The sequence below is a fragment of the Acholeplasma granularum ATCC 19168 genome, from assembly GCF_000526235.1.
Classification (GTDB): domain Bacteria; phylum Bacillota_I; class Bacilli_A; order Acholeplasmatales; family Acholeplasmataceae; genus Acholeplasma; species Acholeplasma granularum.
The window spans coordinates 1-111,671 of record NZ_JAFR01000011.1; the positions used below are offsets into that span (position 1 = coordinate 1).

Annotated in this window: 104 protein-coding genes, 1 pseudogene and 4 riboswitches; of the genes and pseudogenes, 82 read left to right on the plus strand and 23 right to left on the minus strand. The window is 29.3% G+C overall.

Annotated elements, in window-relative coordinates:
- From G324_RS08040 to G324_RS0105015, 4 genes are all read left to right on the plus strand, one after another.
- Positions 1–1,304: hypothetical protein (locus G324_RS08040; protein WP_035357480.1), on the plus strand; the 1,304-nt coding region annotated here is incomplete at its 5' end.
- Between the two features lie 16 nt (positions 1,305–1,320).
- Positions 1,321–6,894, plus strand: a complete 5,574-nt coding sequence (locus G324_RS0105005) for a glycosyl hydrolase 115 family protein (protein WP_025725295.1) — start codon at positions 1,321–1,323, stop codon at positions 6,892–6,894.
- 2 nt (positions 6,895–6,896) lie between these two features.
- Positions 6,897–7,853, plus strand: coding sequence for a hypothetical protein (locus G324_RS0105010; RefSeq protein WP_025725296.1), 957 nt, complete (start codon positions 6,897–6,899; stop codon positions 7,851–7,853).
- Between the two features lie 72 nt (positions 7,854–7,925).
- Positions 7,926–10,658 carry an Ig-like domain-containing protein gene (locus G324_RS0105015; RefSeq protein ID WP_025725297.1) on the plus strand — a complete coding sequence of 911 codons (2,733 nt, stop codon included), beginning with the start codon at positions 7,926–7,928 and terminating at the stop codon, positions 10,656–10,658.
- A gap of 58 nt (positions 10,659–10,716) precedes the next feature.
- On the opposite strand, the gene G324_RS0105020 is transcribed toward G324_RS0105015, so the two are convergent.
- The 3 genes from G324_RS0105020 to G324_RS0105030 are packed head-to-tail and all read right to left on the minus strand — an operon-like array spanning position 10,717 to position 14,305.
- Positions 10,717–11,865 (minus strand): galactokinase, encoded by a 1,149-nt coding sequence (locus G324_RS0105020; RefSeq protein ID WP_025725298.1) that lies wholly within the window; start codon positions 11,863–11,865, stop codon positions 10,717–10,719.
- Positions 11,862–13,331 carry a UDP-glucose--hexose-1-phosphate uridylyltransferase gene (locus tag G324_RS0105025; protein ID WP_162146922.1) on the minus strand — a complete coding sequence of 490 codons (1,470 nt, stop codon included), beginning with the start codon at positions 13,329–13,331 and terminating at the stop codon, positions 11,862–11,864. The genes G324_RS0105020 and G324_RS0105025 overlap by 4 nt, the downstream gene beginning before the upstream one ends.
- Positions 13,331–14,305 carry a substrate-binding domain-containing protein gene (locus G324_RS0105030; protein WP_162146923.1) on the minus strand — a complete coding sequence of 325 codons (975 nt, stop codon included), beginning with the start codon at positions 14,303–14,305 and terminating at the stop codon, positions 13,331–13,333. The genes G324_RS0105025 and G324_RS0105030 overlap by 1 nt, the downstream gene beginning before the upstream one ends.
- A gap of 94 nt (positions 14,306–14,399) precedes the next feature.
- Here G324_RS0105030 and G324_RS0105035 point away from each other — a divergent pair, with 94 nt between their 5' ends.
- From G324_RS0105035 to G324_RS07340, 21 genes are all read left to right on the plus strand, one after another.
- Positions 14,400–15,359: an aldose epimerase family protein gene (locus tag G324_RS0105035; protein ID WP_025725301.1), complete on the plus strand. Its 960-nt coding sequence runs from the start codon at positions 14,400–14,402 to the stop codon at positions 15,357–15,359.
- A 594-nt stretch (positions 15,360–15,953) separates the two neighbouring features.
- Entirely contained in the window at positions 15,954–16,574 is a 621-nt protein-coding gene (locus tag G324_RS0105040) for a winged helix-turn-helix transcriptional regulator (protein WP_025725302.1), read from the plus strand.
- A gap of 17 nt (positions 16,575–16,591) precedes the next feature.
- Positions 16,592–17,704, plus strand: a complete 1,113-nt coding sequence (locus tag G324_RS0105045; RefSeq protein ID WP_162146924.1) for a DegT/DnrJ/EryC1/StrS family aminotransferase — start codon at positions 16,592–16,594, stop codon at positions 17,702–17,704.
- Positions 17,701–18,321, plus strand: coding sequence for a sugar transferase (locus G324_RS0105050; protein WP_025725304.1), 621 nt, complete (start codon positions 17,701–17,703; stop codon positions 18,319–18,321). Before G324_RS0105045 ends, G324_RS0105050 begins: the two co-directional genes overlap by 4 nt.
- Before the next feature lies 1 nt (position 18,322).
- Entirely contained in the window at positions 18,323–19,297 is a 975-nt protein-coding gene (locus tag G324_RS0105055) for an ATP-grasp domain-containing protein (protein WP_162146925.1), read from the plus strand.
- The gene (locus G324_RS0105060) at positions 19,294–19,968 is read left to right on the plus strand and encodes an HAD family hydrolase (protein WP_025725306.1); all 675 of its coding nucleotides are present in this window, start codon (positions 19,294–19,296) and stop codon (positions 19,966–19,968) included. Before G324_RS0105055 ends, G324_RS0105060 begins: the two co-directional genes overlap by 4 nt.
- A 13-nt stretch (positions 19,969–19,981) precedes the next feature.
- Entirely contained in the window at positions 19,982–21,181 is a 1,200-nt protein-coding gene (locus G324_RS0105065; RefSeq protein ID WP_035357483.1) for a glycosyltransferase family 4 protein, read from the plus strand.
- A 1-nt stretch (position 21,182) separates the two neighbouring features.
- Positions 21,183–22,196: a polysaccharide biosynthesis protein gene (locus G324_RS0105070; protein WP_025725308.1), complete on the plus strand. Its 1,014-nt coding sequence runs from the start codon at positions 21,183–21,185 to the stop codon at positions 22,194–22,196.
- A gap of 7 nt (positions 22,197–22,203) precedes the next feature.
- Positions 22,204–23,313 carry a capsular polysaccharide biosynthesis protein CapF gene (locus tag G324_RS0105075; RefSeq protein ID WP_025725309.1) on the plus strand — a complete coding sequence of 370 codons (1,110 nt, stop codon included), beginning with the start codon at positions 22,204–22,206 and terminating at the stop codon, positions 23,311–23,313.
- Between the two features lies 1 nt (position 23,314).
- Positions 23,315–24,511: a glycosyltransferase gene (locus G324_RS0105080; RefSeq protein ID WP_025725310.1), complete on the plus strand. Its 1,197-nt coding sequence runs from the start codon at positions 23,315–23,317 to the stop codon at positions 24,509–24,511.
- Between the two features lie 13 nt (positions 24,512–24,524).
- On the plus strand, positions 24,525–25,655 hold the full coding sequence (gene wecB, locus G324_RS0105085; protein WP_162146926.1) for a non-hydrolyzing UDP-N-acetylglucosamine 2-epimerase: 1,131 nt from the start codon (positions 24,525–24,527) through the stop codon (positions 25,653–25,655).
- 112 nt (positions 25,656–25,767) lie between these two features.
- On the plus strand, positions 25,768–26,976 hold the full coding sequence (locus tag G324_RS0105090) for a hypothetical protein (RefSeq protein WP_025725312.1): 1,209 nt from the start codon (positions 25,768–25,770) through the stop codon (positions 26,974–26,976).
- Positions 26,957–28,069 carry a hypothetical protein gene (locus tag G324_RS0105095; RefSeq protein WP_025725313.1) on the plus strand — a complete coding sequence of 371 codons (1,113 nt, stop codon included), beginning with the start codon at positions 26,957–26,959 and terminating at the stop codon, positions 28,067–28,069. The genes G324_RS0105090 and G324_RS0105095 overlap by 20 nt, the downstream gene beginning before the upstream one ends.
- A 1-nt stretch (position 28,070) precedes the next feature.
- Positions 28,071–28,982 (plus strand): WlaTC/HtrL family glycosyltransferase, encoded by a 912-nt coding sequence (locus G324_RS08045; RefSeq protein WP_162146927.1) that lies wholly within the window; start codon positions 28,071–28,073, stop codon positions 28,980–28,982.
- Between the two features lie 12 nt (positions 28,983–28,994).
- Positions 28,995–30,515: a lipopolysaccharide biosynthesis protein gene (locus G324_RS08050; protein ID WP_162146928.1), complete on the plus strand. Its 1,521-nt coding sequence runs from the start codon at positions 28,995–28,997 to the stop codon at positions 30,513–30,515.
- A gap of 197 nt (positions 30,516–30,712) precedes the next feature.
- Positions 30,713–31,981 carry a glycosyltransferase family 4 protein gene (locus G324_RS0105105; RefSeq protein ID WP_025725315.1) on the plus strand — a complete coding sequence of 423 codons (1,269 nt, stop codon included), beginning with the start codon at positions 30,713–30,715 and terminating at the stop codon, positions 31,979–31,981.
- Positions 31,982–32,001: 20 nt separating this feature from the next.
- On the plus strand, positions 32,002–32,883 hold the full coding sequence (locus G324_RS0105110) for a LicD family protein (protein ID WP_025725316.1): 882 nt from the start codon (positions 32,002–32,004) through the stop codon (positions 32,881–32,883).
- A 22-nt stretch (positions 32,884–32,905) separates the two neighbouring features.
- The gene (gene tagD / locus G324_RS0105115) at positions 32,906–33,295 is read left to right on the plus strand and encodes a glycerol-3-phosphate cytidylyltransferase (protein ID WP_025725317.1); all 390 of its coding nucleotides are present in this window, start codon (positions 32,906–32,908) and stop codon (positions 33,293–33,295) included.
- Between the two features lie 36 nt (positions 33,296–33,331).
- A complete protein-coding gene (locus tag G324_RS0105120) occupies positions 33,332–34,645 on the plus strand; it encodes a phosphohexomutase domain-containing protein (protein WP_162146929.1) in 1,314 nt (437 codons plus the stop codon).
- On the plus strand, positions 34,642–36,024 hold the full coding sequence (glmU, locus tag G324_RS0105125) for a bifunctional UDP-N-acetylglucosamine diphosphorylase/glucosamine-1-phosphate N-acetyltransferase GlmU (RefSeq protein ID WP_025725319.1): 1,383 nt from the start codon (positions 34,642–34,644) through the stop codon (positions 36,022–36,024). Before G324_RS0105120 ends, glmU begins: the two co-directional genes overlap by 4 nt.
- A gap of 153 nt (positions 36,025–36,177) precedes the next feature.
- Positions 36,178–36,903: an alpha/beta hydrolase gene (locus G324_RS07340; protein ID WP_025725320.1), complete on the plus strand. Its 726-nt coding sequence runs from the start codon at positions 36,178–36,180 to the stop codon at positions 36,901–36,903.
- 154 nt (positions 36,904–37,057) lie between these two features.
- Here G324_RS07340 and G324_RS0105135 read toward each other — a convergent pair whose 3' ends face one another.
- A complete protein-coding gene (locus G324_RS0105135; RefSeq protein ID WP_025725321.1) occupies positions 37,058–38,758 on the minus strand; it encodes a hypothetical protein in 1,701 nt (566 codons plus the stop codon).
- Positions 38,759–38,879: 121 nt separating this feature from the next.
- Here G324_RS0105135 and G324_RS0105140 point away from each other — a divergent pair, with 121 nt between their 5' ends.
- The 3 genes from G324_RS0105140 (at position 38,880) to G324_RS0105150 (ending at position 41,960) form a co-directional block, all read left to right on the plus strand.
- Positions 38,880–39,536: a GDSL-type esterase/lipase family protein gene (locus G324_RS0105140; protein WP_025725322.1), complete on the plus strand. Its 657-nt coding sequence runs from the start codon at positions 38,880–38,882 to the stop codon at positions 39,534–39,536.
- 545 nt (positions 39,537–40,081) lie between these two features.
- The gene (locus G324_RS0105145; RefSeq protein ID WP_025725323.1) at positions 40,082–41,053 is read left to right on the plus strand and encodes a hypothetical protein; all 972 of its coding nucleotides are present in this window, start codon (positions 40,082–40,084) and stop codon (positions 41,051–41,053) included.
- Complete coding sequence (locus G324_RS0105150; protein WP_025725324.1) at positions 41,037–41,960, plus strand: transcriptional regulator; 924 nt, start codon at positions 41,037–41,039, stop codon at positions 41,958–41,960. The genes G324_RS0105145 and G324_RS0105150 overlap by 17 nt, the downstream gene beginning before the upstream one ends.
- Positions 41,961–42,056: 96 nt before the next feature.
- On the opposite strand, the gene G324_RS0105155 is transcribed toward G324_RS0105150, so the two are convergent.
- The 6 genes from G324_RS0105155 to G324_RS0105180 all read right to left on the minus strand — a co-directional run bounded on the left by G324_RS0105155 (position 42,057) and on the right by G324_RS0105180 (position 46,331).
- Positions 42,057–42,896, minus strand: a complete 840-nt coding sequence (locus G324_RS0105155; RefSeq protein WP_025725325.1) for a polyprenyl synthetase family protein — start codon at positions 42,894–42,896, stop codon at positions 42,057–42,059.
- Between the two features lie 38 nt (positions 42,897–42,934).
- Positions 42,935–43,210: a YerC/YecD family TrpR-related protein gene (locus G324_RS07345; RefSeq protein ID WP_035357513.1), complete on the minus strand. Its 276-nt coding sequence runs from the start codon at positions 43,208–43,210 to the stop codon at positions 42,935–42,937.
- A gap of 15 nt (positions 43,211–43,225) precedes the next feature.
- Positions 43,226–43,936, minus strand: a complete 711-nt coding sequence (locus G324_RS07350; RefSeq protein WP_051457537.1) for an amino acid ABC transporter ATP-binding protein — start codon at positions 43,934–43,936, stop codon at positions 43,226–43,228.
- The gene (locus G324_RS0105170) at positions 43,937–44,590 is read right to left on the minus strand and encodes an amino acid ABC transporter permease (protein WP_025725326.1); all 654 of its coding nucleotides are present in this window, start codon (positions 44,588–44,590) and stop codon (positions 43,937–43,939) included.
- The gene (locus G324_RS0105175; RefSeq protein ID WP_025725327.1) at positions 44,590–45,378 is read right to left on the minus strand and encodes an amino acid ABC transporter substrate-binding protein; all 789 of its coding nucleotides are present in this window, start codon (positions 45,376–45,378) and stop codon (positions 44,590–44,592) included. Before G324_RS0105175 ends, G324_RS0105170 begins: the two co-directional genes overlap by 1 nt.
- Positions 45,379–45,521: 143 nt before the next feature.
- Complete coding sequence (locus tag G324_RS0105180; protein ID WP_025725328.1) at positions 45,522–46,331, minus strand: YwaF family protein; 810 nt, start codon at positions 46,329–46,331, stop codon at positions 45,522–45,524.
- Between the two features lie 171 nt (positions 46,332–46,502).
- A riboswitch (SAM riboswitch) is annotated at positions 46,503–46,594 on the plus strand.
- Between the two features lie 72 nt (positions 46,595–46,666).
- Here G324_RS0105180 and G324_RS0105185 point away from each other — a divergent pair.
- The 3 genes from G324_RS0105185 to G324_RS0105195 all read left to right on the plus strand — a co-directional run bounded on the left by G324_RS0105185 (position 46,667) and on the right by G324_RS0105195 (position 48,816).
- Entirely contained in the window at positions 46,667–46,987 is a 321-nt protein-coding gene (locus tag G324_RS0105185; RefSeq protein WP_025725329.1) for a hypothetical protein, read from the plus strand.
- Between the two features lie 202 nt (positions 46,988–47,189).
- The gene (locus G324_RS0105190; protein ID WP_162146930.1) at positions 47,190–47,816 is read left to right on the plus strand and encodes a DUF6088 family protein; all 627 of its coding nucleotides are present in this window, start codon (positions 47,190–47,192) and stop codon (positions 47,814–47,816) included.
- Complete coding sequence (locus tag G324_RS0105195) at positions 47,809–48,816, plus strand: nucleotidyl transferase AbiEii/AbiGii toxin family protein (protein ID WP_025725331.1); 1,008 nt, start codon at positions 47,809–47,811, stop codon at positions 48,814–48,816. Before G324_RS0105190 ends, G324_RS0105195 begins: the two co-directional genes overlap by 8 nt.
- Positions 48,817–48,899: 83 nt before the next feature.
- On the opposite strand, the gene G324_RS07990 is transcribed toward G324_RS0105195, so the two are convergent.
- Entirely contained in the window at positions 48,900–49,166 is a 267-nt protein-coding gene (locus G324_RS07990; protein WP_156921282.1) for a hypothetical protein, read from the minus strand.
- Here G324_RS07990 and G324_RS0105200 point away from each other — a divergent pair.
- Entirely contained in the window at positions 49,153–51,396 is a 2,244-nt protein-coding gene (locus tag G324_RS0105200; protein WP_025725332.1) for an ATP synthase subunit c family protein, read from the plus strand. The genes G324_RS07990 and G324_RS0105200 overlap by 14 nt on opposite strands.
- A 569-nt stretch (positions 51,397–51,965) precedes the next feature.
- Positions 51,966–52,496 carry a hypothetical protein gene (locus G324_RS0105210; protein WP_156921283.1) on the plus strand — a complete coding sequence of 177 codons (531 nt, stop codon included), beginning with the start codon at positions 51,966–51,968 and terminating at the stop codon, positions 52,494–52,496.
- 10 nt (positions 52,497–52,506) lie between these two features.
- Here G324_RS0105210 and G324_RS08085 read toward each other — a convergent pair.
- The 3 genes and pseudogenes from G324_RS08085 to G324_RS0105220 all read right to left on the minus strand — a co-directional run.
- Positions 52,507–53,031: pseudogene (locus G324_RS08085) on the minus strand (IS3 family transposase); the annotation flags it as partial.
- A gap of 12 nt (positions 53,032–53,043) precedes the next feature.
- Positions 53,044–53,301, minus strand: a complete 258-nt coding sequence (locus tag G324_RS08090; RefSeq protein WP_210994115.1) for an IS3 family transposase — start codon at positions 53,299–53,301, stop codon at positions 53,044–53,046.
- A 110-nt stretch (positions 53,302–53,411) separates the two neighbouring features.
- Entirely contained in the window at positions 53,412–53,690 is a 279-nt protein-coding gene (locus G324_RS0105220) for a transposase (RefSeq protein ID WP_025725335.1), read from the minus strand.
- Between the two features lie 126 nt (positions 53,691–53,816).
- Between G324_RS0105220 and G324_RS0105225 the strand changes: the two genes are divergently transcribed.
- The 19 genes from G324_RS0105225 to G324_RS0105315 all read left to right on the plus strand — a co-directional run bounded on the left by G324_RS0105225 (position 53,817) and on the right by G324_RS0105315 (position 76,861).
- A complete protein-coding gene (locus G324_RS0105225) occupies positions 53,817–54,341 on the plus strand; it encodes a tyrosine-type recombinase/integrase (protein WP_051457538.1) in 525 nt (174 codons plus the stop codon).
- Between the two features lie 283 nt (positions 54,342–54,624).
- Entirely contained in the window at positions 54,625–56,580 is a 1,956-nt protein-coding gene (uvrB, locus tag G324_RS0105230) for an excinuclease ABC subunit UvrB (protein WP_156921284.1), read from the plus strand.
- Between the two features lies 1 nt (position 56,581).
- Entirely contained in the window at positions 56,582–58,336 is a 1,755-nt protein-coding gene (locus G324_RS0105235; RefSeq protein WP_025725338.1) for a M3 family oligoendopeptidase, read from the plus strand.
- Positions 58,337–58,390: 54 nt separating this feature from the next.
- On the plus strand, positions 58,391–59,122 hold the full coding sequence (locus G324_RS0105240) for a YveK family protein (RefSeq protein ID WP_162146931.1): 732 nt from the start codon (positions 58,391–58,393) through the stop codon (positions 59,120–59,122).
- Positions 59,119–59,862, plus strand: coding sequence for a CpsD/CapB family tyrosine-protein kinase (locus tag G324_RS0105245; protein ID WP_025725340.1), 744 nt, complete (start codon positions 59,119–59,121; stop codon positions 59,860–59,862). The genes G324_RS0105240 and G324_RS0105245 overlap by 4 nt, the downstream gene beginning before the upstream one ends.
- Positions 59,863–59,868: 6 nt before the next feature.
- On the plus strand, positions 59,869–60,528 hold the full coding sequence (locus tag G324_RS0105250; RefSeq protein ID WP_025725341.1) for a tyrosine-protein phosphatase: 660 nt from the start codon (positions 59,869–59,871) through the stop codon (positions 60,526–60,528).
- Positions 60,529–60,530: 2 nt separating this feature from the next.
- Positions 60,531–61,403, plus strand: a complete 873-nt coding sequence (locus G324_RS0105255) for a DegV family protein (protein WP_035357520.1) — start codon at positions 60,531–60,533, stop codon at positions 61,401–61,403.
- On the plus strand, positions 61,400–62,122 hold the full coding sequence (locus G324_RS0105260; RefSeq protein ID WP_025725343.1) for an NYN domain-containing protein: 723 nt from the start codon (positions 61,400–61,402) through the stop codon (positions 62,120–62,122). The genes G324_RS0105255 and G324_RS0105260 overlap by 4 nt, the downstream gene beginning before the upstream one ends.
- Positions 62,123–62,264: 142 nt before the next feature.
- Positions 62,265–64,625 carry an EAL domain-containing protein gene (locus G324_RS0105265; RefSeq protein ID WP_025725344.1) on the plus strand — a complete coding sequence of 787 codons (2,361 nt, stop codon included), beginning with the start codon at positions 62,265–62,267 and terminating at the stop codon, positions 64,623–64,625.
- A complete protein-coding gene (locus tag G324_RS0105270; protein ID WP_025725345.1) occupies positions 64,625–66,049 on the plus strand; it encodes a bifunctional diguanylate cyclase/phosphodiesterase in 1,425 nt (474 codons plus the stop codon). The genes G324_RS0105265 and G324_RS0105270 overlap by 1 nt, the downstream gene beginning before the upstream one ends.
- Before the next feature lie 26 nt (positions 66,050–66,075).
- Positions 66,076–66,150: riboswitch (cyclic di-GMP riboswitch) on the plus strand.
- A gap of 88 nt (positions 66,151–66,238) precedes the next feature.
- Positions 66,239–66,314: riboswitch (cyclic di-GMP riboswitch) on the plus strand.
- A 45-nt stretch (positions 66,315–66,359) separates the two neighbouring features.
- A complete protein-coding gene (locus G324_RS0105275; protein ID WP_025725346.1) occupies positions 66,360–67,103 on the plus strand; it encodes a hypothetical protein in 744 nt (247 codons plus the stop codon).
- Between the two features lie 2 nt (positions 67,104–67,105).
- Complete coding sequence (locus G324_RS0105280; RefSeq protein WP_025725347.1) at positions 67,106–68,050, plus strand: hypothetical protein; 945 nt, start codon at positions 67,106–67,108, stop codon at positions 68,048–68,050.
- A 70-nt stretch (positions 68,051–68,120) separates the two neighbouring features.
- On the plus strand, positions 68,121–69,080 hold the full coding sequence (locus tag G324_RS0105285) for a hypothetical protein (RefSeq protein ID WP_025725348.1): 960 nt from the start codon (positions 68,121–68,123) through the stop codon (positions 69,078–69,080).
- Between the two features lie 97 nt (positions 69,081–69,177).
- Positions 69,178–69,861: a signal peptidase I gene (locus G324_RS0105290; protein WP_025725349.1), complete on the plus strand. Its 684-nt coding sequence runs from the start codon at positions 69,178–69,180 to the stop codon at positions 69,859–69,861.
- 31 nt (positions 69,862–69,892) lie between these two features.
- The gene (locus tag G324_RS0105295; protein ID WP_025725350.1) at positions 69,893–71,443 is read left to right on the plus strand and encodes a hypothetical protein; all 1,551 of its coding nucleotides are present in this window, start codon (positions 69,893–69,895) and stop codon (positions 71,441–71,443) included.
- A gap of 15 nt (positions 71,444–71,458) precedes the next feature.
- Positions 71,459–73,237: a hypothetical protein gene (locus G324_RS0105300; protein WP_025725351.1), complete on the plus strand. Its 1,779-nt coding sequence runs from the start codon at positions 71,459–71,461 to the stop codon at positions 73,235–73,237.
- The gene (locus tag G324_RS0105305; protein WP_025725352.1) at positions 73,237–73,827 is read left to right on the plus strand and encodes a signal peptidase I; all 591 of its coding nucleotides are present in this window, start codon (positions 73,237–73,239) and stop codon (positions 73,825–73,827) included. Before G324_RS0105300 ends, G324_RS0105305 begins: the two co-directional genes overlap by 1 nt.
- Positions 73,820–73,895, plus strand: a riboswitch (cyclic di-GMP riboswitch). (Overlaps the previous gene by 8 nt.)
- A gap of 15 nt (positions 73,896–73,910) precedes the next feature.
- Positions 73,911–74,549, plus strand: coding sequence for a hypothetical protein (locus tag G324_RS0105310; protein WP_025725353.1), 639 nt, complete (start codon positions 73,911–73,913; stop codon positions 74,547–74,549).
- Between the two features lie 8 nt (positions 74,550–74,557).
- Complete coding sequence (locus G324_RS0105315) at positions 74,558–76,861, plus strand: hypothetical protein (protein ID WP_025725354.1); 2,304 nt, start codon at positions 74,558–74,560, stop codon at positions 76,859–76,861.
- A 45-nt stretch (positions 76,862–76,906) separates the two neighbouring features.
- On the opposite strand, the gene G324_RS0105320 is transcribed toward G324_RS0105315, so the two are convergent.
- Genes G324_RS0105320 through G324_RS0105330 form a run of 3 tightly spaced genes read right to left on the minus strand, consistent with a single transcriptional unit; the run spans position 76,907 to position 79,123 of the window.
- Complete coding sequence (locus tag G324_RS0105320) at positions 76,907–77,713, minus strand: MetQ/NlpA family ABC transporter substrate-binding protein (protein ID WP_025725355.1); 807 nt, start codon at positions 77,711–77,713, stop codon at positions 76,907–76,909.
- Between the two features lies 1 nt (position 77,714).
- Positions 77,715–78,395, minus strand: a complete 681-nt coding sequence (locus G324_RS0105325; RefSeq protein WP_025725356.1) for an ABC transporter permease subunit — start codon at positions 78,393–78,395, stop codon at positions 77,715–77,717.
- Complete coding sequence (locus G324_RS0105330; RefSeq protein WP_162146932.1) at positions 78,392–79,123, minus strand: ATP-binding cassette domain-containing protein; 732 nt, start codon at positions 79,121–79,123, stop codon at positions 78,392–78,394. The genes G324_RS0105325 and G324_RS0105330 overlap by 4 nt, the downstream gene beginning before the upstream one ends.
- A 145-nt stretch (positions 79,124–79,268) precedes the next feature.
- Here G324_RS0105330 and G324_RS0105335 point away from each other — a divergent pair, with 145 nt between their 5' ends.
- Complete coding sequence (locus tag G324_RS0105335; RefSeq protein WP_025725358.1) at positions 79,269–80,477, plus strand: AAA family ATPase; 1,209 nt, start codon at positions 79,269–79,271, stop codon at positions 80,475–80,477.
- Between the two features lie 51 nt (positions 80,478–80,528).
- On the opposite strand, the gene G324_RS0105340 is transcribed toward G324_RS0105335, so the two are convergent.
- Both G324_RS0105340 and pepT read right to left on the minus strand, forming a co-directional pair.
- Positions 80,529–81,521 carry an aldo/keto reductase gene (locus tag G324_RS0105340; protein WP_025725359.1) on the minus strand — a complete coding sequence of 331 codons (993 nt, stop codon included), beginning with the start codon at positions 81,519–81,521 and terminating at the stop codon, positions 80,529–80,531.
- A gap of 27 nt (positions 81,522–81,548) precedes the next feature.
- Entirely contained in the window at positions 81,549–82,766 is a 1,218-nt protein-coding gene (pepT, locus tag G324_RS0105345) for a peptidase T (protein WP_025725360.1), read from the minus strand.
- Positions 82,767–82,942: 176 nt separating this feature from the next.
- On the opposite strand from pepT, the gene G324_RS0105350 reads away from it, so the two are divergent.
- From G324_RS0105350 to G324_RS0105495, 29 genes are all read left to right on the plus strand, one after another.
- Complete coding sequence (locus tag G324_RS0105350; protein ID WP_025725361.1) at positions 82,943–83,281, plus strand: hypothetical protein; 339 nt, start codon at positions 82,943–82,945, stop codon at positions 83,279–83,281.
- Positions 83,282–83,296: 15 nt separating this feature from the next.
- A complete protein-coding gene (locus G324_RS0105355) occupies positions 83,297–83,740 on the plus strand; it encodes a DUF2089 domain-containing protein (RefSeq protein ID WP_035357487.1) in 444 nt (147 codons plus the stop codon).
- On the plus strand, positions 83,740–84,117 hold the full coding sequence (locus G324_RS0105360) for an SHOCT-like domain-containing protein (RefSeq protein WP_025725363.1): 378 nt from the start codon (positions 83,740–83,742) through the stop codon (positions 84,115–84,117). The genes G324_RS0105355 and G324_RS0105360 overlap by 1 nt, the downstream gene beginning before the upstream one ends.
- Before the next feature lie 168 nt (positions 84,118–84,285).
- The gene (locus tag G324_RS0105370) at positions 84,286–86,049 is read left to right on the plus strand and encodes an ABC transporter ATP-binding protein (RefSeq protein WP_162146933.1); all 1,764 of its coding nucleotides are present in this window, start codon (positions 84,286–84,288) and stop codon (positions 86,047–86,049) included.
- Entirely contained in the window at positions 86,042–87,838 is a 1,797-nt protein-coding gene (locus G324_RS0105375) for an ABC transporter ATP-binding protein (RefSeq protein WP_025725365.1), read from the plus strand. Before G324_RS0105370 ends, G324_RS0105375 begins: the two co-directional genes overlap by 8 nt.
- Positions 87,831–89,216 (plus strand): TldD/PmbA family protein, encoded by a 1,386-nt coding sequence (locus G324_RS0105380; protein ID WP_025725366.1) that lies wholly within the window; start codon positions 87,831–87,833, stop codon positions 89,214–89,216. Before G324_RS0105375 ends, G324_RS0105380 begins: the two co-directional genes overlap by 8 nt.
- A complete protein-coding gene (locus G324_RS0105385) occupies positions 89,216–90,529 on the plus strand; it encodes a TldD/PmbA family protein (RefSeq protein WP_025725367.1) in 1,314 nt (437 codons plus the stop codon). Before G324_RS0105380 ends, G324_RS0105385 begins: the two co-directional genes overlap by 1 nt.
- A 213-nt stretch (positions 90,530–90,742) precedes the next feature.
- Positions 90,743–90,967 carry a hypothetical protein gene (locus tag G324_RS0105390; RefSeq protein ID WP_025725368.1) on the plus strand — a complete coding sequence of 75 codons (225 nt, stop codon included), beginning with the start codon at positions 90,743–90,745 and terminating at the stop codon, positions 90,965–90,967.
- Entirely contained in the window at positions 90,954–91,337 is a 384-nt protein-coding gene (locus G324_RS0105395) for a hypothetical protein (protein ID WP_162146934.1), read from the plus strand. Before G324_RS0105390 ends, G324_RS0105395 begins: the two co-directional genes overlap by 14 nt.
- The gene (locus G324_RS0105400) at positions 91,334–92,035 is read left to right on the plus strand and encodes a F0F1 ATP synthase subunit A (protein ID WP_025725370.1); all 702 of its coding nucleotides are present in this window, start codon (positions 91,334–91,336) and stop codon (positions 92,033–92,035) included. The genes G324_RS0105395 and G324_RS0105400 overlap by 4 nt, the downstream gene beginning before the upstream one ends.
- 1 nt (position 92,036) lies before the next feature.
- Positions 92,037–92,294, plus strand: a complete 258-nt coding sequence (atpE, locus tag G324_RS0105405; protein ID WP_035357490.1) for an ATP synthase F0 subunit C — start codon at positions 92,037–92,039, stop codon at positions 92,292–92,294.
- Positions 92,295–92,303: 9 nt separating this feature from the next.
- Entirely contained in the window at positions 92,304–92,831 is a 528-nt protein-coding gene (locus G324_RS0105410; RefSeq protein ID WP_162146935.1) for a F0F1 ATP synthase subunit B, read from the plus strand.
- Positions 92,828–93,343 carry an ATP synthase F1 subunit delta gene (gene atpH / locus G324_RS0105415; protein ID WP_084027165.1) on the plus strand — a complete coding sequence of 172 codons (516 nt, stop codon included), beginning with the start codon at positions 92,828–92,830 and terminating at the stop codon, positions 93,341–93,343. Before G324_RS0105410 ends, atpH begins: the two co-directional genes overlap by 4 nt.
- 14 nt (positions 93,344–93,357) lie before the next feature.
- Positions 93,358–94,863, plus strand: a complete 1,506-nt coding sequence (atpA, locus tag G324_RS0105420; RefSeq protein ID WP_025725374.1) for a F0F1 ATP synthase subunit alpha — start codon at positions 93,358–93,360, stop codon at positions 94,861–94,863.
- Entirely contained in the window at positions 94,863–95,711 is an 849-nt protein-coding gene (atpG, locus tag G324_RS0105425) for an ATP synthase F1 subunit gamma (protein ID WP_025725375.1), read from the plus strand. The genes atpA and atpG overlap by 1 nt, the downstream gene beginning before the upstream one ends.
- Before the next feature lie 11 nt (positions 95,712–95,722).
- Complete coding sequence (atpD, locus tag G324_RS0105430) at positions 95,723–97,105, plus strand: F0F1 ATP synthase subunit beta (protein WP_210994116.1); 1,383 nt, start codon at positions 95,723–95,725, stop codon at positions 97,103–97,105.
- Positions 97,102–97,491 (plus strand): ATP synthase subunit epsilon domain-containing protein, encoded by a 390-nt coding sequence (locus tag G324_RS0105435; protein ID WP_025725377.1) that lies wholly within the window; start codon positions 97,102–97,104, stop codon positions 97,489–97,491. Before atpD ends, G324_RS0105435 begins: the two co-directional genes overlap by 4 nt.
- Positions 97,492–97,639: 148 nt before the next feature.
- Entirely contained in the window at positions 97,640–98,050 is a 411-nt protein-coding gene (locus G324_RS0105440; RefSeq protein ID WP_162146936.1) for a potassium channel family protein, read from the plus strand.
- Positions 98,047–98,721 carry a potassium channel family protein gene (locus G324_RS0105445; protein WP_162146937.1) on the plus strand — a complete coding sequence of 225 codons (675 nt, stop codon included), beginning with the start codon at positions 98,047–98,049 and terminating at the stop codon, positions 98,719–98,721. Before G324_RS0105440 ends, G324_RS0105445 begins: the two co-directional genes overlap by 4 nt.
- On the plus strand, positions 98,718–100,211 hold the full coding sequence (locus G324_RS0105450) for a TrkH family potassium uptake protein (protein WP_162146938.1): 1,494 nt from the start codon (positions 98,718–98,720) through the stop codon (positions 100,209–100,211). Before G324_RS0105445 ends, G324_RS0105450 begins: the two co-directional genes overlap by 4 nt.
- Positions 100,212–100,233: 22 nt before the next feature.
- Positions 100,234–100,542, plus strand: coding sequence for a hypothetical protein (locus G324_RS0105455; protein ID WP_162146939.1), 309 nt, complete (start codon positions 100,234–100,236; stop codon positions 100,540–100,542).
- Entirely contained in the window at positions 100,539–102,455 is a 1,917-nt protein-coding gene (locus tag G324_RS0105460; RefSeq protein ID WP_025725382.1) for a V-type ATP synthase subunit I, read from the plus strand. Before G324_RS0105455 ends, G324_RS0105460 begins: the two co-directional genes overlap by 4 nt.
- A gap of 1 nt (position 102,456) precedes the next feature.
- Complete coding sequence (locus G324_RS0105465) at positions 102,457–102,945, plus strand: V-type ATP synthase subunit K (RefSeq protein WP_210994117.1); 489 nt, start codon at positions 102,457–102,459, stop codon at positions 102,943–102,945.
- A gap of 17 nt (positions 102,946–102,962) precedes the next feature.
- A complete protein-coding gene (locus G324_RS0105470; RefSeq protein WP_025725384.1) occupies positions 102,963–103,568 on the plus strand; it encodes a V-type ATP synthase subunit E family protein in 606 nt (201 codons plus the stop codon).
- 2 nt (positions 103,569–103,570) lie between these two features.
- The gene (locus G324_RS0105475; RefSeq protein ID WP_025725385.1) at positions 103,571–104,494 is read left to right on the plus strand and encodes a V-type ATPase subunit; all 924 of its coding nucleotides are present in this window, start codon (positions 103,571–103,573) and stop codon (positions 104,492–104,494) included.
- Positions 104,495–104,499: 5 nt separating this feature from the next.
- Positions 104,500–104,805 (plus strand): V-type ATP synthase subunit F, encoded by a 306-nt coding sequence (locus G324_RS0105480; RefSeq protein ID WP_025725386.1) that lies wholly within the window; start codon positions 104,500–104,502, stop codon positions 104,803–104,805.
- Between the two features lie 12 nt (positions 104,806–104,817).
- The gene (locus G324_RS0105485) at positions 104,818–106,593 is read left to right on the plus strand and encodes a V-type ATP synthase subunit A (RefSeq protein WP_025725387.1); all 1,776 of its coding nucleotides are present in this window, start codon (positions 104,818–104,820) and stop codon (positions 106,591–106,593) included.
- Positions 106,583–107,962 (plus strand): V-type ATP synthase subunit B, encoded by a 1,380-nt coding sequence (locus G324_RS0105490; protein ID WP_025725388.1) that lies wholly within the window; start codon positions 106,583–106,585, stop codon positions 107,960–107,962. Before G324_RS0105485 ends, G324_RS0105490 begins: the two co-directional genes overlap by 11 nt.
- A gap of 4 nt (positions 107,963–107,966) precedes the next feature.
- Positions 107,967–108,605 carry a V-type ATP synthase subunit D gene (locus G324_RS0105495; RefSeq protein ID WP_162146940.1) on the plus strand — a complete coding sequence of 213 codons (639 nt, stop codon included), beginning with the start codon at positions 107,967–107,969 and terminating at the stop codon, positions 108,603–108,605.
- A gap of 84 nt (positions 108,606–108,689) precedes the next feature.
- Here G324_RS0105495 and G324_RS0105500 read toward each other — a convergent pair whose 3' ends face one another.
- The 4 genes from G324_RS0105500 to G324_RS07360 form a co-directional block, all read right to left on the minus strand.
- The gene (locus tag G324_RS0105500; protein WP_025725390.1) at positions 108,690–109,766 is read right to left on the minus strand and encodes an NADH:ubiquinone reductase (Na(+)-transporting) subunit F; all 1,077 of its coding nucleotides are present in this window, start codon (positions 109,764–109,766) and stop codon (positions 108,690–108,692) included.
- A gap of 9 nt (positions 109,767–109,775) precedes the next feature.
- Positions 109,776–110,360 carry an Rnf-Nqr domain containing protein gene (locus tag G324_RS0105505; protein WP_025725391.1) on the minus strand — a complete coding sequence of 195 codons (585 nt, stop codon included), beginning with the start codon at positions 110,358–110,360 and terminating at the stop codon, positions 109,776–109,778.
- A gap of 11 nt (positions 110,361–110,371) precedes the next feature.
- On the minus strand, positions 110,372–111,028 hold the full coding sequence (locus G324_RS0105510; RefSeq protein ID WP_051457539.1) for an Rnf-Nqr domain containing protein: 657 nt from the start codon (positions 111,026–111,028) through the stop codon (positions 110,372–110,374).
- Between the two features lies 1 nt (position 111,029).
- Positions 111,030–111,671 (minus strand): FMN-binding protein (locus G324_RS07360; RefSeq protein ID WP_035357497.1); only part of this gene is annotated, 642 nt, incomplete at its 5' end.

The following is a 111,671-nucleotide window of genomic DNA, read 5'->3' on the forward strand; positions in this document are numbered from 1 at the left end:
CCTGGATAAACTCAGAAATAGCAGTTCCACAAGATGAATTCTTCACACTAAAAGTTATAACTACAGTGATGTCAGGTACATTTGATATATATGTAAATGATGTTAACTATGGTAACTATTCACTAAGAACTAAAGGTGCTGCTGAAGCAAATGTAACAAGATATGCATCCCAAGGTATAGATTCAAGAATCAATCAAAAAATAGTATTTGATTATTTCAAAGTATACCAAGTGTCACCAGAATTATTTGTCGCACCAACAAATACAATTACATTAAATTTAGATAATACATTACCACTTGAAGTGGGACAAGGGTTACCAATTAATTTGAGTTTAACTGCAAATATACAAACAGGTTGGACATTTGAAAATAATATCATTACATTTACAGATGAAGGTACGTATTTATTTACTGCAAATATTGAAAATGTATATGGCACATCGATAAAAACATTTGAAGTTCATGTGTTATTAGGTGATACGATGCCAGTAATTACTGCTAATGAAGTAGAAGCAACAGTTGATTTATCAGGTGTGTCACATGATTATCAACTAGACTTTACAACAAACATTACAAGTCCAGCAAGTAATCTGATGATTACTGTAAACAGTTTAGATGGATACCAAATAAATAACACATTACTTTCATTTAGTAAAACTGGTGTTTATGAAATAACTTTAACATACGAAAACACAAATGGATCTGATACTGCAACTGTTACAGTTACAGTTATAAAATCAGCATTTACAAATACAATTATTCATGATGAATTTCTAACAACAGGTGATTTATCAAACTATACTGTAACAACAACTGGATCTGGTCAGGTGAGTATTACTGGTTCAGCTATAGGCGCAGAAGATGGCGCGCTTCTATTATCTACAAGCGCAACAACCGGCCAAGCATTTATAGAAATGCCATTTAACGCACCACTTTCAGGTATTGTCATTGCAGAAGCAAGAATAATGGTTGGATCAACTTCATTTTCTAACGTATTGTTTTTCTATACAAGTGGCACAACAATTGTTGCACCACTCGCATTTGATTCAGGACTCATTAGATATCATGATGGTTCTTGGAAATCAACAGGATTTAATTATGATATCAATACATGGTACACAGTAAAAATGGTTGTTGATGTGGATAGTAAAAACTATGATTTATATGTTGACAACATAAAAATAGGTACATATGGATTTAGAACACCAGCATCGTCAAATGATATGATTAGATTTAGAAATGGATCAGACAAGGTAAATAGCAGTATATATTATGATTATATTGCGCTTTACGAAACCGAATAAAAAAAGGAATATTTAAATGAAAAAAACACTAAAATCAATAGTATTAGGAGTTACATTAATTGCAACAGTCTTGATTTTATGGGGTTGTAGTGAGCATATTATTGAAAACAATGATAAGTATTTATTAATTAATGAATTTGGGAGTGCTCCAATTTATGTAGAGGGCAAAGCTGAAGCGGGAAATCTTTCAGGAGATTTCCCCGGCGTTGTCCGAGTTGCTCATGACTTAAAAAATGACATATTTGATACCACAGGACACAATTCAATTATTACAGACCAAAAAGGCGATTTACTAGGAAAAGAAAACGTCATCATCATTGGAACTATTGAAAAAAGCAATATGATTAAATCTTTAGCTCAAGAAGGTAAAATCGATACATCAAAATTAGAAGATAAATGGGAATCCTATGTCATAGAAGTGGTAAAAGATCCATTTAATGATGGACGTATTAAACGTGCGCTTGTAATTTATGGATCTGATAAAAGAGGTGCAATTTTTGGCACCTATAAAGTATCTGAATTACTAGGCGTATCACCATTTAAGTTCTTTGCAGATAATGAACCAACACCAATTACTAATTTAGAACTACCAGGGGATTACTACGTATTTAAAGATGAGCCTACTGTACAATATCGTGGGATATTTATTAATGATGAAGAAGAGTTAGCTGCATGGAGTCAACAATTTGATGAAGGAAAATCCATGGGGCCCAACATGTATCATTACATTTTTGAAATGTTATTAAGATTAAATGCAAACTACATATGGCCTGCTATGCATGGCGCATCTGATGCGTTTAACGATCATCCAGAAAATGCACAACTTGCAGATTACTATGGTATTGTTGTAGGGACATCACACGTTGATATGATGCTTAGAAACAATAACAACGAATGGAATTCATTTGTTGCTCAATATAAAATTGAACATAATTATACAAAAGAAATTAAATATGATTATACAGTTAACCCAGAAATTATAAGAAAATATTGGAGAACAGCTGTTGAGTGGAATAAGGATTATGAAGTGCAATATACTTTAGGTATGCGTGCAGTTCATGATGAACCACTTCCAGCTGAAAACATTAACCAAGCACCATGGTATGGTGACAGGGTTTTATTAATGGAAAACATTATCGAAGATCAACGTCAAATTTTACGTGAGGTATTAGATAATCCAACATTAGAAGATGTTTTTATGGTCTTTACGCCATATAAAGAAGTTCAAGAAATATATAATCAAGGTTTAAAACTACCTGATGATGTAACAATCATTTGGGTAAATGATAACCATGGATATATTAGACAATTACCTAACGCAGAAGAACGTAAAAGACCTGGTGGTAATGGTTTATACTACCATAACTCATATTGGGGACCAGATAATGAATCATACATGTGGTTAAATTCTATGCCTCATGCATTTTTCAGACAAGAATTAAGTAAAGCAATCGCCTATAATACTACAAAAAATTGGATATTAAACGTAGGCGATATTGTACCAGGTCAGACATCTATGGCATACTTTATTCAATATGCATATGATGCACCTAAATATGATGGTGAGAATGCTTATCAATATGCATATGACTTAGGTAAAAATGAATTTGGTGAAGCTTATGCAGCTGAAATTGAAGGTATTTTAAGAGATTACGGTTTATATACACATGTAAGAAAACTTGAAATGATGGCTGTTGATTTATATACAAACACCAACTATTCGGATGAATATGAAAAATTAATGAGTAAATATAAAGATTTACTTGATCGGGCAGAATCTGTTTATGAAAGACTACCTGATCATAAGAAAAATGCATTCTACTTGCTCATTCTTTATCAAGTAAGAAGTGCCTACAATTATAATGCACAGTTTTATTATGCAACAAATGCAAATTCCGCTGTTATTGCAGGTAAACCAATTACCGCATACAATAGTTATCGTCAAACTTTAGATTATTATGATCTTCAAATGTATGAAAATAGTTATTTTAACAATGTTGTATCAGGAGGTAAATGGGACGGTATTTTAGAACCAAACTATTATATTCCACCAGTTGCTGCTGGTATTGCTGAAGGTGGATTTGCTGTTGAGACATATCCTGATTTAGGTGGTGTCATTGTAGAAGGTGAAAAAACAGAACAAGATACATCTTTACTAACATTTGGAAACTACGCTCAAGGTAGAAAATTCATAGATATATTTAGTAAAGGTGCAAGTGGCATTAACTATACAATCACAACATCAAAACCTTGGATCAAAGTGTCTAAAAACTCAGGACATACCTATGATAATGAAAGAATTTGGGTTGAAATTGATTATGCAGGATTAGCAAATGAATCTGAAACCGGAAAAATTACGATTGAATATGGCAATCACTCAAAAGATATTCATATTCAAGTAACCAATCAAAAACTCACACTTAATGAAAAAACATATGTTGAACAAGATGGTTATGTATCCATTGAAGCAGAACACTACTCAGATTTAAAAAACAACCATGTACAAACCTGGGAAACACTTAAAGATTTAGGTCGTATAAGTGGAGATATGATGCGTACAGTATCACCAAATCTAGTAGGAACATCCGAGCTAGAGTATATTGAAAATGGTGCTTATTTATCATATGATGTTTATTTTAATCATACGGGTACATTTGATATGGAAGTATTTAGATTACCTACTTTAAATGCGAATGGACGCTTAAGATTTGCTGTTCAAGTAAATGATGAAGAACCAACTATATTAGAAGGACAACTAGATGCAGAAGTTGGTAACCTAGATTGGCAATATGGTATATTCAATCAAATATTTAGACATAAATTACCTGTAACTATATCTAAAATAGGTTTAAATACAATAAAAATTTATAGTATTGATCCATACTTAGTATTTGATAAGTATGTGATATACACAAAAGGATTTGACCATTCAAACTTAGGTCCAGATGAGTCTTACAATACATATTATAATCAAGATGTTAAATCAAGTTACTATAAACCATATTATGAAACAAAGTACTTACCTGAAACTGATTTTAGTTTAATTGAACAATGGGGTAGTGGATATATTGTTGAACAAAACAATAAAGTATTAATTGAAGCTGAATATGCTCATGAACAATCTGATAGTGCATATACATCAAATCCATTAAATGGTGGATGGTTATTAAGTTCATTCCAAGGTGGCATGGCAATGCGAACTAAGGAATTAAACTATAACTATACAGGATTACATACAATTGCACCAACCTTGAACTACAAAGTAGCATTCAATAATACAGGTCAATACCGTGTATGGGTACGTGTAGATGCACCACATTACTCAGCCAATTCATTTGGATTTGGTATGAATGGTATTCAAATTTTTGAAGTCAATGGTGGCTTATATAGCTATCAAACTGAAGAAGCATATATTTGGAAACAAGTTGGTACAATGTCTGTAAGTCAAACAGGCGTTCAAACAGTTCAAATTTATGCAATGGCTGATGGATTAAGTATCGATAAAATTTATCTAACAAAAACAAGTGAAAATCCAGAAAATGGTGTTCAAACATCACTTAGAATGCAAACATTTGATACATCTAATATGGTTGATACAGTAGATGAAATCACATTAAGAAATCAATTAAAAACTGTAATCGATCAATTTGGTGGCTTATATACAATAGCAAGTACAAATGCTCTAGGAAGCTATTTAAAATCAGATGTTGAAGCATTTAGACAATCGCTAGATAATCTATATACACTATATAGTCAAACAACAAAATTAAATCCAACAGAAGTATCAAATCATGTAAATCTAGTTATTGAAACACATCAAACAATGGTTTTAAACAAAAACTTAACAGATGATACACAAAACTATATACTATATGAAGATTTTACTCAAATGACTCCAGGTTTAGTACCATTTGGCATCCATAAAGATCTATTAATTGGTGATAGTGGATATAGAATATATGAAACAGAAGATACAAAATACTTAAGTGTACGTACTTTCCATGAAAATAGAGCAAGAACACAATCAGCATTATTATCATATGACTTTACTAAACTTGCAACAAGTGAACTGGTAATTGAAACTCGCGTACGTTACAATGATGCAAGATGGGGCAATATGCTTTATGTATTAAATGAAAATGACCAAATAGCAATATCTATTGCATTTGAAAATTCTAATGGTCCTTCAAGAGATATAGTTGCATATAATGGTCAAAACAAGGTCGTTATTGGTCGATTTGAATATGGTGAATGGGTTGATTTAAAAGTTACAACAAATGTTTTAACAAACACATTTAATATTGAAGTTAACGGGAACTTAGTAGAAACATTATTTGCATACAGAAATGATACTGTTTCATTAAACAAATATCAATTCGGTGTGCAAAATTCGGTGGATTCTAAATTAGATGTTCAATACATCAGAGCCTATCTAACAGCAGATAGAGTGATCAATGATATTGACGAACTATTACAACTCATATCATTTGATAATCCAACGAAATACCAAAGTCAAATTCAATTACCTCTCATACCAAATGATTATAAACTTGAAATCATGAGTAGTTCTAACACAAATGTAATAGATCTAGACGGTAATATTTATCCAAACTTCACAAATGAAAGTATCATACTAGAATTTAGAGTTACACAACTATCAACAAATGAAACTAGAACCATACCAAACGTCACATTTAATGTTCCAGGTGTAACGACTGAACAATCAAAACAAAGACTATTACTCTTAATTGGTCAAACAAATGAAATACTTCATACATTACCTATCGGTACAACAGTTGGTACATTTGATCAAGAAATTTATAATGAACTACAAACACACTTAACAAATGCAGACCAATTAAGTGGTGAAGCAACTGTTTACTATAAGGATGTTTTACTACTAAATCAACAAATTACTCAAGAACTGGAATTACTATTAGATTCAAGAATTATGACTGAAAAAGTTTTAGATAAGAATTATATATACTATTTATATGACAACTTTGATCATTACCTAACAAGTGGCTATCCTTATGGCTTTGAAAAAACAGGTACAGGTGAACATCAAGTTTCAATTCAAAAAGATGGAACAAATGGATACTTAAGTTATCAAACTGGAGCACCAGGAACTATAACAAATTACTTATCATTTAATGAAAAACTAAGTGGTACTGTACATATTGAAGTCAAAATCAAAGATTTAACTGTTTCAGCAAGTCAATTTACGAATCTAATTTATTTAATGAATGATAAAGATACAACTAAGTATGCAATTGCAGTTGCATTTGAAAGAAGTGGTGGTCAAACATACCTTCAATACCATGATGGTAGTGGTTGGAAACGTACAGGTAATGTCAGTTCAAATCTATATACTATTGGCACTGATGCGGTTATAAAAGTTGTATTAAATATTGATGCAGCAACTTATGATATATATATGAATGATAACTTAGTCTATGAAACAATAGGCTTTAGAGCACCGGATATTAGAACTAACTTAACTCGTTTAATGTTTGGTACAAGTAGACAAAACCAAGATGTTATGTATGACTACATAAAGGTTTATAACATAGAACAAGCGGAGGTTTAATCATGAAAAAACTATTTAAATTTATTTTAATATTAAATGTTATATTGCTCCTATCTGCTTGTAATAATAAACCTAATGAAGAAATAAAAGCAGCATGGAAAATCGAATCCAATGTAAATCAAACCTACATTTATGAAGAAGTATTCATCGGATCTAATCATAATATAGATGTTGATTGGTACTTAAAAGTTAATGATTCTGAATTTGAACTATATCAATCACAAAAATCAAATGTGTACTTTAAAACCGCAGTAGTTGGTACCTACACATTTAAAGCTGTAAATAATGATGTTGAATCCAATCTTGTAACCATAAAATATGAAGACTTATTTGGTGATGTTTTTGGACATTCACCATTAATGGAAAGACCTACAAGAGGTATCGACTATAGCAAAGATAAAGGTAATTCGAAAGAATTAGTTCATGAATTTCAAAACAGAACAGCAGACTTATATACATATTTTAAAGATATTTATAGCACAAGATATATTATTTCGGCTGATATTGATATCTTAAGTGTAAACGGTCAAGAACCTTATCCCAAAGCTGGCTTATTAGCAGCCCAACTAAATGATAGAAAAATATTATTTGCATTCGATGCAAGAGCAAACTTTGATAATGATGATGTTATTGTTGTAAATCATACAGCTACACATGGTGGTACATGGGATTGGCCAGGTACAATCTATAGATTAAGAGATATTAATTTTAGAACATCAACCGGTAGTCATATGACATATAAATTAACTGTTATTAGAGAAGATACAATGTTTTATTTCTTCTTGGATGGTAGTTTAATTATTCAACAAGACTTCCCGGATTTAGACCAAGAAACAGTCGCAGGTACATATACTATGGGACAATCTGTAAAATACACGAACTACTACGCTTATCAAGATGATCCAAATGATGAAAATGATGCATATAGTTTAGCTGTAAAAACAATGCTTAATAGATAATTAAAAAATATCATCCAAGGGTTAACCTCCTTGGATGATATATAATTATTTTAAAGGAGCAAGGATAAAAAAATGAAAATAAACCAAATAAAAAAATACATACTCATACTCGTTTTTATAAGTTTACTCATACTTAGTGCTTGTCAAGAACATAAGCAAACTATAGATCCAACGAGTGTGTCATTTAATGAATCTTCAATCACTTTAGATGTGGGTGATGAATATTTATTAGATCCAATTATCTTACCAAGTGATGCAACAAATAAAACATTAACTTATGCATCTGATTCTACACATTTTACAGTCACACCAGATGGATTAGTTAAAGCATTAACTCCTGGTAGTGGTACTGTAACAGTAAATACAATAAATGATTTAAAAGCAACCATTACAGTTACCGTTAAACTTGAAGAAGTTGATGAAATATTAGTATCTAATATTATTATAAGTATGAGCACATTAGAACTAGAAAAAGATGAAAACTTTCAAATAAATGCTACAATTATTCCCTCAAATGCAACAAATAAAACACTAAATTATGTATCAAGTGATGAAAGCATTATTGTTGTATCTAATTCAGGATTAGTTCAAGCTAAACAAACTGGTACGGCATCTGTAACTATTTCTAGTATAAATAATGTCAAAACAACATTAAATGTCATTGTAAAAGAACAAATCGCACCAATTACAACAAGTACATTAGGTAACTCCTTATATGGTTATAGCCATACTTCAGGATTTGATCTGACACATTTATCAGAAGAAAATCCATATATAGAATCAAGTGAATTAAATGAACAAAGAATATATTTTGAAGACTTTAATCGTTCAAACTATATAGTAAGTGCTAAAATCAAATCAAAAAACAAAACAACTGCAAATATTCCAAAAGCTGGTATTATTGTTGGTCAAAATGAAAGTGGCATTGCAGCTGTTTCAATTGATTTTAAAACAGGAATAGAAATATATGCAGGTTACCGTACAACTACGGGTCAATGGGATTGGCTCGAGCCGGGTGGAAATTCAAATGCCCCTGTAGCTGTATCACCATTAATTGATTTAGTTCATGGTACAACACTGAATGTTGTAAGATTGGGTAACATGATGTATGTATTCATCAACAATACATATATATTTAAACGTGAAATACCTAACTTTGGTTTAAATGAAGCCGTAGGGATCATATCATATGGCGCAGCAGCAGTCTTTAGTGACTATTATGTTTCAGATGATTCTACAAAAATCAATCAGATGATGTCAAACATGGAAAATAGACAAGGAAAGTCTGTTTTAACCATAGGAGATAGTTTATTTGATTTTTATGATGATGCGATAAATGATACGATTCAATCATTTATCTATGAATCTGGATATACCCATTTTTATAAAGATAATGTTGGTGGATCTAAGATTACCCCTGAGGTGAATCTAACAGGTAGAAGTACTGTTAATCATATTGATGTAGGTACATATGAAGCTTATGATGATCTAGACTTAATTATTATTCAAAGAGGTACAAATGATGTAGCTAATTGGAGAACAAATAACGTTATTAAAGGCGAAATTGGAGACGGCAACAAAAATACGACATTTGGTGCAATGGCTTATATTATGAACTATTTTAGAATAAAACATCCAAATGCACGCATCATTTGGTCGACAATTATTTATCGTGCAGACACAGATTTTGTTCAAGATCATGAAACATATAACAATGCAGTTTATGAAATTGCACAATCATATAATGTTGAAGTCTTTGATTTAAGAACCGCTATTGGAATTAACCAATCAAACTATTCAACTTATTTATCAGGTGACAAATTACACTTATCTGCTCAAGGTGAAATTAAAATGAAAAATGCATGGTTGAATTATTTAGATGATGTGTTACCTGAAAATAGAGTAAACATCACAGCATCAAAAACAAACTATGTTATCGATTTAGCAAGTACAAATAGTTTAGAGCTAACATATGACGTTACTGGAACACCAGCACCAAGTGTTACAATAAATACAAACAGTGACACAGGATTTACTGTTGATCCATTAAATCCAAATACATTTATTTTTGATACTGTGGGTCAATATGTATTTGAAGTGTTTGCTGAAAATGAGTTCGACTCTGATCTAATAGTGTTTAATATTACAATAATTGATTCATCTTCTCAAATAGAAACAATACTACTTCAAGATAATTATGAAACGGAAGTAAAATATTTACCTCCAAAAGTAACAAATTCTGGTAGTGTAAATGTAGTAGGCGATCAATTAGTATATCATGTTGGCGCTACAGGTGGCAGTGCATTTGTAGATTACTTATTTGATCATACATTACAAGGTGTGGTGGGTACTGAGATTACATTTAAATATGATGGTAGTGGTAATGCAAGTTTCATGAATCTACTTTACATGTATTCTGCTAATAACAATGCAACTGATATTGGAGGTTCTATTGCTTATTCATTTGCAGTAGGTGGTAGAAATGATCAATCAGATCATGTTGCTCATTTAAGAGTTAATAGAATGAATAATACAGCTGGAAGTGATGCAATTAGTTATAATGGTAGTTATATTTATATTAATAAAAATCAAACATATACGATGCGTGTGATTACAGATTATACAAATAAAATAAATCATCTTTACTTTAAAGGTGGAGATTTCAATAATGGTGAATTTGAATTTATTGGTACTTTTGGTTTCAGAAATGAATCAACTGTAACTAGAGTCCTTAGAACGGGTTCTGATAAAGCAAATTCAACTGGTTACATTGATCAAATTAAAGTTTACTCAGTAGAAAATTAAATAGTAAAAGAAGGTATTCAATTCATTTATAGAATTAAATACCTTCTTTTTTTATGTATTAAAACTTATGTGTACCATCACTTACTGATGTTTCAATAAATGATGGTTCATAACCAATAATTTCTTTGTATGATTCTAATACCTTTAAAGTTAAATCTTTTACTAGGTCTTTATTAACAATCGCAACACAACTACCACCAAAACCTGCACCAGTCATACGAGCACCAAGGGCACCATGTTTCATAAGAAGTGATTGTAGAGTATCAAGTTCAATACCTGTAACATCATAATCATTTTTTAAAGATTCATGAGATTGAATCATCAACTCTCCAAACATTTCTAAATTGTGGTTTATAAGTGCATTTGAAGCTTTAATTGTTCGGTCTTGTTCAGTAACAACATGTCGTACTCTTTTAAAAATTACATCGTCTAATAAATCTTTGATTTGTGGTAATATACTTGGTTTCAACTCACAAAGATTAGAAATTAAATAAATAGGTTTTAAGATACTTAATGCTTTTCTAGTTTCTTTATATCTTTCGTTATATTTTGAATCTGCCAAACCACGTTTTTTATTGGTATTTACAATAAGTAATCTATAGTCATTTAATTCTAAAGGTACATACTTATATTCTAAAGTGTTCGTATTTAACATAATGGCATGATTTTTTTTACCAGCAAGAACTGCAAATTGATCCATGATACCAGAATTTACACCAACAAAGTTATTCTCGGCATCTTGACCGATTAAAGCTTTATCTTCTAAGGAAATATTTAGATTAAACATATCATCTAACATGACAACAATTAAACTTTCTAGACTTGCAGAGGAGGATAATCCAGCACCATAAGGCATATTACCATGAATATACAAATCAAAACCATGAGTAATTTTATAACCTCTTTTATGGAGTGCAACTATGACACCTTTAATATAATCTGCCCAACTTACTAAAGGATCACGTTCAAGATTATCTAAACTAAATTGATACATTTTTCCAAATGAATGGGATGAAACATTTATGATATTATCATTTCTTTTGCCAATTATACCGTAAGTACCAATAGATAATGCACATGGAAAAACATAACCACCGTTGTAGTCGATATGTTCACCAATTAAATTCACACGTGCTGGTGAAAAATAGGTTAAACCATCCGTTCGATTAAATAATTGATAAAAATTAGTTATAAGTTGTTGTTTCATAATTTTACTCCATTAATGAATTTTATAAATGCATCATAATCTTTTTTTTTAAATACACCACAATCAATTAAAACATTTTCAAATACTTTACCGATTTCAAACTTTATGATTTCATCAAAATTATTTTGAGTAAATTCATATTTTTTCAAAAGAGAATCGAACCAAGTTTTATGAACCATAGATTTTTCAGGTAGAGGTATGTGATTAAAGTAATAATTTCTTAAATCATAAATTTCTTCAACTAATCTTGCTGGAAGTATAGCAAGACCAATTGCTTCAATTAAACCAATATTTTCCTTTTTTATATGATGTTTATCTTCATGGGGATGAAATATACCATTTGGATACATATCAGTTGTACGGTTATTTCGTAATACCAAATCAAGTTCATATAAACCGTTTTTAAATCTAGCTATAGGTGTAATTGTATTATGAGGTGTATGAAGAGTATTTGAGTAAATATTTAATTCAGGATTAGAATATGTTTTCCATGATTCCAGTATTTTGGTAGATAAATGAATCATATTTGCTTTATTTGTTGATTTTAATCTAATTGTTGATAATGGCCAATTAAGAAGATTAACATTTACATCACCATATTTTAATTCATATATGCTTTTTGCATCCTCAATTGGAAATTTATGACGCCCACCTTGATAATGTTCATGACTTAATATAGATCCACCAACAATGGGTAAATCAGCATTTGATCCAAAAAAATATGAATCAAATTGATCAACTAGTGATAAAAGATTTATAAATGTATCCTTAGAAATACGCATGGGTTCATGTTTTTCACTTAATACAATAGCATGTTCATTGTAGTAAATATAAGGTGAGTATTGAAAATACCATTTTTTATTTTCTATATTAAGTTCTAAAAGTCTATGTTGGTCTCTAGAATCTCTATTCATGTTACCGGAAAAACCTTCGTTTTCTTTACATAAAACACAAGGTGGGTAGTTTGATTGAATTGCTTTTGCTTGAGCTATAATTTCTTTTGGATCTTTTTCAGGCTTAGATAAATTGATTGTGATTTGAAGTTGTATATTTTTGGTCTTATAGTCAAAAGATATATTTTTTAATATACGATCAAAGCGAATATAATTTAATGATTTTGCATAGTTATATAAAAAGTTAGTTGCATCTTTACTAGATGTTTTTTTAATTAAATGAAACTTATTTTCTACAACGGATGGAAGTGATGCAAAAATGTTCATAATTTTTGCATCAAACAAATCTCTATTCGTTTTAAAGTCTTCAATTACATTATCTGATACTAATTGGTCTAAAATTGGTTTAAGTGCTTCTGAAGGATGATCAATTTTTATATAATCAATTTTATCCATACTTAAATCTAAATTAAGTAAATAATAAAGTTGGTTTTTTACATATGTATAATCTCTTTTTGAAATAACACCTTTTTTAATTTCATATTGGATTAAACTTTCAACGTTTGCTTTCATCAGTTAGGCTCCTTTGTTGATTTTCTAATAATTAATTTTGTTGGTATAACTACTTTTTGAGTGATATGTCTACCGTTTATTCGTTCTAAGAGTAGATTTAAAGCGGTTTTCCCCATGTGTTCTTGATAAACTTTGATTGTTGTTAGAGGGGGAATTGTATAAGCACTTTGAGTAATATCGTTGAAACCAATAATTGAAATATCATCAGGCACTTTTATACCACTTTCATATAAAGCATTTAAAACACCAATGGCCATTGCATCAGAAGCAACTAAATAAGCTTTTGCTAAATTCTTAGATTGTATTGCTGATTTCATAAGTTCGTATCCAGATTCAATACTAAATTTGCCAATATGAATTTTACTGTGATCTTTGTAGTGATTCTTAAAATATTGTTCGCGACGTTCACCTACTAATTTATTCATCGCATGTGTGTATTCTCTACCACCAATATAGCCTACATCAAATAAATTTAGTTTTTCTAAATAATTGATTGCTGAAGCATAAGCATTCTCAAAATCAATCACAACACTATCAAATACATTTGGATCAGGAGAAGAATCGACAAAAACAATATATTTATAATAAGTTTTAAAGAGTTTAATTTCTTCATCATCGAACTTACCTATAGCTATTGCTCCATCAAGTGGCATAATATCTTTTTTGATATCATCATAAAAAACTTTAACCAAAGTAATACCTAAATCATGTGCAGCTTTTTCAATACCTAATCTAATGGTTAAATAATATGTATCTTCTAATTCCTGGGTTCTTGTAAACCAGTGTAACATGGCTATTTTTAATGAATTATGTTTACGTTTACTTGTACCTTTATAATCTAATTTAGCTGCAGCTTCTATTACTGAACGTCTAGTTTCACTTGAAACTGAAAGTGTGGGATCTTGATTGATAATTCTTGATACTGTTGAAACGCTAACACCTGATACTTTAGCTACTTGTTTTAGTGTTGACATAAAAATCACTCCTTAATCATATTATATAACATAATACTAATTTTAGTAAAAGTTTAGTAAAATATGATAAAATTAAATAAAGGAGTAAAATGATATGGAAATAATTAAATTAAAAAACGATTTTCAAGAACTAACAATTTTAACAACTGGTGCAACAATCCATGAATGGATTTGCTTTAAAGAGAAAATAAATATCCTTATTTCTAATGAAGATTTATCAAACTATCAAATTACTGGTAAGGGATTTTTAAATCAAACAATTGGCAGAGTTGCAAATAGAATAAAAGATGGAAAATTCACCTTAAATAATAAAACATACCAATTAGCAAGAAATTTTGATGGTGGTCATCATGGTCATGGTGGACCCACAGGCTTTTATTTACGTGAGTTTGAAATAATTGAAAAAACAAATCATAAAGTTAAATTAAAATATGTTTCTAAACATTTAGAAGAAGGTTATCCTGGAACAGTAACACTATTTGTAACGTATGAAATAAAAGATATTGAAATGATCATCACATATGATGCAACAACCAGTTTGGATACAATTATGAGTATTACTAATCATGCACATTTTAACTTATCTACTGAGGATACAATATTGAATCATGAAGTGTTAATTAGTTCAAATAAAGTACTTGTGATTGATCAATATTTAGTACCAACAGGAAATTACATTCATGTTGAAAATACAAGTTTTGACCTTAGAAATTTTAAGAAATTAAAAGAAGTTTTATCTAGCAAAGAAGTTTTAAATATAACAAATGGGCTTGACCATGCCTATATATTTGGTAAGGATAAAAAAGTACACTTAAAATATAAAAATAGAAATTTAATAATTAAAACAACTTATCCCGGTGTACAAGTGTATTCAATGAATCATAATCTTAGTCAAAAACTATTAAACAACAGGATATTTAAAAAACATGCAGGTATTGCATTTGAACCCCAATATGAACCAAATGCCATAAATATACCTCATTTTAACCAACCCATCCTTAAAAGTAATGAGAAATATCACCATCAAATCATTTATAAAGTTTTTGAAGATTAGTAAGTACTGTCATCAATGTAATAATATATAAAAATATATAAGTGATTTTAATTAAGATAAGCCCCTAAATAAGGAGGTCCCAATAAGCCACTTCAAAAAGCATATTGGAACCTTCTTTTCTTTTTATAATTATTAAGATACATTTGATATTTTATACTCTATATATTTATAAGGTTGTATAATTACGCATTCATTTTTTATTGTGTCCCACTATATTTGGTCAGATTCCGTTACTATTTCAACACCCTTTATTCGTAACAACTTAAAAGCTTCATGTGTCATATTGATATTAAATTCATATATGTATATCATATATACATCAAAGGTATGATGGATGATTCAGAAAATCAAATATAAAATTATATATTAAAAGAAAAAATGAGGTTTATTACTGACTACTTAAGTACGCCAAAAAAATAGTAAAATAATCTAACTAAGGCATATGGGACAAATTTGTCATGTATAACGTCATAACTGATGTTATAATTTATAGGTTAATGAATGAATCTGATATATGTTTTACTTGTAAAATTATAATAAATAGTATAAAATATGATTATTCATTAAACGAACAATAAGGGATAGGTATTTATTTTGGTAAAAAAAGATTTTTTTAAACCAACTATAATCTATAAAGAGTACATGATTTTAAACTTAATAGAAAAAGATCCTAATATTACTCAAAGAGAAATCTCAACAGCAATTAACATTGCTGTTTCTATGGTTAATACATACATTGATATGTATGAAAAAGAAGGTTTGTTACAAAAAGAGCATATCTCAACTAAAACAGTAAGGTATCATATTACAAAAAAAGGTATTGAGCGAAGAAAGTTTTTGAATATAGGATATCTAGATAATGCACAAACAATATATGATTCAGCAAAAGAAAACATTGACGCATTTCTTTATAACCTATCAAAAAAAGGTTATAAAGATATTTTACTATATGGTGCAGGAGAAGTGGCTGAGATATTACTTCATACAATTACTTCTAAAAACTCACCAATTAATGTAATAGCAGTCATTGATGATAATCATAAAAAACAGCAAAAATATTTAGTTAATAAACAAATTATTTCATTTAAAGAGGCTATGAATTATAAACATGATGCGATATTAATATCGAGTTACGCAAATAATGAAATAATATATATGAACCTTGTTAATACGGGTTATGATAAAGATAAAATATTAAAATACTTTGATATCTAATCAAAAGGATGAAAAACATGAAAGAAAAAATATTACTAGCTTCACCTCATATGAGTAAAGAAGGTTATGAACAAGAATTTGTAAATGAGGCATTTAAAACAAACTGGATTGCACCACTTGGTCCTAACGTTGATAATTTTGAAAAAGAACTAGCTACTTTAGTAGGCATAAACCATGCAGCAGCGCTTGTTTCTGGTACTTCTGCAATACACCTTGCACTAAAGGCAGCGGGTGTTAAAGATGGTGACATCGTATTATGTCAGTCACTGACCTTTTCAGCATCTGCAAACCCTATTATGTATGAACGTGCAATACCAGTCTTTATAGACAGTGATTTGGATTCATGGAACATGAGTCCAATACACTTAGAAGAGGCTTTAATTAAGTATCCTAATGCGAAGGCAGTTATTGTAGTTCACTTATACGGGCTACCTGCAAAAATGGATGAGATCGTAAGTATCTGTAAAAAGTATAATGTAACACTTATTGAAGATGCTGCTGAATCATTAGGAACCACTTATAAGGGCAAATATACTGGTACTTTTGGTGATTATGGTATCTTTAGCTTCAATGGTAATAAAATCATTACAACTTCTGGTGGCGGCATGCTAGTATCAAACTACGAAGAAAGAGTCCAAAAGGCAAGATTCTGGGCTACTCAAGCTAGAGATAAGGCTAGACACTATCAACATAGTGATATAGGATTTAACTACCGTATGAGTAATGTAGTAGCCGGTATTGGTAGAGGACAACTTAAAGTGCTTAATGAAAGAGTCTTAAAAAAACGTGAGATTTACTTTATGTATAAAGAAGCCTTTAAAGATATCAAAGAAATTGAAATGATGCCATTAAACGATTTTGGATTTTCTAACTGCTGGTTATCTAGTATGACCATTAAGGGTACTATTACACCCTTAGATGTCATAGTAGCCTTAGAAAATGAAAATATAGAAGCAAGACCACTATGGAAGCCAATGCACTTACAACCTTTTTATGAAAAGTTTGATTATATTGGAGCAGCTGTTTCTGAAAAACTATTTAATACAGGGTTATGTTTACCAAGTGATACTAAAATGACAAAAGATCAGCAACAACGCGTAATTGATGTTATTAGGAGTTTATTTAAATGAAACGAAGAAGAACTTTTTATGAACTTATCATAAAAAGACCCATGGATTTTATATTAAGCTTGATTGCTATTATTGTACTATTACCAGTAATCATAATAGTAGCAATTTTGGTAAGAATAAAACTGGGAGGCCCAGTATTATTTACACAAAATCGTCCAGGTAAGAACGAAAAAATATTTAAACTTTATAAGTTTAGAACGATGACATCAGAAAAAGACAAAGATGGTAATCTACTACCTGATGAAGTACGCCTAACTAAGTTTGGAAAGTTCTTAAGATCAACATCCTTAGATGAGTTACCTGGCTTATTCAATATACTTAAAGGACATATGAGTATAGTAGGACCAAGACCTTTATTAGTACAATATTTACCGCTTTATAATGAAGAACAAAAGAAAAGACATTTAGTTAGACCTGGTTTAACAGGACTTGCACAGGTAAATGGTAGAAATGCTATTTCTTGGGATGAGAAATTTAAATATGATGTCAAATATGTTGAAAAGATAACCTTTATTGGTGATATTAAGATCATAATATTAACCGTGTTTAAGGTGATTAGAAGAAAAGATATTAATTCAAACACTTCTGCAACTATGGAATTTTTTGAGGGAAATTAAGATGAATAACTATAATATATTGATTTTAAGTGCTGGAAGAAGAGTAGAACTTATTCAAGCATTTAAAAAAGCTGCAAAAAAATTAAATATTAATAGTTCTATAATAGCAGCAGATATGTCAGGTTTAGCTCCTGCGCTCTATTTTGCTGATAAACATAAGTTAATTCCTGCAATAAGTGACATAAACTACATAGACAACTTGATTTCATTGTGTAACGAAGAAAATGTAAAACTTGTAGTACCCACAATAGACACAGAGTTATTAATTCTAGCTGAAAATAAACAAAGAATAGAATCTGAAACAAATGCTAAAGTTATGATATCTGATCTTAAGTTAATTCAAATGTGTAGAGACAAGATTAAGACCTCAGATGATTTATCCAATAATGGGTTCTTAGTACCTTACTTATACGGTGATCAGGATATCAAGCAAAATAAAGTTACATTTCCCTGCTTTATTAAACCAAAATCAGGTAGTTCAAGTATCAATGCGTTTAAAGTGAACAATGATAAGGAACTTGAACTATATAGAAAATTTATACCAGATTACATGTTACAAGAATATGTTGGAGGAGACGAGTACACTATTGATGTCTTTTTAGATTTTAACTCTAATCCAATTACTATAGTTCCAAGACTAAGGCTTGCAACTCGTTCCGGTGAAATATCTAAGGGATTGATTGTAAAACATAGAATTATAATAGACACAATTAAAAATATGATGGATAAATTTAAGTTCATAGGACATATAACGGTACAATTAAAAATTGACAAAGATATAAAATTTATCGAAATTAATCCTAGATTTGGTGGAGGTGCACCAATGAGCATAGCTGCTGGTGCAGACTCCTGTGAAAATCTGTATAGACTCTTAATGGGTGAACAACTGTCATATAATGAAGTTTATGAGGATGATGTATATTTCTTACGATATGATTCAAGCATTATGGTAAAAAAAGGCGAAATCATATTATGATTAAAGTAGTTATATTTGATTTAGATGATACTTTGATTGATGAAAGATCATTTGCATTTAGTGCATTTGTTGAAATTTCAGATGAACTTTCAAGAATAATAAATAAAACATCTAACAACATATATAAAGAATTAGTACAATTATATGAAGAGTACCCCAATCTAATATTCAATAGGATATTAGATGATAATAGTATTACTTATAATGAAGAATTAATAAGTGATTTAATATTAAAATATAGAAATCATAAACCAAATATTGAACTAAGTAGTGATGTGAAAGAGTTATTAGTGGATTTAAGAAATAAAGGTATCAAATTAGGTTTAATTACTGACGGATTTAAGACAACGCAACGCAATAAAGTTATAAGTTTAGAACTGGAAAAATACATTGATAAAATAGTTATTACTGATGAACTAGGTCCTAACAGAGAATTTTGGAAACCTAGTGAGAAACCGTATACTATTATTAAAGAATACTTTAATGTGGAGTATAACGAGATGGTTTATATTGGTGATAATATAAATAAAGACTTTATTGCACCCATTAAACTTGGAATGAAATATACACTGTATATTAATGAAAATAGTCATTATCAGAAGTTAGAGCAAAATAAATATTTAGGACAATCAATTAATGATTTAAATGAAGTGTTAAAATTAATTAGATAAGGATATGAAGACGATGTTTGATAAAACAATATTAGTCTTAACAATATTAAATATAGATTTCAATGTAAATAAATCATTATACAGTGATCTTTACTTTGAACTATCTAAAAATGCTAATGTTATTGTGTTGAGCTTAACTGACAATGACAATAAGGTTACAAAGTACTCTGAAAGCCTAGAAGTTCATAATATAAAAGTTAGTTCAACGTTTCAAAATTCAAAGATTAAAAAGGCAATAAATCTATTAAGATTAAATACTAAGTTACTTAGTTATATAAAGAAAAATTTGAAAGATAAGATTATTAATTTGGTCCTTTACAGTACACCACCAATTACATTAAATAAGTCTATAAAGTATATAAAGAACTACTACCATGCAAAGACTTACCTACTGCTAAAAGACATATTTCCTCAAAATGCAGTAGATTTGGGAATGTTCAGTAAAAAAGGACTTATACATAAGTACTTTAGATTAAAAGAAAAGAATGTATATAATCTATCAGACAATATCGGATGTATGTCAGAGGCAAATGTAAAGTATATATTAAATAACAACAATATTGATAAACAGAAAATAGAAATCAATCCAAACAGTATAGAAATCAAGCATATCCCTGAGATGAGTTCTCATCAAAAACAAGAAGTTTTGGATACTTATGGTATAGCAAAAGATAAATTTAAGATGATTTATGGTGGTAATCTAGGAGAACCACAAGGAATAGAATATATTCTCAAGGTTATTTTAGAAAATGAGAAATACAATAACTTTATTATCATTGTCGGTTCTGGTACACAAAGTAATAGAATCAAACAATTTATTGTTGATAATAATTTGCAGAATACAGTTTTTATTGATAAGTTGTCAAAAGATAAATTTGATCTTTTGCTTTCTGCTTGTGATGCGGGATTAATATTTTTGGATTCTAGATTTACGATTCCAAATTTCCCATCTAGGTTATTATCTTATCTTGAGTATTCTAAACCAGTAATTGCAGCTACAGATCTTAATACGGATGTTGGTAAAACAATCAAAAATGGTGGATTTGGGTATTGGTGTGAAAGTAATAAAACCGATGATTTCTTTAAGTTAATTAATAAAATTCAAGAAGAAAATTCAAATAATCAGCTTGGCAAAATAGGACGTGTTTTTTTAGAAAATCATTATAGCGTTAATAGCTCGGCTAAGTTAATTATAGAAAAAATTGAGGTGTAAAATGAGTGGTTTTAGTAAGAGTTTTAAGGGGAATATTTTGTTAGTGACTGGTGGAACTGGATCTTTTGGTAACGCAGTAGTTTCAAGATTTTTAAGTAGTGATATAAAAGAAATTAGAATTTTATCTCGTGATGAAAAAAAGCAAGAAGACATGAGAAAATTTTACAATAATGATAAACTTAAATTTTATATTGGAGATGTAAGAGACTACAACTCTATTGAAGGTGCTTTTATTGGTGTTGATTACGTATTTCACGCAGCAGCACTTAAACAAGTTCCTTCCTGTGAGTTTTATCCGATGGAGGCAGTAAAAACTAACGTTGTAGGCAGTGATAATGTTATTACTGCTGCAGTTAAAAATGGTGTAAAAAAAGCTATTTTCTTATCAACAGATAAAGCAGCATATCCAATTAACGCAATGGGTATGAGTAAAGCTATGATGGAAAAAAATGTTGTAGCAAGATCACGTCAATTAAGAGAAAACGATACTGTATTATGTCTTACAAGATATGGTAATGTTATGGCATCACGTGGTTCAGTAATTCCTTTGTTTTTAGATCAAATTGAACATAATAGACCGATTACCATTACAAACCCTGAAATGACTAGATTTATGATGACTTTAGAAGATGCTGTTGATCTAGTGCTTTACGCATTCAAACATGGTGAACAAGGAGATTTATTTGTTCAAAAGGCACCTGCAGCTACTATTGATGTACTAGCAAAAGCAGTATTAGATTTAAAGCAAAGTAATTTAGAACCAGTTTACATTGGTACACGACATGGAGAAAAACTCTATGAGGTATTAGTCACTAAAGAAGAGATGCAAAAAGCAATAGACCTTGAAGGCTTCTACAAGATACCAGCAGACAACAGAAATCTCAATTACGACAAGTTCACAGAAAAAGGTTCAAAAGCACTAGAACTAGCTGATTCATATCATTCACATAATACTGCTAGACTTGATGTTGAAGGTATGAAAAAATTACTATTAAAATTAGATTTATTTAAGTAGGATAAAAATGAACATATTAGTAACTGGGGCTAAAGGCTTCATCGGTAAAAACTTAATAGTTGAACTAAAAAACCAAAAATATGAGAACATCTATCTATACGATATAGATTCAACTGAATCAGAACTTGACCTATATTGTCAATCTGCTGATTTCATTTTTCATCTTGCTGGTGTCAATAGACCAAAAGATGAAAAAGAATTTGAATTAGGTAATTTTGGTTTTACTTCAACTTTACTAGATAAATTGAAGAAATATAATAATAAAGCACCAATCATGATATCTTCATCTATTCAAGCAGATTTAGATAATCCATATGGGAAAAGCAAAAAAGCAGGCGAAGAGTTATTATTTCAATATGGTAAAGAGACTGGTGCATCTGTTTTCGTTTACAGATTTCCAAATGTATTTGGTAAATGGTGTAGACCAAACTATAATAGTGCAGTAGCAACATTTTCTCATAATATTGCTAATAATCTTCCGATCACTGTAAATAACCCAGAACACTTAATGAATTTAATTTATATTGATGATGTGGTTAAAGAACTCATAAGTTGCTTAGAAAATAAACCTACAATAGAAGGTAAATACTGCAAAGTTTTACCAGTTTATGAAGTTAAACTTGGTAAAATTGCAGAACTTCTTTATGAATTTAAAGAATCAAGAATCAACAAATCTATACCAAATATGATGGATGGATTTACTAAGAAACTCTATTCTAATTACTTAAGTTACTTACCTAAAGATCAGTTTAGTTATGAACTTAAAATGAATAAGGATCACAGAGGATCCTTTACTGAATTTATTAAGACTATAGATAGAGGACAAGTATCTATTAATATATCTAAACCTGGAATAACCAAGGGAAACCATTGGCATCATACTAAAAATGAGAAATTTTTAGTAGTAAGTGGCCAAGGTGTGATTAGATTTAGAGATATAAACACTACTGAAGTTATAGAATATTTTGTAAGCGGTGATAAATTAGAGGTTGTGGATATCCCTCCTGGATATACACACAATATTGAAAATTTAGGAACTAGTGATATGGTGACAGTGATGTGGGCAAACGAAAAGTTTGACCCAAATAATCCTGATACCATTTTTGTGGAGGTTTAACATGAAGGTCTTACAAATAAATTCTGTATGCGGAACAGGTAGCACAGGACGTATAGTAACAGATTTGCACCATAAACTTATTGAACAGGGACATGAGAGTATAGTTGCATTTGGCCGTGGTGATGCTAAAAATATAGATGTTAAGAAAACAATTAAGATAGGTAATTCAATAAGTACTGCATTACACTTGATTAAATCAAGAATATTTGATAGTCATGGATTAGGATCTAAAATTTCAACATTCAACTTTATTAGAAAAATAAAAAAAGAAAAGTTTGATGTTATTCATTTACACAATGTTCATGGTTATTACCTAAACATAATAATACTATTCAAATTTTTATCTAAATTTAAGGGAAAAGTCATTTGGACATTTCATGATGCCTGGCCTTTTACTGGACATTCTGCATATTTTGATTACCCGCCAATAACTAGCTGGCGTGATGGCATTCATGATTGTATTGGTAAGTCAAATTATCCAAAGAGTATTTTTCTTGACAGAAGAATCCGCAATGGTAAAATTAAAAAAAAATATTTTAGTAGTGTGGATAGCATGACAATTGTTACTCCATCTAATTGGCTAAAAGAACTTGCTTCAAAATCGTTTTTTAATAAGTATGAAATCAAAGTGATTAATAATGGAATCAACCTATCAAGTTATAATTATAATAATAATGATGATGATTTAAATAAATCAAAAAATAGAAGGATTCTATTAGGTGTAGCATCTCCCTGGAGTAAGCGGAAAGGACTTGAAGTATTTTTAGAATTGAACAAATTAATTTCTGAAAAGTATCAAATTTTGTTGATAGGTTTATCTAAAAAACAAATAAAAAAAATACCTGATAATATTATTGCACTCCGAAAAACGAATAATATTCAAGAACTTGTCAGTCTCTATAATAAAGCATTTATATATATTAATCCCACATTTGAAGATAATTTTCCGACAACAAATATTGAGTCTATATCATGCGGTACTCCTGTGATAACTTTCAATACTGGAGGCAGTCCCGAAATTATTGATCAAAGTTGTGGTGTAATAACAAAGGAAAAGAATGCTGAGTCAATTCTAGAATCTATAAGAATTATTGAAAATATGGATTATGAAATAGTACAGAAAAATTCGATCATGAGGGCACAAAAACTATATTCTAAAGATGATAGATTTGCCGACTACATAAGGTTATACGAGTAAGAGGAAAATTAATATGAAAAAATTAAAAGTTATGACTGTTGTAGGCACTAGACCTGAAATCATTAGACTATCAGCTGTCATTAAAAAATTAAATGAATCAGAAGCTGTAGAACATGTACTAGTTCATACGGGTCAAAACTATGACTATGAACTTAACGAAGTGTTTTTTAAGGATTTCAATCTTAAAAAACCTGATTTCTTTTTAAATGCTGCAACTGGTACTGCAATTGAAACAATAGGTAACATTTTAATTAAAATGGATCCTATTTTAGAAGAAGTTAAACCGGATGCATTTTTAGTATTAGGAGATACTAATAGTTGCCTAACAGCTATTGCTGCAAAACGTCGTAAGATACCAATATTCCATATGGAAGCTGGTAATAGATGTTTTGATCAAAGAGTACCTGAAGAAACTAACAGAAAAATAGTAGACCATATTGCAGACATTAATTTACCTTATAGTTCAATTGCTAGAGAATACTTACTTAAAGAAGGAATACCTGCAGATAGAATCATTAAAACTGGTAGTCCTATGTTTGAAGTGTTAATGAGTAAGATAGATGAAATTAACAGTTCTGATGTATTGTCTAGATTAAATCTTGAAAAGGGTAAATACTTTTTAGTTTCTGCGCATAGAGAAGAAAATATCAATTCTAGTAATTTTGAAAAATTAGTTGATACCTTAAACACTATAGCAGAAACTTATAAACTGCCTGTTATTATTTCAACGCATCCTAGAACAAGAAAAATGATTGAATCAAAAGGTGTTACATTCCATCCTTTAGTACAAGCACTAAAACCATTAGGATTTATTGATTATAATAAACTTCAAATTGAGTCAAAAGCAGTTTTAAGTGACAGTGGAACAATTAGTGAAGAATCTTCAATACTAAAGTTTAGAGCACTAAATATTAGAGAAGCACATGAAAGACCTGAAGCTATGGAAGAAGGTGCGGTAATGATGGTAGGACTAAATAAAGATAGAATTATGCAAGGTTTAGTAGTACTTGAAAATCAATTTAATGATACCATTCGATATGTTGACGACTATTCTATGCCAAATGTATCAGAGAAAGTAATGAGAATTATTCTAGGTTATACTGATTATATTAATCAAAATGTATGGTATAGTGTGTCGGTGTGAAAGCATTACCTAAATATCTTATGCTTATATTAATTCATAATCAAAATAAAATATAGTAAAAAATGAAAGGATTCATAACTAGTTGATATTAATTAGTTAAGAATAGATTAAGATGACAAGGATAAAATTAAAAGACAAATTGATCATTTCAATTATCATATTATTTATGATTATTGTTAACACTCCCTATCTATACAGACAGTTACCAAGTGAAATTTTTGTCTTTATGACGTTTTTTGTTACTGTTATAATTATATTAAATAACATTAAACAAAAAATACCTCTAAAAATTATCTATCTAATCTTTCTCACTTCTGCTTGGATTTTATATCAATTATCGTATAAAGCAATAGGGCTATCTACAGCGAATATAGGAAACTATATTGATGTTATTGTATTTTATCTGTATCTTTTTTGGTATCTGTTATATATAAAGCTACTACCAAATTTTACTAAAAAGAAAATATTTACAATTTACTCTATAGTTATATTTATAAATTTAATTAGTAATATATATTTATCTTTTCAGCATCCAATAGGTAGCCTTCTAATCGATACTCCTGATGGAAACTACTTAAAACTTACAAACATAGGTGGTTTATCTTTTGCAACGAATATTATGATATTTAGTCTAGTTTATTTCGACAGGTTAATTAAACAAAGAGGAACCCTATTAATCAATTTAGGAGTCTATTTAGTATCTATATATTACCTTCTATTTGTTTCACAGCGAGCCACTCAGATGATATTTAGTTTACTCTATGTTGCTTTAATCACAAGTATATTTTTGATAAAAAAGAAAAATATCATGGTTTTTTTGATCACATTCCTAACGGTGATAATATTTGCGACTATATTTAACTCCTTTATACCACCGGAAAGATTATTATTAAGATTTGAAGATCTTATTGAATTTATTCAATCAGGATTTAAAGTCGAAAAAGATTCTACTTTTTACTTCCGGCTGTATTTAATACAAAATAGTCTTATAAATTACACTAGTACCATTAAAAATGTTATATTAGGCACAGGATTGCATTATTTCACAACTTGGGAAGAACAAGTCAATGCTGGGCTTGGATTACATTCTGAAGTGATTGACACACTGACAGTGTATGGGATTATCGGTTTCACATTATGCTTTACAATTGTTAAAAACTATTATAAAAAAATCTTAGATAATAAGAGCAAAGTTTTATTTCTATTCATAGTGTTTTATGCTATTTTTAACAAAATAGTATTTAGCATTATAGGAATGTCTATTTTTATAGTTATAAATATTTCCCAAAGTGAGGATTTAAATGAAGAAAACAGAACGTAAAATCGGGCTAGATCTACTAAAGGTTTTAGCAATGTTTTTTGTAACCATATTACATTATTTGTCTCATAGTGGGCTTCTAACTATTTTAGAATTTTCTGATTATAAGTATCATATATTTTGGTTTATTGAAGCAATGTCATATGTATCTGTGAATTTATTCATAATTGTTACATGTTATTTTTTCAAAGAAAATAAATTCAATTTCTATAAAACCCTAAGACTTATAATAGAAATGATTATGATATCTATATCAATCTCACTAATTTTAATTGTAATAGGCGTAGTTAAATTAGATATAAATGTAGTTGTAAAAAGTGTATTCCCATTTTTATCAAGGTCATATGGATTTATGACAAATTATATATTTTTTACAGTTATAGCTCCTTCAATAATCATGGGTATCGAGAGATTAAGTAGATACCAACATAAATTATTAATAATTATTGCCTTGTTTTTTTCAATAATTATACCAAGTATTGGAAATTTCGTCGATCCTCTTAGAGTATTATCTGGAGACTCTGTAGTTTGGTTCGCAATTATTTTAGTTTGTGTTAAATATATAGAAAAATATGATATAGAATTTTTTAATAAAAATTCTAAATATTTATTAGGTTTTATATTATTTTCAGTATTAACATATTTAACAAAAGTTATAATCCACTTATTGACAAGTTATTATTTTGGTATATCTATTGGTACATCTATATTTTACGGGAACAATAAAATCTTTATATTCTTAGCTTCGTTTTCATTATTTATGTATTTTAAAAATATATATATTGACTCCAAAGCAATTATTAAGTTAAGTAATCTCTCCACTATTGTATTGGGAGTATATCTAATTCAAGAACATTTTTTATTTAGGGATATTTTATGGATTGAAATAGTAAAACCCGTCTCTTATTATCAAGAACCGATAATTTATTTACACTTTATATTTTCAGTTTTAACAATCTTTATATTATCATGTGGGGTTTATTTTTTAGTAAAAATAATATCCAAGAGGGTAATAGATATAGTTTCAAAATCAAATATTATCAATGAGTTTAGTGAAAACATAAACCAAATAATCAATTATAGAGAGGAAAGATAGAATGTCAAAAATAACTATTGTAACAGGATTTTTTAATATAAAGAGAGATAATTGGCAGGGATTTGAACGCTCATCTGAAAAGTATGTTCAATATTTTTCTATGTGGGCGAGGATTAAAAATGACTTAATTGTGTATGTAGACTCAAGTGAGATTGCAGGAAGGGTTATGAATATAAGGGAAAGTTATGGCCTTCTTGATAGGACAAAAGTAGTAGTTATTGAAGATATTTGGTCAATTGATTCTATATTATATAATTCGATTAAGTTAGCTACAAATAACGATACACAAATCAAATTTAGGCTTAGGGCTAAAAATCCAGAATCTTGGAATGCTGATTATAATTATGTTATGTTGTTAAAGGAATGGACTGTTGTAAATGCAGTCGATAAATTTTCTATTAATGGAACAGTAGCATGGTTAGATTTTGGTTTCAATCATGGGGGAGCTCTGTTTACTAATGATGAGGAGTTTTCATTTGAATGGAGTCATGATTTTGAGGATAAAATCTACCTCTTTAATATTAAAGATTTAGATTCTCGACCTATTTTCGATATTATCAGATCTATGGATACATATATTATGGGACCAATCATTATAGCACCAGCAAAATTATGGGCAAAATTATGGGAAATGGTTAGATATAATATGATATGTTTAAATAATACTGGCTTAGTTGATGATGATCAGTCTATATTGTTGATGAGTTATAGATCTAATCCCAACCTATTTAAAGTAGTAAAATCAAATTGGTTTCTCCCTTTAAAGGAATTTGGAGGCTCACATTTAACTTGTAAGCCATCAATGAAAAAGAAGAAATTAATATCTAGAATAGGTCGATATATTAAAAAAACATTAAGGAATATTACTTATAGTTTTAAGCAATTTCTTGAAATGCAGAAAACTGATTTGTGAGGTTGAATTACAATGAGTAGATTAGATTATTCAATAAAAAACACAAAATACGCATTAATTGGACAAATAATCAGTCTATTGGTAAGTTTTATTACTAGAACTGTCTTTATCCAGTATTTAGGTAATGAATATTTAGGTGTCAGTGGAATATTATCAAACATAATGTCTATTATGTCTTTAGCTGAATTGGGGATAGGTGCTTCTATTATATATGGTTTATATTTACCTTTAAAGGAAAATGATCATGAAAAGATCAAGAGTTTAATAAAATTATATAAAATTACCTATAGAATTATTGCGATATTTATATTGTTACTAGGAATAGTCTTACTCCCTTTCATAAATCTGATTGTAAATGTTGACCAATCATTTGACAACCTTTCTTTCTACTTTATGCTATTTGTACTAAATACTAGTTTTTCATACTTATTAGCAGCAAAAAAGTCTCTGATCATGGCAGATCAAAAAAAGTATATAACAACTCTATATAAATATTCTTTTTACATTATTCTTAATCTAGTTCAAATTTTTATACTTGTAACATTTAAAGATTTTACACTATTTTTAGTTATGCAAATTTTATTTACGTTATTAGAAAATTACGTTGTATCAAAGAAAGCAAATAAACTATACCCCTATCTGCTTGATAGTGATGTTGATAAACTTAGCAATGAAGAAACTAAATTGATTTACAAAAATTCATTAGCTATGTTTGGTCATAAATTGGGGGGGATTGTAGTTGGTGCTACTGACAATTTATTAATCACACAATTCATAGGCATCACTCTAGTTGGAGTTTATTCTAACTACTTACTTGTTATTTCAGCATTTAATGTTTTTGGATCCTTATTTTTTACTTCTGTTATCTCAAGTATAGGCAATTTAGGAGCCGAAGAAAATAAGGAAAAATTGTTAAAAGTATTTTATAGGCTACTTTTTATTAATTTTATATATTATTCAATTAGTGCATTAGGTTTATTTTTACTTTTTAATGAGTTTATATTATTATGGATAGGTCCTGAATTTCTTATGAATAGATTTACAGTTTCTATTATTATTATCATATATTTTGTGAATGGTATGAGGAAAACCACTTTGTCATTTAGAGATGCCCTTGGTCTTTTTTGGCAAGATCGTTATAAACCTATTATAGAATCAATTATCAATTTATTAGCTTCTTTATTGCTAGTCTATTATATAGGGATAGATGGAATTTTTCTAGGCACACTGATATCACTATTAACAACATGTTTTTGGATTGAACCTTTGGTGTTATATAAATATTTCAATGTTAGTATAATTAATTATTTCAAAGTTTATTTTAAGTACGTTATCTTTCTCGTAATTAATGCATCTATACTTCTATTTGTAACCATGCTTTATCAAGATTTTAGTCAAATTTGGTATTTTATTATTTCATTCATAACAATCTTGTTTATCTATGCATGTAGCTTACTCATCATATTTAGAAAAAACGATAATTTTTTATTTTATTATAAAATTATTAAAGAGAAAATACTAAAAATAAAATGAACTAATTTAAGAATTAATTATATAACACATAGAAAGATCAATTGGTTATAAAACACCAATTGAAGTGTATTACTCAAAGTAAGAAATTCTTACTTAATGTGTCCACTTTAATGTACCAAAAGCCGACTTATAAAACATAATATGTAGATGAGTCTTAAACTCAAATCTACACTACATATTATACGAGAGGGATTATTATGAATAATATAAAAAAAGTAAAGATTTTAGTTGCGCATCCTGCCCAGCAGCATTCATATAAAACAGCAGAAGCCCTAAAAATCAAGGGATATGATGTGAAATATGCCACTACCGTTTATAATAAGAAAAGATCCTGGACAAAATTTTTTATGAACTACATCAAAGGTGAAAATAAAATAAGAGCATATAATAGAAGGAGTTCAATATTGGATGATGACGATGTAATCCAATTTAGTGAAATTAACTCGTTATTATTGCTTTTACTTAGAAGGGTCGATAAAAAGAAAAAAATATATCATAAATACTATGGTAGAGTTGTAGATAATTTTAATAAGAAATTGGCAAGGTATATAATCAGGAATAAGTATGATATTGTTATTTCGTTTGACATTAACTCAGAAAAATTATTTACTATATTAGAAAAAAAAGCACCTAATATTATAAGAATCCTTGATATGTCAGCGCCAAATTTAGTTTTTATGGATTCTATTTTTAGGGAAGAATTAAATAGTAATCCTTTATCTTCTGCTGATTTATTAAGAGATTTCAATAGGAGAGATTACAAGACAAACATTGAAAAATCTAAAAAAGAGATAGATTTGGCACACTACTTTTTAGTCGCCTCTAAATTTACAAATGAATCACTAATGTTTAGTGGTGTTAAGGAATCTAAAATATATCAATGTACATATGGTATTGATGTTAACAAATTTACACCTGGGAAATTACAAAATACTGATCGACTAAGGTGTACGTTTATGGGGGCAATTACTGCTAAGAAGGGTTGCAGCTACCTTTTTGAAGCGATTACTATGTTAAAAGAGGAATCGATTCAGTTTAATATAATTGGTGGCTATAATAAAAATGACTATTACTACAAGAATTTTCAAGATATATGCAATTTTACAGGACACATTCTTAAAGATAAAGTTATAGAGTATTTACAAGATACTGACGTATTTATTTTCCCATCCTTAGCAGATGGATTTGGATTTGCCGCCTTAGAAGCTCTGTCATGCGGTGTTCCTGTAATTGTATCAAGTAATGCTGGCATTAGTGACATTATTATTGATGAATTTAATGGTTTTAAAATTGAAAGTCGAAGTTCTAAGGAAATAGAAAAAAAAATACGATGGTTTAATAAAAACTTAGATAAATTACCTCAAATGAAAATTAATGCTCGGAAATCAGCAATTGAAATGACCTGGGAAAAGTATGGAAAAGACATAGATAATGCAATCAACGATATCTTATCTAAAAAAATATAAAAGGGGGCAGGGAGGTTAAGATGGATTTTGAACTTAGACGAATTCAATTATGTCAACTTGATTTAGCATTAGAAGTAAAAAGAATATGTGAAAAATATGAAATTAAATATTTTCTAATTGGAGGCACATTACTTGGTGCTGTTCGTCACGGAGGTTTTATACCGTGGGATGATGATTTAGACATAGGGATGCTTAGGAATGATTATGATAGATTTATTAATATTGCTAAAGAAGAATTAAATAAAGAATATTTCTTACAGACTAATCAAACTGATAGGCATTATGGTTTTGGATTTGCAAAAATTAAAATAAATAACACTATTTTTCTGGAAGAAATTACAAGAAAAAATAATACACACAAAGGAATATTTATTGATATATTCCCATTTGATAATATGCCAGATAATATAAAACAACAAAAGTGGCATAGCATCAAAGTGAGGTTATACAGGCACTTATTACTAATTAAATGTCGTTATTTGTCTTCTGATAAGAACAAAAAGTATAAACAAATTATAATGAATATAGTTAGTGTACCACTATTATTTATTACCAAGAAATTTTTAGTGAGAAAGTTGGTTCGTGAGGAAACAAGATATAATAATAAAAAGACTATAAACAAAATTAATCTTGAAGGATCATATAAATATAGAGAGCATATTGCTGCTAAACTGTTAGATAACAACCTGAGTACTATTAATTTTGAAAACATTTCTTTTTATACACCTAATTCTCCTGAATTATATCTTAAAAATTTGTATGGTGACTATCTAAAGTTACCACCTATTGATAAAAGACAAAATAGACATGGGATAGTAAAAATCGATTTTGGTAATTATGTAATTCGAAATAAAAATCTTAAAAGTAGTGATTACATTCTAGAAGATTCAACTAAAATTTAGATAAAGGAAAAAGGTCATAAAATTGAAAAAAGTATTAACCTATGGAACATTTGATTTGCTTCATGTTGGTCACATCAACTTATTAAGACGTGCAAGTGAATTAGGAGATTATTTAGTTGTAGGAATCTCAACGGATGAGTTTAATATAAAAAAAGGAAAGAAGAGTATATACACTTTTAATGAAAGAAAAACCATACTTGAATCTATTAAATATGTCAATGAGATAATAGCCGAAACAACTTGGGAGCAAAAGGTAAATGATGTAAAAAAGCACAGTATAGATATTTTTGTAATTGGTGATGATTGGACTGGAAAATTTGATTTTTTAAAAGAATATTGTGAAGTTATTTATTTAGCACGAACTCCAGATATATCTACTACTGAAACTAAAGAGAATATAAAAAAACCATAGTTATGCCTTATCAATACTTAGATATTTGGAGGAAGAATGAAAAAATACTTTGGAACAGACGGAATACGCGGTATCGCATTTGAAAAATTAAATTCAAAAGTAGCATTTAAATTAGGTCAAGCCATTGCTAAGAAGTTTAATCCTAATGAAATCATAATTGGTCAAGACACTAGACTATCTTCAAACATGCTTGCTTATGGTGTTGCATATGGTGCAGCACTAGCTGGAGTAAATGTAAAAATAGCAGGTGTTGTTTCAACACCTATGATTGCTTATTACTCTAAAGTCAAAGATATCATAGGAGTTATGATCACTGCATCTCATAACCCTTATACTGATAATGGGATTAAGGTCATCAAATCAGGATATAAGATGCTTGATGAAGAAGAACTTAATTTAGAAACCTATATTGATGATAATGAGGTTTTATCTTCATCTAAACTGGGTGCAATTGAAATTACTCACGATGTAGAAGATATTTATATAAGTGTCTATGAAGATTTAAATATTCCTAAAACATCAATGAAAATTACCTACGACTCTGCAAATGGTGCTAACTATCTTATATCTAAAAAGGTTATAGAGTCTTTTGCATCACATACTTATCAAATAGGCAATACACCAGATGGCTTAAATATAAACCTAAATGTTGGCTCAACTCATTTAGATGCTATTATAAATGCTGTTAAAAATAACGGGTCAGATATTGGACTATCTTTTGATGGTGATGGAGATCGTATACTAGTCATAGATAAAGATGGCATAACCTATGATGGAGACTATATAGTCTACATCATAGCTAAGTATTTAAAATCTAAAGGAAAACTAAAAAAAGATACAGTAGTCTTAACTCAAATGAGTAATCCTGGAATGTTAAATGCATTTAAAACACTAGGTATCAAAGTACTTCAAACTCCAGTAGGAGATAAATATGTATCTGAAGAAATTATGAATCACGATTTAAGTATTGGTGGAGAAAATTCAGGTCATATCATCATAAATGACTTACTACCTTCTGGGGATGGTTTATTTGCTGGTGTTTATATACTAAAAATCTTAGAAGAGCATAAAACATCACTAAAAGATTATACAAAAGAAGTAGTGATGTATCCTCAAAAGATGGTTAATATTAAAAATGTCAATAAAGAAGTCTTAAAGGATCAAAGAATCATTGATTTAGTTTCTATGGTAAGAAATAAATTACCAGAAGGATCACTTCTTTTAGTTCGTCCTAGTGGCACGGAACCCCTAATACGTGTTACAATAAGTTGCCAAGATTTATCAGAGTTAGATAAATATATGAGCCTTTTAGTAAATGAAATAGAAATCTTAGGGAGATTAGTAGAATGAAAAAATATGCACTTGTTCTTGCTGCTGGTAAGGGCACAAGAATGAAAACAGATATACCGAAAGTTGCGTTTCCTATTTTAAGAAAACCAATGATTGAGTATATTGTAGAAAACATTGAAAAATCAGTTGTTGATGACATATACCTTGTTTTAGGCTACAAACGCGAAGTTGTAGAAGATATTCTTAAAAACAGAGCTAAATATGTCTACCAGGAAGAACAACTAGGTACAGGACATGCTGCCATGCAAGCATCTGCTGTTCTAGAAAAACTAGACGGTAATACATTTATTATGCCAGGAGATGTTCCTTTAATATGGTATAAATCAATTAATCGAATGTTTACTCTACATGAAGAAAGTAATAATGACCTAACTGTAGTTACAGCTCATTATGATGATCCAGAAGGATACGGCAGAATCATACGTAATGAACATGGTATGATTGAGCGTATTATAGAAGAACGTGATGCAACAGATGAACAAAAAGAGATTAAAGAAGTAAATACTGGAATTTATATTGTAAACAATAAAAAGTTCTTTTCACTACTTAAAAAATTAGGTAATAAGAACGCTAAAGGTGAATACTATATTACTGATATGGTAGAACTTATGAATAAGAAATACAAAGTAGGTTCTTACTTAATTAAAAATAACTCTATAGCAATGGGTGTCAATGATTTATATGGAATATCTAAAGCTGAAAAATATTTAAGAGAATATATTAATAAAGAACATATGATCAATGGGGTATCCATGATTAACCCTGAAACAATTACAATTGGACATAACGTCATCATTGAACCAGGGGTTACAATTAACCCAAATACTACTATCACAGGTAAAACCTACATTAGAACAGGGGCAATCATTGGACCAAATACTGAAGTACATAACTCTCAAATATTTGAAAATGTCGTCATAAAACATAGTTTAATATACGATAGTATCGTTCGTGAAGAAACAACTGTTGGACCATTTGCCCACCTAAGAGATCATGCAGATATTGGAAGTCATAACCGTATTGGTAACTTTGTTGAAGTTAAAAAATCTAGTACAGGTCATGATACTAAAGCCAGTCATCTTGCATATATTGGTGATGCTACAATTGGTAGTGGTGTTAACTTTGGTTGTGGATCTATTACTGTAAACTATGATGGTATAAATAAACATCCTACAATTATTGGTGATAATGTATTTATTGGATGTAATACAAATATGGTAGCACCACTTAAAATTGGAAATAATGTCTTTATTGCTGCAGGATCTACAGTAACTAAAGATATTCCTGAAAATGGATTTGCTATTGCAAGATCTCGTCAAGTAACTAAAGAAGATTATTCAAAATATTTAATTAAACCAAAAGAAAAGAAAACTGAATAATTTTATAAATTAAAACAAACATCGTTCAATTAGCTTTATGTACATTATTGAACGATGTTTCTTTATAAAATTTGAAGTTTATATTGAAACATAAAGTATTTATAAATTTAGCTTTATTTACTGTCAATGTTAAAAATAGAAAGAGACAAGATTATGAAAACATTTAAGAAAATATTTAAAATTTCATTTTATATTTTATCAGCAATTATTTTTATTATATTCATAACTTTAAGTCTTTTTGCATGGAATGCATCTAAACCATTAAGTGAAATGTATGATGAAATAGATAGACTAAATAAAGAATCTATATATATTACTGAAGCATATGATAGTCATAATTTAGTTGTTAATAATCCTAAAGCCCAAATTATAATCATTCCAGGTGGATTAGTCACATCTGAAAGTTATTTATATTTAGCTTATAGCCTTGCTATAGAAGGCTATAATGTAACGGTATCTAAAGCATTGTTTCATCTTGCAATACTAACTCCTAATTATGCATCAAGATTCTTATCAAATACATTACCTAATATTATAATCGGTCACTCACTTGGTGGTACGGTAGGTGGCTTTATAGCATCTAGTCATCATAAAGTAGATCATCTTATATTACTTGCAAGTTATACAACAAAACCAATTAATAATGCATCTGTTTTATTAATTACAGCAGAAAATGATCTTGTAATTAATCAGGATGCATTTAATAATAGTTTAAGCAATTATGAAAATTATGAAAGAGTTGACATAGATGGTGGTAACCACGCTGGGTTTGGTTATTATGGAAAACAATCTGGTGATGGGATAGCACTTATTACAATTAATGCACAACAAAATCAAACGCTACAAATTATCAAAGATTATTTAGAAAATCATTTATAGAAATTAATAACTTTAGTTATAAAAATTCTATAAAATAAAAAAAGATGGTCGCTCTAAAGTAGAACAACCATCTAATCATATATTAAATTTAACTTAAAACACACCTTTTATAAATTAGGGTACAGATTAAATTCAGATGTTTTATAATATATATCTATTTTAGTAGATAATCTAGTAGTTTTCTTGCAGCCTCTTGTGGTCCTTTTTGTTCATAACCATCAATTGCTAATTTTGTATATATTACCCCAACTGGAATATTATTTTCTTTTAGTTTTCTAAAGTAGTAATCAATTAATGGTTTAGTTTCATTTTCATGTTGAACAGGTCCAAATGGGTTTGCAAAAAATGTTTTAGTCATACCTACTTCACTTGTAGTACCTTTAGCTTTTCTTTTACCTTCTTCAAATACTAAGGCAGCATTATCAATAGTATCAAAAATTTCTAGTCCTGATTTTTCCTCATCATAGTTATTGGCATATAATAATAAATCTACTTTATGATCTTTCATGATAAATCCATAATCAGCAGCAGGTAGTACAACTCTAGCATTTGTTTTATTTGGGTTTAAAAATACAGCTCTATCGATTTGTTTATAGGCATAGCCTTGATCTAAATCATCTAATCTTACAAAAGCTCCAATTTCTGTACCATATGAAATGACTTTATTATCAATGATTTCAAAGGTGCCCATATCATCATAAATAATTTCAATAGATGTGACTTTTCCTTCGCCAACAACTCTTAATGATTCTATGGTTTCAGACTTACCAGCACCACTATCGCCAATTATAACAACATTTTTTGATTTACCACCTTTAAGTTGAAGTTTAAACATAGCTCCATGAATTGGTAGTTTCTTTTCATGTATCATTTTTACGTTGTGTAATGTTAAAAGCATTTTTTTAACATAACCAAAGTAATCATTCTTATCATTTAAACTCACAAACCCGGCATATATATCATTTTCTTTATCATGATAGTATGTGCCATCATATATTTCTTCACTAATACCATAAACATAGATTAGATCAGGCTTTTTATCTTTATATTCTTCAAAGGATGCCATTTCAAAAAGGGATCCTAATGTGACTGCATATTTCATAAACTTATTATGAATATAAGCATAAGTAAGGTAAGGTCCAACTTTAATTGCAACAACAACAAAATCATTTTTATTAATTGAAATATTTTTAAGTGGGTTTTCATTAACAGGTTTAAATAAACCCGTTCTTGTATTAGATTTAGAATAAATCATTAAAGGTGGTGTAATTACTATACCGGTTGCAAATCTATTATCAGTAAGTTTTGTATAAGGACTATTAAATGTCCACGGATTACTTACTAATGAAATGTTTGCTTGAGTACCTGCAGGTAATTGTCTAATCAAATGATAATTTCTATCCATAATCTTTTCAGTAATTGTTCTATATAAATTAAGTACTAAGTTAGAAAAACCTTCGGTTGTATTAATCAGTCTTTTATTCATTGATTTATCATCATCATGTCTTGTACGACTTAAAAAACCGTAACGCTCTAATCTTCTCCAGTAGTTATAAAAATCTTCTGTAAATAAGAAGAAGTGGTATCTGTTTAGTTTATGGCTTAAAGCATCAAGTAAATTGACAACTTCCTCATATGGCCATACAAGTAGTGCTTTATAAATACGGATTAAATCCGGTTGTTTAATTCGTAAAATCCATTTATAATCAGGATTTTCTAATCTTTTAACAGAGTTTAAATAACGTCTTAATATTAATTGAAAAGGTTTTGAAGATAATATGTCTGCTTCAGAATTACAAGGAATTCGGTTAAATTGTAAAATAAATGAATTGTCATCAAAAAAATAATTTTTCATGAAGTACCTCCTTAAATAGGTATCTATCTTATTTCTAAATTATAACATATTTGGGCATAATATTAGTAATATAGGACTGAAATGTTATAATGGTTAAAGTATAAATAAAGGATTTGAGTATATGAAATTAACTTTGCAAGAACTAACTGGCTTAAGACAAATGATTGTAGAAACATCTAATAAAGTATTAAATAAATATAAACTTGATAATCAAAATTTGTTACCAAATTTTGATTCTATCTTTATTGGCGATTCTATGATTGAATACTTTGATTTAAATAAGTATTTACATGAATTAAATGCAATTAATAGAGGTATTGCTGGTGCAACCACAAAACTTATTAAAGATAATTTAGATACGATATTTGGACCAATAGAACCTAAATATATTTATATATCAATCGGATCAAATGATCTTGTATTATTAAATGCAAGCGTTGATGAGGCATACCAAAACATCACGGAATTAATTGAAATAATAAATAAAAAATATCCTAATGCTTTAATCAATTACTTATCAACTACACCAGTTGTAAGTATAGATCATAAATTATATAAAAAAATATACATTGGTGGTAGAACCAATGGTCAGTTAAAAGCACTTAATTATAAAGTAAGTACTTATGCAACATTAAATAATATAAACTATCTACATATGTTTGATGAATTATTAGATGAAGATAAGTTTTTATCATCAGAATTTACTATGGATGGTATTCATTTAAATCATCAAGGATATCAGATATACTCAAAAATAATACAAAAATACTTAAAATAAATAAAAGTCATTTTAAAAAAAGTGTACAAGACAATAATTATAATGAAATATTAATTATTAGTTAGAGATGTGCACTTTTTTCTTTTATAGTGATTTTTTTGAAAAAAGTGCAACTTATCAACCTATATGACGGTATTTGGGACAAATTTGTCACATATATTAGTAAATGTTAGTGCTATCATAAACTTAAAGAGTCTAGTATTTTTTAAGATTCTTTAGAAAAATTTAACATTTTGTTATTTATGGGGATAAGTAGCACACAAAAGATTTTCATATTTGAGTGAAAACATTCAATGGAAGCTAATATCTTCCTTAATTGCTTAATTTATAGCTATCTTTGTATCATAGCTATGAATATTGGGGGAAGCATTTAAGGGAGATACTAGGTTTTTTTATTTATATAAAGTAAATATATAAACTTTTTACTTAAGTATAACCTATATATTTTAAAATATAATAGTTTTTATATGATAAGATAAATTATACTAGATGAGCTATTTAAACCTAATAAATTCATACTTTAATGAGATTGAGGTAAATGTCTTATGTATTCAAGTATTGATATAATAAAGGCGCTAGATAAAATTAGAACTAAAAATAAATTGACAATTCAAGAATTTGTATCTGGCGTTATGTCCCGTAAAAAATATACTAGAATTTCTAATAATGAAGCAGATATTACATTATTAGAAGTATCTAAACTTTTATCAAAGGTTGGTATTCCTTTACAAGAGTTTGCTATATTTACTGCAAATATTATAGAAACAGCAAACCATAATGAGACCTCTTTTTATATGTCATGCATCCATGGTAATTACGAGACTGCCTATAAACAACACCTTCCTAATTTTAATTTAAATAACTTAAAAACTACCTTAGGTAATAAAGCCGTACATGCAATTTATGAACTTATGCAATATAAACTAAACTTTCAAAGTCTACAAGAATCAAGTCATAAATTAAGAATGAAAATGGATTTGAAAGAGTTAATAAAAGATAAAATTTTAACAGATAGTACAATTGGTGCCTTATATGCTTATGTACATTTAGGAACCGATATAGAAAGAAGACAAATTTCAAAATATTTATATGATGCTATTTTTGATAGTTCATATAAATACTATCTACTATTTAATGAAATATCTAGAAGTATCTTGCAAATAACTGCAATTTTATCATTAACTTTACTTAGTGATATTAAAAAAGAAGAAATAAAAACATTAGAGTCTATTATTAAATATACATTTGAGTTTCATACAAGATCGAGATTATCAATTATGGACTATAACATTTTTAAAGTATTAAATGATTTTCAAAATAAAAACAATTTATTAAATGAGTATATTGTTTATTACTATATAAGTTCATATATTACAATCTATCAAAAAGAAGATGTTGAACCATTTATAATGGTCAAAGAAGATGACTTAAATATTTATAAAAAGTATTTAAAAGATTCATCCTTTACAAGTGGAAGAATGTATGAAAGGTTGTTGTCTGATGATAAAATATGGTAGTTTTTATAAAGTATTAGATGAATTAAGAATTGCTAAAAATATGACAATTTCTGAGATTACAGACGGTATTATTTCTGAAAGAACCTACCTTAGACTTATGAAAGATGATAGTAAGGTAAACTTTACCACATTAAGTAAATTACTTTCTAAACTTGATATCAACGTTCCACAATTTCTACAATTTTTAATTCACCATAATAAAAAAGATAATGGCATCGCTCGTTTCCTTATCCGTGTACATGTTGGACATTTCACAGATATAAAACCGATTTATGAAGAGATGAAATCATTTAAATCTGATAGTGAAATTGAAATGTGTGTAGTAAGTGCAATGATGCTTATTTATTTATTTATGATAGATGAATTAAGCTTAGAAAATCTACAAGCCGAATATAAGAAGATATTAAAAATACTTGATACGTATAATCAAAATAATATGATTATTATATATTTAAAACTGCTTTATCAAGTACATTTTAAAGATGATTTAATCATTGATATTAAAACCTATACTCAAATACTTTCTGAATATAAATCTACACTTTCAATTCTTTATTATATTTTAAGTTTAGATATTATGCTACTTTATGTATCTGAGAATAAATTACTTGAATTACCAGATTATGAAAAGTTACTTAATATTTATAAATTATATTATCCATCATTTAATATGAAAAATTTAGAATTTAATCTAGAAAGCTATACAGCTTATTATTATCAACTTAAAAATGATTATAAAATGAGGGATGATTACTTATTTAAAAGTATTAATAATGCTTTTGTAGTTATGAGTCCACATTTACATAGTAAATATAAAAGTGTTATCGAAACGACATTTAACATAAAAATAGATGAATTTTTAGATAGTTATCTTGAAAAAATGACTACAAAAATAGAAATTAAATAAATATAAATAAAAGCTCACACTTTATCAAATGAAGTGTGAGCTTTTTTAAAGATTATAAATAATAGTGACTTCGTTTTATTAACTATACTTCTAATATTATTTTTTTCTATTGAGTAAAGATTTTATTTGTTCATCAAATAAGGTGTTATTAAGTTTGAGTTCACTAAATAATTCACTTAATAAATTTGAATAACTCATCAATAATTCTTTTGATTTATCAAGACCAATTAATGAAACATAAGTAGGTTTATTTCTAATATCATCGGATTTAGATTTACCAAATTCTTCTATAGTTAAAGTGTGTTCTAATATATCATCTTGGATTTGATAAATTAGACCAATATAGTAACCTAACTGTTCAAATTTATCAATTTTGCTTGGAGCTGCAATAGCTGAGGCAATCATTAAAGATGCTTGAATGAGGTTAGATGTTTTAAGTTCATACATCTTATTTAAGTGATTAATATCAATTTGTTTATTTTCAGATTCGATATCATAGATTTGTCCTAGAACCATACCTGTGCTTCCGGATTTTTTAGAAAGTATTTCTATAATTTTTGATTTTAGATCTCCTGATAAAACTTTTGAGTTCGCTACAAGATAAAAACTATCAGTTAATAATGCATCACCTGCTAAAATTGCTGTTGCCTCATCAAATTTGATATGAACTGTTGGTTTACCACGTCTTAAGGTATCATCATCCATAGCCGGTAAATCATCATGTATGAGTGAATAGGTATGAATAAGTTCAACCGCACATAATACATCTAAATAAGGTGTTGGATCGATGTTTTTTGATTGAAGTAGTGAAATAGCAAGTAGTGGACGAACTCTTTTACCATCACCTAATAAAGCATAGAAGATAGCCTCTTTTAGTTTTCCTTCAGGTAAGGTGTTTATATAGTCATTTAATGTTTTATTAATAAGTGATGTCATAAATTATTTTAAACCTTTCAATTATTATTGTTTTACTCCTATTTATCTAAAACTTTTTTATATCCACCACTACCATAATGTACACAAGTAGATACCCTACTTAATGTAGTTGAACTAATTTTAGTTAATTCGGTAATTTGTTCATAGGTTTTACCTTCTAATAGAAGTTTTGCAGCACTTAATCTTTGAGCCATTGCCTCAAGTTCTTTAATTGTACAAAGATCTTCGAAAAATGCATAAGCATCTTCAAGTGTTTCTAGTTTTAAAATTGATTCAAATAACATATCATTTTGTTTACTTTTTAATTTAGACATTTTAATTAACCTCAACTATTCGTTTCTATCAAATATTTCTTCAATTTCCTTAATATCTTTGATATCTTTATCTAGAATGATACTTGAATTTCTCATAAAAAGCAATCTATCCGATACGAGTCTAGCAAATCTTAAGTCATGGGTTACAATTAAAATGCCTATTTTACTTTTTTTAAGTTTTAAGATGATGTCTACTAAATCATTTACTGAAATTAAATCGAGTGCAGATGTTGGTTCATCAAATAACAATATTTTAGGATTTGTTGCAAGCGCACGTGCAATAGCAACCCTTTGACGTTGTCCACCTGATAATGTAATCGGGTAACTTTCTATTTTATCTTCCAAATTAACTAACTTTAATAAATAATTTGTTTGTCGTTCTAAAAAATATTTATTTTTTTTATGAACAAGTTTAGGTGCAAGTTCAAGATTTTGTTTCACATTTAAATTATCAAATAAAGCAAAATCTTGAAATATAAAACCAATTTTACTTAATAGATTTTGTTTAACTTTTTTGTTTTGTTTAAATAAAGATACATCATCTATAAAAACCTCACCAGAATCAAGAGACTCTAAACCATTAATTAATTTAAGTAAAGTACTTTTACCAGAACCAGAAGGTCCAATTATACTTAATACCTCACCCTTATCTAGATTAAAGGATACATCATTTACAGCATGCATTTGATTATATTTTTTATTTAAGTTTTTAGTAGTAAGTAACATTTATTTAACCCCATAATATTTAGCATATTTCTTTTCTAACTTTTTAAAAATTAAAACAATGATATAAGTCAATAATAAATAAATAGCTGCAGCAACAAAGTAAGCATCCACTCTAAAATCTCTATTAACTAGCTCTCTGGTATTTCTTAGAATATCAGAAATTGCTACAGCACTTAAAAGTGCTGTATCTTTAATTAAAGTAATCAGTTCATTGACAACACTTGGTAGTGTCTTATGAAGTGTTTGAGGTATGATAATATGTCTATATCTTTGATAAGGACTGAGTGATAATGAAATAGATGCATCATATTGATTTTTAGATATTGAATCCATGCCACCTCTAAATATTTCTATAAAGTAGGCTGTGTAATTAATTATAAATGTGAATATTGCACCATATAACTCATCAAATAAAAAGAGGCTTCCAAACATAATAGGTAAACCGTATATAACAAAAAAAAGTTGTAGTAGAAGTGGAGTTCCTCGAATAATCCATGTATAAAAATTGATTGTACGTTTAACTATCTTTATACTAGATCTTCTAATGACTGCAAAAAGTAATCCTAATGGTATAGAAAGTAGAGTAAAACTAAAGACTAGAAGGGTTGTTTTAGACCCTTCTAGTATATATTTTAAAATATCTATATAATTCATTAGCCTCTAATAAATAGATCCACACCAAAGTATTTAATAGATATTGGTTGAATCAATCCTTCTTCATATAGTTCATCTAAAATAGAATCAATTTTTTCTTGAAGTTTAACATCGCCTTTTCTAAAACCTATACCATAAGTTTCATTACCAATTTTTTCATCACTAATTTGGTAGGTGTTATTTGTATCTTTCATGACAACATATCTTGCATAAATCTCATCAACAATGACAGCATCTACTTGACCTGCATTTAATGATAGGACTGCATCATTTGAAGTTGTATATTTTTTAATTTCTTTAACAGTTGATGTAATTGCTTCATTTTTAGATGTTGCAATATCAGCAGAAGAACTATTTTCTAATCCAATATTTTTATTCTCTAGATCACTAATAGAATTAATTCCAGAATTGAGTTTAGATAAAATAATTAAGTTATTATCAAAATATGGTTTAGAAAATTGCATTTCTAATTTTCTTTCATCGGTAATAGTTAAACCATTCCATATGGCATCAATACGTCTAGAATCAAGTTCTACGACCTTTGCATCCCAGTCGATATATTTAAACTTTAATTTTATATCCATACGTTCAAAGACCAATTTTGCAACCTCTATGTCAAATCCACTAGGATTACCATCTAAATTATAGCCCATCGGTGGAAAATCAGTAAAACCCAAGATAAACTCATCTTGGGTTTCAATATATTCTAAATCTGTTAGGGTATTGCCACAAGCACTTAAGATTATGCTTGTAAGTATGACTGATGCAATTATAATTATTTTTTTCATTGTTAAATACTTCCTTTTTTTAATAAATTTATAATCATTATACTTTAATACTCTAGTGTAGTAAAGTATCAAGTATATGAAAATGTTTTCATACATAGAAAAAAAGTTCACTTTATATATTAAGTGAACTTTAAATGAATGCTTTATGCAAATATTTCCGATATATTTATTTTTTCTTTATAAAGAGATTTTTTAATTAGTAAACCAATAACCCAGATTAGTGCTGCAACAAAACTAAAACCTATAAAATATATCATAAGGAAAGTGATACTGTTAACGTGAGGTTCAATTAATGAAAGTATAGGTATATGATTACCAAATCTTTCATTAATAAAGAACATATTAAATGTTTGATCAATTGTTGAAAGGTTAAATAATAAATTCATTGATAATGCTACAACTAATAAAATTAAAAATACAAGTGAACCTTTTAAAAAACCTTTAAATTTAAACTCAATTTTAGTAATTAAAAGTGATATGCCAATACTTGCCATTAATCCATGATGGATCATCGTTTGAATATTGATACCAATTGTTGGGATAAATACATCGGCCGGATAAAGCATAACAGCAATCCCTGCAAATGTACTATAAGTTGCTAAAAAAGATAGAAGATAAGTATCTATTTTTTTATTTTTACTTATGCCATAAATTGTAAATAAATACATTGGTGTTGAACAAAACTGAAATGGAAATGCATACCACTGATAATGTCCTGCTTGATATGTAAAAATTACTTGTTTATAGATTTCTAAAAAAATCATAAGAAGACCACTCATTAATAATATTTTTTTAGTTTGTGGTACTGTACTTGTTTTAAATTTTTTAGCGAAAAAATATGTTGATATGACAAGTATAAGTAAAGATAAATAATGAAACCAGCTTTCTAAAAAACTTGCATATGCTTTAGGTGTTTGCATACTAGAATTAAGTAGCTCTAATAAAAAGTTCATAAAGTAAGTGCCCCTTTGAGTCATTAGATAATAACAATCATAAATTATATACTATTATGTTTTAAAAAGGTATAAATTTAACTTAATATACATAAAAATGATAGTAACTTACATGTGATAGATTAAAAAGGATAATACTTGACTATCTATTCGTAAAAGCTTAAAATGAAATTACCATAAAGAGAAGGCAAGAGACAAGCTCTATGACCCTTCAGCAACCTAGTATAATATATACCAAGGTGCTAAAGCTTGAATGATGGCATAGAATATTTGATTAATATGTCTAAATGCCATCAAACAATGGCATTTTTCTTTTTTGGATAAGGAGGAAAAAAATGGAATTAATAGAAAAATGGCTACTTAGATTAGAAGATGATAAACTAGTGATTACATCAAAAAAGACAAGTAAACATGCACCGATTAACAGAGTTTTAGATGAAGTCGGGTTATATGACTTTGAACCAATAAAAATAGATAATAAAACATATATTGTTGTATCAGATTTTAAAGAAATACACAAAACAAGAGTGTTGGTAATGAAAACACTAGAAACACCTATATTTAGTGGTGTAGTTGATTTAGAAGAAATTGATAAAACAAATATGGAATTAATTGCCGATAAATTTTTAAGAACAAAATCAAATATCGTTTCATAAATAACTAACCATGCAGGAAAAGGGGTCATTTCCTGCATGGTTAGATATATGAATGATAAAATTAATTAATTTATATCGTTTGCTAGGATTCCATATGATTATATTTCTTTTGAAGTAATTACTGTATATAGTGTAAATTTTTTAATATATCAATTGCTATTTCGTCACGAAAACTATATAATAAACGTGACGAGGTGATTATATGCAAAGACCAGACTATCAAGGGCAAGTATTAAATCAAATTGAAAGTAAACCGGCAGGCACACTATTTATTTATAGTGATTTTTTTGAAATTGCAGAGGCAACAGCAATTAGGCAAATTTTAAGAAGACTTTCAAATGAAAAAAAGGTGACAAAAATTATGGATGGTATGTATGTCAAATTGGAATATAGTCATGTATTAAAAAAATATATATATCCATCAACGATTAATGTTGCACAGACACTTGCAAGAAAATTCAACTGGAATATATATCCGTCTAAACATACAGCATTGAATATTGTAGGATTATCTACTCAAATATCAAATACGTATGAATTCTTAAGTGATGGACCATATAGAAAATATATATACTTAAGTAATGAAATTAGTTTTAAAAAATCAGCTAATAAAAAAATAAAGATAAACTCAGATGTTTTGATTAATCTTATCATTGCATTAGATGCATATGGTAAAGATACAATAAAAGATAATGAAGTGCAAATAATAAGTAAGTACATAGAAAATAATAAACTGACAGAAGAACTATTAGATCAAAATAAAACAATCCCTGAGTGGATGTACTTAGTCATAAAAAACATTCTAAAGAAAGGACAGAAAAATGATTGATATTGCTTTGATGGATATAAAAGAAAGAGAATTACTGTTTAGAGAAACTGCACGAGTTAGTGGATTAAGTGAAGCTATTATTGAAAAAGATTTTTGGGTATGTTTTATGCTTAAACATCTATTTGTAAGTTCTAAATTTAAAAATGATATATATTTTAAAGGTGGTACGAGTTTATCTAAATGCTATGGTCTTATTCAAAGATTCTCAGAGGACATTGATATCATACTGAATTGGACTTTTCTTGGTTATACAGAAGGTGGACCTTGGCAAGATAGATCAAATACAGCACAGGAAAAGTTAAACGAAGAAATCAATCGTAAGACAAGTGAATTTTTAGAATCTATATTCGTTCCAACGTTAAAAGATGAACTTGAAAAACAAGGGTTTGATGCGTTTAAAATTGAAATTGATGAAAATGATGGATTGACAGTCCTATTCACATATCCAGCAATTTATGATGATAAGTATATTGTTCCAAGAATTAGGTTGGAGATAGGTGCTCTAGCAGCTAGACTACCAATAGAAGAAAAAGTAGTAACTCCCTACATTGAAGACTACCTAAAAGAATCAATTAATGGTTATGGATTTAAGGTGAACGTCATTAGTGCAGTACGCACTTTATTTGAGAAAATAACGATATTACATGGTGAAGCAAATAGAATATCAAATCATCCAATCAGATATGCAAGACATTATTACGATGTATATAAGATGGTAAATACACTGTTATTAAATGAAGCGCTAGCAAATATTGAATTACTAAAAGATGTTGTAGAGTTTAAGATGAAATTCTATAGGTCACCAAGATCAAAATATGAAGAAATACTAGAAGGGAATTTGAGACTAGTTCCGAGTAATGATGCAATCAAGGTGTTTGAAAAAGACTATGAAGAAATGAAACAAATGTTTTTTGGAGATATTCCAGAGTTTAATGATATTATTAAAAAAATTAGTGATGTTCAAGCTATTTTTAATAAACAAATACTAATTAGATACTAAAAAACGAATAATACGAAAAAAACAAAGGATAAGGGATAAATATATGATGATAGATGAAGAACTTAAATTTTTAGGTAAAAAATTTAGATCGATTGAATGATGGTGAGATTAAAGCTGTTTATGAAAAAATCTAAAATGACACAGGCATATTTATATTTATTCATTTTATTGGTAAAGACTTCGTCAATAGAGATAACTTCGCCTAATTTTCTAGGGTGGGTATCGATGTGCTTATCAAATATATTAATCACACTTTGACTAGATACATTAAATAACTTTGCTGTATCAGCGAAGTTATGATGGATATCTTTTAAGTGATTTAAGATAGATAGTTTGGTGTTTAAACTCATACGTTCATATGATTGGTTAAATATAAATATAATTGGTGAAGATTACCACATCGATAGATACCATTTAAATGGCATCACAATCGATCATGGAATTAGCTATGATAAGTATAACAGACTTAGACAAATTACAAATATGGGTAAAGCTGTTGTATATAGATATCAAGATGACGGCAATCCATATCATGTAGACGATCCGAGATACAACATATATCAATTTGAAGAAAGCCCATTAACTGCAGGGCTTACTCAAATCATAGATCCTTACGAAAATACTAAATATACGTATCACTATGATAGAAATAGTAACTTATATGGTTATGATAATGGCAATAGTATAGTACCCATAGAAGTAATGCGTATAAATGGTACTGATCTGTCATATACATATGGTCCAGATAAAAACCACACAAGACTAGCAAGCGTTATACATGATGAGAGCCATCAAACCCCATATGTCATGGAAACTAATGATAGTTTCAATGAAGAAAATATCAGAAGAGATTTTAAATTTAAATACACTTATACAAATGAAACTGGATCAGTTGGTATCTTAGACCGCATTAAGACAGTAGAAGCTAATTTCAAACATAATGAAGATCAGGCAGCACAGCTTACAGCGTATGACTATAAAAATGCCAATCAGATATTAGATAAAGTAACTACCACACTCATACAACAACAAGCACAGCATCAAAAAACAGTTATAACAACAAATTACCATACCGAAAACAACGAGATAACTATTGAAGAATCTATTGTAAAATATGCTAAAAATGCGTATAATGAATATGAACAAATTGGGCAGGAAGATAAAGACATCACCTTTTCATATGATAAACTTGGACGTATATCCTATGAAGTCAAAGGTGATGGTACCAGACTAGATTATACATATTTAGGATCTACAAATAAACTCTTAAAAATTCATAAAAATCAAGTACTATATAAGAACTACACATATGATCAAGATAAACTAACCCATATTAATAGTCATAGTGTCGTATACGATAGTGATGGATATATGATAAGTTTTAAAGGGATGCCCATTGTTTATGATACTAGAGGTTTTATTGTCGAATATGGATCAGACACATACTACTATAACCATAAGGGGATAAGGTATAAAAAAGAAACACCAAATGGTTATAGCTTATATTATTATGATGATACTAGATTACTAGCAGAAGCAATATATGAATTAGATAATAATACATATAAATTAAAAGATACAATGCATTTCTTCTATAATGCATTGGGCATAGCCGGTATATCATATAAGGGCATAAAGTATAACTATGTATTAGATGCATATGGCCATGTAAGTCAGATACATAAAGATGGTAGACTCATTGGTGCCTATAGTTATGATGCATTTGGTAACCATGAGATTGTATATTATACAACAGATACTGAAGAAATAGCATTACTCAATAACAATCCATTTAGATGGAAAGGTTATTATCAAGATGTTGATACACAGATCATCTGGATTGGAAAAGTGCCTTATAATAAAAAGTTGGGTGAATGGTTATCAGAAGCATTCATTCAAGGTATGGATAGCCAGATGATGAGGGGGATATCATTATATCCTTACATGGGGATTGATCCAGTCGTGTACCTGGATAGTAGCGGGAATTCATGGGAGTCATATTGGAAAACGGGTATAGGATTTGTCGCCGCAACTGCATTGCTTGCAGTTACTGCTGTAGCAGTTGTAGCTTTTGGAGGAACTCTCCTAATTCCAGCATTAATTGGTGCAGGAATTGGTGCCGGGACAAGCGTTATTGGTCAAGGCGTAGGTAATATGATGTCTGGAAAAGGATTTTTTGATGATTTTAGTCTAGAGTCTGTTTTCTTTGGTACCATTGCTGGGGCAGCTTTTGCAACTGGTGTTGGAGGTCTTTTTGGAGCGATAGGTATAGGAGCAGTTTCTAATGGGGGATTATCTGCTATGCAACAACAAAGTTGGACGAACATTGGAATTGGTGCTCTAGTTGGAGGAGCGGCAGCAGGAGTTGGTTATGGATTAGGTAAGTTGGTGTCTACCCAAGTATTCAAGAATAGTGATGTGGTATTCAGTGACATCTATCAGATGACTTTAATGGATACTAATAAATTCAATGCCGTAATGATTGCATTTGCATCCACGTACTATACTTTTATTCCGTCTGCAACAAACGGTGCTGCAAGAGCTGTAATAAATTACTTAAATAAATTAAGAGGTGAGTAATGTGAATAATAAAAAAAAACAAAATAAAGCAACTTTATTTATTGTAGTAATAACAAGTCTAATCATCTATGTGTTATTAATGATTTTATGCATAAATAAACTTGTTATTTCTTATAACCCCTTAAGTCTTACACTTATGAGTATTTCATTTGGGTTTTACATGATTGGTTTTCTAATCATGGCTACCCCTAAAAGATTTTACAATCTTATATATAAATTGTTTCACAAAAGTCTCGAAGAAGGATATTACCAGATTACTATGGCAACATATGAAAATAATAAATTCTATATACAATCAGAACGAGTTCTTTTGAACTTATCATATATTATATTAATTATCATTTTACTTATAGGCTGATTTATATCTAGATTACAAACTTTAGTTTAGCTTTTAATGCCGCAACGTAGTTATGTTTATAGTTAAGTTGCGGTATACTAAACTGAGTATAAAAAGAATGATTGGAAAATTTGTCTTACTTGTAGATTCAGTTGAACTAATTCTTTTATTGCCACATGTAATCATGTGGTTTTTTGTACTTCAGTGAAGATGATGATAAAATGATTTTAGTATGAATCAAGGGATATCCAATTTTAATATTTATAGTAGAGTAAGCCAAGGTGAAAACACATTCTTGCTGAGTAAAAAGGCATATACATTTAAAGAAACACACTATGAAATTCATGAGATAAAAGATACCGTTATTGGACATGATAACTTTAATATATCATCAAATACTAGCAATTTTGTTAAAATTTATTATAATGGATTGATCAAAGCATCATGTAGTAATGGACTGGTTACCGAATATCTTTATGATGCTTATGGCAATATTGAAAAGGAAATTATACATGAACAAGCAGAACCAAGTAATATCATTAATGAAATTACTTATGCATATGATAATGTTATCCCTTTAGGAAGAGAAAATCCAATATATATAGTCCAAAATGATGAAAGAATTGATTTTGAATATCACCCTATAAGTAAAAGAATCATTTCAGAAACAACTAGTCATATTCAAAAAACATATAGTTATGATTTGTTTCAAAACCATGTGATTGATGAATCTGGTACTATGTCAATAAATCGGACAATATAAAATTAGAGAATCATGCTTTTAGTGATAACTTTGCTGTTTCACTGAGTTCATATTGTCTTTCGAATGCTTCCGGACTAATATAATCTAGTGTTCCATGAATTCTGTGATTGTTGTAAAATGTTTCAATGTATTCAAATACGAGTGATTTTGCGTGAGGTAGATTTAGAATGTCATACCGATTTAACCATTCACGCTTTATAAGAGCGTGAAATGATTCAATACAGGCGTTGTCCCAGGGATCTCCCTTCTTAGAATAACTTGGTGTCATATTTGAATTAAATAATTTTAAATATTCTTTGGAAATATAATGACTACCACGGTCATTATGAATAATAAGTGGCTCATCTATTTTTCTTAATTGCTTAGCTTTTTTAACACATTCAGTTACACAGATAACCTCTAGTGTATCTGTTAATTTCCAAGCGATAATCTTTCTTGAAAACAGATCCATTACGCTTGTTAAATAAACGAACTTATCATATCTTGTCCAAATATAAGTGATATCAGTAACCCACACAGTATTTGGTTTATCAACCTTGAAGTTACGCTAAACATGATTAACCAATGTAGAACTTAAATCACTGTTTATCGTCGTTTTAGTTGTTTTCTTAACATAATGCGCTTTAATGCCCATTTGCTTCATATACACACTTACAGTGCGTAATGAAGCCTTAATACCGCGTTTCTTTAGTCGTTTATAAATCTTAGGTGCACCATAGATTTCCTTAGATTCTGTATGAATCGCTTTAATTGCTTTTTTAATACGTTTTCTTTGAAGTTCGGTTTTACTAGTTGTTCGCTTCAAAAAGTTATAATATCCGGATTTTGAAACACCTAATATTGCCAGCACCCTGAAAACTTAAAATACGGTGTTTCTCTTCTTTAACCAATTGATAAATTATTTGGGTTCTTCGCTTAAGACATGCCGATAGCTTTTTTTAAGATTCTTAGTGCGTCCTCTTTTGATTGTAATTCACGCTTTAATCTAGCATTTTCTTTTTCTAAGTCACTTGAGTAATTTCCACTTCCTCGAACCTCAATTGTATTGGTTGTTTCAAATTCTTTTGCCCACTTGTAGTATGATGCTGCTGTAATACCTAGATTCCTACATACTGCTGCAACGTTTAACTCTGGGTGATCTTTTCGATATTGAAGTGCGTTTAACTTAAATTCTTTATCGTAATGTTTTGCCATAGAAAGTTCATCTCCTTATCTTGTTTTATTTTATCATGAACTCTCTATTCTTAACTTGTCCTATTTATATGCTAACATCAATTAGGAAGTAAGCATAATATTGATTTGAATAGTGTTAGTAAGAGCATGATAAATAAACAAGAAATAAAAGTAAAAACATTTTCAAGTAATAGATTATTAGAAATTCCCGACATTTTATTTGATGCAATTTTGGTCGAAAGAAAAAAATATGAGAAAAACAGAAGCAGAAGAATTAATGATAAGACTACACCATTTAAAGATTTAGGATATATATGTTGCACTACATATGGAAATCCTAGATCTTCAGGATTCCTTTTCAATCACTATAAAAAACTTCTTAAAGAAGCAAAATTGCCAGATATTAGATTCCATGATTTAAGAGCTACTTATTGCACGATTTTAGTAGGTGAAAATTTTAGTCCAAAAGCAATATCAAAATTGATGGGCCACGCCTCAGAAATCATATCAATTGATGTTTATACAGATAACTCTAAAATCATCGAAGATTGCTTATTAGAACTTGAACCATTTATTGAATCAGTAAGACCTAAATTATCAGAAAGTACTGCAGATGATGAAATAGAAGATTCGATAGAGATGGATACATATATTAATAGTTTGTTAAATTAAAATAACAAGTATGAATACATGAACATAACATGAATTTCTTGTTATTTTTCTTTATAAATGTTAAAATTGATTAGATAATTTCAAGTAAAATTATTTAGCACTATTTAGTTGGGAAACGGAATTTTTGTGACTTAATTTCGTCCCCAACAAAAAAAATTCATTTTATGCATCAAAAAGTAGTCTTTGGAGACGAATTTGGGGACTAAATAAAGGAATTTACACACTAAATTTTGGCTGTATATGACTATAGTAATTATTTTAAAAATCTAAAGGAGGCGTTATCATGTTCAAATTAGTATCACCTTTTAAACCGAGTGGTGATCAACCAGAAGCTATCGAAAAACTAATGAAAAACTTTAATGACGGCCTTACTGAGCAAATATTACTGGGTGCTACAGGTACTGGTAAGACCTTTACGATTGCTAATATCATCCAAAAATTAGGTAAGAAAACACTCGTTTTAGCTCATAATAAGACATTAGCTGGTCAATTATATGGGGAACTCAAGAGCATATTCCCTGCTAATCGAGTGGAGTATTTTATATCTTACTATGATTATTTTCAACCAGAAGCATATGTAGTTTCATCTGATACATATATAGAAAAGGATTCATCAATTAATGATGAAATTGATGAACTGCGCCACTCTGCAGTGGCATCATTACTTACTAGAGAAGATGTGATTGTTGTTGCATCTGTTTCATGTATATATGGTATTGGAGATCCAGATGATTATAAAAATGCAACTATCTTTTTAAGAGTTGGTGAAGAATATGGTAGAAATCAACTACTTAATAGATTAATCGACTTAACCTATGAAAGAAACGATATTGATTTTAAAAGAGGAACATTTAGAGTAAGAGGGGATTCAGTAGAAATTATTCCAGCCAATGAAGCAAACCAAGGGATACGTGTTTCTTTTTTTGGTGATGAAATTGATGATATTATCTTATTTGATCCATTAACGGGTGTTTCTAAAGAGCGCACAACATTTATATCTATTTTCCCTGCAACGCTATTTATGGCTAATAAAGATAAAATGAAAGAAAGTATCCGTAGAATTAAAAATGAACTAGCTGAACAAATTCATTTTTTTCAAGGAGAAAATAAGTTACTTGAAGCTCAAAGAATTGAGATGCGTACGAAATACGATATTGAAATGCTTGAAGAGATAGGTTTTACATCAGGTATTGAAAACTATTCAAGACACATCGCACTTCGAGAAGCTGGTGAAACACCTGCAACATTAATTGACTTTTTTGGTGACGATTATTTAATGATTATTGATGAATCTCACGTAACGATTCCTCAAATTAGAGGTATGTACTTTGGAGACCGTTCTAGAAAAGAAAACTTAGTTAATTTCGGTTTTAGATTACCAAGTGCTCTAGATAATAGACCTCTTAAATTTGATGAATTCCAAAAAAGACAAGATAAAGTCATTTATCTATCTGCAACACCTGGTCCATATGAATTAGATAAAATGCTACCTATTGTAGAACAAATCATACGTCCTACTTATTTACTAGATCCTCTAATAGAAATTAGACCAACTAAATCTCAAATAGACGATTTATACTTTGAAATTAAAAAACGTATAGAAAAAAATCAAAGAGTACTTGTTACAACACTTACAATCAAGATGAGTGAAGATTTAACAAGACACTTTAAAGAATTAGGACTTAAAGTAGCATATTTACACAGTGAAGTTAAATCCTTAGAAAGAACAACGATTCTAAGAGCACTTCGAATGGGTAAATATGATGTATTAATTGGTATAAACCTCTTACGTGAAGGACTAGACTTACCCGAGGTTGGATTAGTAGCAATCCTTGATGCGGATAAACAAGGTTTTCTTAGAAGTGAACGTTCATTAATTCAAACAATTGGACGTGCTGCAAGAAATATTGATGGTAGAGTCATAATGTATGCTGATACAATTTCAGAGTCAATGCAAAAAGCAATGGATGAAACCAATAGACGACGTAGTATTCAACAAAAATATAATGAACTATATGGTAAAACACCAACTCAAGTGGTAAAAGAAATTAGAGATGATATATCTATTAAAGGTGTTATCACCGATAAAGATTTAGATAATCTAAAACTCGATCAGAAACAAAAAGAAAAAGAAATTAAACGACTAGATACTTTAATGCGACAAGCAGCTAAAGATTTAGACTTTGAAAAAGCAATGGAAATTAGAGACTTAATATTCGAACTAAAGGCGGAAAAATAAAATGAAACAAATTAATTGGGACTTAAATGACTTATACAAAGGTTTTGATGAAACCTTTAAAAATGATTTAAATAAATTAGATAAACTGGTTAAAGAAATGGCAAACCATTTATCAAATAAAACAACAGATGATATAACATACATAGAAAAAGCTTTAAAGTACGATGAAGAAATTACAATTCTTGGTCGTACAATCGGTAGTTTTGCTAGTCTATCATCTGCAACTGATGTATCTAATAATGAAGCATTAGGTTATTTATCTAAATTATCAGCAATCTATAGACAACTGACTAAACCAAATGTCATATTTAGTAGATATCTTACAACAATTAATTTAGATGAACTTGCAAAATCATCTAAATTAATTAATCTATATGTATATAATCTAAAAAAAGATCAAGATAATGCAAAACATTTATTAACTGAACAAGAAGAAGACTTATATGCAAAATTAAGTGAATTAGGATCACGTTCTTGGACACAAGTACAAACACTTGCAACAGCAAACCTAATGATTGAAGTAGATGGTAAAGAACTAACATTTTCAGATGTTAGAAATCTTGCTTATGACAATGATCAAAATGTTCGTAGAACAGCTTATAAAAAAGAATTAGAAGCTTATGAAAAGGTTGATGATTTTGTTGCACTAGCACTTACTAACATTAAACGTGAAGTCAATACTATAAATGAATTAAAAGGATATGAATCAGCACTTGATAAAACATTAAAACAATCTAATATGAGAAAAGAAACATTAGATGCAATGTTAAGCGCAATGCATGATTTCAGACCTAATTTTGCAAACTACTTAAAAGCAAAAGCAAACTACCTAGGGCATAAAGATGGTCTTCCTTGGTATGATTTATTTGCACCTGTTGGGAATTTAAGTAAAACTTATACATATGATGAGGCAAAAGACTTAGTCTTTAATGCTTTTACATCTTATACACCAGCACTAGGAAATTTTGCTAAAAAAGCATTTGACAAAAACTGGATAGATGTATACCCTAAAAAAGGAAAACGTGGCGGCGCATTTTGTTCAAACCAACCACAAATCGGTCAATCCAGAATACTATTAAACTTTACTGGTGCACTTGATAATGTATCAACCCTTGCACATGAACTAGGTCATGCATATCACGGAGAGATGATTAAAGATAACCATCCACTACACTGGAGTTATTCTATGCCTTTAGCAGAAACTGCATCGATATTTTGTGAAGCGATTATGAATGATTACCTACTTACTCAAGTAAATGATAAAAAAGAAAGATTATCTATATTAGAAATGGGTCTACAAGGTGATACTCAAGTAATTATTGATATCTTATCACGCTTTAAATTCGAATCTAAATTACTAGAAAATGCAAACCGTCCGATTTCTAAACATGAAATGAATACATGGATGTTAGAAGCTCAAAAAGAAAGTTACCTAGACGGGCTTGATCCAAAACAATTACACCCATATATGTGGTTAGTTAAAGGACATTATTATAGTGCTGGACTAAACTTTTATAACTTCCCATATGCATTTGGTCTACTATTTGGAAAAGGCCTATATGCACAGTATTTAAAAGATAAAGAAAGTTTTATTAAAAACTACGATAAATTACTTAAATTAACAACTCAGGCAGATGCTGAGGATGTTGCTTTAAGTATGGGTATTGATATTACAAAAAAATCATTCTGGATGGATTCCCTATCTATGATAGATCTAAATATTCAAGAAGTAATTGAATTGTTACAAAAGAATTAAACGTGTGTTATAATAAAGTAACTATTAAAAAGCATAAAAAAGGGAGATTTTAATATGGATTTAGAGCAAACTAATCAAGAATCCGGACTAAGCCTACAAGATATATTTACAATTATGATGAGAAACTGGATATTGATTTTATCTTTTACATTGTTATTAGGGGTAGTAACTTTCGGCTATGTAACAAGATTCGTATCTGATCAGTACAAATCAACATCAGAAGTACTTGTACAAGTACCACTTACAGGAACAAGTGTTGATACTAATACACTACTAAACTCACAAAGATTAATTGATACAGTACCACAACTTGTAAAAAGTGATTACATCATCGATAAAGCAAGAGTATCTAACCTTTTTACTAATAATTCACACCAAGAAATACTAGCAGGATTATCTAATGAACAAATTAAATCAAAATTAAGTGTTGAATCATCAAATACATCATTTATTATAAGAATTAGTTATCGCCATAGTAATGAAGACTTCACGCAAGTTATGACTCAAGTAATTACAACCGTTTTAATTGAAAATGATGTCGATTTATTTAAAGACTCATTTACACAACTATCAGCAGCAAGTTCACCAATTGATGATTCTCCAAATCGTATTTTATATATGATTATTGGTTTAATGGGTGGGGCAATTATTGGTACAGGTTTAGCATTTGTTAAACACTTATTTAGTAATACCTATATGACTAAAGAACAACTAGAACAGGGTACAGGTATGCAAGTAATTGGAGTCATTCCTGAGTTTGAAGTGAAAGAAGGTAAAAGAAAATGAGAAGAAAACGTTTATTCCAAAAAGAGCGTATTATGGACTATCATTACCTAGTAACAAAAGAACAACCTTCCTCATTTACAACAGAAGCTTTCCAAAAAACTTTAGTCAATTTAGAATATATAAATGTTGATGGTAATTTTAAAGTGTTACAATTTACATCAAGCCTTGCTGGTGCAGGAAAAACTACATTTGTTGCAAATCTATCTTACCTAGTGGGTCAAAAAAATAAAAAAGTAGTCATTGTCGATCTCGATTTAAGAAAATCTAAAATACATAGAGTATTTCAAGTAGCTAATGAAAATGGGTTAACTGATTATTTATCAGGTAAAATACCTTATGAAAAAGTTGTTAGATTCGATGAAAATCTAAACATATCATATATTGTTTCAGGTGAGAAAACCAATGCGGTCGTAAACGTCTTAGAAGCTCAAAAATTAAAAGATTTGATTGCAAAGTTAAGACAAGACTTTGATTATGTCATCTTAGATTCACCACCTGTTGTTGCAGTATCTGATGCATTATATATTTCAAGAATTGCAGATGGTGTTGTCTTTGTTGTTGCACAAAATGAAGCAAAACGCACCACTATTAACGAAGCAATTCAAACTTTAAAACAAAACAATGTCAATATCTTAGGTACCGTATTTACCCAAGTTGACCTTAAAAATTCAGGCCTTTATTCATATGCATATGGTTATAACTACGGGTATAATGACCTAGAAGATGACATTAAAAATTAATTTTCTATGATGGATATACATACACATATCCTACCAGGTGTTGATGACGGTGCAAAAACAAAAGAAGAAGCACTAGAGATGTTAAAACTACAAATAAAAAGTGGTATCACCAAAGTAGTTTTAACACCACATGTAAACAATAATGTTCAGAAAGTATCGTCTAAACGCTATGAGGATCTGTTTAATGAATTTAGTAAATATGTTTATGATAATTTAGAAGGTATAAAACTATATTTAGGCTATGAAGTCAAATATAATCCAATGCGTCATACAAATTATGAAGAATATATTTTTAAAGGATTTAAACATAAGTATATATTAATAGAATTTTCAACAAATCATGAAGAACCAATTACTGAGGTTGTTTATAATTTACTTAGAAAAGGATTTATACCAATCGTTGCCCACGCAGAAAGATATCTGTATTTAAAATTTGATGATGTAAAGCAACTTAAAGAAGATGGTGCACTCATTCAAATTAATAGTGGCGCACTACTTGGTAATGATGGTAGAGTATATAAAAAACAAGCTTATAAATTTTTAAAACATCAATTTATAGACTTTATTGCAAGTGATACACATAACATGCATGATCGCAAACCTAATTTAGCTTTAGCACTAAAAAAGTTTGCCAAAAATTTCCAAATGAAAACATTGGAGGAATAATTATGTCGAAATTTATCATATTAACAGATTCAACAACAGACCTACCAAATAGTATTGCTCAAGACTTTAATCTTCACGTATTACCTTTAAAATTCTTTATTGAAGGAAAGGAATACGTAAACTACCTAGATAACCGTGAACTAGATAGTAAAACATTTTATGATATGGTAAAGTCAGGATCAAAACCAACCACATCACAAATTAACCCTGAAGATTACCTAGAATATTTAGAACCGATTTTAAAAGAAGGTACTGATGTATTAATTCTTTCATTTTCAAGTGCACTATCAGGTACCTTTAATTCAGCTAGAATTGCAACTGATGAATTAAAGACTAAATATCCAGAAAGAAAAATACACTTACTTGATACAAAGTCTGCATCTCTTGGTGAAGGTTTATTAGTTTATTTAACTGCTAAAAAAATAAAGTTAGATAATCTAAATATAGATGAAGCACATACATATGCCAAAAATCTAATACCTCAAATAGCACACTGGTTTACAGTAGATGATGTGGGACACCTTGTTCGTGGAGGGCGTGTATCAAAAGTTGCAGGACTTGTTGCTAAAATTGCAAATATAAAACCTGTAATGCACACAAACGATGAAGGAAAACTCATTCCTCGAGCTAAAGTATCTGGTCGTAAACGTGCAATTAAAGCATTATTTGAACAAATGGAAAAAACAGCAAAACCAGGAAAACAAATTGTTTTCATTGGTCATGGTAATGATATTGAATCAGCTAATTATTTAGCTAATTTAGTTAAAGAAAAATTTGAAGTAGAAGAATTAGTGATACATATGATTGGACCAGTAATTGGTGCGCATACCGGTCAAGGCGTACTTGCTCTCTTTTTCTTAGCAGATAACAGATGAGAAGTGACAGAGACTATACAATTGCTTTATTAATTGATGCAGATAACATTTCACCAGTTTATCTAGATATCATCATAAATGAGGCAAACAAACACGGTAAAATAACAACTGCACGTATATACGGTGATTGGAGCCAAGAAAGACTAAAATCATGGAAAGCCAAAGCTGAAAAATTTAGTCTAACCTTTGTACAACAATATGCAAACCTTTCTAATAAAGGTAATGCATCAGACTTTACTCTCGTTATTGATGCAATGGATCTTTTATATTCAAATAAGGTTAATGCTTTTGCAATCGTTTCAAGTGATTCAGACTTTACAAAACTCATCATCCGATTAAAAGAAGATAACATGTATCTAATTGGTATGGGAGAATCTAAAACTCCAGAAGTTTTAGTAAATTCTTACGAAAGATTTTATTATATCGATCAAATCTTAGAAGCACTTGAACCTAAAAAAGAAAGAAAAGATTTAAACGGTAAATCTCAAATACCTAAAAAAGAAGTCATCATAAAGCAGTTAAAGAAAATTATTGAAGACAACCTAGAAGATGATGGTTGGGCATACTGGTCAATCGTTGCTGACCAATTAAGGAAAAAAAGTCCTGGATTTGACCCTGTTAACTACGGATCTAAACTAAAAGCTCTTAATTTCTTTAAAACATTTAAAGACTTCGAAATTAAAAACGAAGATAAAGTTGCATATATTCGAGTAAGATAAAGACTTATCCATCAAAACTAAAACAAGTTTTGATGGATTTTTTTAAAGTATTATATATGCATTTCTTATTAGACAATATTTTTTTAAATTATCATGTATAATTAAGTTAAATGAAAATTTAAAATATTTTAGAGGTATAAAATTGACAAAATCAACTAAAAACCATTTATTAAGACTATTTATTATACTAGGTTTTTTACTTACTACTTTTGTCTTGTTTTATATCTTTTTACTTGATACAACACTAAAAAATGAATCAAGTAAACTAAGCTTTGAAAAACATTTACTAGATCATGAAGTATTAAATGACAGACTAAATACATTACTTATAAGTTATCAAAATGATGAAATTACTTGGCCTACTAAAGACTATGATGATTCGATATTAATTATTCAAAACTTTGAAAATATTGAAATTGGAAAATTATCCAGTTTATTTAATGATGAAATATCAAACGAAATCTATTTAATTTTAAAACATGAAACGTTAAATCAAGTAGCCTATCTACCATTTAAAGAGGTCTTATCAACTACCGGTTTAAGTTTAAAACCTCATGATGCTATTTTAAATAAAGATGGATTTATTGTATATCATGAAGACATTTTAAAAATTGGTGAAAACTTTTTTACATCAGATTTATTACCAAGTAATTTATATAATGAACTAGATCAATTGATGTCAAATGAGGAAAGTCATTACATCAATTATAAATCAAATAATGAGCATCATATATTAAGTTATACAACATTAACTAACAACTATAAATATGTTACAACTCAGTTAAGAAGTGATTACTTAGTCTTGTTTTATCCTGTCATATGGAGTTATCTTGCATTAAGTGTTTTAACGCTTATATTATTTTTAGTATTTTCACTACTTACAATCAAAAGAAGATTTGATGATGATGTGGTATTTACCAAACTTTCAAAAACAAAAGAATCCAATCTCTTTATTTTAGAAGTGGGTGGATTAGGACAAATTAGAAATTCAAATAGTTATTTTAATAAGTCTATATCAGATTTTAATGCAAAACTCATTACAGATTTAACAAGCCAATACTTAGATATAAAAACTTTACTTAAAAATAAAATACCTTTTTATCTAAATTTAGATAAATTAAACCAACCCTTAAAGGCTAGATTTTTTATTAATAAACACGGTAGAAACTATCAACTTATTGGTGAAGTTATAAATGAACAAAGTAATGTATTAGATAAATATAAGGACTTAGCTATTTTAAATAGAGATACAGGATTAAAAAATAGACTCGGATTAGAAGAAAAATTAAATGAACTGGATAGACGCTCGAAATTTAGTTTAGCTATATTTACTATTAAAGATATTGATAAAATTAAAGAGTCAATTGGTAAAGCGCGTACCAATGAAGTTATTAACTCGTTTTTAAATATCATTCAATCAAATATCTATCAAGATATGGAAATTTTTCATACAGACAGATCAGAGTTTACTATATTATATACGAAGGATAGTCATTATGATGTGACTGTTTCTTGGGCAAGAAACTTAATTATTGCTGTAGATAAAACCGTATTAATACCAGATTTACCAGTAAAACCAATTATTGATTGTGGTATTTTACATAATCAAGGTAATGTTAGCAATATGTCTTCAAAAGAAATTATCGATGCACTAGACATCACACTTGAACGTGCAAACGTTTCATCATCATCTAATCTTCAAATTTATACAGAAAGATTTTTAGACTTTAGAAATCAAACCAATCAACTAGAACAAGATATACGTAAGGGCATTTTAAAAGATGAATTTGAAATGTATATGCAGCCTCAATACGACTTAAGCTTGCATCGTATCAAAGGTTTTGAATTACTCCTTCGTTGGAATAATCCAAAATATCAAAAAGAATCCCCTGCAACATATATCAAACAAGCAGAAAAATCTAATTTAATTATAGATTTAGGACGAGTTATTAATGAAAAGACATTTATAATTGCTAAAACATTTGAAGATACTGATTTAGAATTTTCATTTAATATCTCTCCTCGTCAATTACTACAACCAGGATTTATAAATGAATTTATAGATTTAAAAGACAAATATCAAATAGATCCAGCTAAAATTGCAATCGAGTTAACAGAAAATATTTTAATCTTACAACTTGATATCATTACAGATAAACTACAAGCACTTAAAGATATTGGATTTAAGATTCAACTTGATGACTTTGGTACAGGTTATTCATCTTTAGCTTACCTAAAGCAATTACCAATTGATATTATTAAGATTGATAAAACCTTTGTAGATGAAATTGAAACATCAGGTCAATCACGTCAAATCTTAAGAACAATGATTAATTTAGGTAAAAACTTAAAGCTTGGTGTCATTGTTGAAGGTGTTGAAACAGAAAAACAAGTAGAAATTATTAAAAAAGAATCTGGTGCGATGATTCAAGGTTTCTTTATATCTAAGCCTATACCATTAAATGAAGCTAAAGCACTCTTAAAGAAAGGAATTAATGTCTAATGGAAATATTATTAACGATAATTATAACGCTTGTAGCGATGGCTTTAATTGGACTCATTATATTCTTATTAAGAATTGAAATACGTAAATATAAAGATGATAAAATGCTTTTATCAGATGAAGTGATATCTATGGATCAATTTAGTTCATTACTACAAAGAGTCATTAAAAGACAAATTAAAAAAGATGAACCTTTTACATTAATGAGTGTTGATTTAGATGATTTTCAAGATATTGTAGATACATTTAATAAAAAAGAAGAAGACTTTATCGTTTCATATGTTGCAAACCACATTAATAGTGCACTACCCGAAGAATCAGTTATTGCAAGAGGACCTAAACCAGATAGATTTTATATATATATTCCATCAACCTTTGACCACTCAAACATTTATAACTTAGCTAAAAGTATAAAAAAAGAAGCAGAAAAGAAAATTCAAATTCTTGATAAGGTAACAATTAAAAAAACTGTATCAATGGCAATAGCAACATTTCCACTTCATGGTAATAACTTAGACCTACTTTTTCAGTCTTTAGATATAGCGCTTTATATGGTTAAGAAAAACGGTGGCAATGATATTAAGTATTATAGTGAGGAACTCAGTCAAACTCAAGAATCCCTTGATTTATTTCATGAGCTTAAAAAAGCTAAAAATAACAAAGAGTTTATTTATTATTATCAACCAATTGTAAATATAAATCATCCAAAAGAAATTTATGGAATTGAGGCACTCTTACGTTGGAATCACCCTAAAAAAGGTATTTTATCTCCTGCTAAGTTCTTACATTTAGCAGAACAAACAGGAGAACTTGATGATATCGGTAATATTGCACTTGAACAAGCCTTAGAACTACTCACGGATTTAAGTCAAAAAAAGAATTCAAATCTTGTAATTAATATAAACGTAAGTCCACGTCAAATCTTAAATGAGATGACATTTACAATTTTCCAAAGACTTGTAGATAAATACAGACAAGATGCATCTAAGGTTGCAATTGAAATTCCTGATTTTACGCTTTACAAAAATAATCAAATATTTAGAAGAAACTTAATTAAAATTAAAACATTAGGGTTTAAACTTGCAATCGATATATCCACAACAGATTATGATGTTATGGATTTAGTTGAAAGATTCCAAATTGATATGATCAAACTAAGTAAAAACTTCTTTGAGTTAGAACAAAATTATAACTTTAGAAAATATCTTGATATGATTATAGAGTTTGTAGATAAGAAAAAGTTACTTTTAGTTGCTGAAGGTGTAGAAAATGATGAAATGCTTTCTAAACTTAAAGAAAAGAAAATCGGTTATGCTCAAGGATACTTTATATCTAAACCTTTATCAGTTAGTGACCTACTTTCATATATTGAGGCAACTTCTACAATAATTAGTGAAAATGCAATCAATAATGTTGACAATTAATAAATATAGTAATAAAATATAAGCGTATCATAAAAAGGCAAAATTAGGGCAACCTAATGACGCAAAGCTATAGGGCCAAACTTTGGTAGCCAGTTGCATGAAACATGCAGCTGGCTTTTATTATAGGGCTTTATGTGGACTATAAGCATTGACAAATAAAGTGTTAGTTGTTAAAATAAATCATGAAAAAAATTAAAAAGGCAAAACTAGGGGAACCTAGTGACGCAAAGCTATAGGGCCTATAAATTGGTAGCCAGTTGCACTAAGGATAGGGCAATTGGTTTTTATTTATTAAAAAAGAGGAATATCTATGAGAACAACTAAATTCTGGGGGATACGAAACTCAGTTCGTGGATCCGGAAAAATATCTAAGTTCATATTCTTACTTATTCCCTTATTTGGTTTCCTATCCATTACATTAGGTGTTGTATCCTTTTATGGACAAAACACAGGTGATTACTCTGTACGAGTTGATGACTTTAGCGGTCATTCAATTAGAATTTCTGAGGATCCAGGGTTTGAAAACTCTCGAACAATTCTTAGATATCCAGGTATTAAGTTTATGAATCAAGCATCATATGCAGGTATTATGGCATTTCATTATGATGCTGCTGTAAATCAAAACGGTTATTATTTAAAAAATGTTTTGGATAAAGATAGAGAAGTGGTTGCTTTTACATTCTATGTTAAAAACATGAATCAAACAGCAACAATTAATCGTATCAATTACAAAATCGTATTTGAAGAGTTAAATAACCACATTGAAGAGCATTTAAGAATCATGGTAGTAGTTGATGGTGTAAGAGACGTTTACGAACATGAACCATTTAGAATTGATGATGTATCTTCTTTAAGATTTAAAAGTGATGAAGTTGCTGTTGATTCAAATATCTTTGAACTAAAAGCCGGTGCAGTATCCAAAGTGACAGTATTTATTTGGATTGATGGTTACTTAGAAGAATATTTAACTTCAGGTATTAAAAAATACACTGAAACTGATTTAATTAATGGCTCATTAAAGTTAAATATGTTGTTAGGTATTCAAGGTGAATAATTATGCATAAAAAGTTATATTTACTGATAATATCCTTCTTATGTGTCACATTAACACTTTCGACAACCGTTTATGCATGGTTTTCATTAACTAGAACAAACATGATTGAAGGTATTGAAATTGGTATATCGCTAGATGATAATATTACATTATCACTTGATGGTATTAATTATCACAAAAGCATTTCAAATGATGATTTATTTAGAGTTATTGGTACGAATCCAAACCTTTCAAGTATCACATCACAAGACGGTATAACTTTTTATAAAGGCCCACTTAAGACCACAGCAAGAGCAACACCGAATGCAGACTATATCTCATTTAACCTATATTTTAGATTGACAAGTGAAAACCCAAATGAAAGTGCCCATCTAAAATATATATATCTAGCAAATCGAATGGATCCTTTATATGATGAGGCTGAAAACTATAAAGGAACATTTATTACATCTATTGGAAAGTACTGGACAAACCCTATAGATTATCATGATGGGTTAAGAGTGATACCAGCAGGCATGAATCGCTTGTATTATGCGAAAAATGCTGTTAGAATATCGAGTATAGGCCAAAATTCGGCACAAAGCTTTATATATGATGTATCTGAAGATAGATATAGAGGATTTGGTAAAACATTTGGTGCCTATGACTATTATAAAAATAGATTAGGTATTGAACTTGAAATACCTGAAGCACCAACAAATGAAATATTTAGTTTAACAAAATTTTCAAAATTACAAAATGATGTTGCACTGGATAAAAAAAGTTTATTATCTGAACTTCAGCTTGTAAGTTATGAAAATGGAATTTATACATATCAAGGCATGACAACCATCAATATTTGGTTAGAAGGTTGGGATGCTGATGCATTTGATCCAATACTAGATGATAAGTTAAAGATAAGTCTAAGTATTAAAGCAGCAAGATATGATGAAACATATACAGAGTAGGTTTTCAAAGGTTAAAAGCCAAAAAAAGAAAATAATAATAAAATAATCCCCAATAAGGAGAGGAAAAAATATGAAAACATTAACAAATAAATTAGTAATGTCAGTACTAGCGTTAGTACTAACAGGAATGGCATTATCCGTAGGGGTATTTGCATGGTTTACAATTAATAATACGGCAGCAGTTGATCAATTTTCTGCAAATGTTCAAGCAGGAGATGGGTTCTATATTTCCGCAAACGGTACTAATTGGAAAAGTACTTTATCAAATGCTGATTTAGGAACAGCTCTATCAAATATTGAGTTTGTACCATTAACATCAGAAACTGGATCATCTTTAGTTGATTTTGATGGTGATGCTGCACAAAGTGGTGGGTTTATTCAATTCAATTTATGGTTTGCAGGAAGTAGCACTCTAAATTCTATTCAGTTGACAAATATTATATTATCGTCTACACCCACAGAATGGATTCCAGGTGTTTATGTGGCAGGAACACGTCAGTCACTAGATGATTCAACAACACCTATTACTGATTATGCTTCAAATGCAGCTAGAGTAAGTTTCCAAGATATGTTTAATCAAACCGCAGTTAAAGTTGTTGAACAAAAAGTAAATGCTTTAGGAGATTCATTAACTATAGGAACTTCAGAACATGAAAGAAACTCACTTGGTAAAGGAACAGCAGTAGAGACTCCACTATCATTCACTAATGAAGCTATTAAATTTTATAACGCAATCATGTCTACACCAATTGATTATGCAAAATTTAATGGGGCAATTTTAGCACCAACAATTGAGGCTGGTAACGCCGTCAATCAAATTGTTGCAACATTAGAAGCATATGATGAAAATGAAGTAGACTACCCTGTAGCATTTGTTGTACCTCAAGCTGTTCAAAATACAATTGGTGAAAACTATAAGGTTGGTGCAGTTACAGTACGTGTGTGGATTGAAGGATGGGATCAAGAAGCATTCAACGCAATTTTAAAAGGTGAATTATCTGTATCATTCTCATTTACAGGAATCGCTTAATTACAAGTAAAGAAACCTTAAAAAATTATAAGGTTTCTTTCGTTATTCATATAAAAGTGGTATGATATAATCATAAAATTATAAAGAGGTATTATTCATGTCAACTAATCAAAAAGTCTTTAAGTATCTAGGAATTGTTGGTAACGTACTATTTTACTTACTATTGCTAATATTATTGCTTTTCTCGATTTCTAATTTATCTATTAGAAGTGAAAAAGATCTTCCAAATTTATTTGGTAAAGGATTTGTTTCAATTTTATCGGGATCGATGGAAGGCGAAGAAAAAGATAACTTTAATAAGGGCTCTCTAGTATTTATAGATGTCCTAAGCGACAAACAAAAAGAAGACTTAAAAGTTGGTCAAATCGTTGTATTTTATGATAATGTTCAAAGAATACATATCATCCACAGAATCAAGAGTATTACTGGAAACACAGTTGTTACACAAGGTGATGTTAATGCATCACTATATGGATCGTTTGATGGAACAAACTACAATTCAGACATGCAACTTGAAGCATCAAACATTAATGATGTCATCGGTTTATATACCGGTCACATAACTGGTGTAGGTAGTTTCATCCAAGAGGTAAGAACACCAAACGGTTTACTATTATGGGTAGTATTACCATTATTCATTCTATTTTCTATAGAAGCGGTTATCTTAATTAGATACATTATTGCTAGAAACAAACAAAAACTTGAAGCGAAACATGAAGCTGAAAAAGAAGCACTACGTTTAGAGATAGAAAAAGAATTACTTGAAAGAAATAAAAAATAAAAATTTAACTTAAAAATAAAGAAGGACATATATGAGTGAGTTTGCTACTTGGTATATAGAATTCATCCAAAGCGTGTTTGAATATATTGCATCGTTTTTTGCAACTGTATTTAACGCAATCTACGAAGTTTTATGGGCTAAACCGATGTATCTATTAAATACATTTGTAGATGCAAGTATGAACTTCAACGCTCTGGACTGGATTATTGGTATTTTAATACTAATCATTAATTTTATATTTGTAGTATCCTTAACCTATTTTGTGATAGTACTTTTACGTAGATACTTTCGATTTGTTAAAAAAGAAGTATCTAAAGATGACCTTCTTGTTGAAATTACTGAGTTAAATCAAAAATTAATTGATATTACTGATGAAAAAAATGCAATCTTAACACTTAAATCAAGTGATCTTGGACTTCCAATGAATCGCCGTAGTGTTACAGGTACATTAGCTAAATTAAATGATGAAGCAGATGAAGAACAAGTTCAAGAAACATCAAGATTCACCAAATTAATCGCAGTTGATGAAACATATCACATGGAAGTACTACAGACAAATATGACTGAATCAGATATGTTAAATCTTTCTGGTCTTGTTACGAGATTTATTAATTTTGCTGCATCTCAACTTAAGTTATTTTATTCACCAAAAATTGTTTCAATTTACTTTGCTGGTATGGGTTCTTCAAAGATCATCATCTTAGAAGGTATATCTGGTACCGGTAAAACATCTCTACCTTATGCAATGGGAAAATTCTTTAATAACGATACTTCAATCATTTCTGTACAACCCTCATGGCGTGACCGTGCAGAAATGATTGGATATCTAAATGAATTTACCAAAAAGTTTAATGAAACTGACTTCTTAAAATCTATTTATGAGGCTACATACAGAACAGACTTAAACTTTATTGTACTAGATGAGATGAACTTAGCACGTGTGGAATATTACTTTGCAGACTTCTTATCCATATTAGAAATGCCAAACACAAGTGAGTGGTTAATTGATGTTACATCAGATACAATTCCAGGCGATCCAATTCATTTAAAAGAAGGTAAACTTCTATTACCTCCAAATATTTGGTTTATTGGAACAGCCAACCGAGATGACTCAACATTCGCAATTACAGATAAAGTATATGACCGTGCTGCATCCATTGAATTATCAGTTAGAGCAGACTTTATAGACGCACCATTTACTGAATCCATTCATGTGACACACGATTACTTAGATAGCCTATTTAAACAAGCTGTCAAAGAAAATCCGATCTCACAAAAATCATTAGAAAATCTTAAAAAGTTAGATGAATTTATTACTGAAAACTTCCAAATAACATTTGGTAACCGTATTATGAAACAAATCAATACATTTGTTCCAATCTTTGTTGCTTGTGGACAAAGTGAAGTCGATGGACTAGATTACATTGTTACACGTAAAGTATTACGTAAGTTTGAATTCTTAAACTTACCATTCTTAAGAAAAGAACTAGATGAACTTGTAAACTTAATCGATAAACTATTTGGTAAACAATCATTTACAGAAGCAAAAAACATGATCAATAACTATAAGAAACAAATGTAGAAAGGTTGATTCCATTTGAAACAAAGCTATGATTTAGATTTATTCTATACCATGTTAATATCAAAACTTGATGAACTTGAAACAGATACAGATTTCCCTGTTTACTTTTATCAAGGATTATATGATGGTAAAAACGAGCTTAAACATGTGGAGACAATTGAAACTAAAAAGTTTGATGATCACTGGATACATGCAATCGAGTCATATTATCCATATATCGACAAAATCGTTAGAAATTACAAGGCTTCATTGCGTTTCGAAGAAGATGTCGTCATCGTTGAAAAAGCTAAAAAAACAGGCGCTAGAACCGTTAGACACTTAGCTGCAAACACCCATCTACTCGCATTACCTGAAAAAGGACGCCCACAATCTGAAATAAAGCCTAAAAAATTATTAGTTGAACAATCAGAAGATGAGTTTGGAATTTATGAAAATAGATTTGTAGCGAGCCTAATATACAGATTAATGGATTTTGTTACACGCCGTGTACAAATATTAGAAGATGATGTGAACTCAACAAAAACAAAAGAATTAAACAACAAAATAAAACTAGATATAGATTCATCAAAATATGAAATTAATATAGACTTAAAAGAAACAGAAACAATCAATGAAGGACAAATAGAGGAAAACAATCAAAAACTATTAATTCGTGCTCAAGAACTAAACAAAAAAATAGCTAACGCTCTAAATTCAGAATTTATGAAAATTATGCGTAACTATAAAAAGGTAAGAGCACCTATTATGAAAACTCAAATTATCCTTAAAAATACCAATTATAGAAATTGTTACCTACTCTGGCAATATTTAGATCAATACAATAGTTTAGGTTATGAACTCATTAAAGATGTTAAACAAAAAAGATTTAATGAGTCTTATAGAAAACACTTAAGTCAAAATGCACTATTTGCGTTTTCAACAATGATGTTTCACGATAAGATAAGAGAAAAAGATCAAAAACTTTTAACAAAAAGTTTAAAGATTAAAAAAGCATCAGAAATTAAATTAACTCAAGACGATTTAAAAATAGATCCTGAAGCATATCAAGTTGAAGATACAATGATGAATGAGTTTTATTTAAACAAAACCAAACAAATGTTTAAAAAAACCATTGATCAATATATGCAAACAGAACCTAAATATGAAGTGGCATTAAAAAAAGCATTAAAAGATACCATTGAAATAACAAACAGCTTATATGCATCATACTTTGAAATAAATCAGGATGATGATGTATTTGAAAGACTTATTCAAGAAACAAGTCCAAAAGATGATCTTAATAGTGCAGATGAGAAATTTAAAATTGCATCCATTGTTAGACAGCTTAAAGAAGCAGACTACAAAAAGGCAATTGCACTTGAAAAGAAATGGTACACAAGTGTTATTAAATATCAAAAAAGATTCTTTAAGTCCGTAAAACTAGATAGTGAAGTATCACTTAAAAAAGAAGCTGAGCGTGTTAAAGAAGCAAATGATGCATATATTAAACTTGAACGTGCACAAATGCTTGATGAATTTAAGGTACAAGTTGCAAAAGATAATCAAATGCTACTTGACCTAAAAACTAATTACCGTGAAAAATATAAAAAAGAAATGCAACGCATTGCAGATATGCAAAAACGTAAAGCAGAACGTGAACTTGAAAGATTAAGAAAAAAACGTGAAGCAGCTAAAGAAAAACTACGTATAACTAAAGAAAGACAAAAAGCTAAACAAAAGCTTTATATCGAAAAACAAAAAGAAAAAATCAAACAATCTCACGATAAAGCAATGTCTGCTTTAAAGAAAAAATAATGACAAAGTCAATCAAAATACTAAAAACAATATTAATCATATTTATAGTAATGATTGCCATAACATTTATCACATCGCAATTTTTAAGCCAAATTACAAAAAAACCAGTCATGATATTAAATCATAGTTATGGATTAGTTGAAACAAATTCAATGGAACCAGATATATTAGTAGGAGACTTCATAATTATGAAAAAACATGATTATGAAGATCTAAAAATAGGTGATGTGATTGCATTTGAATCCTTTAATAAAAAAATAATTATACATGAAATTATTTCAAATACACCTGATGGGTTTATTACAAAAGGTGTCAATAATACTGAAGATGACTTAGAAACACATGGCTATATTACAGAAGATAATTATGTAGCCAAAGTTACATGGTCTGGTTTAAGTTTTATTGGAAAATATATTGTTAACTCAAGACTACTTATTATTGGAATCATCATCATATTTATATTTGCAATATTCATTATACAAATTATAAGTATCATGTATCAAATATTAGAAAAACAAAAGTATAAACATAAATCTAACTTGGATAAGTTTAAAGAAGAACTTATTAGAAAGAGCAAAAATAAAGATTAAAGGGCAAACTTAAGGTAACTTAAGGACGCAAAACTATAGGGTCTATAAATAGACAGCCAGTTGCATCGAAGAGGGTACAATAAATGAAATCATTAAGACGAATAATTATCTTAATCATCTTCTTACTTGTATCAGTGGCTACGATGGCGACTGGCGTTTTTGCTTGGTTTATAGATTATGGTACATCTACAAAGGTTGATTCTTTTACTAGTGATGTGATGAATGGAAACCAAATACTAGAAATTGGTGGTACCGAAGATATATTTTTAGGTGACCGCGTTAAAGACTTAATCTATTTAAAAAACAGTGATTTTAGTATAACAGGTTATGATTTTTATGGTTTTTCATCAATGATCCAAGTTGAGGTTAAAAACCCAAGTTTAGACCCATTAAATATTGCTAACGCAAGACTACAACTTACAACAGTTGCTGCACCTCAATTTGGTATTTATGACGGGTTTGGTGGAAATTTAATTTATATCGTATTAGACATTCATGATACAATGTCACAATCAGATTATTTAGCTTCTAAAATATCCGATTTTCAATCAACTGGAAACGTATTTAATGCAATAAGTGCTCATAATAATAAAACATATGCAATAAATGGTGGCGATACTAAGACCTTTAATGTTTATATTTGGGGTTCTTATGATAGTCTATCACCAGCTCAAAAAAATATTTTTCATGCACTTGTATATCGTGTTAAGATATTGGTGTAGGTGATAATATGAAAAAAATAAATAAATTAGTCATTTTAATATTATCAATAATTTTAAGCCTATCAACAGCCGTTGGTGTTTATGCATGGTTTACTTTACAATCAACAAATGAAGCACTTGATCTTAATATACGAAGTACAGAACTATTTGCTGCAAGTGCAAGAATTGATTATAATGGTCAAGCAATAGACTATAATAATGCAAGATATGAATCTCAAGAATTAGCAATCTCATTTAACTTAAATGAAATATCAGGTGCTACATTTAATTTAAATTTAAAAGCTATTATTACCGCATATAAAAATATAAATATTAGAATGAAAGTAACTGAATTATGGACAGTTACATCTCAAAATGGTAACATAACAAGAATTTATAGTCCAAATATTTTTACTTGGAACTATGCAACACCAAATAATCTAGATTCTCATAAATACTATTATCATCCAAGTACTATATATAAAAATGACATACCTTTTTCAGTTGACTTTGTAAATAATGCAACAATTAATACAACCAATTTAAACGCCTTAAAAAATCTAAATACCAATAATAATACATATAAGGGTACCATTACCGTAAAAATTAGTATGATCATTTCAGCAATACAAGCAAATCGTTCTGATTTATGGAGTGTTTCTAATCCAAATCACACCACCCAACAATTAGCACTTTCTGCACAAGAAACAAGATATCCCATAAAGGTAAATTTTAATGGTGTTTCTAATCCACAATTCTTACGTGGTATTTATATAGAGTTTAAATCTACAACTCAACACTTTAGTTACCTTTATCATGAAAGACAAACACCTTTACTATCACGTGTTTTAATACCTCCAGGCACATATAATGTAACAATTAATCTTGTTAAACACTTAAGATTTACAGTAAGTTTAGTAAGTGGAACAATTACTATTAATATAGATTATCAACCAGTTATTAATGAAACCTCTTGGGCATTTGAAGATACATTATATGCACCATCAGTAATTCCTAATTGGCAAGAAAACACAGCTTATTCAAAAGGTGATATTGTGTACTATGATGATGCTATTGATGGTGGCATAAATGCTGGATACTATGAAGCAATTCAAAATGTTGCAGCCTCATCTAGTCATATTCCAGATAGAATTCCTTGGGGTTGGAAAATATTATCAATCATTTATAACTCTTCAAGAAGTTATGTAAAAGGTGAAATTATTTACTATACAGATAATAGATTTTATATGGCAAAACAAAGTGTACCCGCAAATACGCCTCCCCCACTTGATTGGGCATGGCAACCACTAGGTAGTGAGTTTATAAGAGGGAAAACATTTGTAAATGGAAAATATACGTATACGAATATAAACGATGTAATCGTATATTATATAGCTTATGCTACTTTTGAAGCATGGAGTGATTATCCTGAAAGTTATCAATCTTTTAAAAAGATAAATTATAGTTTTGATACATTTAATTATAATAAATATGGTGTTGGAGAATATGTTGAATATCAAGGAAATCACTACCGTATTATAGCGAGTGTTACAAATGGTACAAATCCATTAAGTTCTCCTACAATATTTAGAAGAATTAGTTATGATTATTCAAATAGAGCATATGTTCAAAATTCGATTGTTAGACATAATGGTAATTATTATATTGCTAATACGGCAATTTCATCAGGTCAAACACCTGGTGTAAGTCCAAACTGGACTTTAATTGGTTCACCTACTCCATATGATCCAGAATCAAATTACAATCGTTATCAGGGAGTAACTTATAACGGTAAAAGATATTTTTGGAATGGTCTTACATCAACTACAGGAACTAATCCAGATACAAATAACAATTGGTGGTATGTTGGTGAAGAGTGGCACCCTAATAATATCTATGAACAAGATAGTATAGTTTCCTATCAAAATAGATATTACACCCTAAGAGGTGGCAACTCTAGAAACCAAGCACCAGGAGTTGCAGGTTTATGGCAACCACTTTCTCTTGAATGGTCTAAAACTGGTGAATACTATAATAGTGGCTCAGCCATAAGTGTTGTATTGTATAAGGGAGCCTATTATAAATGGTCAAGAACAGTACCAGCTAATATAACTAATAATGGTATTCCTGGTGAATATGATAGTGGTTGGAATGAACTTACAGATTTCTGGATTCCAAATAACACATATGTCAAAGGTGATTTTGTAAGATATGATGGTTCATTTTGGGAATTACTCTCAAATACTAGTCCTACAGGTCAATCAGGTGTACCAGGAATAGATTTTAATGTTTGGAAGGAACATCCAATTATTTGGGACCCTAATAGAAATTAAAAAAACCCGATTAGACAAAATATGTCTAATCGGGTTTTATATATATTAGAATGCTGGTGTTGCTGCCCAACCATAGTTTTCTTCTAACCAAGTTCTTACCTTACTACTTGTTAAGTATGAAATAAATATTTGAATTCTAGGATCTTCTAAATCATCTTTTCTAACTACAAAACTTATTGCATAAGTCATTGTAAGTTCATTTAATTCCTCATATGCTAATACTTCGGAATCATCCATTAACTGATTATTAGTATCTCTTGCATAAGTTGGATACATTATGGCTAATTTAGCACCATCAGAGTGATATGCATTTGATGTTGTTCCTAATGATTTAGGTTTAAATACTAAATTTTTTGGATTTTCTATAATATCCTCTAGTGTTGCAGTTACAGTGATTCTTTCTTTTAATGTAATAAGCCCTAGACTATCAAGTAATATTAGAGCACGAGGCAGATTAACTTCATCCTCAGGAATATAAATTGTTGTACCATTTGTTATTTCATCAATTGAATTAAATACACTTGAATATAGTGCGAATTTAGAATGATATAATCTTTGAGCTACCACTAATTCTGAATTATTTGATTTATTAAAGAATTCCATAAAATATTGATGTTGAATTAAATTACCATCAATTTCCTTGTTTTTAAGTGGAGTATTTAATACATTATAATCCATTTGTACCTGCTCAACTTCAATGCCTTCATTTTTTAAATCTTCGCTAATTAAATCTACAATCTCTGGCATCGGATAAAAATTTACTCCAATTTTTAATGTAGATGCCTCTGACTTACATCCAACTAATAAAATAATTAAGAATGTTGTAGTAAGTAATAATAATGTTTTTTTCATTTTAATGTCCTCTTTTCTTTTTGTTTAAATAATTTGAAAAAATATTACCGAGTATTTGAATCACTTGAACAATAAATATCATGATGATTGTGGATGCCCACATTAGACTGTTTCCAACTGGTGAATAATATCCAATTTGAATTGCAGTATAACCTAGACCCCCTCCACCAATAATATATACAACAGATGAGTAAGCTAGTAAACTGACAAGTGAAGAAGTAAATGCTAAGATTAAAGATGATCTTGCTTCAACAAAAATAAAATCTTTAAATAATTGGAATTTAGTAGCAGCTAGTGAACGAGTTAAATCATAAATTTGAGGGTTTATATCAATAACTGCTTGTTCAACTAATCGTGATACAGTCGCAATACCTATAATACTTAAAGCGATGATAGATGGTATAAAACCTATACTAGTACCAAATATATTAAATGAAAATGGAATAATTATAACCATCAGTAAAACAAATGGAATCGATCTTATAATACTTACTAAACTTGATAATATATATATTAGATATCTATTTTTAGTAAATATTTTCTTTTCATATAGTGCGAGTGTTATTCCAATAACTAAACCAATTGGTATTGAAATGATTGCACTTACAAATAATAAATTAAATGTTTCAAAAACAGCCTCACTTAATTTACTAATATCAGTTGTATTTAACATATGTATCATAAGTTATCACTCCAAATTCCATCATAACCTAATGATAAATTATCTGTATTTACAATTTTTCCGATTCGTTTGACTTTGTTATCTTCTATTAAAAGCACTCTATTACATAAATACTTTATAACATTTAACTGGTGTGATACAAGTATAATTGTTGGTTTAAATTCCTTATGAATCTTTTTTATTAATGTTAAAATCTCAAATGCAGTTTCTTCATCTAATGCGGATGTTGGTTCGTCTAAAAAAAGTAGTTTAGGGTTTGTTATTAATGCTCTAGCAATACTAATTCTTTGTGCCTCACCACCTGATAAGGTAATAGGATAGTCATTTGCTTTACTTTCTAAACCTACATATTTAAGCATTTTAAGCGCCTTGTTTTTTCTTTCGTCTTTTGATACGCCACGTAGTTTAAGCGGAAGTGCGATATTATCTAAAACATTTAAGTTATATAGTAAACTAAAATTTTGATAAATATAAGATGTTTCTTTTATAAGTTCATTTAAACTTTTATGACTTAATGAAGTAACATTAGAACCAAATAAAGTATATGAACCACTATCAGGTAATATTTGAAGTGATAGGATTTTTAATAAAGTAGATTTACCAACTCCTGATTTTCCAATAATACCAAAAATCTCACCTTGATCAATTCTAAGAGAAATATCCTCAAGTGCGCGAACAATGTTATTTTTTGATTTATAATGTTTAGATAAGTTTTTTAATTCTATCATATAAATTTTCCTTTTTTAGTATCGTATTAATTATAAATATAAAACAATAATAATCACTATATATTGCTTATTTTACGAAAAAGTCGTAAAATAAGATGTATATTATATATAATATTTTAAATTAACATGTAAAGTTGAGAAATAAATGATAAAAAGAATCGTTATTAATAACTATAAATCAATCCAAAAGGAATTAAACATCGAACTTGATAATCATCAAACGTTTTTAGGTTTATTTGGTCCAACAGGTTCTGGTAAAACGACCATTATGGAAGCAATATATAAATTTAAAGAAGTTTTTTTTGGTGGTATGCGTGCTATTGATAAAATATTTGATCATGAAAATGTTTACTATAGGTTTGACTTTCTAATAAAAAATGAAACATTTACTTATGAAGTCAATCTAAACTATGAAAGAAACGAGATTATTTTAGAAAAACTAACCTCACTCAAATTGAATCATAGATACACTTACTTTATAAGAGATCAGTACGATATTACACTATCAAATAGTTTAGAAAAACTATTTACTAAAGATGACTATGAAAGATTTAAAATATATTTATACGATTTAAAATATGACAGACGTGAATTTATATTAAGTCATATGAGAATAAAGGATTTTACGGAATCAAAGAAATCAAAAGTATTAGAAAAAATAGTATCTTTAATTAAAAACATTCATATATTTAATCAAAATGATGATATTAAGTTTTTTTTAGACATGGATGATTCTCATTACCTAAAAGTTATTCAAATCTTAAAAAAATTAGAACCAACTATAAAATTTATTAATTATAAGACAATCTTACTTGATGACTTAAGATTTAATTTAAACAGACATAGATATGATCACCTAATTGATGAATTCAGAAATCATGTTATAAAATCAGATGATGAAAGTTTTTTTATTGAATGTTACAATCAATTCTATAAATTAAATGGTAGAGATTTTAATGATTTAGTTATAAAGACTGTTGATGTTCATTTTATTGATGGAAAAGTCATTTCACTTAATGATTTATCAAAAGGTTTAAAACGTTTAATTATACTAGTGATGCTACTTTTTAGACCGCTTAAAAATGATTTATTCATCATTGATGATTTTAATTTAAATATGGATTATCACTTAACCTATAAACTCATTGAACTTATTAAAAATGAATTTAAACAAAATAGTAGAAGACTCATATTTTCAACACATGATATGTTATTGTTTGATTCTAAAATATTTGATTTAAATGAAATTACATACTTAAAAAAAGAAGATTCTACTTTAATTTATTATATGAATAAGTTAGGAATTAGAAAAGATAAAAAGTTACTAAATCTATATTTAGATAATTATTTTTAATATACCTATAATAAAAATGCCTGCAAACTATTTGAGTTTGCAGGCATATATTTATCTAATAATTTCATCAATAAGTTTTAATTCTTCATCAGTAAAATGCATATTATTAAGCGCATTTAGATTTTCTTCTAGTTGTCTTAATTTTGATGTAGATATTAATGTAGATGTCATGAGTTCATTTCTGAGTGTCCAAACAAGTGCCATTTGAGCAATCGTTTGACCTCTGTTTATTGCAATAACATCTAATTTTTTAAGTTTTTCAACAACATCAGGTGTGATGTTTTTTTCTTTAAACCATAAAGAGTCTGGATTTTTAGCACGGGAATCTTCTGGAATACCTGTAATGTATTTATTAGTAAGTAGACCTTGAGAAAGTGCGGAGTAGCAAATTGTGCCACCACCTAAATTATGTTGTGTTTCTAATAGGTTATCATTTTCTATCCATCTATTGAGCATGGAGTAACTTGGTTGAGTAATGACGTATGGTACATTAAGTTGGTCTAGTATTTTATGTGCTTCAACTAGATCTTTTGAATTGTAGTTAGATAAACCTACATATAATGCTTTACCACTTTGTACGATATCTTTTAGGGCTATCATTGTTTCTTTTAAATTTGTATCATAATCTCTTCTATGATGATAGAAGATATCAACGTAAGGTATACCTAATCGTTTAAGTGATTGGTCAAGTGATGAAATTAAGTATTTTCTTGAACCACCATCTTGATAAGGACCATCCCACATCTTATATCCTGCTTTTGTTGAAATAATGATTTCATCTCGGTATGGCATTAATGCCTCTTTAAGTATTTTACCAAAGACTATTTCTGCATGTCCAGGTGGTGGACCATAGTTATTTGCTAGATCAAAGTGCGTAATACCGTGATCAAAAGCTTTTAATATCATTTCTTTGTTTAAGTCATAATCATTATGAATACCAAAGTTTTGCCATAGACCATATGATAGAACAGGTAAAACTAAACCGGAATTTCCAAGTCTACGATAAATCATCTTTTTATATCGATCTGGATTAGGTGTGTACATATACTTAAACTACCTTTCTTAAAATATTTATAGTGTGACTTCGTTAATAATATTTAAAATAACCTCAACTGCTTTTTCCATTTGATTGATACTTGCAAATTCTAATCTACCGTGAAAGTGATATGCACCCGTACCAAGGTTAGGACAAATTAGTCCACCATAAGTTAACCTAGCACCATCCGTACCACCACGTATAGCTTCAAACTTTGGTGATAAACCTGCCTTTTTAGTTGCATTAACCGCATAATCAATGACATACATATGTTCTTTAATAATTTCATACATATTAAGGTAAGATTCTTTAATTTCTAATTTAACTGCCTCATACCCATACTTTTCATTTAAATAATTAGTAATTGCATTAAATGTTTCTTGTTGCTCTTTAAATTCTTTCATACTGTGGTTTCTAATAATGTATTTAGCATAAGCACTTTCTACATGACCAGCACTTTCAGTTAAGTGATTAAACCCTTCATATCCTTCTGTAATTGCAGGATCTAAAAACTTAGGTAACATTTGGTGAAACTCCATTTGAAGATGCAGTGCGTTAACCATTTTATTTTTAGCACTACCTGGGTGTATAGATTTACCCATAAATTCTACTTTTGCTGCTGCAGCATTAAAGTTTTCATATTCAATACCACCAACTTCACTACCATCCATGGTATATGCAAAGTCAGCTTTAAACCAATCATAATTAAAACGGTCTGCACCTTTACCGATTTCCTCATCAGGTGTAAAACAAATATAAATATCGCCATGGCGAATCGTTTTGTCATCGGTTAATCTGTGAGCCATTTCCATGATTTCAGCAACACCAGCTTTATCATCTGCACCTAATAATGTATTACCATCAGTAACGATAATATCATCACCAATCACCTTTTTTAGTGCAGGGTATTGATCTGGATGCATTTGATATGTTTCATTTAAGATAATTGTTGAACCATTATAGTTTTTAATGATACCAGGATTAACATTATTACCTGGTGCATCAAATGATGTATCAACATGTGCAATAAAACCAATTGCTGGAACTTTTTTATCAATATTTGATGGAATAAGTGAATAAACATAACCATCTTTGTCTAAAAACGCATCAAGCCCCATGGATTGTAATTCTTCAACTAATAGTTTAGATAAATCTAATTGTTTAAGTGTTGAAGGAAATGTCTCCGAATCTGGATTTGATTGTGTATCTATTTTTACGTAACGTATAAATCTTTCTAGTAGTCTATTTTTCATATCTTTACCTTCCTTTATATATATTATACAAAAAATAGAAACTAATTGTTTGAAATTAATTATTTTAATAATCAAATTAATATTTTTAATTTTTTAATGTAAAACGATTGACATTATTAAAATCATATAATAAAATTAATGTGTAAATTAAAAATATTAAGAATTTAGGTAAAAAAATGAAACAAAATAAAATACTTAATAAAATATATCAAGGTAAACTTGAAGTAAGCGAAGCGTATAACCTATTATTTACTAAAAAGATTCAAAAGGTGAAAAAAAGCAGATTTGTAAAATTAAGTATTTGGATAAACGAAAATAAATTTATATCAGGATTTGTTAAAATGTTTACTATCTTTCCAATTCATGTATCACTACTTAAACTAATTTTAAATAAATCAAATCAATTAGGTGATGATAATCTAACCAAAGAAGATATCATCAAACTTATAAGTGTTAAAGGTATAAGTATTAAAGTTATTACAAACGATGTAAAAATAAATATAAAAACGATTTAAAAGGAGAGTTTAAAAATGAATAAATTAAATCAAGTGATTACAAAATGTCCAATATGTAATGAGAACTTACATATTATGCATCTAGCATGTGGGAATTGTCATACAGAAATTAAGGGTGAGTTTAGTTTTTCAAAGTTTAATTATATCAATCAGGAAACACTATACTTTATAGAAATATTTGTAAAAAACAGAGGTAACATTAAAGCAATCGAAAAAGAGATGAATATCAGTTATCCAACTGTAAAAAAATATTTAGATGAAGCAATTGTTTCATTAGGGTATAAAGTTGATGATAATTTAGATGATTTTGACTTTAAAGAAAAACAAACATCATCTAAATTTGAAGAAGCATCACTTAAAAATAAGCAACAAGAAATATTAAATAAAATAAAAGTTGGTGAATTAAAAGTTGATGAAGCAGTTAGTTTAATTAAAAAAATCAAAGGAGATATAAAATAATGGATGATCTAAGAGAAGAAAGATTACAAATCTTAGAATTACTTAAAGAAGGTCAAATTACACCAGAGGAAGCTGAAAAATTATTATCTGCACTCATGGGTTCAAAGGATACAGAAAAAGTAAATAAAAACGAAAAGAAATCCCCATTTAAAATGTTGAAGATCATAGTTGATTCTAAAAGTGGTGAAAAGGTGCGTGTGAATATACCAGTTGAATTTGCAAGATTATTAAAAAACAATAAATTTGGAAATTCAAAATTAGAAGATTATGAAATTGATGTTGATGCAATTCTAGAAATGGTTAGTCAAGGTGTTTTAGGCGAAATTGTTACAGTTGATTCTGAAGATGGTGACAAAATAAGAGTTGTAGTGGAGTAATTCATAAGAAAGGCTATTCACTTGAATAGTTTTTCTTTAATAAGTTCAAACGATTAAAATAGTATTTAAAATATAGTCTTTATATTATAAATATAGAAAATAGATAGATGATCTTATTTAACATAAAATATAATATATTTGATACAATAAATAAAGAGGTAAAACAAGATGATATTATTAAAACATTTTAGGCATTATTATATTAAATATGCATGGGCATTTTTACTAGGAATACTTATACTTATTGGTATAGATTATTTTCAATTAGAAATACCTAGAATCTTTAACCAAATCATTACAGGGGTTGAAGAATCAACAATTACAGAGGTTAGTCAAATTACCAATCATTTACTATATTTATCATCAATTGTAATATTTATGACGTTTGGTAGATATTTATGGCGTATATTATTATTAGGTAATGGCAGAAAAATTGAAACAGACATTAGACTACATATGTTTACACATGCCACTAAATTAAGTCAAAATTTCTATTCTGATGAAAAAATTGGTGGATTAATGAGTTATTTTATTAATGATTTAAACTCGGTTAGAGAATTATTTGGATTTGGTTTACTTATGTTAATTGATGGCTTATTTTTAGGAACATTTGTCATTATTCGTATGTTTAGATTAAACTGGCAAATGACACTTTATTCAGCCATTCCATTACTCTTTATGGGGATATTAATATTTCTAGTTCATTTTAAAATGGAACGTAAATTTAAACTCAGACAAGAATCATTTGAAAGTATGTCAGATTTTACTCAAGAATCATTTACTGGTATACAAGTTATTAAGGCATATGTTAAAGAAATAAAAGAAGCTTTAACTTTTGATAAGAAAAGTAGAGATTTATATAAAAAGACAATTGACTATGTAAAATACTCAATCGTTGTTAACATCATTATTGATATTATGATTACATTAGTTATATTATCAGTCTTATTTTATGGATCTTTATTAATTGCTGAAGGTGGCTTATCATCAGGAGACTTAACAGAATATATTAGTTACTTTTTTACACTGTTGTGGCCTGTTTTTGCTATTTCGTGGTTTATGATTATTAATGGCCAAGCTCAAGCATCAGCTAAAAGAATATATAAATTTTTAGAAACACCAATAGATATAAAAGATAGTGAAAATGCACTTAAAGATGTAGTGCTTGATGGTGCAATTAAAGTATCAAATTTAAGTTTTACCTATAAAGATAATGATGAACCTACATTAAAAAATATAAGCTTTGAAATTAAAGCTGGTGAAATGGTTGGTATATTAGGAAAAACAGGTAGTGGTAAAACGACTTTAGTTGAACTCTTATTAAGTGTTTATCAACCTAGGGAAAATATGATTTATTATAGTGACTATGATATGTTAGACATATCTATAAAGAGATTAAGAGATCATATTGGATATGTACCTCAAGACAACTTCTTATACTCAGATACTATAAAAAACAATATAGGATTTTCATTTGATGAACAAATTGATGATAACTGGTTACATGAAGTCGCAAAGCTATCAGATATCCATGAAAACGTCTTAGAATTTAAAGACAAATATGAAACGATATTAGGTGAACGTGGAACAACCGTTTCAGGTGGTCAAAAACAAAGAATATCTATAGCAAGAGCACTTGCTAAAGATCCTGTAATTTTAATCCTAGATGATTCTGTTTCTGCAGTAGATACAAAAACTGAAGAAGCAATCATTTCAAACCTAAGAAAAATTAGAAAAGGTAAAACCACATTAATGATTGCACATAGAATTTCTACAGTTAAAAAGTTAGATAAAATAATTTTATTATCAAATGGTGAAATTGTAGGCATTGGTAATCATAAAGAATTATTAAAAAACAATCAAATGTATCAAGAAATGGTTAATTTACAAGAGTTAGAAGCACTTATAGAAGAAGGTGATAACCATGCGTGATTTTCAAGATCATCATACAGCATCGGCTGATAAAGATTTACTAAAAAGGTTATTACAATATTTAAAACCACATAAATTAAAATTTATTATGGCATTTTTAATGATGTTTGTAACTACTTTTACAAACGTCATCTTACCGCTTGCAACCGGTTTTTCAATTGACTTTATGACAAAAGAAGATGTAACATTTGATGATAAAATAAAAGTATTAATTTTTGCTGCAATTATAGGATTAATTATTGTACTTATTTCTGTAGTTGTTGGTTTTTTTCAACAAGTAATCTTGCAAGAAATCGGACAAAATGTAACACATACCATGCGTAAACAAGTTTTTGAACATATAGAAAACTTATCTATTGGTCAAATCAATTTATTACCTGTAGGAAAACTAGTTACACGAGCAACAAATGATCCGGCTAATATTTCTGATATGTTTACAAATACGATTGTAAACTTAATTAGAAACTTTTTGATGATGATAATCATTGCAGTTATACTCATAGTAATTAACTGGAAGATGGCACTATTTGCTTTCTTAACAATACCCCTGATTCTTATATCCTCCACAATATTTAGAAAATTTTCTAGAACAGCTTATAGAGAGGTAAGAAGTAATGTATCAGAGATTAATGGATTCTTATCAGAAAACTTAAGTGGTATGAAAATTACCCAAATATTTAATCAAGAAAATAAAAAAATTGATAATTTTAAAAAATTAAATAATCAATTAAAGAAAAGCTATTTTACAGAAATAAATACATTTGGTATATATCGACCAATTATTTGGCTAATTTCTATGATAGCTACAATTTTAACTGTATATTTTGGTGTAATATCAGTTGTTGATGGTGCATTAAGCGTTGGATTATTTGTATCATTTTATATTTATGTGGGACAGTTTTTTGAACCAATACAGCAAATTAGTGAACAATTTAATGCACTTCAAAACGGATTTTCATCAGCCGAAAAAATATTTGATGTACTCGATACAAAACCTGATATTACTGATAGTGAAGATGCAATTGAATTATCTGAATTCAAAGGTGAAATTGAGTTTATTGATGTATGGTTTAAATATATTGAAGATGAATGGATATTAAAAGGTGTCTCCTTTAAAGTTAATCCAAATGAAACGGTAGCATTTGTAGGTGCTACAGGTAGTGGTAAAACAACCATTCTACAACTCATTGTTAGAAATTATGATATTCAAAAAGGTCAGATTTTAATTGATGGTAAAGATATTCGAACAATTAAACGTTCATCGCTTAGAAAGTTCATTGGTCAAATGCTACAAGATGTCTTCTTATTTAGTGGAACAATTCGTGATAACATTACATTAGGAGATCCAAACATTACAGATTGTGATATTAAAAAAGCAAGTGACTATGTAGGATTAGATTATGTTTTAAATAAACTACCTGAAGGACTTGATCATGTTGTTAAAGAACGTGGCAATAACTTTAGTAGTGGAGAACGACAATTAATTAGTTTTGCTAGAGCGGTTGTATATAATCCGAGTTTAATGATCCTAGATGAGGCAACAGCAAATATTGATTCTGAAACAGAAGTAATTATTCAAGAATCATTAAGCAAAATGATGAATATATCAACTATGCTTATTGTTGCACATAGACTATCAACGATACAGCATAGTGATAGAATTATTGTGATGAGTAAAGGTGAAATCAAAGAATCAGGTACTCATCAGCAACTTTTAAAACAAAATGGGTTATACTATAACTTATATCAATTACAATATGATAAAAAGGAAGGTGATTTTAATGCTTAATAAGCAAGAACTACAAGAATTATTGCAATTTGGACTAGATACTGGTGCAGATTTCTCAGAAATATTTTTAGAAGATACTTATAGCGCAAATATGAGCGTTAACAATGGTGATGTAATCTCAGTATCAGGTGGTAATACATATGGAGTAGGTGTAAGACTACTTAGTGGTATTGATGAAGTTTATGGTTATACAAATGATACATCATACGAAGCAGTTAAACACTTAGTATTTACTTTGAGAGGATCATTTAATAAAAAGGGAAACACTGCTTTACCACTAGGTGATAAAAAACCTTATGTGAACAATATTAAAATTGGTCATAACGATATTACACCAGCTAAAAAAGCTGAAACCTTAATTGAGTTATCAAACATCATTAAAAACCATAATGATAAAATCATTCAAGCAGGTGCTAGGTTAATTGAATGGGAACAAAAGGTTTTAATTGCAAACTCAAAAGGAATTTATCAAGATGATGTTAGAACTTATACACGTTGTGGGCTTTCTGCAGTTGCTCAAGATGGTAACTTAATGCAAGATGCATTTGAAGCACCTGGTAGAAACATGGGCTTTGAATTATTTGAAGAAATAGATTTTAAAGCAGTTGCATTAGAGGTTGCAGAATCAGTAATGACGTATTTATATGCAGATAACATGGAACCACAAGAAATGCCAGTTGTTATCCATAATGGTTTTGGTGGAGTAATTTTTCATGAGGCTGTAGGTCATCCACTTGAAACAAGTGCTGTATCAAAAGGTTTATCTCCATTTGCAGGTAAAATTGGTGATAAAGTAGCAAGTGAACTTGTTACTGCATATGACAATGGTGATGAAGATAACCAATGGGGTCGTTCAACATTCGATGATGAAGGACATAAAACAAAGAAAAATTTACTAATTGAAAAAGGTATTTTAAAAGGGTACTTATCCGATTATCGTAGTGGAAAACGTATGAACTATGAATCAACCGGTTCTGGTAGACGTCAAAGTTATAAATATCCACCAACATCACGTATGAATACAACCTATATTGAAAATGGAACTGAAAATTACGAAGATATCATTAAAGATACTCAGTATGGATTATTTGCTAAAAAACTTGGTGGTGGTACTGTAAACCCTGCAACAGGTGAATATAACTTTGCAGTAATGGAAGGTTATATGATTGAAGATGGTAAACTTACAAAACCAGTTCGTGGTGCAATGTTAATTGGACACGGTGCTGAAACTATTTTAAGAATTGACCGTGTTGCAAATAATAAAACATATGGTCAAGGTATGTGTGGAGCTCAGTCAGGTTCGATTCCAACTGATGTTGGCCAACCAACCATACGTGTATCTAAAATCTTAGTAGGTGGACAAGGAGGAAATAACTAATGTTTGAAAAATGGATAGAACTTGGACTTAAAAAAGGTTTTAGTGATGTTGAAATATTTTCAACCAGACAAAAAAGTTTATCAATTGAAGTATACCAAGGTAAGGTTGAAAACTTAACAACATCTGATGTAAATAAAGCTAAAATTAAAGCTGTTTATGATGAAAAATTAGTGTCCTTTGTCTTAGAAGATTTAAATGATGAAACAGCCAATAAAGTATTTGATAAATTAAAATTAAATGCAGAAGCACTCACTGTAAAAGAACCAGCAATTATCTTTGAAGGATCAAAAAGTTATCCTAAAGTTAAAGATAATGACTTTGATTTTGATAGTGTTCCGGTTGATAAAAAAATTAAATATTTAATTGACTTAGAAAATCATATCTTATCTAATGAATATGTTAAACAAGTAGATTCAACAAATTATACTGAATCATACGGTGAAACTACAATCATTAACTCAAAAGGATTGAACCTAACAAGAAAACATAATTTTTCATATGCATATGGTGTAGGTATTTTTGAAAAAAATGGTGATATTAAAACGGGTTATGAACTTAAATTAGTCAAATCATTTGATGAATATGATGCTAAAAAAGATGCAGAAGCATCCATTTTAAATGGTTTATCTAAACTAGATGGTATTTCAATTAAAACTAAAAAATACGAAACAGTATTTTCACCAAAACGTTTTGGTGATATGTTAGGTGTTTTTTCAGGACTATTCTCAGGTGAGGCTGCTTATAGAAAAATGACCGCACTAAAAGATAAAGTTGGTGAAAAAATAGCTGTTGAAAACTTTAATTTATGGGATGATCCATTAAATGAAAAAGCACCATTCCAAAACTCATTTGATGATGAAGGGGTTGCATCAAATCCTAAGAAGATCATTGATAATGGTGTATTTACAGGATTCTTACATTCCTTAAAAACAGCTAAACTATTTAACCAAGAACCAACTGGTAACGCATTTGGCGGTGGTATTGGACCTGCAGGTTTATATCTAGAACCAGGTAAAGATGATTTTGATACATTAATTAAAGACATTAAAGAAGGTTTTTATGTAACAGATTTAGTTGGATTACATGCAGGAGTTAATCATACAAATGGTAACTTTAGTCTTCAAGCAGGTGGTGTATTTATCAAAGATGGTAAATTAGATCATGCTGTTAAGATGGTTGTCTTATCAGGAAACTGGTTTGACTTATTAAATAGCATTAAAGGTATAGGTAATGATTTAACATTTGATGTATCTGGAGTAGGTTCACCAAGTGTTAATGTTGGAATGCTTATGGTTTCAGGTGAAGAAAAATAAATAAAAATATGCGCGAATAAATCTTATAATTAAAGATTATCGCGCATTTTTTTACCGTTCATAACGGCTTATGTAAAATATTATCGAAAATAAAACAAATAATAACATATTAGGATTTTACATTTTATTTAGAGGTATATTTATGTTATAATCTAAAAGAACAAATTATTATTTAAGCTTATTAATAATATATATACAAGAAGTGGTGATATAATGCGCAAAGCAATAAAACTATATGCTTTAATTACCCAGTTTATTTTAAATCTCATCTTAGGCGGTATATTAGGTGCAATATTAGGTAAAAATATTGATCCTGATGGTACGGGTGAAGCACTTTATGCTGGTGTTGGTTTAATTATAGGTTTATTTGTAAGCATGATACTACTTTGGCAATTTTTTAGAAATGAAAGGATAAGTAAAATTAATGACGACAAATAATGATAAAAATATTAATCTTAAAAAAACTTATCTAATAGCGAGTATATTAATGATTATTGGTACGGTTATTTACAGTATTTGGTTCCTAGATTTATTAATATATTTTTTAATTGCAGGAATTACCGCTTTAATCAATTATTATTTTCTACTTAGAATTCAAAAATTTGACCAAATTAATCAAGCCAATGTTTATGGTACATTATTATTTCGATATTTGATATATGTAGTTATAGCATTTCTTATTATATGGCTTAATAGAAAATCAGACATATTAGAGTATATTGGAATAAGCTTAATTGTTGGATTTTCAGTCATTCAAATATCAACAATAATTAATACAATCACATCAAGAAATGGGGTGAGATCTTGATTGAAAATATCGTTCATTATTTACTTAGCATTCCATTTTATATATGGTCAAGTTATATTGTAATTCTTATTATTTTAGTTTTATCAATTTGGATTTCCTCTAAGGTGAAAAAGTTAAAGGTTGGAGAAAATCCTGGATTAATACTAACTGCAGTTATCACATTTGTTCAATTTATGAACAATTATGCAAAAAATAATATTGGTAAACACTGGAAATTTTTAGCACCAATCCTACTAGGGTTATCCATATATATATTTTTACTTAATATATCAGGTCTCATACTTCTTGATACACCAACAAAATATGCAACAGTGACATTAGCATTTGCAATTGTAAGTGTTGTAACTGTCCAAACTGTGGGATTTAAAAGTAAAGGTATTAGACACTTAAAAACGCTTATGGGACCTATGTGGTGGTTTTCACCAGTGATGATTCCACTTAATATATTAAGTGACTTAACACCCCTTATTTCAATGACAATGCGTCTATTTGGGAATATCGCATCCGGTGCGGCAGTTGTTACATTAGTATATTCTGTTTCAGGGGCATTTACATGGTTAACAGGTCCAATTATGCATGCGATATTTGATATTGGATTTGGCATCATACAAACAATTGTATTTGTATTATTAACAACAGTATTTTCATCAAATAAAATAGAAGAAAGTGATTTATTAGAAATCAAAGGAGGCATATAATATGTTTGATTTATTACAAGTTATACCAAATGAGTTTTACGCATCAGGCTTAGCATATTTAGGTGCAGGGATTGCTATTTTAGCAGCAGGTCTTGCTGGTATCGGGCAAGGACTTGCAGCTGCAAGAGCAGTTGAGGCTGTTGGTAGACAACCTGAGGCAAGTGGTAAAATTACAGTTACGATGATACTTGGACAAGCAATGGTTGAAACATCTGGTATTTATGCGTTAATTATTGCGTTTATATTATCAAGTAAGTAAGGATAAATTATGAATATATTCAAAGAAATATCTGATGCGATACAAGAAGGATTAAACTCAATATTTGAAAGATGGGATTTAATACTTTGGCAAATAGCTGCAACAATTATTTTAATTATAATTGTACGTATCTTTTTATGGAAGCCAATTACAAGGTATCTAGAAAAAAGACAAGAAGCATTGTCTAAAGAACTTTATGAAGCAGCCCATGAACGTGAGCGCGTTACTCAAATTAGATATGAACTACAAACTGAATATGAAGAAATGAGAAAAGAAGCACGTCAAATGAAAGATAGTTTAATTTACGAAGCGCAACAAGAAAAAGATCGTATTATTACTGAGGCTCGTAATGAAGCTAAAAGACGTATTCAACAAGTGGATCGAGACATTCAGCAAGAACTAAAAATTCAAAGCGATAAAATCAAAGAACGAATTAAAGAAATCGCATTTGATGTGGCTGAAAAAATTGTTACCCACGATGTCACAGAAGAAAATATCGATGAAACAATCGAAGAAATGATTGATACTAAATTATGATTTCAACAATTTATTCTGATGCACTTTTTAAGCTTGCGCTTAAAGAAGATGCTGTTGAATCTATTATTGAACAATATGAAACTTTTGTGGCGCTTGCTTCTGATAATCCAGATTGGATTATTTTCTTAGATTCTCCAATGGTTCGTAATAAAGTCAAACAAAAACTCCTTACAGAATTAGGTGTTTTTAATGAATTATTCATTAATTTTTTGATGCTTTTAATTAGACATCATCAAATCAGATATTATGAAACTATATACGAACAATGGAATATTAAATCCAGATTGCATCAAAAAATAGCATATGTGCAACTATATACTGCAAAACCATTATCAAAATCTAAATTAGCTAAATTAAAAGCTGAAATTGAAGATTATTTACCAGGACTTGATATTGAGTTTAATATTCATATTGACCCATCATTAATTAGTGGTGAAAAAATAATTTATCAAGGCCGTAGTATCGAGCGATCATTTAAAAAATCGTTAGATGATATGCGTGCTAATATTTAAGAAAGGATGATTATATGGCAAAAATAGATATCGACCAAATTAGCGCTTTAATACAAAAACAAATTGAAGATTATAAGGCAGATGTGCGATTAGAATCTGTAGGTAAAGTTTTAAGCGTGGCCGATGGTATAGCTACTGTATACGGACTTTCTCAAGCGATATTAGGTGAATTGGTTGAATTACCACATGATGTTAAAGGACTCGTTTTTAATCTTGAACAGTACCATGTAGGAATTATTTTATTTGGACGTACAGATCTTATTAAAGAAGGCGATAATGTACGTGCAACAAAACGTATATTTGAAGTCCCTGTTGGTAATGATTTACTTGGGCGTGTCATTGACCCGCTTGGTCAACCACTCGATCTAAAAGGTACGATCAATGCGGATAAATACTATCCAGTAGAACGTCCTGCAAAAGATTTAATGGACCGTGGGTTTATTAATGAACCCCTACAAACAGGAATTAAAGTAATTGATGCTTTAGTACCGATTGGTAAAGGACAAAGAGAATTAATCATTGGTGATAGACAAACCGGTAAATCAACAATTGCTATTGACACAATTATTAACCAGCGTGGAAAAAATGTTATTTGTATATATGTTGCGATTGGCCAAAAAGATGCAACAGTAGCAAATCTTGTTAAACTACTACAAATTAAAGATGCTCTAGATTATACAGTTGTTGTAAATGCAAGTGCATCTAAAGAGGCAACACTATTATATATTGCACCTTATACAGGTTCATCCATTGCTGAATACTTTATGGAACAAGGCAAAGATGTATTAATCATATATGATGATTTAACCAAACATGCGGTAGCTTACCGTGAATTATCACTTTTAATGAAACGTCCAAGTGGTAGAGAAGCATATCCAGGTGATATTTTCTACCTACACTCAAGACTACTTGAGCGTGCTGGTAAACTAAGTAAAGAATTAGGTGGAGGATCAATTACTGCCTTACCGATTGTTGAGACCCAAGCAGGTGATATTAGTGCTTATATTCCAACCAATATCATTAGTATTACAGATGGTCAACTCTACTTAGAAAACAAACTATTTTTCCAAGGTGTAAGACCTGCTATTAATGCCGGATTAAGTGTGTCTCGTGTTGGTGGTAGTGCACAGTGGAAAGGGATGAAACAAGTAGCAGGTACCTTACGTATTGCACTTGCAAACTTTAGAGAGTTAGAAAGTTTTGCACAGTTTGGATCTGATTTAGACCCAAGTTCTAAAAGAAGACTAGATCGTGGACGTAAAACAGTTGAAATCCTAAAACAAGATGTGCACGAATTAATTGATTTACCATCTCAAATTGTGACCTTTTACGCACTAGAAAACGGCTTTATGGATGATTTAAATTTGAAGCAAATTCGAAGTTTAATGGCTGAAATTGAGCAAGGACTTAGTCTAAATGAGGTTGGTAAAAAATTAAAAGCACAATTAATAAAAGATAAAGCAATTACAGATAAAAAACTAATGGAAGAATTTATCGATCATGTAAGGAGATTTATTTAATGGCAAACTTGCAAGTCTTAAAATCAAGAATTGTTTCAATTGAAAAGACAGCATCCATTACAAAAGCAATGTATCAAATTGCTTCTTCTAAATTAGTTTCTGCACAAAACGCATTTACTCAGTACAATCAATTTAAAAGTGCATTTGATGAAGTATTAAATGATGTTTTTAAAACCACTGAAAATAATATATTTTTAAACAAAGATAATCGCTCAAAAAATAAATTATTTATTATTATTTCAACAGATCGCGGATTAGTTGGAGCATATAATCAACAACTTTTCAAACAATTCTTAGACCATATTAAAGATATGGATAAAAATAATGTATTCGTGATAGCTATTGGTAGACGAGCATTTGCATTTACCAATAAAGAAAAATTAAATCGTCTAAATCAAGAAGTTATTCTAAACCATGATGATGTAAATGAGGCTACATTAGGCGATTACATTGATGATTTAGTAGAATTATATGTAAATAATTATTATGGTGAAATTTCTGTGTTTTCAAATAAATTTATTAACTCCATGACACAAAAACCTGAAAACGAAATTTTACTTCCAATTGACATTAAAAGTAAGGTAAACCAAATAGCACATGACCCATACTTTTATGAAGGATCAAAAACAGATACATTAAATGATTTAATAATGATTTACATTCAATCAAGACTTTACGGCTTATTAGTTGATGCCAAATTAAGTGAATATTCTTCACGTATTATGGCAATGAAAAGTGCAACCGATAATGCAAATGAAGCCCTTGAAAAATTAAGTTTAAAATATCATCAAGCAAGACAACATAAAATAACAAATGAATTATTAGATATTTCTAATTCTAAATTATAAAGGAGGTAATCATGAAAGGAAAAATAGTAGCAATCGTAGGACCAGTCGTAGACATTTCTTTTGTCGATGAACTCCCAAATATAAATGATGCATTAGAAGTACGTCTAAGTGAAACAGAAACTCGTACACTTGAAGTGGCATCCCATTTAGGTAACCACTTAGTTCGAGCAATCGCACTTGAAGCAACTGACGGTCTTGCTCGTGGTATGGAAGTAACAGGACTACTTTCACCAATTAAAGTACCGGTAGGTAATAAAGTCTTAGGTCGTATGTTAAACGTATTAGGAAATCCTATTGATGGTGCCGGACCAATTGATACCAAACGTCAAATGCCTATTCATAAATTACCACCTGATTTTCATGAACTTGGTGGAGAAATTGAAATACTTGAAACAGGTATTAAAGTTATTGACTTAATAGCACCTTATATTAAAGGTGGTAAAATTGGATTATTTGGTGGTGCCGGTGTTGGTAAAACTGTATTAATTCAAGAAATGATCCATAATGTAGCTACCAACCATGGAGGTATATCAGTATTTACCGGTGTAGGCGAGCGTATTCGTGAAGGTCATGAACTTTATCATGAAATGAAAGATTCAGGTGTTATTGATAAAACAGCATTAGTATTTGGACAAATGAATGAGCCACCCGGTGCAAGACTACGTGTTGCCTTAACAGGACTTACACTTGCTGAATACTTTAGAGATGGGGAAAAACAAAACGTTTTACTCTTTATTGATAATATATTCCGCTATATCCAAGCAGGTTCTGAAATATCAGCACTTCTTGGTCGTATGCCATCAGCTGTTGGTTATCAACCAACACTTGCAACCGAAATGGGTAAACTACAAGAACGTATTACATCAACAAGATATGGATCCATTACATCCATTCAAGCAGTCTATGTACCAGCAGATGACTACACAGACCCAGCCCCTGCAACAGTATTCTCACACTTAGATGCAACAACAGCTCTAAGTAGAAAACTTACAGAAGATGGAATATATCCAGCAATTGATCCACTTCAATCCACATCACGTGCACTCACACCTTCAGTTGTTGGTCAAGAACACTATGATATTGCACGTGAAGTTCAAAGAATGTTACAACGCTATCATGAACTTTTAGATATTATTGCAATTCTTGGAATGGATGAATTATCAGATGATGATAAATTAGTTGTTCACCGTGCACGTAGAATCCAAAACTTCTTAAGTCAAAACATGAACGTTGCAGAACGTTTTACAGGACAAAAGGGTAGTTTTGTACCAATCCATGAAACAATTAGAGGCTTTAAAGAAATTTTGGAAGGTAAACATGATGATTTACCAGAAGAAGCATTCTTACTCGTTGGAACGATAGATGATGCTGTAAATAAGGCTAAAAAATTATGAAAATAGAAGTCATTGGCCAACAAGGTACAAAATATAAAGAAAATATAGATTATGCAGTTGTATTAAAAAAATCTGGTGAGTTTGCAATTTTAGATAAACATATCCAAACCATTACAACATTAAATAATGAATTTATTAAACTTGTATCAGGTGAACTCATATTTTATTTATATGTTCAAAGTGGTGCTGTAGTTTATAAAGATCGTATGCTTAAAGTATATGCACTAAATGCGGCCCTTGATAAAACAATGGAAAAAGCAAAAGAACTTGTTATGCGTATTGAAAAAGAAATTTCAGAAAAAATAAAAAAACAAAACATTGATTATTCTAAACTTGAAAAAGACTTACGCGAACAAATATCCAATGCAAGAGCTGGTCATATTTAATAAACTTAAAACACCTAATATATCTTGATATATTTTAGGTGTTTTTTAATTTAAAACGCATGTTATATTTTAATTATATGTATCATATTATGATACAATAAATAAGAATAGATATATATAAAGATTGTATTTTTAGGAGGGGATCTCTTTGAAAAACAAAACGATAGTAATTGGTTCTGGAAGACTCGGTGCAAATATTGCAAGACACTTTTCAAAAAAGGGTATAAGTGTAGATATTATTGATATCTCAAAAGATGCATTTAGAAAGGTCAGTGATGACTTTAGTGGTAACACAATTCATGCAGATGCATCCGATATGACCTTACTTGAACAATTAGATATGGATAATGTTGAACGAATTGTTATTGTTACAGGTGATGATAATATTAATGTATATATTGGTCATTTAGCTCAATATACTTACAATATACCCAAAATATATTTAAGACTTTATGATACAGATAAAGGTAAACTAATAGATCAAGATAGAATAAAAGTCATTTATCCGTTTTTACTATCACTGGATGAATTCTTAGATTTAGAAGGAGCAGCATCATGAAAATAATTGTTTGTGGCGGTAAGTTTGATGCAGAATATATTGTAGGCAAATTCTTAGAAGACAAACATAAAGTTATAGTGATTAATCCGGATGAAGAAGCTGCAAAATATATATCAGAACATCATAGAATTCCAGTACTTGTTGCAGATCCTACCAAATTATACACATTTGAAGATGCTGGTGCCAAAGATGCCGATGTTGTTGTTGCATTATCAGAAAATGATATCGATAATTATATAACATGTATCACTGCTCAAAAATTTTTTAATGTTAAAAAAACAATATGTAGGGTCTTAAATCCAAAACGCGTTGAAATATTTAAAAAACTTGGTGTGGATACTGTTATATCAAGTATTTACATGTTAGGACAAACCATAAAAAAAGAAGCGAATTTAAAAGCAGTATTCAATACACTCTCAATGGAAAATGATCTAATAACAATTACAGAAATCGATATTATCCCAGAATATCATCTACATGGTAAAAAAATTCTAAATCTTAATTTGCCACCAAGAATTAATATTTCTTGTATCATGAGAAATACTCAAGTCATTATTCCAAATGGACAAACAGAAATCAAAATTAATGATAAATTAGTAATGGTTTCTGCAACAAGTGATCAAAAACTGATCCATGATTTTATAGAAAAATCATCCAAAGACAAAAAATGACAAATCAATTAAAAACATTAAAGGGTTATAAATTAATAATTGGATATTTAGGTATATTTCTAATATTAGTTGGTGGCATTAATTTATTACCACTTTCAATGCTCATATTTTACCCTGAAGATTACATATATACACTAAACTTTTTAATACCAGGAATCAGTTCGATTGTTATTGGATACATCATTTCAAGAACACTTAAAAACAAACACTTAGCTAAGTTTCATAATCATGAAGATATGGTGTTTGTTGTACTGGTATGGGTTATAGCAATCATTGTAAGTTCACTACCATTTTTCCTACATGGGTTTAGCTTAACACATTCTATATTTGAAGCAACATCAGGACTTACAACTACAGGATTAAGCATTCTTACTGTTCTAGTTTTACCAAAAATATTTCAATTTCATCAAATGATATTACTATTTTTTGGTGGTATTGGTCTTGTATTAATCATGACCTCTGCAATCTCTGATCGTTATGGCATGAAATTATACACAGCTGAAGGTCATAATGATAAATTATTAAGTAATTTAGCTAAGTCTGCTAAACTTATAATGGCTATGTATATGGGCTTTATCATATTTGGTGCCATTAGTTTTAAATTATTTGGAATGGACTTATTTGATGCATTCTTTTATGCAATTTCTGCAGTATCTACTGGTGGATTTTCACCTCATGTAGAAAGTATTTCACACTATAATCACATAGGTATAGAAATTATAGCAATGATACTTATGCTACTAGGTGCAACAAACTTTCTAACACATCTATATTTATTAAGTGGTAAATTTAAAAAAGTATTTAATCATGGCATTACATATTTGTTTATTGGAATCATAATTATTTTCACAAGTTTGGTAACTATCAATTTAATTGATTCAAAAATTATACTACATCCACTTCAATCGAGTTCTAATTTTGAATATCTTAGACATGCACTATTTACAGTTATAAGTGGAGTTACCACAACAGGGTTAACAACAATTTCAGGATTTAATATCTTACCAGGATTTTCTATTATGTTAATCTTACTCTTAATGCTAATTGGTGGCCAAGCAGGTTCTACAGGTGGTGCGATAAAACAAGACAGAATATTACTCTCACTCCAATCATCATATTGGTACATCAAAGATAAAATGAGCCATAATCGTATGATTAGAACAAATTTTGTAAAAAAATATGATCATTATGAACAAGTAACAGATTTAGATATTAGACACAACTACGCATTCATATTTATATACTTCATGATATGGATCACTGGAAGTATTATTATTATGAGTCAAGGCTTTAATTTAGAAAGTTCATTATTTGATATGGCCAGTGCAATGAGTAATACAGGATTTACACAAGGAATTATGCACCGAACAACAAATAATTTTACATTATGGATATTTATATTAGGTATGTTTTCAGGAAGACTTGAGTTTACAATTATATTCGTTACAATCATTAAAATATTTAAAAGTATTATAAAAAAAGAAAACTGACATTTATATAGGAGGAAGAAATTTGAGTAAATTAGAAAGAATTATTGCTTTAGAAAATCAAATTGAAAAAGATATTGAAACAGCAAAATTAAATAAACAATCAATGATTGAAAAAGCAAGACATGAAGCGATTCATGACATAGAATTACTTAAAAAAGCATATCTTGAAAAAATAAGTAAAATTCAAGAAGATGCTAATAAAGAAGTTGAAAAAATTTATAGTGATAATCAAAAAGATAGACAAAAACTACATGAGAAAATTGAAAATGACTATAAAAATGTAAAAATTAAGTATCTAGAAATACTTAAAAACGAGGTACAAAGCAAATGATTGTTTCCATGAATAAAGTAAAACTGTTTTTTATGGAAGATGATCAAGAAGCTATTTTAAATGAATTACAGCTAAATGCTCTTTTTATGCCAGATAAAAAACATTTTAGACAAGTAAATCCTTCAGAAGATTTAATAAAAGTTTCAAAAGCTATTTCAATTGTTGAAAAGTACATAAAAAAACCAATGGGAAATAATGAAACAGTATCTAAATTAACATTTGAAAAAATTAATGAAGATAGTTTATTATTAGTACAAGAAATCATTGAAAAGCAAGACCTCTTATTTAACTATGAAGATGAAAAAAAGAATTCTTTACTAAAGTATAAAGATCTTTTACCATATAAAGATTTAAATGTCAGTGAAAAAAGATTAAATGAACTACGTTTTACTAAAATATTAATTGGTAAAATAGCAATAGATAAATTTGAATCATTTAAAGGTCAAATGGATAGTTTTGGTGCATTTGTTGAACTAATAAGTACGGACGATAACTTTAATTATTTAGCAATTATTTGTGATATAGATCAAAAAGATCAATTAACTAGTTTACTTGAAACAAATCAGTTCATTCCTAAAACAAATGAATTATATGAAAAATCTAATGTTGAAATGATTCATTATTTTAATGAATCAATTAATAATTTAGAAAATAATATTGAACAAGTAAAAAAATATTTTGAAGATATTAGTCATGAATTAGGTAATTTAAAACTTTTACATGACCAATTATTAAGCAAAGATAATAGACAAACTATCACATTCCAAAATACAAAAGAAACATTATTTGTAGAAGGATGGGTAAGAAGTGATCAGGTTGATAGTTTAAAACATATGCTTGATGAACGCCTAATCGATTATGAAATAGAAGTTAGAGAACCACTAAATGATGAACTCATACCAACAGCATTAAAAAATAATAAGTTTGTAAAACCTTTTGAGTATATTACAAATCAGTATTCAGCACCTTCATCAAGAGAGGTAGACCCAAACCCATCTATGAGCTTTTGGTACTGGATTATATTTGGTATTATGATGGGTGATATTGGTTATGGGCTTGTAATGGTTGTATTATTTGGTCTAGCATTAAAATTTGCTAAACTTCGCGGTGCAATGAAAGATTTAGTTCAAATATTTTTCCTAACAGGGATTACAGCAATACTTGCAGGACTTGTCTTCGCCTCATTCTTTGGCTTAACATTACCATTTTACAAACCAATATTAGATCCAATTAATGACCCTGTACCGATGTTAATCGTATCTATTATATTAGGGGTCGCACATATTATTCATGGTTTGATATTAAAAGTCATTAATAGTGTACGCCAAAAAGATTTATTGGGTGGTTTAAGTGATGCAGGTTCTTGGATATTTATATTAGTAGGTTTATCAGTATTTGTAGTAGCAACATTTATACCTCTTGGTGATTTAGTTTCAAATATACTGCTTTATACATCCTATGTATTAATGGGTATTGGTGTTTTATTAATTATTACACTAAATGGTCGCGAACAAAAATCGATTGCTGGTAAATTTGTATCAGCATTTACAGGTTTATATAATGCTACAAGCTACCTTTCAGATATCTTAAGTTATTCTAGAATATTGGCACTAGCATTATCTACAGCTGTTATTGCATATACAATGAACCTTTTAGGAACAATGGTTCTTGGTTCGATTCCAGTATTAGGTATATTACTGGGTATTGTAATATATTTAATAGGACATATCTTTAACTTTATTATGGGTATGTTAAGTGCTTATGTACACGCAGGACGTCTACAATACCTAGAGTTTTATGGAAAGTTTTATGAAGGTGGAGGCTATTTATTTGAACCCCTTCAGCTTCAACTTAAATATGTTTATCAAGTCAATTTAAAAGAAAATAATAAAAATAATAAGGAGATTAATTAATATGCCATTTGTATTTATGAATTTTGATGGTTTAACATGGGCACTTTTAGGTGCAGCATTAGCAGCAAGTTTAGCAGGTATGGGTTCTGCAATGGGTGTTTCAATTGCCGGTAGAGCAGCAACAGGAGTATTAGGTGAAAAACCAGATCTATTTGGTAAAGTGTTAGTTTTACAAGCATTACCAGGTACTCAAGGTATTTATGGATTTTTAGTTGCAGTATTATTATTAGTTAAAATGAATTGGTTAGGTGGTAATCCTACAGCATTAACAGAAACACAAGGTCAATTATATTTTGCAGCAGCACTACCAATTGCAATTGTAGGTTTAGTTTCAGGAATATATCAAGGAAAAATTGCAGCATCATCAATATTAATGACTGGTAAAAGACCAGAAATTTCAACACGAGGTATTACAATGACCGCACTTGTTGAAACTTATGCAATTTTAGCACTTTTAGTATCCATTTTAATGTGGACTCAACTACCTTAAAAGGTGGATTTAAATAAATGTCTAAATTCGAGGAAAAAATCCTAAAAAAAGGTGAAATCATTGTAGAATCAATTAATAAAAGTGCAATTGAAGAGTCAAATAATTTAAAAGAAAAGTTAATTTTAAATGCTAAAAATGAACTAGAATTACAACTTAAAAAAGAAATAGAAAAAGCCCAAGACTTAATTAAACAAGCGAATCAAGAAAGTGTAAGAAACTTACGTGATGAAGTGGCTATTTCTAAACAAAACATCATTAACTCTATCTTTAATGAAGTTAAAACGATGTTACTAAATTTAAAAGATGAAGATTACTTTAATTATGTTTTAAAGTCCATCTTATCTGAAACAATACAAAAAAATAAAGTTATACAAGTATCAAAAAAAGATTATAAGCTATATCAAAGAATACTTACTACTTTAAATGGTCATTTGGTAGATGCTGACATCTTAAATAAAAAATTAGGTAATGGTTACAACCTAAAACTAAGTGATACACCAGCTGATATAGAATCAGGGTTTATCTTGGTTGGACCAATGTTTGATTTAAACTTCTCGCTTGAAAACTTACTTGAAAAGCTAGTTAATAAATACGAAAAAGAAATTTATGAGGCTTTAAATTAATAATGGATATCCAATTTATTGAAGGTGTAATGAGTGCTTCTTATGATAAACTTTTAACACCTAGTCATTTAAAGAGTTTTGAAGATCTATCTAAGCGTCAGTTTTTAGATCTTTTAAAAACGCACGAAATTGGCCGAGTAGAGAAAAATAATATAGATTTAATGATGCTTGAAGAAGAAATTAAACATAAAGAATTTTTATTATCACTTATTGATAAAGACCATTTAATATTTAAAGTATTATATATAAACTTTGATCATCTGTTTTTATCTAATTTAATGAAGTCATATCATTTAGGCTTAAAATATCAAAAACTAGTAGATAACTTATCAAACTTTGATGAATTAAGATATGAAAACTTTATTATAAACAGTATATCTGGTCAACTTGATTTAGAAGAAATTGAGTTTTTAAACAACTTAATTGATGTAACTAAAAATTTAGATGCACAAAGTATTTCAGATAAAATTATAATGATTTTACATCAAAATATTATGAACCAATTGAATAAAAAAACAGATAAGGTAATCATTAATTACTTAAATACGGAAACTACTTTATTAAATGTTATGTTACTAATACGATCCAAGAAAAGTAATAGAGATTTTCAATACTTTGAATCTAATATTTTAGGTGGTGGAATGATTGATAAACATATTCTAATTGAACTTTTTAATGGTTCAATTGAAGAATTTGGTAAATACCTATCATTACACTTTGATTCAAATCTTACTGATGCATTTAAACATGTAAGCAATATAGATTTCCTATCAACAATTAATATTGCTTTTGATAAATATATGGATTTATTTTTAGAAGATATGAGTTTTAATAATGTAGGTTTTTCACCAGTTATTCATTTTACGTTATTAAAACGTAAACAGTTAAGACTATTAAAAGAAAAATATTATCAAATAAAGGAGTAAATTAAATGCCAGAAATCGTAGCATGTAGTACAAATGAATCATTTATCATCTTACGCAGTATTGGCATTGAAGTGTATTTCGATGATAATATTTTAAATGTTGAAGAAAAATTAGCACATTATGCAAATAGTGGTGCAAAAATCATAATTTATGATGCTTGTACTCAAAACTATGTACAAACATTATTAGATAAATATGAAGATCAGATGTATCCAATATTTTTAAAACTACCAAGTGGTAAGAAAAATGAAGATACATTATTAGAAATTAAAACTTTGATTGAAAAATCAATTGGTATTTCAATCTTATAAGGGGGCATTAAAATGACAAAACAAGGTATTATTACTAAAGTATCCGGTCCATTAATTGTTGCTAAAAACATGGGTTCTGCACAAGTTTATGACGTTGTTAGAGTTTCTAACAAAAGACTAATCGGTGAAGTATTAGAACTTAGAGGTGATTTAGCATCCATTCAAGTTTATGAAGAAACTGCTGGTATTGGACCTGGTGAGCCCGTTTATTTAACAAATGAAGCATTAAGTGTTGAATTAGCTCCAGGCTTAATTGGTGGGATTTTTGATGGAATCGAAAGACCACTTGATGAAATCTATAAGGCATATGGACAAGGTATTCCTTTAGGTGTAGATATTCCAAAGTTAAACCGTGAAAAGAAATGGGATTTTATTCCGACTGTAAAAGTTGGAGATGAAGTAGTTAGTGGCGATATTATTGGTGAGGTTCAAGAATCCGAATCAGTAGTTCACAAAATTATGGTTCCATTTGGCAAAAAAGGTAAAATAACAGCTATCCATGAAGGTAGTTTTACAATTACAGAAACTTTAGGCGAAATTTTAAATGACGACAAAATAGTTAAACTACAAATGTTACAAACATGGCCTGTAAGAAGAAAAAGACCTTACACTGATAAGATCGCACCAACACAACCAATGGTTACAGGACAACGTGTTATTGACACATTATTCCCTATTGCAATTGGCGGTATTGCAGCAATTCCTGGACCATTTGGGTCAGGTAAAACAGTTGTACAACATCAATTAGCAAAATGGGCAGATGCTGATATTATTGTTTATATTGGTTGTGGTGAACGTGGAAATGAAATGACGGATGTATTAATGGAATTTCCTGAGTTAAAAGACCCAAGAACAGGTCAACCACTGATGAAGCGTACTGTATTAATTGCAAATACATCAAATATGCCAGTTGCAGCACGTGAGGCAAGTATTTATACAGGTATAACAATTGCTGAGTATTACCGTGATATGGGTTATAAGGTAGCAATTATGGCGGATTCAACTTCACGTTGGGCAGAGGCTTTACGTGAGATGTCCTCACGTTTAGAAGAAATGCCTGGTGAAGAGGGTTATCCAGCTTATTTAGGTTCTAGAATTGCAGAGTTTTATGAACGTGCAGGACTTGTTTTAACTCTTGGTGCTAAACCTAGAGTTGGTGCAATTACTGCGATCGGTGCAGTATCCCCTCCAGGAGGAGATACATCAGAACCAGTTTCACAAGCAACCTTAAGAATTGTTAAAGTATTCTGGGGGTTAAGTGCATCTTTAGCGTATAAAAGACACTTCCCTGCAATTGATTGGTTAAAATCATATTCATTATATGATGAACAAATTAGAGATTTCTTTAACACCCATGTTGATAAAAATTGGACAAATCATGTAAGTTTTGTATCAGAACTACTTCAAACCGAAGCATCATTACAAGAAATAGTAAGACTTGTAGGTGTAGATTCATTAGGTGCAAGTGATCGCTTAAAATTATTAGTAGCACAAATGATTCGTGAAGACTATTTACATCAAAACGCATTTGATAGTGTAGATACATATACTTCACTAGATAAACAGTTTAAATTGCTAGATTTAATTGTTGAATTTAATCGTTTAGCTGAATTATCTATTCAAGATAATGTAAGTTTCCAAGCAATTGATAACTTAACGATTAAAGAACAAATTGGACGCTTTAAGTATGTAATAGAAAAACAAGCACTTAAAACATATGAAAATATATTAAACGAAATGAATCATCAGTTCGATGAGTTAAGAAAGGAGTCAAACAATGGCTATTAAAGAATATAAGACAATTAAAGAAGTTGTTGGACCCTTAATGCTTGTAACGAACACTGAAAATGTAAAATATGATGAAACTGTTAGAGTTAAACTATCAAATGGTGAAACAAGATATGGCCGTGTACTTGAAATTGATAAAGACAAAGCACTTGTTCAATTATTTGAATCTAGTCAAGGTTTAAAAATAGAAGATGCCAAAGCAGTTTTTTTAGGACACGGATTAGAACTTGATTTATCACCTTTAATATTAGGCCGTGTATTTAGTGGTATGGGAGAGCCTAAAGATGGTAAAGGTAAAATAATACCTGAAATGAAAATGGATATTAATGGTGTACCACTAAACCCGGTAGCAAGAGATTATCCATCTGAATTTATACAAACCGGAGTATCCTCAATTGATGGACTAAATACACTTGTTCGTGGTCAAAAACTTCCGATATTTTCAGGATCAGGTTTACCACATAATAAGCTTGCAGCAATGATTGCAAGAAATGCCAAAGTTGTAGGTACGAGTGATAATTTTGCAGTCGTTTTTGCTGCAATAGGTATTACTTTTGAAGAATCTAACTTCTTTATAGAAGAATTTAAAAAATCAGGTGCAATTGATAGAACTGTAATGTTTGTAAACTTAGCAAATGACCCTGCAGTTGAACGTATTGCAACACCTAGAATGGCCATTACAGCAGCTGAATATCTAGCTTATGAACTGGATATGCACGTATTAATTATTATGACAGATATTACTAACTATGCAGAATCATTAAGAGAAATTTCTGCTGCAAGAAAAGAAGTTCCTGGCCGTCGTGGATATCCTGGTTATATGTATACTGACCTTTCATCTTTATATGAAAGAGCCGGTCGTGTGAAGGGGATGAAAGGTTCAATTACACAATTACCAATTCTTACTATGCCAGAAGATGATAAAACACATCCAATTCCGGACTTAACAGGATATATTACAGAAGGTCAAGTTATCTTATCAAGAAGTTTACATCAAAAAGGTATTCAACCCCCTGTTGATGTTCTACCTTCCTTATCAAGACTTAAGGATAAAGGTATTGGTAAAGATAAAACAAGAGACGATCACTCAGATACACTAAACCAATTATTTGCAAGCTATGCTCGTGGTAAAGAAGCTAAAGAACTTGCTACTGTGTTAGGTGAATCAGCCTTATCAGAAATTGATAGACTATATGCTGTTTTTGCTGATCGTTTTGAAAAAGAATATATAAATCAAGGTTATGAATCAAATCGTACAATTGAAGATACATTAAACTTAGGTTGGAAATTATTACATATTCTACCAAGGGCTGAATTAAAACGTATTTCTAATAGACTACTTGATCAATATTACAAAAGTGGAGAATAATTAAATGCCAAATATCGCAAATGCGACAAGAATGGAATTAACCAGACTTAAAAATCAACTAGCTACAACAAGGAAAGGACATCGCTTATTAAAAGATAAACAAGATGAGATGATGCGCCAATTTTTAAGTATGATTGAAAACTATAAAGTATTAAGACAACTTGTCGAATCAAAGTGGTTAAAGGCACTAGATACTTATGATTATGCAAAAGCATATCACTATGAAGCAGAATTAAAAGAAAAATTTTTAGTTCCTGCAACTAGTTTAGAACTTAAATACTCTAAAAGTACTGTAATGACTGTAGCAGTACCAGAAATCCAAGTAAGTCAAAAAGTTGATCCTAAAATAACTTATTCATTTCATGGTACGAATCCCGTACTAGATGAAGTAGTTGTTACACTTGCAAGTAATTTAAATGATTTAATTGCACTTGCTGCTATGGATAAACGTATACGCATATTAATTAGAGAAATTGAAAAAACTAAGCGTCGTGTTAATGCAATTGAGCATATTTTAATTCCAGAAATAATTGATGATATTAAAGTTGTACGAATGAAGATTAATGAAGCAGAATTAAGTAATACAATTCGAATTATGAAATCTAAAGATTTAATCTTAAAGAAACTAACAAAAAATGACTGAAGTAAAAATCACTACTTAACTGTAGTGATTTTTTTTTATTTATGCATCAAAAAAGAGTAAGTACCTAAGCACTTACTCTCATAATTAGAATTTATCAAAATAAATATGTTCTTCTGGCATACCTTTATCTTTTAATACCTTAATACAAGCATCAATCATACCTGGGGAACCACATAAATATGCTTCGTGACCAGATAAATCATCTGTATGTCTTGCTACAACTTCGGTAATCAGACCGATATCTAAATCCCAATCATCCTCTGGAAGTGGGGTTGATAATGCCGGTATATATCTAAAGTTTGGATACATTTTTTCAATATCTTTAAATTCTTTTGTATAATATAAATCTTTTTTAGTTCTAGCACCAAAGAAGTATGTTGCTTTTCTTGGCATCTCTTGATCTATTAATTTATAAATAATTGATCGTATAGGTGCTTTTCCTGAGCCACCTGCAATCATAATAATTGGTCGATTAGATGTTTCTTGTAAGAAGAAGTCACCAAATGGTCCGGTGATTTTTAATTTATCTCCTACCATCATCGCTTTATGTACAAATGATGTTGCAACACCTCCAGGAACTAAACGAATAATTACTTCAGGATGTCTTAAATCTTTTGGGTCAGATGCAATTGAGTATGCTCTAGATGTTTCAATGCCAGGTACCTCAATTTGTAGGTACTGACCAGGTTTAAATGGAAAGTCTTCATTCATTTCAAACTTCACACGACGAATATCGTGAGTAAGTTGTTCAACTTCAACAACCTTACCATAAAATGGTTTTACATTTAATACTGAAGGTGGTACTTCTATACTCATATCACCTGTTACGGTAACTTGACATGAAAGTCTAACACCTTCTTCAATTTCAGTTTTATTTAAGAATGGTAATTCGGTTGGTTTAGGTGCTTCATGCCAATCTACTAATCTAAATTTACATGTACCACATGTAGCTTTACCACCACAAGAAGATGGTAAAAATATTTTATTGGCTGTTAATGCATTTAAGGCAGTATCTCTTCCTGAAACTGAAATAACATTATCTTTATTAACTGTAATGGTACTTTCACCACCACCGCCTAATAATTTATCAATCAATATAACGATTAATGTTACAACAATTAAAACGCCTATTAATATTATTGGTGTAAATATTGGATTCATAAGTTCCTCCTAAAATGATACTCTACCAATACCGGTAAATCCGATAAAGGCAAGTGCTAATATACCTAGAATTAAGAATGCGATTGCGCGTCCACGTAAGCCCTTTGGTATATTTGAAACTCGATACATTTTTTGTCTGACACCAGCAAGTAATATCATAGCAAGTGTCCAACCAACTCCAGATCCAAACCCAAATACAGTTGTTTGAATGAAGTTATAGTCTCTTTGTTGAAAGAATAATGAAACAGATAAGACAATACAGTTTACTGTAATAAGCGGTAAGAATATTCCAAATGCATCATATATTTTTGGAAAGTATTTTGCCAAGAACATTTCTAAAAATTGAACAAAAGCTGCAATTATAATGATAAATACAAGCAGTGCTAATTGTTCTGTACCGGTTGCTTTTAATAGTTCATATATAGGCCAGTTGATCATAGCTGTTACCGTAACTACAATAATGACAGCAACCCCCATGTTAACAGAGTTTTTAATTGATGTTGAAACTGCAATTAAAGAACACATACCTAAGATGAAAATCAATGCCATATTATTTGATAAGATAGATGCTAATAATAATTCAATTAATTCCATATATTTTCTCCTTAGTTATCCTCATATTTTTTTGTCCATACACGAATAAGCCATGCAAATAGTGTAAGAACAAAGAATCCACCTGGTGCTAATGCCATAACATTCCAGTTTATCCAATTATCAAATCCAGGTAGAGGATAATTTAGGAATGTTCCAAATGCAAGTGGTTCACGAACTGCTGCAACAGCAATTAAAACTAGTGTGTATCCCATACCGTTTGCAAACCCGTCAATAATTGTATATTTTACTGGATTTTTAATAGCAAAAGCTTCAGCACGACCCATAACAATACAGTTTGTAATAATCAGACCTGTATAAGCACCAAGGTTTGCTGCAACAACTGGTAAAAATGCTTGTAGAAACATTTGGACAACAATTGTAAATACAGAAATAATAACCATATATGCTACCATACGTACCTTTGAAGGAATCATGTTACGAAGTAGTGATACTAGCATTGAAGATGCCATAATAACAAATGTAACACCAATACCCATAACGATTGCATTTTCTACTCTATTAGTAACAGCAAGAGCAGAACATATACCTAAGACAGTAACAGCAATTGGATTTTCATCAGAAATACCATTTTTAAGAATAATGAACCATTTCTTGTATTGTAGTCTTAACCAAGAACTTGGCTTTTTAATATCTTGTTGTTGATTCATATTATGCTACCTCCTTGAAACTTAATTTGTATGCTGCAACTGTTTGATTTAAAATGTTTAACATTGCTGCTTTAGTAGTTGTTGCACCACTATAACCATCTAATACTTCAGTATCCGTTGTAGGTGTTGCAACAAAACTAATTGATGGTGCAAATTTCTTACCAATATACACATCAAAGAATGTTTCGTCAGTTTGGATTTTTGCGCCCCATCTTTCAGATTGTTCATAAACTGAAATCCCTACAATGGTTTCAAAGTCAGGTTGAAGTGTAATTGCTCCTTTAATTATTCCTACAAATCCAGTTGTTTCAAATAAGAAGCTTACATTTTGATTTGTTTTATTAGTATAAAGTGTTAAATCACCATCTGTTGTTAAGTCAAATGTTGAAGTAAAGACCGATTCATAGTTTTCATCAGTAAATACTACTGAATTATTGTTTAATAATGCTTTTTGTGTTAATGAAGTTCCAACAAAAGTATCATAATAAGATTTAACTGTGGTATTTAAGATATTAAGCATTGCACCTTTAGTGGTTGTCGCACCACCGTAACCATCTAATATTTCTGAATCAGTAGTAGGTTCAGCAACAAAACTAATTGTTGGTGCAAATTTCTTACCAACATAACCATCAAAGAATGTGGT

Coding starts and splice junctions, on each gene's coding strand:
- G324_RS0105005 (WP_025725295.1), top strand. CDS start 1,321: ATGAAAAAAACACTAAAATCAATAGTATTAGGAGTTACATTAATTGCA.
- G324_RS0105010 (WP_025725296.1), top strand. CDS start 6,897: ATGAAAAAACTATTTAAATTTATTTTAATATTAAATGTTATATTGCTC.
- G324_RS0105015 (WP_025725297.1), top strand. CDS start 7,926: ATGAAAATAAACCAAATAAAAAAATACATACTCATACTCGTTTTTATA.
- G324_RS0105020 (WP_025725298.1), bottom strand. CDS start 11,865: ATGAAACAACAACTTATAACTAATTTTTATCAATTATTTAATCGAACG.
- G324_RS0105025 (WP_162146922.1), bottom strand. CDS start 13,331: ATGAAAGCAAACGTTGAAAGTTTAATCCAATATGAAATTAAAAAAGGT.
- G324_RS0105030 (WP_162146923.1), bottom strand. CDS start 14,305: ATGTCAACACTAAAACAAGTAGCTAAAGTATCAGGTGTTAGCGTTTCA.
- G324_RS0105035 (WP_025725301.1), top strand. CDS start 14,400: ATGGAAATAATTAAATTAAAAAACGATTTTCAAGAACTAACAATTTTA.
- G324_RS0105045 (WP_162146924.1), top strand. CDS start 16,592: ATGAAAGAAAAAATATTACTAGCTTCACCTCATATGAGTAAAGAAGGT.
- G324_RS0105050 (WP_025725304.1), top strand. CDS start 17,701: ATGAAACGAAGAAGAACTTTTTATGAACTTATCATAAAAAGACCCATG.
- G324_RS0105055 (WP_162146925.1), top strand. CDS start 18,323: ATGAATAACTATAATATATTGATTTTAAGTGCTGGAAGAAGAGTAGAA.
- G324_RS0105060 (WP_025725306.1), top strand. CDS start 19,294: ATGATTAAAGTAGTTATATTTGATTTAGATGATACTTTGATTGATGAA.
- G324_RS0105065 (WP_035357483.1), top strand. CDS start 19,982: ATGTTTGATAAAACAATATTAGTCTTAACAATATTAAATATAGATTTC.
- G324_RS0105070 (WP_025725308.1), top strand. CDS start 21,183: ATGAGTGGTTTTAGTAAGAGTTTTAAGGGGAATATTTTGTTAGTGACT.
- G324_RS0105075 (WP_025725309.1), top strand. CDS start 22,204: ATGAACATATTAGTAACTGGGGCTAAAGGCTTCATCGGTAAAAACTTA.
- G324_RS0105080 (WP_025725310.1), top strand. CDS start 23,315: ATGAAGGTCTTACAAATAAATTCTGTATGCGGAACAGGTAGCACAGGA.
- wecB (WP_162146926.1), top strand. CDS start 24,525: ATGAAAAAATTAAAAGTTATGACTGTTGTAGGCACTAGACCTGAAATC.
- G324_RS0105090 (WP_025725312.1), top strand. CDS start 25,768: ATGACAAGGATAAAATTAAAAGACAAATTGATCATTTCAATTATCATA.
- G324_RS0105095 (WP_025725313.1), top strand. CDS start 26,957: ATGAAGAAAACAGAACGTAAAATCGGGCTAGATCTACTAAAGGTTTTA.
- G324_RS08045 (WP_162146927.1), top strand. CDS start 28,071: ATGTCAAAAATAACTATTGTAACAGGATTTTTTAATATAAAGAGAGAT.
- G324_RS08050 (WP_162146928.1), top strand. CDS start 28,995: ATGAGTAGATTAGATTATTCAATAAAAAACACAAAATACGCATTAATT.
- G324_RS0105105 (WP_025725315.1), top strand. CDS start 30,713: ATGAATAATATAAAAAAAGTAAAGATTTTAGTTGCGCATCCTGCCCAG.
- G324_RS0105110 (WP_025725316.1), top strand. CDS start 32,002: ATGGATTTTGAACTTAGACGAATTCAATTATGTCAACTTGATTTAGCA.
- G324_RS0105120 (WP_162146929.1), top strand. CDS start 33,332: ATGAAAAAATACTTTGGAACAGACGGAATACGCGGTATCGCATTTGAA.
- glmU (WP_025725319.1), top strand. CDS start 34,642: ATGAAAAAATATGCACTTGTTCTTGCTGCTGGTAAGGGCACAAGAATG.
- G324_RS07340 (WP_025725320.1), top strand. CDS start 36,178: ATGAAAACATTTAAGAAAATATTTAAAATTTCATTTTATATTTTATCA.
- G324_RS0105135 (WP_025725321.1), bottom strand. CDS start 38,758: ATGAAAAATTATTTTTTTGATGACAATTCATTTATTTTACAATTTAAC.
- G324_RS0105140 (WP_025725322.1), top strand. CDS start 38,880: ATGAAATTAACTTTGCAAGAACTAACTGGCTTAAGACAAATGATTGTA.
- G324_RS0105145 (WP_025725323.1), top strand. CDS start 40,082: ATGTATTCAAGTATTGATATAATAAAGGCGCTAGATAAAATTAGAACT.
- G324_RS0105150 (WP_025725324.1), top strand. CDS start 41,037: ATGATAAAATATGGTAGTTTTTATAAAGTATTAGATGAATTAAGAATT.
- G324_RS0105155 (WP_025725325.1), bottom strand. CDS start 42,896: ATGACATCACTTATTAATAAAACATTAAATGACTATATAAACACCTTA.
- G324_RS07345 (WP_035357513.1), bottom strand. CDS start 43,210: ATGTCTAAATTAAAAAGTAAACAAAATGATATGTTATTTGAATCAATT.
- G324_RS07350 (WP_051457537.1), bottom strand. CDS start 43,936: ATGTTACTTACTACTAAAAACTTAAATAAAAAATATAATCAAATGCAT.
- G324_RS0105170 (WP_025725326.1), bottom strand. CDS start 44,590: ATGAATTATATAGATATTTTAAAATATATACTAGAAGGGTCTAAAACA.
- G324_RS0105175 (WP_025725327.1), bottom strand. CDS start 45,378: ATGAAAAAAATAATTATAATTGCATCAGTCATACTTACAAGCATAATC.
- G324_RS0105180 (WP_025725328.1), bottom strand. CDS start 46,331: ATGAACTTTTTATTAGAGCTACTTAATTCTAGTATGCAAACACCTAAA.
- G324_RS0105185 (WP_025725329.1), top strand. CDS start 46,667: ATGGAATTAATAGAAAAATGGCTACTTAGATTAGAAGATGATAAACTA.
- G324_RS0105190 (WP_162146930.1), top strand. CDS start 47,190: ATGCAAAGACCAGACTATCAAGGGCAAGTATTAAATCAAATTGAAAGT.
- G324_RS0105195 (WP_025725331.1), top strand. CDS start 47,809: ATGATTGATATTGCTTTGATGGATATAAAAGAAAGAGAATTACTGTTT.
- G324_RS07990 (WP_156921282.1), bottom strand. CDS start 49,166: ATGAGTTTAAACACCAAACTATCTATCTTAAATCACTTAAAAGATATC.
- G324_RS0105210 (WP_156921283.1), top strand. CDS start 51,966: ATGAATCAAGGGATATCCAATTTTAATATTTATAGTAGAGTAAGCCAA.
- G324_RS0105220 (WP_025725335.1), bottom strand. CDS start 53,690: ATGGCAAAACATTACGATAAAGAATTTAAGTTAAACGCACTTCAATAT.
- G324_RS0105225 (WP_051457538.1), top strand. CDS start 53,817: ATGATAAATAAACAAGAAATAAAAGTAAAAACATTTTCAAGTAATAGA.
- uvrB (WP_156921284.1), top strand. CDS start 54,625: ATGTTCAAATTAGTATCACCTTTTAAACCGAGTGGTGATCAACCAGAA.
- G324_RS0105235 (WP_025725338.1), top strand. CDS start 56,582: ATGAAACAAATTAATTGGGACTTAAATGACTTATACAAAGGTTTTGAT.
- G324_RS0105240 (WP_162146931.1), top strand. CDS start 58,391: ATGGATTTAGAGCAAACTAATCAAGAATCCGGACTAAGCCTACAAGAT.
- G324_RS0105245 (WP_025725340.1), top strand. CDS start 59,119: ATGAGAAGAAAACGTTTATTCCAAAAAGAGCGTATTATGGACTATCAT.
- G324_RS0105250 (WP_025725341.1), top strand. CDS start 59,869: ATGATGGATATACATACACATATCCTACCAGGTGTTGATGACGGTGCA.
- G324_RS0105255 (WP_035357520.1), top strand. CDS start 60,531: ATGTCGAAATTTATCATATTAACAGATTCAACAACAGACCTACCAAAT.
- G324_RS0105260 (WP_025725343.1), top strand. CDS start 61,400: ATGAGAAGTGACAGAGACTATACAATTGCTTTATTAATTGATGCAGAT.
- G324_RS0105270 (WP_025725345.1), top strand. CDS start 64,625: ATGGAAATATTATTAACGATAATTATAACGCTTGTAGCGATGGCTTTA.
- G324_RS0105275 (WP_025725346.1), top strand. CDS start 66,360: ATGAGAACAACTAAATTCTGGGGGATACGAAACTCAGTTCGTGGATCC.
- G324_RS0105280 (WP_025725347.1), top strand. CDS start 67,106: ATGCATAAAAAGTTATATTTACTGATAATATCCTTCTTATGTGTCACA.
- G324_RS0105285 (WP_025725348.1), top strand. CDS start 68,121: ATGAAAACATTAACAAATAAATTAGTAATGTCAGTACTAGCGTTAGTA.
- G324_RS0105290 (WP_025725349.1), top strand. CDS start 69,178: ATGTCAACTAATCAAAAAGTCTTTAAGTATCTAGGAATTGTTGGTAAC.
- G324_RS0105295 (WP_025725350.1), top strand. CDS start 69,893: ATGAGTGAGTTTGCTACTTGGTATATAGAATTCATCCAAAGCGTGTTT.
- G324_RS0105305 (WP_025725352.1), top strand. CDS start 73,237: ATGACAAAGTCAATCAAAATACTAAAAACAATATTAATCATATTTATA.
- G324_RS0105310 (WP_025725353.1), top strand. CDS start 73,911: ATGAAATCATTAAGACGAATAATTATCTTAATCATCTTCTTACTTGTA.
- G324_RS0105315 (WP_025725354.1), top strand. CDS start 74,558: ATGAAAAAAATAAATAAATTAGTCATTTTAATATTATCAATAATTTTA.
- G324_RS0105320 (WP_025725355.1), bottom strand. CDS start 77,713: ATGAAAAAAACATTATTATTACTTACTACAACATTCTTAATTATTTTA.
- G324_RS0105325 (WP_025725356.1), bottom strand. CDS start 78,395: ATGATACATATGTTAAATACAACTGATATTAGTAAATTAAGTGAGGCT.
- G324_RS0105330 (WP_162146932.1), bottom strand. CDS start 79,123: ATGATAGAATTAAAAAACTTATCTAAACATTATAAATCAAAAAATAAC.
- G324_RS0105335 (WP_025725358.1), top strand. CDS start 79,269: ATGATAAAAAGAATCGTTATTAATAACTATAAATCAATCCAAAAGGAA.
- G324_RS0105340 (WP_025725359.1), bottom strand. CDS start 81,521: ATGTACACACCTAATCCAGATCGATATAAAAAGATGATTTATCGTAGA.
- pepT (WP_025725360.1), bottom strand. CDS start 82,766: ATGAAAAATAGACTACTAGAAAGATTTATACGTTACGTAAAAATAGAT.
- G324_RS0105350 (WP_025725361.1), top strand. CDS start 82,943: ATGAAACAAAATAAAATACTTAATAAAATATATCAAGGTAAACTTGAA.
- G324_RS0105355 (WP_035357487.1), top strand. CDS start 83,297: ATGAATAAATTAAATCAAGTGATTACAAAATGTCCAATATGTAATGAG.
- G324_RS0105360 (WP_025725363.1), top strand. CDS start 83,740: ATGGATGATCTAAGAGAAGAAAGATTACAAATCTTAGAATTACTTAAA.
- G324_RS0105370 (WP_162146933.1), top strand. CDS start 84,286: ATGATATTATTAAAACATTTTAGGCATTATTATATTAAATATGCATGG.
- G324_RS0105375 (WP_025725365.1), top strand. CDS start 86,042: ATGCGTGATTTTCAAGATCATCATACAGCATCGGCTGATAAAGATTTA.
- G324_RS0105380 (WP_025725366.1), top strand. CDS start 87,831: ATGCTTAATAAGCAAGAACTACAAGAATTATTGCAATTTGGACTAGAT.
- G324_RS0105385 (WP_025725367.1), top strand. CDS start 89,216: ATGTTTGAAAAATGGATAGAACTTGGACTTAAAAAAGGTTTTAGTGAT.
- G324_RS0105390 (WP_025725368.1), top strand. CDS start 90,743: ATGCGCAAAGCAATAAAACTATATGCTTTAATTACCCAGTTTATTTTA.
- G324_RS0105395 (WP_162146934.1), top strand. CDS start 90,954: ATGACGACAAATAATGATAAAAATATTAATCTTAAAAAAACTTATCTA.
- atpE (WP_035357490.1), top strand. CDS start 92,037: ATGTTTGATTTATTACAAGTTATACCAAATGAGTTTTACGCATCAGGC.
- G324_RS0105410 (WP_162146935.1), top strand. CDS start 92,304: ATGAATATATTCAAAGAAATATCTGATGCGATACAAGAAGGATTAAAC.
- atpH (WP_084027165.1), top strand. CDS start 92,828: ATGATTTCAACAATTTATTCTGATGCACTTTTTAAGCTTGCGCTTAAA.
- atpA (WP_025725374.1), top strand. CDS start 93,358: ATGGCAAAAATAGATATCGACCAAATTAGCGCTTTAATACAAAAACAA.
- atpG (WP_025725375.1), top strand. CDS start 94,863: ATGGCAAACTTGCAAGTCTTAAAATCAAGAATTGTTTCAATTGAAAAG.
- atpD (WP_210994116.1), top strand. CDS start 95,723: ATGAAAGGAAAAATAGTAGCAATCGTAGGACCAGTCGTAGACATTTCT.
- G324_RS0105435 (WP_025725377.1), top strand. CDS start 97,102: ATGAAAATAGAAGTCATTGGCCAACAAGGTACAAAATATAAAGAAAAT.
- G324_RS0105445 (WP_162146937.1), top strand. CDS start 98,047: ATGAAAATAATTGTTTGTGGCGGTAAGTTTGATGCAGAATATATTGTA.
- G324_RS0105450 (WP_162146938.1), top strand. CDS start 98,718: ATGACAAATCAATTAAAAACATTAAAGGGTTATAAATTAATAATTGGA.
- G324_RS0105460 (WP_025725382.1), top strand. CDS start 100,539: ATGATTGTTTCCATGAATAAAGTAAAACTGTTTTTTATGGAAGATGAT.
- G324_RS0105465 (WP_210994117.1), top strand. CDS start 102,457: ATGCCATTTGTATTTATGAATTTTGATGGTTTAACATGGGCACTTTTA.
- G324_RS0105470 (WP_025725384.1), top strand. CDS start 102,963: ATGTCTAAATTCGAGGAAAAAATCCTAAAAAAAGGTGAAATCATTGTA.
- G324_RS0105475 (WP_025725385.1), top strand. CDS start 103,571: ATGGATATCCAATTTATTGAAGGTGTAATGAGTGCTTCTTATGATAAA.
- G324_RS0105480 (WP_025725386.1), top strand. CDS start 104,500: ATGCCAGAAATCGTAGCATGTAGTACAAATGAATCATTTATCATCTTA.
- G324_RS0105485 (WP_025725387.1), top strand. CDS start 104,818: ATGACAAAACAAGGTATTATTACTAAAGTATCCGGTCCATTAATTGTT.
- G324_RS0105490 (WP_025725388.1), top strand. CDS start 106,583: ATGGCTATTAAAGAATATAAGACAATTAAAGAAGTTGTTGGACCCTTA.
- G324_RS0105495 (WP_162146940.1), top strand. CDS start 107,967: ATGCCAAATATCGCAAATGCGACAAGAATGGAATTAACCAGACTTAAA.
- G324_RS0105500 (WP_025725390.1), bottom strand. CDS start 109,766: ATGAATCCAATATTTACACCAATAATATTAATAGGCGTTTTAATTGTT.
- G324_RS0105505 (WP_025725391.1), bottom strand. CDS start 110,360: ATGGAATTAATTGAATTATTATTAGCATCTATCTTATCAAATAATATG.
- G324_RS0105510 (WP_051457539.1), bottom strand. CDS start 111,028: ATGAATCAACAACAAGATATTAAAAAGCCAAGTTCTTGGTTAAGACTA.